The 110,686-nt window shown below is 69.8% G+C and carries 106 protein-coding genes (2 of these 106 cut by a window edge); 49 read left to right on the plus strand and 57 right to left on the minus strand.

Annotated elements, in window-relative coordinates; translation table 11 throughout:
* On the minus strand, window positions 1-214 hold the beginning of the coding sequence (locus ACFVDI_RS00520; protein ID WP_378899200.1) for a low temperature requirement protein A. The gene continues 1,019 nt to the left of window position 1, outside the view; only the first 214 of its 1,233 coding nucleotides appear in the window; the start codon lies at window positions 212-214; the stop codon falls past the left edge of the window.
* A 120-nt stretch (window positions 215-334) separates the two neighbouring features.
* On the opposite strand from ACFVDI_RS00520, the gene ACFVDI_RS00525 reads away from it, so the two are divergent.
* Window positions 335-1,006, plus strand: coding sequence for an SIMPL domain-containing protein (locus tag ACFVDI_RS00525; protein WP_378899202.1), 672 nt, complete (start codon window positions 335-337; stop codon window positions 1,004-1,006).
* A 24-nt stretch (window positions 1,007-1,030) separates the two neighbouring features.
* Here the strand turns inward: ACFVDI_RS00525 and ACFVDI_RS00530 are convergent, their stop codons facing one another.
* Window positions 1,031-2,194, minus strand: coding sequence for an ROK family protein (locus ACFVDI_RS00530; protein ID WP_328527892.1), 1,164 nt, complete (start codon window positions 2,192-2,194; stop codon window positions 1,031-1,033).
* Between the two features lie 105 nt (window positions 2,195-2,299).
* On the opposite strand from ACFVDI_RS00530, the gene edd reads away from it, so the two are divergent.
* The gene (edd, locus tag ACFVDI_RS00535; protein WP_378899204.1) at window positions 2,300-4,183 is read left to right on the plus strand and encodes a phosphogluconate dehydratase; all 1,884 of its coding nucleotides are present in this window, start codon (window positions 2,300-2,302) and stop codon (window positions 4,181-4,183) included.
* On the plus strand, window positions 4,176-4,805 hold the full coding sequence (gene eda, locus ACFVDI_RS00540; protein WP_378899206.1) for a bifunctional 4-hydroxy-2-oxoglutarate aldolase/2-dehydro-3-deoxy-phosphogluconate aldolase: 630 nt from the start codon (window positions 4,176-4,178) through the stop codon (window positions 4,803-4,805). Before edd ends, eda begins: the two co-directional genes overlap by 8 nt.
* 70 nt (window positions 4,806-4,875) lie before the next feature.
* On the opposite strand, the gene ACFVDI_RS00545 is transcribed toward eda, so the two are convergent.
* Window positions 4,876-6,189: an exo-beta-N-acetylmuramidase NamZ domain-containing protein gene (locus ACFVDI_RS00545; protein ID WP_378899208.1), complete on the minus strand. Its 1,314-nt coding sequence runs from the start codon at window positions 6,187-6,189 to the stop codon at window positions 4,876-4,878.
* 199 nt (window positions 6,190-6,388) lie between these two features.
* On the opposite strand from ACFVDI_RS00545, the gene ACFVDI_RS00550 reads away from it, so the two are divergent.
* The 3 genes from ACFVDI_RS00550 (at window position 6,389) to ACFVDI_RS00560 (ending at window position 9,286) form a co-directional block, all read left to right on the plus strand.
* The gene (locus tag ACFVDI_RS00550; protein WP_378899210.1) at window positions 6,389-6,643 is read left to right on the plus strand and encodes a DUF3311 domain-containing protein; all 255 of its coding nucleotides are present in this window, start codon (window positions 6,389-6,391) and stop codon (window positions 6,641-6,643) included.
* Window positions 6,640-8,280 carry a monocarboxylate uptake permease MctP gene (gene mctP / locus ACFVDI_RS00555; protein ID WP_378899211.1) on the plus strand — a complete coding sequence of 547 codons (1,641 nt, stop codon included), beginning with the start codon at window positions 6,640-6,642 and terminating at the stop codon, window positions 8,278-8,280. The genes ACFVDI_RS00550 and mctP overlap by 4 nt, the downstream gene beginning before the upstream one ends.
* A gap of 520 nt (window positions 8,281-8,800) precedes the next feature.
* Window positions 8,801-9,286 (plus strand): hypothetical protein, encoded by a 486-nt coding sequence (locus tag ACFVDI_RS00560; protein ID WP_378899213.1) that lies wholly within the window; start codon window positions 8,801-8,803, stop codon window positions 9,284-9,286.
* A gap of 112 nt (window positions 9,287-9,398) precedes the next feature.
* Here the strand turns inward: ACFVDI_RS00560 and ACFVDI_RS00565 are convergent, their stop codons facing one another.
* Both ACFVDI_RS00565 and ACFVDI_RS00570 read right to left on the minus strand, forming a co-directional pair.
* Window positions 9,399-10,004 (minus strand): YceI family protein, encoded by a 606-nt coding sequence (locus tag ACFVDI_RS00565; protein WP_328527885.1) that lies wholly within the window; start codon window positions 10,002-10,004, stop codon window positions 9,399-9,401.
* 188 nt (window positions 10,005-10,192) lie between these two features.
* Complete coding sequence (locus ACFVDI_RS00570; protein ID WP_281285070.1) at window positions 10,193-10,324, minus strand: hypothetical protein; 132 nt, start codon at window positions 10,322-10,324, stop codon at window positions 10,193-10,195.
* A 215-nt stretch (window positions 10,325-10,539) separates the two neighbouring features.
* Here ACFVDI_RS00570 and ACFVDI_RS00575 point away from each other — a divergent pair, with 215 nt between their 5' ends.
* Genes ACFVDI_RS00575 through ACFVDI_RS00590 form a run of 4 tightly spaced genes read left to right on the plus strand, consistent with a single transcriptional unit; the run spans window position 10,540 to window position 15,380 of the window.
* Entirely contained in the window at window positions 10,540-10,803 is a 264-nt protein-coding gene (locus ACFVDI_RS00575; RefSeq protein ID WP_378899215.1) for a hypothetical protein, read from the plus strand.
* 14 nt (window positions 10,804-10,817) lie between these two features.
* Entirely contained in the window at window positions 10,818-12,641 is a 1,824-nt protein-coding gene (glmS, locus tag ACFVDI_RS00580; protein ID WP_378899217.1) for a glutamine--fructose-6-phosphate transaminase (isomerizing), read from the plus strand.
* Window positions 12,642-12,663: 22 nt separating this feature from the next.
* Window positions 12,664-13,470 carry an MOSC domain-containing protein gene (locus ACFVDI_RS00585; protein WP_378899219.1) on the plus strand — a complete coding sequence of 269 codons (807 nt, stop codon included), beginning with the start codon at window positions 12,664-12,666 and terminating at the stop codon, window positions 13,468-13,470.
* A 59-nt stretch (window positions 13,471-13,529) separates the two neighbouring features.
* Entirely contained in the window at window positions 13,530-15,380 is a 1,851-nt protein-coding gene (locus ACFVDI_RS00590) for a DEAD/DEAH box helicase (RefSeq protein ID WP_378899221.1), read from the plus strand.
* A gap of 96 nt (window positions 15,381-15,476) precedes the next feature.
* Here ACFVDI_RS00590 and ACFVDI_RS00595 read toward each other — a convergent pair whose 3' ends face one another.
* Both ACFVDI_RS00595 and ACFVDI_RS00600 read right to left on the minus strand, forming a co-directional pair.
* Window positions 15,477-16,115 (minus strand): permease prefix domain 1-containing protein, encoded by a 639-nt coding sequence (locus ACFVDI_RS00595; RefSeq protein ID WP_378899223.1) that lies wholly within the window; start codon window positions 16,113-16,115, stop codon window positions 15,477-15,479.
* Between the two features lie 144 nt (window positions 16,116-16,259).
* Window positions 16,260-16,580 carry a PadR family transcriptional regulator gene (locus tag ACFVDI_RS00600; protein ID WP_008356007.1) on the minus strand — a complete coding sequence of 107 codons (321 nt, stop codon included), beginning with the start codon at window positions 16,578-16,580 and terminating at the stop codon, window positions 16,260-16,262.
* Window positions 16,581-16,669: 89 nt separating this feature from the next.
* On the opposite strand from ACFVDI_RS00600, the gene ACFVDI_RS00605 reads away from it, so the two are divergent.
* The 3 genes from ACFVDI_RS00605 (at window position 16,670) to ACFVDI_RS00615 (ending at window position 21,904) form a co-directional block, all read left to right on the plus strand.
* Complete coding sequence (locus ACFVDI_RS00605) at window positions 16,670-18,760, plus strand: MMPL family transporter (protein WP_378899225.1); 2,091 nt, start codon at window positions 16,670-16,672, stop codon at window positions 18,758-18,760.
* 127 nt (window positions 18,761-18,887) lie between these two features.
* Window positions 18,888-19,907 (plus strand): SGNH/GDSL hydrolase family protein, encoded by a 1,020-nt coding sequence (locus tag ACFVDI_RS00610; protein ID WP_378899227.1) that lies wholly within the window; start codon window positions 18,888-18,890, stop codon window positions 19,905-19,907.
* Between the two features lie 197 nt (window positions 19,908-20,104).
* A complete protein-coding gene (locus ACFVDI_RS00615; RefSeq protein ID WP_378899229.1) occupies window positions 20,105-21,904 on the plus strand; it encodes a penicillin-binding transpeptidase domain-containing protein in 1,800 nt (599 codons plus the stop codon).
* 259 nt (window positions 21,905-22,163) lie between these two features.
* Here ACFVDI_RS00615 and ACFVDI_RS00620 read toward each other — a convergent pair whose 3' ends face one another.
* The 3 genes from ACFVDI_RS00620 to ACFVDI_RS00630 form a co-directional block, all read right to left on the minus strand.
* Window positions 22,164-23,675, minus strand: a complete 1,512-nt coding sequence (locus tag ACFVDI_RS00620; RefSeq protein WP_378899231.1) for a flotillin family protein — start codon at window positions 23,673-23,675, stop codon at window positions 22,164-22,166.
* A 15-nt stretch (window positions 23,676-23,690) separates the two neighbouring features.
* Window positions 23,691-24,206, minus strand: a complete 516-nt coding sequence (locus ACFVDI_RS00625) for a hypothetical protein (RefSeq protein WP_378899233.1) — start codon at window positions 24,204-24,206, stop codon at window positions 23,691-23,693.
* A 77-nt stretch (window positions 24,207-24,283) separates the two neighbouring features.
* Entirely contained in the window at window positions 24,284-24,967 is a 684-nt protein-coding gene (locus ACFVDI_RS00630) for a pirin family protein (protein ID WP_378899235.1), read from the minus strand.
* 15 nt (window positions 24,968-24,982) lie between these two features.
* On the opposite strand from ACFVDI_RS00630, the gene ACFVDI_RS00635 reads away from it, so the two are divergent.
* Window positions 24,983-26,233, plus strand: a complete 1,251-nt coding sequence (locus ACFVDI_RS00635) for a glycoside hydrolase family 1 protein (protein ID WP_378899238.1) — start codon at window positions 24,983-24,985, stop codon at window positions 26,231-26,233.
* 9 nt (window positions 26,234-26,242) lie between these two features.
* Here the strand turns inward: ACFVDI_RS00635 and ACFVDI_RS00640 are convergent, their stop codons facing one another.
* The 4 genes from ACFVDI_RS00640 to ACFVDI_RS00655 form a co-directional block, all read right to left on the minus strand.
* A complete protein-coding gene (locus ACFVDI_RS00640; RefSeq protein ID WP_378899240.1) occupies window positions 26,243-26,662 on the minus strand; it encodes an HIT family protein in 420 nt (139 codons plus the stop codon).
* Between the two features lie 10 nt (window positions 26,663-26,672).
* Window positions 26,673-28,673 (minus strand): NADPH-dependent 2,4-dienoyl-CoA reductase, encoded by a 2,001-nt coding sequence (locus ACFVDI_RS00645; protein WP_378899242.1) that lies wholly within the window; start codon window positions 28,671-28,673, stop codon window positions 26,673-26,675.
* Window positions 28,674-29,154: 481 nt separating this feature from the next.
* Window positions 29,155-30,603, minus strand: a complete 1,449-nt coding sequence (locus tag ACFVDI_RS00650) for a glyceraldehyde-3-phosphate dehydrogenase (protein WP_378899244.1) — start codon at window positions 30,601-30,603, stop codon at window positions 29,155-29,157.
* A gap of 184 nt (window positions 30,604-30,787) precedes the next feature.
* Complete coding sequence (locus ACFVDI_RS00655; RefSeq protein WP_378899247.1) at window positions 30,788-32,254, minus strand: protein kinase; 1,467 nt, start codon at window positions 32,252-32,254, stop codon at window positions 30,788-30,790.
* Window positions 32,255-32,390: 136 nt separating this feature from the next.
* Between ACFVDI_RS00655 and ACFVDI_RS00660 the strand changes: the two genes are divergently transcribed.
* Window positions 32,391-33,569 carry a CaiB/BaiF CoA transferase family protein gene (locus tag ACFVDI_RS00660; protein ID WP_378899249.1) on the plus strand — a complete coding sequence of 393 codons (1,179 nt, stop codon included), beginning with the start codon at window positions 32,391-32,393 and terminating at the stop codon, window positions 33,567-33,569.
* 87 nt (window positions 33,570-33,656) lie between these two features.
* Here the strand turns inward: ACFVDI_RS00660 and ACFVDI_RS00665 are convergent, their stop codons facing one another.
* Window positions 33,657-34,472 (minus strand): hypothetical protein, encoded by an 816-nt coding sequence (locus tag ACFVDI_RS00665; protein ID WP_378899251.1) that lies wholly within the window; start codon window positions 34,470-34,472, stop codon window positions 33,657-33,659.
* Window positions 34,473-34,746: 274 nt separating this feature from the next.
* Between ACFVDI_RS00665 and ACFVDI_RS00670 the strand changes: the two genes are divergently transcribed.
* Entirely contained in the window at window positions 34,747-36,261 is a 1,515-nt protein-coding gene (locus ACFVDI_RS00670) for a flavin-containing monooxygenase (protein ID WP_378899253.1), read from the plus strand.
* Window positions 36,262-36,358: 97 nt separating this feature from the next.
* Entirely contained in the window at window positions 36,359-37,027 is a 669-nt protein-coding gene (locus ACFVDI_RS00675; RefSeq protein WP_378899255.1) for a TetR/AcrR family transcriptional regulator, read from the plus strand.
* A 10-nt stretch (window positions 37,028-37,037) separates the two neighbouring features.
* On the opposite strand, the gene ACFVDI_RS00680 is transcribed toward ACFVDI_RS00675, so the two are convergent.
* The gene (locus tag ACFVDI_RS00680; protein WP_378899257.1) at window positions 37,038-37,955 is read right to left on the minus strand and encodes a LysR family transcriptional regulator; all 918 of its coding nucleotides are present in this window, start codon (window positions 37,953-37,955) and stop codon (window positions 37,038-37,040) included.
* An 83-nt stretch (window positions 37,956-38,038) separates the two neighbouring features.
* Here ACFVDI_RS00680 and ACFVDI_RS00685 point away from each other — a divergent pair, with 83 nt between their 5' ends.
* Window positions 38,039-41,455 carry a bifunctional proline dehydrogenase/L-glutamate gamma-semialdehyde dehydrogenase gene (locus ACFVDI_RS00685; protein WP_378899259.1) on the plus strand — a complete coding sequence of 1,139 codons (3,417 nt, stop codon included), beginning with the start codon at window positions 38,039-38,041 and terminating at the stop codon, window positions 41,453-41,455.
* A gap of 76 nt (window positions 41,456-41,531) precedes the next feature.
* On the opposite strand, the gene ACFVDI_RS00690 is transcribed toward ACFVDI_RS00685, so the two are convergent.
* Both ACFVDI_RS00690 and ACFVDI_RS00695 read right to left on the minus strand, forming a co-directional pair.
* The gene (locus ACFVDI_RS00690) at window positions 41,532-42,812 is read right to left on the minus strand and encodes an acyl-CoA dehydrogenase family protein (protein WP_350715951.1); all 1,281 of its coding nucleotides are present in this window, start codon (window positions 42,810-42,812) and stop codon (window positions 41,532-41,534) included.
* Window positions 42,813-42,827: 15 nt separating this feature from the next.
* Window positions 42,828-43,841 (minus strand): phosphotransferase family protein, encoded by a 1,014-nt coding sequence (locus ACFVDI_RS00695; RefSeq protein WP_350715949.1) that lies wholly within the window; start codon window positions 43,839-43,841, stop codon window positions 42,828-42,830.
* A 71-nt stretch (window positions 43,842-43,912) separates the two neighbouring features.
* Between ACFVDI_RS00695 and ACFVDI_RS00700 the strand changes: the two genes are divergently transcribed.
* Window positions 43,913-44,932, plus strand: a complete 1,020-nt coding sequence (locus tag ACFVDI_RS00700) for an NADPH:quinone oxidoreductase family protein (RefSeq protein ID WP_350715947.1) — start codon at window positions 43,913-43,915, stop codon at window positions 44,930-44,932.
* 52 nt (window positions 44,933-44,984) lie between these two features.
* Here ACFVDI_RS00700 and ACFVDI_RS00705 read toward each other — a convergent pair whose 3' ends face one another.
* On the minus strand, window positions 44,985-46,166 hold the full coding sequence (locus ACFVDI_RS00705; protein WP_350715945.1) for a thiolase family protein: 1,182 nt from the start codon (window positions 46,164-46,166) through the stop codon (window positions 44,985-44,987).
* Window positions 46,163-46,576, minus strand: a complete 414-nt coding sequence (locus ACFVDI_RS00710) for a Zn-ribbon domain-containing OB-fold protein (protein ID WP_246321493.1) — start codon at window positions 46,574-46,576, stop codon at window positions 46,163-46,165. The genes ACFVDI_RS00705 and ACFVDI_RS00710 overlap by 4 nt, the downstream gene beginning before the upstream one ends.
* Window positions 46,577-46,779: 203 nt before the next feature.
* Here ACFVDI_RS00710 and ACFVDI_RS00715 point away from each other — a divergent pair, with 203 nt between their 5' ends.
* Window positions 46,780-47,982, plus strand: a complete 1,203-nt coding sequence (locus tag ACFVDI_RS00715) for a CoA transferase (protein WP_350715943.1) — start codon at window positions 46,780-46,782, stop codon at window positions 47,980-47,982.
* A 44-nt stretch (window positions 47,983-48,026) separates the two neighbouring features.
* Here the strand turns inward: ACFVDI_RS00715 and ACFVDI_RS00720 are convergent, their stop codons facing one another.
* Window positions 48,027-49,265, minus strand: coding sequence for an amidohydrolase family protein (locus tag ACFVDI_RS00720; RefSeq protein ID WP_350715941.1), 1,239 nt, complete (start codon window positions 49,263-49,265; stop codon window positions 48,027-48,029).
* Window positions 49,266-49,523: 258 nt separating this feature from the next.
* Between ACFVDI_RS00720 and ACFVDI_RS00725 the strand changes: the two genes are divergently transcribed.
* On the plus strand, window positions 49,524-51,425 hold the full coding sequence (locus tag ACFVDI_RS00725; RefSeq protein WP_350715940.1) for a CocE/NonD family hydrolase: 1,902 nt from the start codon (window positions 49,524-49,526) through the stop codon (window positions 51,423-51,425).
* Between the two features lie 27 nt (window positions 51,426-51,452).
* Here ACFVDI_RS00725 and ACFVDI_RS00730 read toward each other — a convergent pair whose 3' ends face one another.
* The 4 genes from ACFVDI_RS00730 to ACFVDI_RS00745 all read right to left on the minus strand — a co-directional run bounded on the left by ACFVDI_RS00730 (window position 51,453) and on the right by ACFVDI_RS00745 (window position 55,375).
* Window positions 51,453-52,601 (minus strand): thiolase family protein, encoded by a 1,149-nt coding sequence (locus tag ACFVDI_RS00730; RefSeq protein WP_179658686.1) that lies wholly within the window; start codon window positions 52,599-52,601, stop codon window positions 51,453-51,455.
* The gene (locus tag ACFVDI_RS00735) at window positions 52,594-53,046 is read right to left on the minus strand and encodes an OB-fold domain-containing protein (RefSeq protein WP_350715938.1); all 453 of its coding nucleotides are present in this window, start codon (window positions 53,044-53,046) and stop codon (window positions 52,594-52,596) included. Before ACFVDI_RS00735 ends, ACFVDI_RS00730 begins: the two co-directional genes overlap by 8 nt.
* Window positions 53,047-53,147: 101 nt before the next feature.
* The gene (locus ACFVDI_RS00740) at window positions 53,148-54,059 is read right to left on the minus strand and encodes a VOC family protein (RefSeq protein WP_350715936.1); all 912 of its coding nucleotides are present in this window, start codon (window positions 54,057-54,059) and stop codon (window positions 53,148-53,150) included.
* Between the two features lie 140 nt (window positions 54,060-54,199).
* Window positions 54,200-55,375, minus strand: coding sequence for an amidohydrolase family protein (locus ACFVDI_RS00745; RefSeq protein ID WP_350715934.1), 1,176 nt, complete (start codon window positions 55,373-55,375; stop codon window positions 54,200-54,202).
* A 95-nt stretch (window positions 55,376-55,470) separates the two neighbouring features.
* Between ACFVDI_RS00745 and ACFVDI_RS00750 the strand changes: the two genes are divergently transcribed.
* Window positions 55,471-55,752: a hypothetical protein gene (locus ACFVDI_RS00750; RefSeq protein WP_350715933.1), complete on the plus strand. Its 282-nt coding sequence runs from the start codon at window positions 55,471-55,473 to the stop codon at window positions 55,750-55,752.
* A gap of 68 nt (window positions 55,753-55,820) precedes the next feature.
* Here the strand turns inward: ACFVDI_RS00750 and ACFVDI_RS00755 are convergent, their stop codons facing one another.
* Window positions 55,821-56,435, minus strand: coding sequence for a nuclear transport factor 2 family protein (locus ACFVDI_RS00755; protein WP_350715931.1), 615 nt, complete (start codon window positions 56,433-56,435; stop codon window positions 55,821-55,823).
* Window positions 56,436-56,573: 138 nt separating this feature from the next.
* Between ACFVDI_RS00755 and ACFVDI_RS00760 the strand changes: the two genes are divergently transcribed.
* Window positions 56,574-57,416 (plus strand): acyl-CoA thioesterase domain-containing protein, encoded by an 843-nt coding sequence (locus tag ACFVDI_RS00760; protein WP_350715930.1) that lies wholly within the window; start codon window positions 56,574-56,576, stop codon window positions 57,414-57,416.
* 8 nt (window positions 57,417-57,424) lie between these two features.
* Here the strand turns inward: ACFVDI_RS00760 and ACFVDI_RS00765 are convergent, their stop codons facing one another.
* From ACFVDI_RS00765 to ACFVDI_RS00775, 3 genes are read right to left on the minus strand one after another with little or no spacing between them, the layout of a single operon-like run.
* Window positions 57,425-58,507: a Gfo/Idh/MocA family oxidoreductase gene (locus ACFVDI_RS00765; protein ID WP_350715928.1), complete on the minus strand. Its 1,083-nt coding sequence runs from the start codon at window positions 58,505-58,507 to the stop codon at window positions 57,425-57,427.
* Between the two features lie 23 nt (window positions 58,508-58,530).
* Window positions 58,531-59,721 (minus strand): thiolase family protein, encoded by a 1,191-nt coding sequence (locus ACFVDI_RS00770; RefSeq protein ID WP_378899267.1) that lies wholly within the window; start codon window positions 59,719-59,721, stop codon window positions 58,531-58,533.
* The gene (locus ACFVDI_RS00775) at window positions 59,718-60,209 is read right to left on the minus strand and encodes a Zn-ribbon domain-containing OB-fold protein (protein WP_350715924.1); all 492 of its coding nucleotides are present in this window, start codon (window positions 60,207-60,209) and stop codon (window positions 59,718-59,720) included. The genes ACFVDI_RS00770 and ACFVDI_RS00775 overlap by 4 nt, the downstream gene beginning before the upstream one ends.
* A gap of 231 nt (window positions 60,210-60,440) precedes the next feature.
* On the opposite strand from ACFVDI_RS00775, the gene ACFVDI_RS00780 reads away from it, so the two are divergent.
* Window positions 60,441-61,067: a TetR/AcrR family transcriptional regulator gene (locus ACFVDI_RS00780; protein ID WP_350715923.1), complete on the plus strand. Its 627-nt coding sequence runs from the start codon at window positions 60,441-60,443 to the stop codon at window positions 61,065-61,067.
* Here ACFVDI_RS00780 and ACFVDI_RS00785 read toward each other — a convergent pair.
* On the minus strand, window positions 61,057-62,622 hold the full coding sequence (locus ACFVDI_RS00785) for an AMP-binding protein (RefSeq protein WP_350715921.1): 1,566 nt from the start codon (window positions 62,620-62,622) through the stop codon (window positions 61,057-61,059). The two genes, ACFVDI_RS00780 and ACFVDI_RS00785, sit on opposite strands and share 11 nt — an antisense overlap.
* A gap of 178 nt (window positions 62,623-62,800) precedes the next feature.
* On the opposite strand from ACFVDI_RS00785, the gene ACFVDI_RS00790 reads away from it, so the two are divergent.
* Genes ACFVDI_RS00790 through ACFVDI_RS00810 form a run of 5 tightly spaced genes read left to right on the plus strand, consistent with a single transcriptional unit; the run spans window position 62,801 to window position 68,069 of the window.
* The gene (locus tag ACFVDI_RS00790; RefSeq protein ID WP_350715920.1) at window positions 62,801-63,598 is read left to right on the plus strand and encodes an enoyl-CoA hydratase/isomerase family protein; all 798 of its coding nucleotides are present in this window, start codon (window positions 62,801-62,803) and stop codon (window positions 63,596-63,598) included.
* Window positions 63,595-64,779, plus strand: a complete 1,185-nt coding sequence (locus tag ACFVDI_RS00795; RefSeq protein WP_350715918.1) for an acyl-CoA dehydrogenase family protein — start codon at window positions 63,595-63,597, stop codon at window positions 64,777-64,779. The genes ACFVDI_RS00790 and ACFVDI_RS00795 overlap by 4 nt, the downstream gene beginning before the upstream one ends.
* Window positions 64,776-65,687: an acyl-CoA dehydrogenase family protein gene (locus ACFVDI_RS00800; RefSeq protein WP_350715916.1), complete on the plus strand. Its 912-nt coding sequence runs from the start codon at window positions 64,776-64,778 to the stop codon at window positions 65,685-65,687. Before ACFVDI_RS00795 ends, ACFVDI_RS00800 begins: the two co-directional genes overlap by 4 nt.
* A 28-nt stretch (window positions 65,688-65,715) precedes the next feature.
* Window positions 65,716-66,942 (plus strand): acyl-CoA dehydrogenase family protein, encoded by a 1,227-nt coding sequence (locus ACFVDI_RS00805; protein ID WP_350715914.1) that lies wholly within the window; start codon window positions 65,716-65,718, stop codon window positions 66,940-66,942.
* A complete protein-coding gene (locus ACFVDI_RS00810) occupies window positions 66,939-68,069 on the plus strand; it encodes an acyl-CoA dehydrogenase family protein (protein WP_350715913.1) in 1,131 nt (376 codons plus the stop codon). Before ACFVDI_RS00805 ends, ACFVDI_RS00810 begins: the two co-directional genes overlap by 4 nt.
* Before the next feature lie 11 nt (window positions 68,070-68,080).
* Here the strand turns inward: ACFVDI_RS00810 and ACFVDI_RS00815 are convergent, their stop codons facing one another.
* From ACFVDI_RS00815 to ACFVDI_RS00840, 6 genes are read right to left on the minus strand one after another with little or no spacing between them, the layout of a single operon-like run.
* Window positions 68,081-68,917 carry an enoyl-CoA hydratase-related protein gene (locus ACFVDI_RS00815; protein WP_350715911.1) on the minus strand — a complete coding sequence of 279 codons (837 nt, stop codon included), beginning with the start codon at window positions 68,915-68,917 and terminating at the stop codon, window positions 68,081-68,083.
* 22 nt (window positions 68,918-68,939) lie between these two features.
* Complete coding sequence (locus ACFVDI_RS00820) at window positions 68,940-70,037, minus strand: acyl-CoA dehydrogenase family protein (protein ID WP_350715909.1); 1,098 nt, start codon at window positions 70,035-70,037, stop codon at window positions 68,940-68,942.
* 3 nt (window positions 70,038-70,040) lie between these two features.
* The gene (locus ACFVDI_RS00825; RefSeq protein WP_350715908.1) at window positions 70,041-71,267 is read right to left on the minus strand and encodes an acyl-CoA dehydrogenase family protein; all 1,227 of its coding nucleotides are present in this window, start codon (window positions 71,265-71,267) and stop codon (window positions 70,041-70,043) included.
* Window positions 71,264-72,310 (minus strand): acyl-CoA dehydrogenase family protein, encoded by a 1,047-nt coding sequence (locus ACFVDI_RS00830; RefSeq protein WP_378899273.1) that lies wholly within the window; start codon window positions 72,308-72,310, stop codon window positions 71,264-71,266. Before ACFVDI_RS00830 ends, ACFVDI_RS00825 begins: the two co-directional genes overlap by 4 nt.
* Window positions 72,307-73,449 carry an acyl-CoA dehydrogenase family protein gene (locus ACFVDI_RS00835; RefSeq protein ID WP_350715905.1) on the minus strand — a complete coding sequence of 381 codons (1,143 nt, stop codon included), beginning with the start codon at window positions 73,447-73,449 and terminating at the stop codon, window positions 72,307-72,309. The genes ACFVDI_RS00830 and ACFVDI_RS00835 overlap by 4 nt, the downstream gene beginning before the upstream one ends.
* Window positions 73,450-73,480: 31 nt before the next feature.
* A complete protein-coding gene (locus tag ACFVDI_RS00840) occupies window positions 73,481-74,698 on the minus strand; it encodes a CoA transferase (protein WP_350715904.1) in 1,218 nt (405 codons plus the stop codon).
* Window positions 74,699-74,871: 173 nt separating this feature from the next.
* Between ACFVDI_RS00840 and ACFVDI_RS00845 the strand changes: the two genes are divergently transcribed.
* The 4 genes from ACFVDI_RS00845 to ACFVDI_RS00860 are packed head-to-tail and all read left to right on the plus strand — an operon-like array spanning window position 74,872 to window position 78,460.
* Complete coding sequence (locus ACFVDI_RS00845; RefSeq protein ID WP_350715902.1) at window positions 74,872-75,645, plus strand: enoyl-CoA hydratase-related protein; 774 nt, start codon at window positions 74,872-74,874, stop codon at window positions 75,643-75,645.
* Window positions 75,646-76,863: a CoA transferase gene (locus ACFVDI_RS00850; protein ID WP_350715900.1), complete on the plus strand. Its 1,218-nt coding sequence runs from the start codon at window positions 75,646-75,648 to the stop codon at window positions 76,861-76,863.
* Entirely contained in the window at window positions 76,860-78,035 is a 1,176-nt protein-coding gene (locus ACFVDI_RS00855) for a thiolase domain-containing protein (RefSeq protein WP_350715898.1), read from the plus strand. The genes ACFVDI_RS00850 and ACFVDI_RS00855 overlap by 4 nt, the downstream gene beginning before the upstream one ends.
* A complete protein-coding gene (locus ACFVDI_RS00860) occupies window positions 78,032-78,460 on the plus strand; it encodes an OB-fold domain-containing protein (protein WP_350715896.1) in 429 nt (142 codons plus the stop codon). The genes ACFVDI_RS00855 and ACFVDI_RS00860 overlap by 4 nt, the downstream gene beginning before the upstream one ends.
* An 11-nt stretch (window positions 78,461-78,471) precedes the next feature.
* Here ACFVDI_RS00860 and ACFVDI_RS00865 read toward each other — a convergent pair whose 3' ends face one another.
* Window positions 78,472-79,122: a TetR/AcrR family transcriptional regulator gene (locus tag ACFVDI_RS00865; protein WP_350715894.1), complete on the minus strand. Its 651-nt coding sequence runs from the start codon at window positions 79,120-79,122 to the stop codon at window positions 78,472-78,474.
* Window positions 79,123-79,236: 114 nt separating this feature from the next.
* Between ACFVDI_RS00865 and ACFVDI_RS00870 the strand changes: the two genes are divergently transcribed.
* The 4 genes from ACFVDI_RS00870 to ACFVDI_RS00885 are packed head-to-tail and all read left to right on the plus strand — an operon-like array spanning window position 79,237 to window position 83,109.
* The gene (locus ACFVDI_RS00870) at window positions 79,237-79,431 is read left to right on the plus strand and encodes a ferredoxin (protein ID WP_179658712.1); all 195 of its coding nucleotides are present in this window, start codon (window positions 79,237-79,239) and stop codon (window positions 79,429-79,431) included.
* The gene (locus ACFVDI_RS00875; RefSeq protein WP_350715892.1) at window positions 79,428-80,627 is read left to right on the plus strand and encodes an FAD-dependent oxidoreductase; all 1,200 of its coding nucleotides are present in this window, start codon (window positions 79,428-79,430) and stop codon (window positions 80,625-80,627) included. The genes ACFVDI_RS00870 and ACFVDI_RS00875 overlap by 4 nt, the downstream gene beginning before the upstream one ends.
* Entirely contained in the window at window positions 80,624-81,898 is a 1,275-nt protein-coding gene (locus tag ACFVDI_RS00880; RefSeq protein ID WP_350715890.1) for an NAD(P)-binding domain-containing protein, read from the plus strand. The genes ACFVDI_RS00875 and ACFVDI_RS00880 overlap by 4 nt, the downstream gene beginning before the upstream one ends.
* The gene (locus ACFVDI_RS00885; protein ID WP_350715888.1) at window positions 81,895-83,109 is read left to right on the plus strand and encodes a cytochrome P450; all 1,215 of its coding nucleotides are present in this window, start codon (window positions 81,895-81,897) and stop codon (window positions 83,107-83,109) included. Before ACFVDI_RS00880 ends, ACFVDI_RS00885 begins: the two co-directional genes overlap by 4 nt.
* A gap of 67 nt (window positions 83,110-83,176) precedes the next feature.
* On the opposite strand, the gene ACFVDI_RS00890 is transcribed toward ACFVDI_RS00885, so the two are convergent.
* Genes ACFVDI_RS00890 through mftA form a run of 8 tightly spaced genes read right to left on the minus strand, consistent with a single transcriptional unit; the run spans window position 83,177 to window position 89,728 of the window.
* A complete protein-coding gene (locus tag ACFVDI_RS00890) occupies window positions 83,177-83,941 on the minus strand; it encodes an SDR family oxidoreductase (RefSeq protein WP_350715886.1) in 765 nt (254 codons plus the stop codon).
* Complete coding sequence (mftF, locus tag ACFVDI_RS00895) at window positions 83,932-85,395, minus strand: mycofactocin biosynthesis glycosyltransferase MftF (RefSeq protein ID WP_350715884.1); 1,464 nt, start codon at window positions 85,393-85,395, stop codon at window positions 83,932-83,934. Before mftF ends, ACFVDI_RS00890 begins: the two co-directional genes overlap by 10 nt.
* The gene (locus ACFVDI_RS00900) at window positions 85,392-86,183 is read right to left on the minus strand and encodes a mycofactocin-coupled SDR family oxidoreductase (protein ID WP_350715882.1); all 792 of its coding nucleotides are present in this window, start codon (window positions 86,181-86,183) and stop codon (window positions 85,392-85,394) included. The genes mftF and ACFVDI_RS00900 overlap by 4 nt, the downstream gene beginning before the upstream one ends.
* Complete coding sequence (gene mftE / locus ACFVDI_RS00905) at window positions 86,180-86,851, minus strand: mycofactocin biosynthesis peptidyl-dipeptidase MftE (RefSeq protein WP_350715880.1); 672 nt, start codon at window positions 86,849-86,851, stop codon at window positions 86,180-86,182. Before mftE ends, ACFVDI_RS00900 begins: the two co-directional genes overlap by 4 nt.
* Complete coding sequence (mftD, locus tag ACFVDI_RS00910) at window positions 86,848-88,086, minus strand: pre-mycofactocin synthase MftD (protein WP_350715878.1); 1,239 nt, start codon at window positions 88,084-88,086, stop codon at window positions 86,848-86,850. The genes mftE and mftD overlap by 4 nt, the downstream gene beginning before the upstream one ends.
* 25 nt (window positions 88,087-88,111) lie before the next feature.
* On the minus strand, window positions 88,112-89,323 hold the full coding sequence (mftC, locus tag ACFVDI_RS00915; RefSeq protein WP_350715876.1) for a mycofactocin radical SAM maturase: 1,212 nt from the start codon (window positions 89,321-89,323) through the stop codon (window positions 88,112-88,114).
* Between the two features lie 10 nt (window positions 89,324-89,333).
* Window positions 89,334-89,603 (minus strand): mycofactocin biosynthesis chaperone MftB, encoded by a 270-nt coding sequence (gene mftB / locus ACFVDI_RS00920; protein WP_350715874.1) that lies wholly within the window; start codon window positions 89,601-89,603, stop codon window positions 89,334-89,336.
* Window positions 89,604-89,629: 26 nt separating this feature from the next.
* Window positions 89,630-89,728, minus strand: coding sequence for a mycofactocin precursor MftA (gene mftA / locus ACFVDI_RS00925; protein WP_179658722.1), 99 nt, complete (start codon window positions 89,726-89,728; stop codon window positions 89,630-89,632).
* A 153-nt stretch (window positions 89,729-89,881) separates the two neighbouring features.
* On the opposite strand from mftA, the gene mftR reads away from it, so the two are divergent.
* The gene (gene mftR, locus ACFVDI_RS00930; RefSeq protein WP_179658723.1) at window positions 89,882-90,493 is read left to right on the plus strand and encodes a mycofactocin system transcriptional regulator; all 612 of its coding nucleotides are present in this window, start codon (window positions 89,882-89,884) and stop codon (window positions 90,491-90,493) included.
* A 382-nt stretch (window positions 90,494-90,875) separates the two neighbouring features.
* On the opposite strand, the gene ACFVDI_RS00935 is transcribed toward mftR, so the two are convergent.
* Window positions 90,876-91,574, minus strand: coding sequence for a GntR family transcriptional regulator (locus ACFVDI_RS00935; protein WP_378899283.1), 699 nt, complete (start codon window positions 91,572-91,574; stop codon window positions 90,876-90,878).
* 313 nt (window positions 91,575-91,887) lie between these two features.
* Between ACFVDI_RS00935 and ACFVDI_RS00940 the strand changes: the two genes are divergently transcribed.
* The 4 genes from ACFVDI_RS00940 to ACFVDI_RS00955 are packed head-to-tail and all read left to right on the plus strand — an operon-like array spanning window position 91,888 to window position 97,498.
* Window positions 91,888-93,669 (plus strand): FAD-dependent monooxygenase, encoded by a 1,782-nt coding sequence (locus tag ACFVDI_RS00940; protein ID WP_378899285.1) that lies wholly within the window; start codon window positions 91,888-91,890, stop codon window positions 93,667-93,669.
* A 20-nt stretch (window positions 93,670-93,689) separates the two neighbouring features.
* Window positions 93,690-94,571 (plus strand): fumarylacetoacetate hydrolase family protein, encoded by an 882-nt coding sequence (locus ACFVDI_RS00945; protein WP_378899287.1) that lies wholly within the window; start codon window positions 93,690-93,692, stop codon window positions 94,569-94,571.
* A 24-nt stretch (window positions 94,572-94,595) separates the two neighbouring features.
* A complete protein-coding gene (locus ACFVDI_RS00950) occupies window positions 94,596-95,516 on the plus strand; it encodes a VOC family protein (protein WP_378899289.1) in 921 nt (306 codons plus the stop codon).
* Complete coding sequence (locus tag ACFVDI_RS00955; RefSeq protein WP_378899291.1) at window positions 95,516-97,498, plus strand: acetoacetate--CoA ligase; 1,983 nt, start codon at window positions 95,516-95,518, stop codon at window positions 97,496-97,498. The genes ACFVDI_RS00950 and ACFVDI_RS00955 overlap by 1 nt, the downstream gene beginning before the upstream one ends.
* Window positions 97,499-97,619: 121 nt before the next feature.
* On the opposite strand, the gene ACFVDI_RS00960 is transcribed toward ACFVDI_RS00955, so the two are convergent.
* Window positions 97,620-98,267, minus strand: a complete 648-nt coding sequence (locus ACFVDI_RS00960; protein ID WP_378899293.1) for a class I SAM-dependent methyltransferase — start codon at window positions 98,265-98,267, stop codon at window positions 97,620-97,622.
* 210 nt (window positions 98,268-98,477) lie between these two features.
* Here ACFVDI_RS00960 and egtB point away from each other — a divergent pair, with 210 nt between their 5' ends.
* Genes egtB through egtD form a run of 3 tightly spaced genes read left to right on the plus strand, consistent with a single transcriptional unit; the run spans window position 98,478 to window position 101,205 of the window.
* A complete protein-coding gene (gene egtB / locus ACFVDI_RS00965; RefSeq protein ID WP_378899295.1) occupies window positions 98,478-99,734 on the plus strand; it encodes an ergothioneine biosynthesis protein EgtB in 1,257 nt (418 codons plus the stop codon).
* Complete coding sequence (locus tag ACFVDI_RS00970) at window positions 99,731-100,201, plus strand: hypothetical protein (protein ID WP_378899297.1); 471 nt, start codon at window positions 99,731-99,733, stop codon at window positions 100,199-100,201. Before egtB ends, ACFVDI_RS00970 begins: the two co-directional genes overlap by 4 nt.
* Complete coding sequence (gene egtD / locus ACFVDI_RS00975) at window positions 100,198-101,205, plus strand: L-histidine N(alpha)-methyltransferase (RefSeq protein WP_378899299.1); 1,008 nt, start codon at window positions 100,198-100,200, stop codon at window positions 101,203-101,205. The genes ACFVDI_RS00970 and egtD overlap by 4 nt, the downstream gene beginning before the upstream one ends.
* A 164-nt stretch (window positions 101,206-101,369) precedes the next feature.
* Here egtD and ACFVDI_RS00980 read toward each other — a convergent pair whose 3' ends face one another.
* The 7 genes from ACFVDI_RS00980 to ACFVDI_RS01010 all read right to left on the minus strand — a co-directional run bounded on the left by ACFVDI_RS00980 (window position 101,370) and on the right by ACFVDI_RS01010 (window position 104,206).
* Window positions 101,370-101,543: a CsbD family protein gene (locus ACFVDI_RS00980; protein WP_378899301.1), complete on the minus strand. Its 174-nt coding sequence runs from the start codon at window positions 101,541-101,543 to the stop codon at window positions 101,370-101,372.
* Window positions 101,544-101,609: 66 nt separating this feature from the next.
* On the minus strand, window positions 101,610-102,194 hold the full coding sequence (locus tag ACFVDI_RS00985; protein WP_378899303.1) for a hypothetical protein: 585 nt from the start codon (window positions 102,192-102,194) through the stop codon (window positions 101,610-101,612).
* Complete coding sequence (locus tag ACFVDI_RS00990) at window positions 102,191-102,790, minus strand: DUF6286 domain-containing protein (protein ID WP_378899304.1); 600 nt, start codon at window positions 102,788-102,790, stop codon at window positions 102,191-102,193. The genes ACFVDI_RS00985 and ACFVDI_RS00990 overlap by 4 nt, the downstream gene beginning before the upstream one ends.
* Window positions 102,787-103,161 carry an Asp23/Gls24 family envelope stress response protein gene (locus ACFVDI_RS00995; protein ID WP_378899306.1) on the minus strand — a complete coding sequence of 125 codons (375 nt, stop codon included), beginning with the start codon at window positions 103,159-103,161 and terminating at the stop codon, window positions 102,787-102,789. Before ACFVDI_RS00995 ends, ACFVDI_RS00990 begins: the two co-directional genes overlap by 4 nt.
* Window positions 103,162-103,186: 25 nt before the next feature.
* Window positions 103,187-103,363, minus strand: coding sequence for a hypothetical protein (locus ACFVDI_RS01000; protein WP_008357942.1), 177 nt, complete (start codon window positions 103,361-103,363; stop codon window positions 103,187-103,189).
* A gap of 22 nt (window positions 103,364-103,385) precedes the next feature.
* Window positions 103,386-103,724 (minus strand): hypothetical protein, encoded by a 339-nt coding sequence (locus tag ACFVDI_RS01005; RefSeq protein WP_378899308.1) that lies wholly within the window; start codon window positions 103,722-103,724, stop codon window positions 103,386-103,388.
* Window positions 103,725-103,726: 2 nt separating this feature from the next.
* Complete coding sequence (locus ACFVDI_RS01010) at window positions 103,727-104,206, minus strand: Asp23/Gls24 family envelope stress response protein (protein ID WP_378899310.1); 480 nt, start codon at window positions 104,204-104,206, stop codon at window positions 103,727-103,729.
* A 176-nt stretch (window positions 104,207-104,382) separates the two neighbouring features.
* Here ACFVDI_RS01010 and ACFVDI_RS01015 point away from each other — a divergent pair, with 176 nt between their 5' ends.
* From ACFVDI_RS01015 to ACFVDI_RS01025, 3 genes are all read left to right on the plus strand, one after another.
* Entirely contained in the window at window positions 104,383-104,952 is a 570-nt protein-coding gene (locus ACFVDI_RS01015) for an RNA polymerase sigma factor (RefSeq protein WP_378899312.1), read from the plus strand.
* Complete coding sequence (locus tag ACFVDI_RS01020; RefSeq protein WP_378899314.1) at window positions 104,943-105,416, plus strand: hypothetical protein; 474 nt, start codon at window positions 104,943-104,945, stop codon at window positions 105,414-105,416. The genes ACFVDI_RS01015 and ACFVDI_RS01020 overlap by 10 nt, the downstream gene beginning before the upstream one ends.
* Window positions 105,417-105,513: 97 nt before the next feature.
* Window positions 105,514-106,512, plus strand: coding sequence for a trypsin-like peptidase domain-containing protein (locus tag ACFVDI_RS01025; protein ID WP_378899316.1), 999 nt, complete (start codon window positions 105,514-105,516; stop codon window positions 106,510-106,512).
* Between the two features lie 25 nt (window positions 106,513-106,537).
* Here the strand turns inward: ACFVDI_RS01025 and ACFVDI_RS01030 are convergent, their stop codons facing one another.
* Complete coding sequence (locus ACFVDI_RS01030; protein WP_378899318.1) at window positions 106,538-106,789, minus strand: hypothetical protein; 252 nt, start codon at window positions 106,787-106,789, stop codon at window positions 106,538-106,540.
* A gap of 634 nt (window positions 106,790-107,423) precedes the next feature.
* Here ACFVDI_RS01030 and ACFVDI_RS01035 point away from each other — a divergent pair.
* Window positions 107,424-108,689: a hypothetical protein gene (locus tag ACFVDI_RS01035; protein ID WP_378899319.1), complete on the plus strand. Its 1,266-nt coding sequence runs from the start codon at window positions 107,424-107,426 to the stop codon at window positions 108,687-108,689.
* 78 nt (window positions 108,690-108,767) lie between these two features.
* Here the strand turns inward: ACFVDI_RS01035 and ACFVDI_RS01040 are convergent, their stop codons facing one another.
* Together ACFVDI_RS01040 and ACFVDI_RS01045 are read right to left on the minus strand one after the other, a co-directional pair.
* On the minus strand, window positions 108,768-110,237 hold the full coding sequence (locus tag ACFVDI_RS01040; RefSeq protein ID WP_378899321.1) for a peptide MFS transporter: 1,470 nt from the start codon (window positions 110,235-110,237) through the stop codon (window positions 108,768-108,770).
* 82 nt (window positions 110,238-110,319) lie between these two features.
* Window positions 110,320-110,686, minus strand: partial view of a winged helix-turn-helix transcriptional regulator gene (locus ACFVDI_RS01045; protein ID WP_378899323.1) — the 3' portion only. The gene runs 14 nt beyond the window's last position; only the last 367 of its 381 coding nucleotides appear in the window; its start codon lies beyond the right edge, outside the window — the gene reads right to left on this strand; it ends in the stop codon at window positions 110,320-110,322.

The raw sequence follows: 110,686 nt of genomic DNA on the forward strand, positions 1-110,686 counted from the left end.
TCCACGCCCAGCAGATCGCGAACGACGCGAAGCAGAACGCCACGATCCCGGCGGCGACGTGTCCCTCCGCGAGCTGATGGGCGAGCTCGTTGCCGCTCACCCCGAACGCAACGACGAAGGTGAGATCGAAGAGCAGCTCCAAGGGTGTCGCGGCCCGATGCTCCTCGTGCGGGTCGCGTCCGGTCATCTGCCGCAGGCGGCTCGTTTCATTCACCCTGGTGAGGATAGGTCCTGACGGCGTACGTTTTCCTGGCATGAGCGAGCGTCAGCGAGCGACAACAGACCTCATGCCGCCGATTTCGTATTCTTCGACCTGCAGAACGGAAGCGGCGGCATGAGCGAGATCCTGATCAAGGTGCGTGGGTCACACAGTGTCGAGGTGGCTCCGGAGCGTGGGGTGGTCTCGGCCGAGGTCCGGTTCGACGGCGCCTCACCGGAGCCGGTGATGGAGCGGCTGCAGCGTGGGCTGCAGAGCGTGCGTACGGAGCTGGAGCGGCTCGAGCAGGAGGGCGCGGTCGAGCGGTTCCTGGTCCAGCGGGTGCGCACGTCGGCCGAGCGGCCCTGGCACCAGGACGGCAAGCGGCTGCCGCTGGTGCACCATGCGTCCGTGGGTCTCGCGGTCGAGTTCATCGACTTCACGGTGCTGGCGACCTGGATCGGCCGTACGGCCGGCGACGAGGGGCTCCAGGTCCACGAGGTCTCCTGGCGGCTCACCAAGGACAGCCGGTTGAAGGTCGAGCGTGACGTACGTCAGGAGGCGGTGCGTCAGGCCAAGGTGCGTGCGCAGGACTACGCCGATGCCCTCGATCTCGGCCCGGTCGCGGTCCGGAGCATCAACGACGTCGGCGTCAGCCGCGAGGTGGCGTACGAGTCGGCGACCATGGCCATGCCGGCCGCCGCCAAGTTCGCGGACGCCGGGTCGGCGGCCCCCGACCTGGCCTTCGACCCCGACGACATCTCGGTCTACGCCGAGGTCGAGGCCGCCTTCACGGTCGCGACCCCCTGACGGTCGCGCCGCCCGGCGAGAGGGCTACTTCGCGGCGGCGCCCAGGTGGGCGTCGAGGCGCTCGGGAGAGAGCAGGTGATTGATGGCCACCGCGGCGCAGCCGACCATGCCGGTCGAGTCGGCGTGGGTGGAGGGGACGAAGGTCAGGTCGCGGGTGGCCAGGGCGGTGGAGCGCGAGTAGACGGTCTCGCGGACACCCGCGGTGAACAGATCGAACGCGGCGGCCATGTCGCCACCGATGACCACGACCTCGGGGTTGAGCAGGTTGATCGCGATCGCCAGCACCTCGCCGAGCTGGCGCCCGGCCTCGCGCAGCAGACCCCGGGCGATCGCGTCGCCGGCCAGTGCGGCGGCGACGAGGTCGCGGATGTGGCCGGCGGAGACGCCGGAGTCGACCAGCCCCTGGGTCAGCGCCCAGCCCGCGGCGACCGTCTCCAGGCAGCCGGTCGCCCCGCAACGGCAGGGGCGCTCGCCGGCGGACTCGACCCGGGTGTGGCCGATCTCGCCGACGGCGCCGGCGTGGCCGCGCAGCACCCTGCCGTCGGCGATGACGGCCAGCCCGAGGCCGGTCGACGCCTTCACGACGAGCGCGTCACGCGGGTGCAGGCCGCTCCCGAAGAGCTCGGCGGTGGCCAGCGCGTCGGTGTCGTTGACGAGCACCAACGGACCGTCGGTGAGCCGCTCGAAGTAGGGGGCGAGCGCGATGCCGTCCCAGCCCCGCATCACCGGTGAGTCGACCGAGACCAGGCGGACGGGGTCGACGACGCCCGGCAGGCTCATCCCGACGCCGAGCACGGGCGGCTCGATGCCCTCGAGGAGCCGCTCCAGACGGTCGGTCACGTCGGGCATCAGGTCGTCGGCGGCGATGCCGACCTCGTGGTCACGGGTGTCGCCGGCGAGCTCGCGGCCGTCGAGGTCGAAGACGGCGAGCTGGCTGCGGGAGCGCCCGATCGCCACCGCCAGGACGACGCCGGCGTCGGCGTTGAAGGTCAACGAGCCCGGCGGCCGGCCACCGGTCGAGGCGAGCTCCTCGCCGGTGAGGATCAGCCCGGCATCGACCAGGGCGGAGACCCGAGAGACCACGGCCGTACGCGACAGGCCGGTCGTCTTCTGCAGATCACTGCGGGTCACGGCGCGTCCTGAGCGCACCAGATCGAGTACGTCGGCGGCGGTTGTCATCTCGGGCATGAGACGAGCCTACGCTACTTATGTCTTCGATGTACCAAAGATTTACTTGTATCGATCCAAAGATCGTGACATTGTGTGCCAAAGCACACAGCCTTTGGAGGACCCGTGACTGCCGTTTCCCCCACCGTCGCCGACGTCACCGCGCGTCTCATCGAGCGCTCGGCCGCCACCCGGGCGGACTACCTGGCCCGCATCGCGGCCGCCCGAGTCGCCGGGCCCGCCCGCGGCCGGCTCGCGTGCAGCAACCTGGCCCACGGTTTCGCGGCCTCCACCGCGCCGACGAAGGCCGAGCTCAAGGTGATCACCCCCGCGGCGAAGCCCAATGTCGCGATCGTGACGTCCTACAACGACATGCTCTCGGCCCACGCGCCCTACGAGACCTACCCGCCGCTCCTCAAGGCCGCGGTCATGCGGGCCGGCGGGCTGGCGCAGGTCGCCGGCGGCGTACCCGCCATGTGCGACGGCATCACCCAGGGCCGCGACGGCATGCAGGTCTCCCTCTTCTCCCGCGACGTGATCGCGATGTCGGCCGGGATCGCCCTGTCGCACGACATGTTCGACGCCGCGCTGATGCTCGGCGTGTGCGACAAGATCGTGCCGGGGCTGATGATCGGCGCGCTCTCCTTCGGCCACCTGCCGACCGTCTTCGTGCCGGCCGGCCCGATGTCCTCCGGCCTTCCCAACAAGGAGAAGGCCCGCGTCCGCCAGCGGTACGCAGCGGGCGAGGCCACCCGCGAGGAGCTGCTCGAAGCCGAGGCCGCCAGCTACCACTCCCGCGGCACCTGCACCTTCTACGGCACCGCCAACTCCAACCAGCTGCTGATGGAGGTGCTCGGCCTGCACCTGCCGGGCTCCTCGTTCGCGTCGCCGGACACGCTGCTGCGTGCCGCGCTCAACCGCGCAGCCGCCGAGCGGGCCACCGAGCTGGCGCTCACCGGTGGTCCCGGCATCGGCGAGATGATCGACGAGAAGTCGATCATCAACGCGTGCGTCGCGCTGCTCGCTTCGGGTGGTTCGACCAACCATACGATGCACCTGGTCGCCATCGCCCGTGCGGCCGGGATCCAGCTCACCTGGGCCGATCTCTCCGACCTGTCGCCGGTCGTGCCGCTGCTCACCCGGATGTACCCCAACGGCTCCGCCGACGTGAACCACTTCCACGCCGCCGGCGGCGTGAGCTTCCTGATCCGCACCCTGCTCGAGGCCGGGCTGCTCCACGAGGACGTCACCACGATCCTGGGCCCGGGGCTGTCGGCCTACACCCAGGAGTCGCGGCTCACCCGCGACGGCGAGATCGAGCTGGTCGAGGGCGCCCCGATCTCCGGCGACCTCGACGTGCTGCGGCCGGCCGACGACCCGTTCTCACCCGACGGTGGCCTGCGGATGCTGACCGGCGACCTCGGCACCGCCGTCATCAAGACCTCGGCGGTCGCGCCCGAGCACCGGGTGGTCTCCGCCCCGGCAGTGGTCTTCGACGACCAGGCCGACTTCCTCACCGCCTTCTCCGAGAAGCGCCTCGACGGCCGCGACTTCGTCGCGGTGATCCGCTACCAGGGCCCCGCGGCCAACGGCATGCCCGAGCTGCACAAGCTCACCCCGGCGCTCGGGGTCATGCAGGACCGCGGTCAGCACGTCGCGATCGTCACCGACGGCCGGATGTCCGGTGCGTCGGGGAAGGTGCCCGCCGCCATCCATCTCACCCCCGAGGCCGCGCTCGGCGGGCCGCTCGCCCGCGTGCAGGACGGCGACCTGATCACCGTCGACGCCGTCGCCGGCACCCTGAGCATCGGGGTCGACCCCGACGAGTTCGCGCACCGCCCGACCACCGGCCGAGCACCGCTCGACGCCGAGTGGCGCGGCACCGGCCGTGAGCTCTTCAGTGCCTTCCGTGCCACCGTCGGCTCTGCCGACACCGGCGCCTCCGTCTTCCCGTTCGCTCAAATCCAGCAGAGCGCCGCATCGTCCCAGGAGAGCCCCGTCCATGTCTGACCTGAAGTCCACCGACCTGCTCGACCTCTCCCCGGTGATCCCGGTCGTCGTCGTCGACGCCCTCGACCAGGCGGTTCCGGTGGCCCGCGCCCTCGCCGAGGGTGGCGTGCCCGTGGTCGAGCTGACGCTGCGTACGCCGGTGGCGCTCGACGCCATCCGCGCCATCGCCGAGGAGGTGCCGGAGGTCCTGATCGGCGCCGGCACGGTGACGACGCCGCTGCTCGCCAAGGAGGCCGCCGCGGCCGGGGCACAGTTCCTCGTCTCGCCGGGTGCGACCCCGACGCTGCTCGGCGCGATGCGCGACACCGGTCTGCCGTTCCTGCCCGGCACCGCCACCGTCTCCGAGGCCCTTGCGGTCCTCGAGACCGGCCACACCGCGATGAAGTTCTTCCCTGCCGAGGCCTCCGGCGGCGCCAAGTTCCTGGGTTCGCTGCCCTCGGTGCTGCCCGACGCCCGCTTCTGCCCCACCGGCGGCATCACGCTCGCCACGGCGCCCAGCTACCTCGGCCTCCGCAACGTCGGCTGCGTGGGCGGCTCCTGGCTCACCCCCGCCGACGCGCTCGCCTCCGGCGACTGGGACCGCGTCACCGCGCTCGCGGCCGCCACCGCCGCCCTCCGCTGATCCGTACCACTGCCGAGTCGGCGCGTTCGAACGCGCCGACTCGGCGGGGTTTCGGTACGAACCGGCCCGGTCAGCGGTAGATCAGGTACTGGCGGCGGGTCGCGTCGAACGCGGCCAGCTCGTCGCGCCAGGCAGCCTGGACCTCGTCGCCGGTGGCGCCGGCGTCGATCTGCGTACGCAGCCTCGTCGATCCGGTGAGCTTGTCGATCCAGAACGGGCGGGCGGTGTCCCATGAGTCCTGGCGCCAGGCGAACTCGGGATAGAGGGCCTTCGCGGTGACCAGCATCTCGACCCCGGCACGGATGGGGTCGAACCGGTCGCGGTCCTGGATCGTGACCTGCACGCCTCCGCAGACCTGGCCGGCGAACTTGTTGACCGACGGGTTGAAGTAGGCCTCCCGGAACGTCACGCCCGGCAGGTCGGCCTCCTCCAGCGCCGCGGCCCAGCGGTGGTCGACGAACGGCGCCCCGATCAGCTCGAACGGCTTGGTGGTGCCGCGTCCCTCGGAGAGGTTGGTGCCCTCGAACATGCAGGTCCCGGGGTAGGCCAGCGCGGTGTCGGGGGTCGGCATGTTGGGGCTCGGCAGGATGAAGTCGAGCCCGGTGTCGGCGTACAGCGTCGTCCTCCTCCACCCGGAGACCTGGACGACGTCGAGCTGGTCGAGCCGGGCGCCGGCATGCTCCTCGAGGAACTCGCCGTCGAAGAACCGGGCCAGCTCGCCGACCGACATCCCGTGCTGCTGGACGATCTCGCGGGCGCCGACGCCCGAGGTGTACGCCGCCGTCATCATCGGGCCGCGGGCGGTCCCGCCCACGGGGTTGGGCCGGTCGAGGACCACGAAGCGCTTGCCGGTGGCGACCGCCGCCTGCATCGCCGTCCACATCGTCCAGATGTAGGTGTAGAACCGGGAGCCGACGTCCTGGATGTCGAAGACGACGGTCTCGACGTCGGCGGTCGTGAACAGCTCCCGCATCTTCGCCACGTTCGCGCCGTAGGCGTCGTAGACGGTCAGCCCGGTGCGCTCGTCGACGAACGTCCCTTCCGAGCCGCCCGCCTGGGCCGTGCCGCGGAAGCCGTGCTCCGGTCCGAACACTCCGGCGATGGTCACGGCGCCCGACTCGTGCATCTCGTCGACGATGTTGCGCAGGTTGCGCAGCACTCCGGTGGGGTTGGTGATGATGCCGACCCGTTCGCCGGACAGCACCGACCAGCCGTCGGCCGCGGCACGGTCGGCGCCCGGCCGGACGGCCTCGCCGCGTCCGAGCGGCTCGACGGTCGCGCTCGCCGCGCCGCTCGATCCGGCGAGAAGCGGAGTCGCCGCGGCGCCGGCCACGGCAGCGCCGAGCAGACGGCGCCGATCGATCCTGGGGACTTCAGTGCTCATGGGGCGCTCCTGTGCCGAGGGGGAGGATCACCTTGCAGGCTAGCCCTGAAGACGTCGCGCGGCAGGCGATTCGACCGTTCGTCGCCGCAGATCGACCGTTCGTCGTCGTGCCGGTCGATTTGGGCTGGACACCGCCGACGAATGTGACCAAGGTCACAGATCGCCCAAACCCCACATCGACAGATCTCGGAGGTGACCCATGCCGTCCCCGTCCAAGGGCTCGTGGATCCTCGTCGGGGTCCTCCTGGTCGCGGCAGCAGCCCCGTCACTCGCGGTTCCGCTGTACGCGAAGGAGGATCCGACGTTCGCCGGATTCCCGTTCTACTTCTGGTTCCAGCTCGTCCTCATCCCCTGCTCGGTCCTGTTCACGACCGTTGCCTACTTCGTCGCCAAGGCTGCGTTCCGGCGTGACCGTGCCGCCGCCGGGCGTCCGTGGAAGGAGGGTGGCCAGTGAGCGCCGTAGCGGTCTCCGTCTTCGCCTTCCTCTTCCTGCTGGTCACGATCCTCGGCTTCTCCGCCGCGCGCTGGCGGCGGGCGAAGTCGATGGACAACCTCGACGAGTGGGGCCTCGGCGGCCGTGGTTTCGGTACGTTCGTGGCCTGGTTCCTCATCGGCGGCGATCTCTACACGGCCTACACCTTCATCGCCGTCCCCGCGACGCTGTTCGCCGGCGCCGCCGTCGGCTTCTTCGCCGTGCCCTACACGATCCTCGTCTACCCGATCATCTTCGCGTTCCTGCCGAAGCTGTGGTCGGTCTCGCACAAGCACGGGTACGTCACCCCGGCCGACTTCGTCACCGGCCGCTACGGGTCCAAGTCCCTCGGCCTCGCGGTCGCGCTCACCGGGCTGCTCGCCACGATGCCCTACATCGCGCTGCAGCTGGTGGGCATGGAGGTCGTGCTCGAGGTGATGGGCCTGCAGAGCGACTCGTCGAACTGGTTCATCCGTGACCTGCCGCTGTTCATCGCGTTCGCGGTGCTGGCTGCCTACACGTACTCCTCCGGGTTGCGGGCGCCGGCACTGATCGCGTTCGTGAAGGACTCGCTGATCTACATCGTGATCATCGTCGCGATCATCTACATCCCGTCGCAGCTCGGTGGCTGGGCCAACATCTTCGAGACGGTGCAGGGCAGCTTCGACACCTTCAACACCGAGAACGCCGACGCGATCGCCGCCGGCGACGCGGCGCCGAAGGCGCTCTTCCCGTCGCAGGCGGCCGGTCAGTGGGCGTACGCCTCGCTCGCCCTCGGCTCGGCGCTGGCGCTGTTCATGTATCCGCACTCGATCACGGGTGTCCTCTCCACGCGCAGCCGCAACGTGATCCGCCGCAACGCCTCGCTGCTGCCGGCGTACTCGTTCCTGCTGGGCCTCCTGGCGCTGCTCGGGTTCGTCGCGCTCGCGGCGGGGGTGATGGTCGGCGACCCGCCGAACCCGCAGCTCGCGATCCCGCAGCTCTTCGAGGATCAGTTCCCGGCCTGGTTCGCGGGTGTCGCGTACGCCGCGATCATCATCGGCGCCCTGGTGCCGGCGGCGATCATGTCGATCGCGGCCGCGAACCTGTGGACGCGCAACATCTACAAGGCCTACCTCCGGCCCGAAGCGACCCCGCAGGACGAGGCCAAGCAGGCCAAGATCGTGTCCCTGATCGTGAAGTTCGGGGCGCTGCTCTTCGTGCTGGGGCTGTCGAAGTCGTACGCCATCAACCTGCAGCTGCTCGGAGGTGTCTGGATCCTGCAGACGCTGCCCGCGATCGTCGTCGGGCTCTACACCCGATGGTTCCACCGCTGGGCGGTCCTGGCCGGCTGGGCGGTCGGGATGGCGTACGGGACGTACGTCGCGTACGGCGTCTCCTCGCCCACGCAGGAGCACTTCGGCGGGCCACTGGCGCCGTTCCCGGGCACCGAGACGCCGATCTACATCGCCCTCACCGCATTCCTGCTGAACATCATCGTGGTCGTCGTGCTGACCCCGATCCTGAGGGCTCTCGGCGTGGCCGACGGTGAAGATGCCACGGTGGCCTCGGACTACTCGGTCGACGCCGGTGACGAGGGTGTCGTCGACGAGCTGAGCTCGACGACGGAAGTGCGCTGAGCGACTCCGAGCAAAGTCCCGCAAACACGTCCCAGTGACGTGTTTGCGGGACTTCTTCCATATTTCTGAAGTAACTGCAACATCCATGCACGGAAGTACGTAACAAGTATCGAAAGGGTCTGATCCGGACCGATCTCGGGAGCGTCCATGTGGGGCAATGAGGCAGTGATGGCCTCGACGAGGAGTCGAGGCCGCGGTGTCAGCCGGGCCGTACCGGCTCGCCACGCCCTGCCCGAAGCCGCGACCGAGCGTGATGATGAGCAACGGATCCATGCAGGCGATTGGGCGCCGGGGGGCGTCGTCTGTGTGGATCTACCACCGGGCGTGACAGTGGCAGATCCTCGGGACTGTCTATCCGTCCGGTCCGATGGGTGGGGCTACGAGCGCGACCAGAACTGCGCTCGCTCCGCCCGGCGGGACCCCGTCGGCGCCGCCGCGATCCCCGTGCGCTCGGGCGCCGGGTGTAGGCGCTGACGGGGTCCCGTGTCCCATGCCGTGCAACTCAAGTCAGGAGAACGCGATGAGCTCGAAGGTCTTCGGGGCACTTCGGATGACTGTGGCGGCGACCCTTCTGGCCGGTGGTCTCGTGGCCGCCGGCGCCGGGTTCGCCTGCGCAGACTCGCAGTCCGTCGATCACGCTGACGGGCGGGCCACGCCGGTGGCCGCATCGAAGCCGATCAAGGCTCCGGATCGAGGGCCGGTCGGTCCGGTGACGGTCTCGGGAGAGCAAGCCGGGAGCGACGCAGCGGTGACGGTGACGACCGATGGGACGACGGTCGTGGCCAGTGGCCGTGCGCACCTCGAGTCTCCTGTCGACCAGGCCGGCGGTGGCGTCGTCCACCATGACAAGGACACCGGGCCGCTCCGTAGCGGGCGCGACGTCGGTCTCGGCACTGATCAGCTGGGGTTCGCCGGGGGAGTGACGGGCGACTCCTCGTCCGTCGATGCCGTCGGTACGGCGCGCGTCGGGGCGGAGAAGCACTACTACGTCCCGAACGGATCCTGAGCGTTTCCACGCACGAGCCAGTTCGTCTTCGGCGTCGATGAGACGCCTCGGGGCCACCGGGAGATTTCCCGGTGGCCCCGTCGTGGTTTCACCGACCGTGGTCGGTGTCTCCTCAGGCCTCCGTCTTGATCGCGGAGATGTCGAACTCGAGCTTGATCTTCTCGGAGACGAGCACGCCGCCGGTCTCGAGGGCGGCGTTGAAGGAGAGGCCCCAGTCGGTGCGGTTGATCGCGACGGCACCCTCGAAGCCGACCCGGGTGTTGCCGAACGGGTCCTTGGCCGAGCCGGTCTGCTCGAACGGGACGGTGACCGACTTGGTGTTGCCCTTGATGGTCAGGTCGCCGGTGATGTTCCAGGTCTCGCCGTCGAACTCGACCTCGGTCGACTCGAAGGTGATGTTGGGGTGGGCCTCGTTCTCGAAGAAGTCGCCCGAGAGCAGGTGGCCGTCGCGGTCGGCGTTGCCGGTGTCGACGGAGTCAGCCTTGATCGTGAGCGAGACCTTGGACTTGGCCGGCTCGGCGGTGTCGATCGTCGCGGTGCCCTCGAACTCCTTGAAGGAGCCGCGGACCGTGGTCACCATCGCGTGGCGGGCCGAGAAACCCAGGCGGGTGTGGGCGACGTCGAGGGTGTAGTCACCCGAGATGTCGTCGATGGCGGCGGTCGGGGTGTCGAACTCGGTCGCGGCGGGGGCCGTGTCCTTCTTGCTGAAAATGCCCATGGCGGATGTGCTCCTGGAAGGATTGGTTGAAACTGCAAGCATCATAACGGGGGAATCTCGCGCAATGTTCCCGCTCTCGTGCGCGTTTCTGACGACGGCGGAAGATTGGTTGCAGTGACAACGCTATCCCTAAACGCACGAGGCCCGCTCCCCTGTCGGGGGCGGGCCTCGGAAGCGTTGAGCGGCTGTCAGGCAGCGTGACGGGTGGTCGCGGGGGCACTGACTTCGACCCAGCGGGCCTCCATGTGCTTGCGGCCGCGGCGGTCGACGACAGGGAGCCAGCGAAGCTCGAGCTTGCCAGTCACTTTGTTTCCGTTCATCAGACACCTCCTGTTCACCTTGTGTTCACCTAAGGTACCGCACCTCCACACTGATGTCCAAGCAGTCCGCAAGATGACCCTGTTCGCTCCACCTCGGGGCATCGGAATGCGCGATCTGGATGACCGCCTCCCCACTTGACGACTAACTACCGTTTTCTGCCCGAAATCGGGCAGAAACTTGATCGTGGCGGCTGAAGTGCCCCACAGTTGGTGAGGTGAGTGCCGAGCAACCCCTGATCGATCACCTGGTCGCGACCACCGGGCTCTCGTCCGCGGAGGCGACGCGGGTGGTGGAGGACGTGGTGGCGTACTTCGACGAACCGGTCGAGGACTACGTACGCCGCCGGCACGCACAGCTGAAGACCTACGGCGCGAAGAACGACGCGATCTTCGCGCAGCTGGCCGAGGAGCTTCGGGCGCGGGTCGTTGCTGCGCCCCCGCTGACCGAGCGGCAGCTGCGTCGGCTCATCTACGGATAGGACGGACAGGACACATGTGCGGAATCGTCGGCTACATCGGACCCCAGCAGGCCGCGGGTCTGCTCACCGAGGGGCTGGCCCGGCTCGAGCACCGCGGCTACGACTCGGCGGGCGTCGCGGTGCTGGGCGCCAGGCTCCAGGTGGTGAAGAAGGCCGGGCGCGTACGCGACCTGGTCGATGCCCTCCCGAAGCGGTTCGCCGGCAAGGTCGGCATCGGGCACACCCGGTGGGCCACCCACGGTCCGGCCAACGACACCAACGCGCACCCGCACGTCTCCGCCGACGGGCGAGTGGCGGTTGTCCACAACGGGATTGTCGACAACGCCGCCTCGTTGCGGGAGCGCCTCACCGAGGCGGGCGTGAAGTTGGTCAGCGACACCGACACCGAGGTCTTCGCGCATCTCATCGGATTGTCGACTGCAGACAATCTGGAGGCCAAGGTCGTCGACGCGCTCTCCCAGGTGGAGGGCACCTGGGGGCTGGCCGTCGTGCACGCCGACTTCCCCGACCGGATGGTCGTGGCTCGCAACGGCTCGCCGCTGATCATCGGTGTCGGCGACGGGGAGATGTACGTCGCCTCCGATCTGGCTGCGGTCGTACGCCACACCACGACCGTTGCCCACCTCGACGACGGGGAGCTGGCGACGGTCACCGCGACCGGCTTCACGACCTTCCGCCAGGACCTCACGACGACCGTCACGACGGCCCGTGAGGTCGACGTGGACCCGTCTGCTTACGAGTACGGCGAGCTCGCCGACGAGCCGCGGATGTTCACCGAGATCCTCGAGCAGCCGTCCTCGGTCGAGCGTGCGCTTCGCGGTCGGCTCGACGAGCGGTTCGGCACCGCCCACCTCGGCGGGCTCAACCTCGACCCCCGCGAGCTGCGCGCGATCCGCCGGGTGAAGATCCTCGGCTGCGGCTCCGCCTACTACGTCGGACAGATGGGTGCGGGGCTGATCGAGGAGCTGGCCCGGATCCCCGCCGACGCCGAGGCTGCCTCGGAGTTCCGCTACCGCAACCCGATCATCGAGCCCGACACCCTCTACGTCGCCGTCTCCCAGTCCGGCGAGACCATCGACACCCTGCTCGCGGTCCAGGAGATCAAGCGCAAGGGCGGCCGGGTGCTCGGCGTCGTCAACGTCGTCGGCTCGGCGATCGCGCGCGCGGTCGACGGCGGCATCTACCTGCACGCCGGCCCGGAGATCGCGGTCGCCTCGACCAAGGCGCTCACCAACATGTACGTCGCGTTCTCGCTGCTGGCGCTCCAGCTCGGTCGGGTTCGCGACCTCTCGATCGCCGACGGGAAGCGGCTCATCGCCGGCCTGCAGGCACTGCCGTCCCAGATCGAGGAGATCCTCAAGAGCGAGTCCCACCTCGAGGAGGTGGCGTCGCGGCTGGCCGAGGCGGAGTCGATGTTCTTCGTCGGTCGCGTACGCGGCTACCCGGTCGCCCGCGAAGGCGCGCAGAAGCTGAAGGAGATCTCCTACCGGCACGCCGAGGCCTACCAGACCTCCGAGCTGAAGCACGGCCCGCTCGCGCTGATCTCCGAATCCGTGCCCACGGTGGCGATCGTGCCCCAGGACGAGCTGACCGACCGCAACGTGGCCGCCCTGCACGAGATCAGCGCCCGCCGCGGGCCGCTGGTCGTCGTCACCCACCCCGATGTCGACCTCGGCGAGCTCGACGCACTGCGGGTCGACGTACCGAAGAACGAGGTCGAGCTCGACCCGATCCTGCTGACCATCCCGCTCCAGCTGATCGCCTTCCATGCCGCCAAGGCCCTCGGTCACGACGTCGACAAACCCCGCAATCTCGCAAAATCGGTAACCGTTGAGTAGCCGGGAGCGGTTCAATCGGCCCATGCGTCTGGCGGGTATCAATGTCCATCCGGTGAAGTCGACGGCGATCAGGCCGGTCCAGGAGGCGTACGTCGGCAGGGCCGGGCTCGTCGGGGACCGCGAGTGGATGGTCGTCGATGGTGAGGGGAGGCTCGTCTCGGCGCGGGAGGTCCGTGAGCTCTTCGCCGTCGTCGCCGACACCCCGGCGACGGGCGGCAGCGCCGATCTGCGGCTGAGCGCGCCCGGGCACGAGGCGATCGAGCTGGCGCTCCCGGCCGAGGGCGTACGCGACGTCCAGATGTTCAACCGTCCGAAGATGCGCGTGCGCCCGGCCGGTCCGGAGGCCGACGCGTGGCTGCGCCGTCTCCTCGGCCGCGACGACCTGTCGCTGGTGTGGTGCCACGACCCGTTCCGCCGAGTGCTCGACGTCGAGGACGGGTTCACCGCCTCCGACCACGCCGCCTTCCAGGACGACTCGGCGGTCTCGCTGATCACCGACGCCTCGGTCGCCGCGATCGACGCCTGGAGCGAGGTGACGGTCACCGCGCAGCGGTTCCGGCCCAGTCTCCTGGTCGAGGGTGCCGAGGAGGCGTTCGCGGAGGACGGGTGGACGGAGATCGGCATCGGGCCGGTCCGGTTCCGGGTGGTCACGGCGGTCCCGCGCTGCGTGATGACCACCATCGATCCGGTGACGCTGGAGAAGAGCAAGGACCCGCTGCGTACGCTCGCGGTCCATCGGAAGTGGGACGGCAAGGTCTGGGCTGCGGTGCACCTCGGCGTCGTCCATCCCGGTGAGATCGCGGTCGGCGACGAGGTCATCGTCTCCTGAGTGACGGGGACCACCGCGCCGAGGAATGCCGAGATCGTGCTATAAGGGCCTACCGTTGGATGGTGAGCACCGACGCTGATTCTGCCGTATCCACCACTCCCGCGACCGAGGAGCCGATCGTGGAGGCAGACCAGGGTCCGACCTTCGACTCACTCGGTCTGTCCGCGGGCGTCCTCGAGGCCGTGAAGGCTCTCGGCTACGAGACCCCGAGCGCGATCCAGGCCGCCACCATCCCCACCCTGCTCCAGGGGCGCGACGTCGTCGGTCTCGCGCAGACCGGCACCGGGAAGACCGCCGCGTTCGCGCTGCCGGTGCTCTCCAACCTCGACGTCTACCAGAACGCGCCGCAGGCGCTCGTGCTCGCGCCGACGCGTGAGCTCGCACTGCAGGTGTGCGAGGCGTTCGAGCGCTACGCGTCCAACATCGACGGCGTACGCATCCTGCCGGTCTACGGCGGCCAGGGCTACGGCCCGCAGCTGACCGCGCTCCGCCGCGGCGTCCATGTCGTCGTCGGCACGCCCGGCCGGATCATGGACCACCTGGAGAAGGGCACGCTGGACTTGTCCCAGCTGCGCTTCCTGGTGCTGGACGAGGCCGACGAGATGCTGAACATGGGCTTCGCCGAGGACGTCGAGACCATCCTCGCCGACACCCCCGAGGACAAGCAGGTCGCGCTCTTCTCGGCCACCATGCCGGCGCAGATCCGTCGACTGTCCAAGAAGTACCTGCGCGACGCGCAGGAGATCTCGGTCAAGGCGAAGACCCAGACCGCCGCCAACATCACCCAGCGCTACCTGATGGTGTCCTACCCCCAGAAGGTCGACGCGCTGACCCGCATCCTCGAGGTCGAGAACTTCGAGGGCATGATCGTCTTCACCCGCACCAAGTCCGAGACCGAGTCGCTGGCCGAGAAGCTGCGCGCGCGTGGCTTCGCCGCGACCGCGATCAACGGCGACATCGCCCAGGCCCAGCGCGAGAAGACCGTCAACCAGCTCAAGGACGGCTCGCTCGACATCCTGGTCGCGACCGACGTCGCGGCCCGCGGTCTGGACGTCGAGCGGATCTCGCACGTCGTCAACTACGACCTGCCGACCGACGTCGAGGCCTACGTCCACCGCATCGGCCGCACCGGCCGCGCCGGCCGCACCGGCGACGCCATCTCGTTCGTCACCCCGCGCGAGCGGTGGCTGCTGCGCGCGATCGAGAAGCACACCAAGGCCCAGCCGGTGCAGATGCAGCTGCCCTCGGTCGACGAGGTCAACGCGACCCGTCTCTCCCGCTTCGACGACGGCATCACCGCCGCGCTCCAGGAGGGCGAGAAGATCGAGTTCTTCCGCGACGTGGTGCGTCACTACGTCGAGGAGCACGACGTCCCCGAGGTCGACGTCGCCGCTGCCCTGGCCGCCGTCCTCCACGGCGAGGAGCCGCTGCTCCTCGAGCCGGAGCCCGAGAAGCCCGCCTACGACGAGCGCCGGGGCCGTCGCGACCGCGACGACCGGGGCGAGCGTGGGGCCGGTGAGCGTCGCGAGACGTCACGGTCGCGTGGCAACGGGCAGCCGCTGGCGACGTACAAGATCCAGGTGGGCAAGCGTCACCGCGTCGAGCCGCGCCAGATCGTCGGTGCCATCGCCAACGAGGGCGGCCTGCGCCGCGCCGACTTCGGCAACATCTCCATCCGCAACGACTTCTCGCTGGTCGAGCTCCCCGCCGACCTTGCCCCCGAGACGTGGAAGGCACTCGAGTCGACCCGTATCTCCGGCAAGCTCATCGAGCTCTCCGAGGACTCCGGCGGTGGTCCCGTGCGTCGCTCGGGCGGTCGTTTCGACCGCAGCCAGGGACCGCGCCGCGGCGCCCCCGAGGCCGCTGGCGACCGGCCCCGCAAGCCGCGTCAGAAGCGCAAGTTCGACTGACCCGAGACGTCGCCCTCGTCGGCCGAAGCGTCATGCGCGTCGGCCGACTGGTCGCGTCGGTGACGTCTCGGCCGACCTGAGTGACGCTTCGGCAGGTCAGCAGGCGGCGAGGGTGCGCTGGGCCGAGGCGGCGACGAGCGCGAACGGGGTCACCATGAAGGCGATCGCGGCCAGCGCGACCATCACGGTGAGGCTGCCCGTGAGGGTCAGCATCGTGAAGCCGATGACCGGGATCACGACCGCGATGGCGAGGGTCCAGGTCGCGGTGAGCCGTGCCGTACGCCGGCCGATGGCGAGCCACCGCTGACCGATCGCGGTCACCGCGAGCGCGATGACGGCTCCGAGGGCGCCGATCGTGCCGACGTACTCGATGATCCCGTCGAGCACGCGGAACAGCCCGGCGTCGGGGGCCGCCAGGTGCGCGCTCGAAGCGAGGTCGATGCCGCCGTCCCACAGGAACGCCTGCGGGATCATGACGAGGACGAGCATGAGGGCCGTACGTCGCGCGGCACCGATTGCGACGGTGTCGCGGAACCCGGGAGCGATGTCGTCGACCGAGCCGAAGTCGCGCAGCGCCAAGGCCTCGGCCTCCGCGGGCGTGTAGCCCGCCGCGGCATAGGCGTCGGTCGCGTCCTCGAGGTGGTCTCCGGCCTCACGCAGGAGGTCTCGCCGGGTCCAGCTCGGACCGGGAATCGCAGCACGCAGATCCGCTAGGTAGACGTCGACGGCGCTCATGAACCCCATCTTCTGTCGCCGGCGGCCTCGGCCACATCAGGGAACTCCCTGAATGGGCGGCCACAACTGCCGATTCGGTCCCCAAAAGTGCCGACTCGGCCGACGTAGGTGACGCCTCGAGCGGCGGGGGTGACGCCTCGGCGGTCAGGCTTCGCCGAGCACGCCGGAGACGACCTTGGCGAAGGTGCGCCACTCCTGGCGGTGGGCGGCGAGCGCGTTGCGGCCGGCGGAGGAGAGCTCGTAGGTGCGGCGCTTGCGGCCGCCGACCTCGGACCAGGAGCTGTCGAGGTAGCCCGCCTTCTCCAGGCGACGTAGGGCCGGGTAGATCGTGCCGGTGGGGAGGTCGAGCTCGCCACCGCTGCGGGCGCTGAGGGCCTCGATGATCGCGTAGCCGTGAAGGGGCTGCTTCTCGACGACGGCCAGGATCAGCGAGTCGAGGTGGCCACGGAGGGCGTCGGCTTTCATGTAGACAGCCTACACAGCCCGTCGTACATTGTCTTCATACATGTTGTCTGTCTACAGGTAGCCAGGCAAAACACTGACAAGGAGACATGATGACCATCCAGACGACCACGAGACCCAGTCCGCTGCGGCGGCTGGCGTCCTTCTCCCAACGCCACCACTGGACCGCGCTGCTGTTGTGGGTGGTGGTGCTCGTCGGCGTGACGGCCGCGGCGCAGAGCATCGGCGACGACTACCGCAACTCCTTCGACATCCCCGGCACGCAGTCGCAGGAGATGGCCGACCTCCAGGCGAAGCACGGCGGATCGGCCGGCGACGAGGTGCGCGCGGTGATCCACGACGAGCGCGGTTGGAACACCGACCAGCAGGCCGTGGACGACTTGCTCGCCGCGCTCGCCGACGTCCCTCACGTGGAGAGCATCGAGGCCGCAGACCCGCAGCGTGGGTCGGTGAGCGAGGACGGTACGACGGCGCTGGTCACCATCGTGATGGACGCCAAGCCCGGCGAGCTCCCGACCAGCGCCTACGAGCCGTTCCTCGAGATCGCGGACGACACCGCGACCGATGACCTCCAGATCGAGATGGCCGGAGACTCGATGCGGGAGGTGAATGAGAGCGAGGGCGGCAGCTCCGAGGGGATCGGCATGCTCGCCGCTCTGGTGATCATGCTGTTCATGTTCGGCTCGTTCCTGGCCGCGAGCCTGCCGCTGATCACCGCGATCTTCGCGGTCGGCACCACGTTCGGCGTGGTCACGCTGCTCTCCCACCTGACCACGATCCCGGACTACACCGCGCCGATGCTCATGATCGTGGGGCTCGGCGTCGGCATCGACTACGCGCTGCTGGTCTTCTCGCGCTACCGCAGCGAGCTGCTCCGCGGCGCCGCCCGCGAGGACGCCACCTCGACCGCGATCGACACGGCCGGACGCTCGGTCCTCTTCGCCGGCGTCAGCGTGATCCTGGCGCTCTGCGGCCTCTACGTGCTGCAGCTGACCTCGATCCAGGGTGTCGTGCTCGGGGTCGCGCTGACCGTCCTGATGACCATGATCGCCGCGGTCACCCTGCTCCCGTCCCTGCTGACGCTGTTCGGCAAGCGTCTGGAGAAGTCGGTTCGCAAGCACGCGGCCCGGTCCCGTCGCGAGCCCGGTCAGCGCTGGCGGGCCTGGGCCTCAGGTGTCCAGCGGCACCCGTGGGCCGCCCTGCTCGTCTCCCTGGTCGCCCTCGGTGCGCTGGCCACTCCCGTCCTCGGCCTACAGCTCGGTTTCGCCGACGCCGGAAACGACGACCCCTCCTCGACCACGCGGAAGGCGTACGACCTGGTCAGCGACAAGTTCGGTCCCGGCGCCAACGGTCCCCTGGTGGTCATGACCGAGGGCTCGCAGGGGCAGGCGGCCGCGGCGTACGAGAAGGTCCAGGGGTATGCCGGGGTGGCCGCCGTGACGCCGCCGCAGCCGTCGGCCGACGGTGCGGTGTTCACCTCCATCGCCTTCCCGGAGACCGGCCCGCAGGACGCCGAGACCACCGAGCTGGTCAAGGACCTGCGCGAAGAGCTCGGTGACGACGTCCTCGTCGGCGGCTCGACCGCGGCCCTGATCGACTACTCCGACGCGGTCGCGAAGAAGCTACCGCTCTTCATCGGGCTCGTGGTCGGGCTCTCCGCGCTGCTGCTGATGTGCGTCTTCCGCTCCGTCGCGGTGGCGATCAAGGCGGCCGTCCTCAACCTGATCTCGATCGGCGCCTCGATGGGGGCGATGACGTACGTCTTCCAGGAGGGGCTGCTCGGGGTCGAGCCGGGTCCGATCGAGGCGTTCCTGCCGGTGATGACGTTCGCGATCGTCTTCGGGCTCTCGATGGACTACGAGGTCTTCCTGATCTCGCGGATGCGCGAGGAGTGGCTGCGCAGCGGCGATGCCCAGGAGGCGGTCCGGGAGGGGCTGGCGCACACCGGCGGCGTCATCACCGCGGCCGGCGCGATCATGGTCGTGGTCTTCGGCGCCTTCTGGTTCAGCCCGGACCGGATGCTGCAGGAGATGGGCTTCGTGATGGCGGTGGCGGTGCTGCTCGACGCGGTTGTCGTACGGTGTCTCGTGGTGCCCGCGGTGATGCGGCTGCTCGGGGCCGGTGCGTGGTGGCTGCCGAAGTGGCTCGACCGGATCCTGCCGCGTCTCCAGAACGTGGAATGAACCGGGGTAAGCGGGTTCCGGACAGTTACTTGGACATGAAACAAATTTCCTGCGGGGATACGTAAGGGCGCGTACAACCGAAGGGAAGGGCCGCGCCCCCAGCGGTCCCCGGCTTTCGGGAGTTGCCATGAACGTGATCTTCCGCCTGTCCAAAGTCCGCCTCGCGGTCTCCCTCACCTCCATCGCCCTTCTCGGCGCCGGCCTCGCCGTCGCCCCCGGCTCCCCAGCCTCAGCGGCTGGGGAGCCGTACGTCGCTCTGGGTGACTCCTACTCCTCGGGAGTCGGCACGCGCAGCTACATCAACGACGGCAGCAACTGCATGCGGTCGACCCTGGCGTACCCGAGCCTGGTCGCCGCGGCGAAGAGCTACAGCCTCAACTTCCGCGCCTGCTCCGGCGCGGTCGTCGCCGACGTCACCAACAGCCAGCTCAGCGCGCTGTCGAGCTCGACCCGCTACGTGACCATCTCGGTGGGTGGCAACGACGCCGGCTTCGCCGACGTGATCACCGAGTGCGCGCTCCCTGCCTGGGCGAGCGACTGCGCCGGAGCGGTCGCGGGGGCGCAGAGCTACATCCGCAACACGCTCCCGGGCAGCCTCGGGACGCTCTACTCCCGGATCCGGTCGGCAGCGCCCAGCGCGAAGGTGGTGGTCGTGGGCTATCCGAAGCTGTTCATGGGCGAGGACTGCAACGCCTTCACCTGGTTCAGCCCTCAGGACGAGGCGATCCTCAACGACACCGCGGTGCTCCTCAACAACACCACGGCCTCGCGTGCGAGCGCTGCCGGGTTCACGTACGTCAACCCGATCAGCCGGTTCACCGGACACGCGGTCTGTGACGACGTGGAGTGGATCAACGGGCTCTCCAACCCGGTCGAGGAGTCCTACCACGCCAACGCGGCCGGGCACCGTGACGGCTACACACCCCTGGTGAGCTCGCCGCTCACCGGAGCCACCGTCACCGCCGGTCCCGCGGTGATCGCCGCTGCCGAGGCGACCGGTCCCGCACAGGCCGCCAAGCAGAGGAAGTACGCCGCGCTCGACCGCCACATCGAGCCGAAGGTGTTCCAGCCGCCGACGCGTGAGCGTCTGCAGAAGCTCGCCGACCAGCGCGGGGTCGACCTGGACGCCTGGCTGGCGACGCACTGATCGGACGGGTTGTGAAGCCGAGCGTGGTCCACCGGTCACTCTCGGCTTCACAACCTCCGCGTTGGACGGGTGTAACCCAATCTTGGGGCCAAGGCTGATAGAACCGTTCCATGCGAGTCTCCCGGGGCATTGCGGCCCTTGCTGTCGCCTTACCGCTGCTTGCCGGCTGCGGTGGAGCCAAGGACCCCGGTCCGAGCATGTCTACCCTGACCACGGCCCTGAAGAGCGGCACGTTCACCAAGGTGGACTTCGTGGCCGAGACGGATCCCGCTGCCGTCGCGAGCGACTACCACGACCTCACCGGCAACCTGTTCGGGAAGCTCGGGGCGCCCGACGTGTCCGCGACCAAGCCCACCTTCACCGGCCACGGCACCGACAGCGCGAAGTCCACGCTCACCTGGGCATGGGGTCTCCCTGGCGGCCGGTGGACCTACGAGTCGGAGGTCGAGCTCCGCAAGACCGGTGAGAAGTGGGAGTTCGTCTGGGAGCCCACCGTCGTCGCGCCGACGCTCGCCGAAGGGCGCAGCCTGCACGTCGAGACCGTCCCGCAGCAGCGCGGCGAGATCCTGAGCACGTCGGGTGAGACCCTCGTCGCCGACCGACCGGTCGTCACGGTGGGCATCGACAAGACACTGATCGACCCGGTGGCGGCGCCCGCCGCGGCCCGCGACGTCGCCGCGATCGTCGGCATCAACCCCAAGCGCTACGCCAAGCGGGTCAAGGCAGCGGGGGACAAGGCGTTCGTCGAGGCGCTCTCGATCCGCAAGCCGATGATGACGAAGGCCAAGGCTGCGAAGATCGGCCGGATCAAGGGCGCCGCGATGCTCAACCGGACCCTCCCGCTCGGCCCGACGAAGGAGTTCGCCTCTCCGGTCGTCGGCATCGTCGGTGAGGTGACGGCCGAGATGATGAAGAAGAAGCCCGGGACCTACCTTCCGGGTGACCTCGCCGGCCTCTCCGGGCTGCAGGCCCGCTACGACGACCAGCTTCGCGGGAAGCCCGGGCTGCAGGTCTCGGTGCTCGGCGACGAGGGCGAGGTGCTCAAGAAGCTCTACAGCACCGACCCGATCGACGGGAAGTCGCTGACCGTCACCCTCGACTCGCGGATGCAGAAGAGCGCCGAGAAGATCCTGAAGCAGGTCGAGCCCGAGAGTGCACTGGTCGCTATCCGGCCGAGCGACGGCGCCGTGCTGGTCGCCGCCAACGGCGCGGACAACAAGATGAACCTCGCCACCTACGGCCAGGCGGCACCGGGATCGACCTTCAAGGCCGCGACCACGCTCGCGCTGCTCCGCAAGGGCCTCGACGCCGACAGCCGGGTCACCTGCCCGGCCAAGGCCACCGTCGACGGCAAGACGTTCAAGAACGACTCCTGGTACCCGAAGTCCGCGCTGGGCGAGATCACGCTCGCCCACGCCGTCGCGGAGTCCTGCAACACCGCCATGATCGGCGCGGCGAACGAGGTCGGCCACGCCGAGATCGCCTCGGCCGCCGCCTCCCTGGGCTTCGGCATCGACCGCGACGCCGGCTTCACCTCCTACTTCGGGCAGATCCCCGAGCCGGAGGGCGACACCGAGCATGCCGCGGACCTGATCGGACAGGGCAAGGTGCTCGCCTCGCCGCTCGTGATGGCCACCGTCATCGGGTCCATCCAGGCCGGGCACACCGTGGTCCCGAACCTCGTCCAGGGCCAGGCCGCCAAGCCGTCGGGCGTGGAGCCGCTCGCCGCCGACGAGGCCGCGGAGCTGCGTACGATCTTCCGGGGTGTGGTCACCGACGGCACCGGTCGTGGTCTGGCCGATGTGCCCGGCAAGCCGGTGATCGCCAAGACCGGCACGGCGGAGTTCGACCGCAACGGCAAGCGGCTCACCCACACCTGGATGATCGCGGCGCAGGGGGACCTGGCCGTCGCGGTCTACGTCGACGAGGGCGAGAACGGGGCGGCCACCTCAGGTCCGCTCGTCGAGGCGTTCCTGCGGATGGTCAACGAGCGCTGACCCCACCGAAATGCGTTGTGGCCCGGCCGTGAGGCCGGGCCACAATCGATTTCCCTCGGTGTCTCTCCACCGACGGGGGGAACAGTAGAGAGACTCAAGGGGCGAGCCTGGCGGCCTTTCGGCCGCGAGGCCCGGTCGAGGCTTGGAGTGCTCCCTCCCTACGTCGACGTGGATACATAACCAGACTTGTTTCTGGCTGTCACGTTTATGCCCCTTTTCTACAGAGTTCTTGACCCAGTGTTGGCAAGCTGTGGATCGGTCACTGCGGGGTGTGGTTGGCGGGGATCTCCGCGGCACCGTTCTCGCCGGTGGTGGCGACCGCCTTGCGGAGCATCGAGCCGAGGTCGACTCCCGTGGTGGTCTTGAGCATGTTGAGGGTCTGGACGACGTTGTCGTTGACCTGCTTCGGGATGGCGCCGGCACCCTCGGTGGAGAGGACGGTGAGGTTGTCGATGGCGCTGATCGGCGCGGCGACCTCCTTGGCGATCCGGGGCAGGACCTCGATCAGCATCTGCAGGACGGCGGCGTCGTTGTAGGACGCGAACGCCGCGGCGCGCTTGTCCATCGCTTCGGCCTCGGCCTGACCGACGGCCAGGGTGGCGGCAGCGCTCGCCTCACCCTCGGCCCGGGTCGCCTCGGCGCCGGCCAGACGCAGCGCCTTCTGCGCGTCACCGCGCTTGGCGCCCTCGATGGCCTCCGCCTCGGCCAGTGCGGCACGGCGGGCCTTCTCCGCCTCACCGGTGAGACGGGCCTGCTCGGCGTCCGCCTCGGCCGCGGCGATGGTGGCCGCCTTGCGGGCCTCCGCGGCAGCGATCTCGGAGTTGCGGCGGCCCTCCGCCTCCTGTTCGACGCGGTAACGCTCGGCGTCGGCGGGCTTGCGCACCTGGGTCTCGAGCTGCCGCTCGGTCAGCGCCGCCTGGCGTACGGCGACCTTCTCCTGCTCGGTGAGGATCGCCTGGTCGCGGTCGGCCTGGGCCAGCGGACCGGCGGCGGCCGCGGTGGCGGCGGCAGCGTCGGTCTCGGCCTTGATCTCGGCCTGCTTGAGAGCGAGCGCACGCTGGGCGACCGCGATCTCCTCCTCGGCCTTGATCCGGGCCTGCTCGGCTGCCCGGCGGGCCTCCGCCTCGGCGATCGAGGCCGCCTGGGTGATGCGGGCGGCCTCGGGGCGACCGAGGTTGGTCAGGTAGGAGCCGTCGTCGGTGACGTCCTGGATCTGGAAGGTGTCCAGGATCAGGCCTTGACCGGTGAGCGACGACTCGGACTCGTCGGCGACCCGCTGGGCGAACGCGGCCCGGTCACGGATGATCTGCTCGACGGTCAGACCGCCGACGATCGAGCGAAGCGCACCGGCGAGCACCTCCTGCGTGAACGGCTCGATCTCCTCCTGCTGGGAGAGGAACCGCTGCGCGGCCAGCCGGATCTGGTCGGCGTTGCCGCCGACCTTCACGATCGCGACCCCCTCGAGGTTGAGCTTGATGCCCTGCCCGGAGACCGCGCCGCGGATCTGGACCGAGATCCGGCGCGAGGAGAGATCCATGACCGCGAGCTTCTGGACGAACGGAACCACGAAGACGCCCCCGCCGAGCACGACCTTCTGGCCCGACAGGTCGGTGGTGAGCTGGCCGGTCTCCGGGTTGAGGACGGCCTTGCCCTTGCGGCCGGTGACGATGAAGGCCTGGTTGGGACCGGCGACCTTGTAGCGGCTGGTGACCAGCAGCAGGAGCAGGATGAAAAGTACGACAAGGCCGGCGATCGGCACCAGCAGTTCCATGGGGACCCCTTCAGGTCAGGAGGTGATCTCGCGCCACGTCGGCGCGACGGTGACTGCCGTCGGTGAGAGGACACCGGTCACGTGCACGGGGGTGCCGGGGGTGACGGTCCCGTCGAAGTCGGGAGCCTTGGCGTTGTAGGTCACCGTGTGGCCTCCGAGGGCGACCCGCACCACGCCGAACCCGCCGGCCGGGATCGTGGTGATCACCGCGGCGTCCAGCCCGACGGCGGCCTCGCCCGAAGGCGCCGCGTCGGTGTGCTCCTCCTTCAGCAGGCGGGTCAGCCACAGCGCGAACCAGGCGAAGAGCGCGCCGCCCACGACTCCGATCCCGATGGCCGGGAGCGTGCCGAGGGGGCCGACGGCGAGGGCGCCGCCGAACCCGAACGCGGACACGAATCCGCCGATCGCGGCGGTCGAGAACCAGTCGGCGTCGAGCGCACCGCCGAGGAAGCCGTCGAGGAGGTCGCCGAGTACCAGCGACACCAGCAGGAGGGCCAGCCCGACGGCTCCGATGATCAGGAACGTCGTCACACAATCCTCCACACTGAGCAGCAGTCTATGGCGGACTGTATCCACCGACCTCCTGCTCTGTCCGCGCTTTTATCGGCCTAGTCGAAGCTCCAGAGAAGAAGCTCGGTCGGTACGCCGGCACTGACCGTGAACTCCGGCGGCAGGTCCTCGCCGGCGGTGATCTCGAAGGCGTCCCCGGCGGTGAGCGGCTCGGCCATCCCGCTGCGCAGCAGAGCGCCGGAAGCGATGTGGAGATGGCGGAGACGAGCCTCCGGGAGGGTGATCTCGGCGGGGCCGTCGGTGCCGACGCGGCCGACTCGGAGCGACCCCACGTCCAGGCGGACCGCCTCGACCCACTCGCCCTCGACCGGGGTGACGTCGTGGACGGCGTACGCCGGGTCACCGGTGCTGCCCGTCACCCAGACCTGGATGAAGCGGGTGCCGGAGGCGGAGGCGAACTCGGAGTGGTCGACACCGTCGCCGGTGGTGAACACGGCGACCTGGCCGGGGGACACCGTTCCGGTGGCGCCGGTCGAGTCGGTGTGGGTCACCTCGCCGGAGATCGGCCAGGTGACGATCGTGACCCCGGCATGGTGGTGGTTCTCGAAGCCCTCACCGTTGCGCAGCAGGTGCTCGTCGTAGGTCACGATCGGGCCGAAGCCGACGCGACTGGGGTCGTAGTGGGGGCCGAAGGAGTAGGTGTGCCAGGTGATTCTTCCTGGCCGGAGGCCGGGTGGACGTTCCGTGAATCGGGCGGTTCCTCGGCGGATCTGGGCAGTCACAGTCATGATTGTGCCGTGGCGTTTCCCAAGTTCCCGACTGGCTTCGTGTTCGGCACTGCAGACGCCACCCGGCCGGGGGGCGAGCAGGATGTTGCGCTGCTTCAACGCCTCGGTGCGCCGGGATACCGGTTCGCGGTCTCCTGGCGTGAGCTCCAGCCGGGTGGGCGCGGTGTCTTCGATCCCGATGCCCGCGCTCGCTACGACCGCCTGGTCGACGAGCTGCTCGAGGCCGGCCTGCGCCCGTCGGCCACGCTCTACGCCGGCGAGCTGCCCGAGCCGCTGGCCGCCGACGGTGGCTGGCTCAACCGCGCCACCGTCGATGCCTTCGGTGAGTACGCCCAGACGGTCGCGGACCTGATCGGCGACCGGGTCCCGGAATGGGTTCCGGTCCAGGATCCCAACGTGGCCGGTTACCTCGGCTACGGCCTCGGCACGATAGCGCCCGGCCGGCGCGCCGGCTGGGGCGTCGTCGCGGCCATGCACCACCTGCTCCTGGCTCACGGCCGCGGCGTGCAGGTGCTGCGCGCCGCCGGGGTCGCGTCCGTCGGGTGCGCCAACCACCACGAGCCGATCTGGCCGCTCTCCGAGGACCCCGCCGACGTCGGCGCCGCCAAGCTCATCGACCTGGCCTGGAACGCGGTGCCCCTCGAGGCGATGCTGCTGGGCCGCTACCCCCGTGACCTCGCCGGTCTCGCCGACGACGTCGTGATGCCGGGCGACATGGCCGTGATCCGCTCGCCCCTGGACTTCTACGGGGTCAACTTCTTCGCCCCGCAGCGCATCGGTGCCTCGGCCGAGGGCGACGAGGTCCCGTTCCGGATGGTGCCGCTCGTCGGCTATCCCGCCACTGACACCGGCTGGGGTGTGGTGCCGACCGCCCTGCGGGAGTGGCTGATCATCACCCGATCCCGTTATCGCGCCGCGATGCCGCCGATCGTGGTGACCGAGTGCGGTGCTGCGTACGACGCTCCGGTGGTGGACGGCGAGGTCGACGACCAGGCCCGGATCGACTACCTCGAGGCACACCTGGAAGCGGTCTCGGCCGCGATCGAGCGTGGCGTCGACGTGCGCGGCTTCTACGCCTACACCCTGCTCGACCGCGACGGCTGGGAGGCGCCGTTCACCGGCAAGGACTGGGAGGACGGCGTCGGGGGTAAGTACGGCCTGGTCCACGTCGACGCCGCCGGGGTGCGGACGCCGAAGCGGTCCTTCGGGTGGTACGCCGAGATGGTCGCCGCCCACGCCGAAGGCGCACCCACCGGCTGAGCCGGCAGGCTAGAAGGCCAGCTTCTCGCCGATCGCCCTGATCGCGTCCATGTCGCCGGGGTGCGGCACCCAGGGGAGTGTGAGCGAGTCCTTGGACTTGTCGGTGTAGCGCGGGATCACGTGGAAGTGCAGGTGGAAGACCGTCTGCCACGCCGCCGGCCCGCAGTTGTTGAGTACGTTGACCCCGTCCGCCTGCAGCACCTCGACCGAGCGCTTCGCGACCGCCTGGGCGGCCTTCGCGGTCACGGCGTAGACCGCCGGGTCGGCCTCCAGGACGTCCTTGGTGTGCGTCTTCGGCACCACCACGGTGTGCCCCTCGGCAGCCGGGGCGATGTCCATGAAGGCGTACGTCTCGTCGTCCTCGTAGACCTTCGTCGACGGGATGTTGCCCGCGACGATGTTGCAGAACAGGCAGTCGGGATCGCTCATGCGAGGAAGGCTACAGCCCGGCGGCGACCTCGGTGCCCTGCTGGATCGCGCGCTTGGCGTCGAGCTCGGCCGCGACGTCGGCGCCACCGATCAGGTGCCAGTTGTCGCGCTCCGTCCACAGGTCGCGCACCGACTCCTGGCCGGCGCAGAGGATCACGTGGTCGACCTCGAGCGTGTGCGGCTCACCGTCGACGGCGTAGTGCAGTGTGACGGCGTCGTCGCCCGCCTCGATCTTGTCGTACGTCGCACCGCGGACCTGCTTGACGCCGTCCTGCTTGAGGTGGGCACGGTGGGCCCAGCCGGAGGTCTTGCCGAGTCCGATGCCGATCGGGGTGGACTTGCGCTGCAGCAGGGTCACCTGGCGAGCCGGGGCCTCGAGCACCGGCGTGGTGAGCCCGCCGCGGAAGGTTGCCGGGTCGCCGACGCCCCAGCGGGCCTTCCACTCGTCGAGAGTCTCGGGCTGGTGGGTCAGCCAGGCGGAGACGTCGACGCCGATGCCGCCGGCACCGATCACCGCCACCCGGCGGCCGGGGACGACCCGGCCGGCGAGCACGTCGGCGTACGTCACCACCCGGTCGTCCTCGGAGCCGGCGATCTGCGGGACCCGGGGCGTGACGCCGGTGGAGACGATGACGTGGTCGAACGGCTCCAGGTCGGCCGTGGTGGCCTCGGTGTCGAGGCGTACCTCGACGCCCAGCACCTCCAGGCGCCGGCCGAAGTAGCGCAGCGTGTCCTTGAAGTCCTCCTTGCCCGGCACCGCCATGGCGAGGCGGAACTGGCCCCCGATCTGCTGGGACTTCTCGAACAGGGTCACCGCGAAGCCACGCTCGGCGGCCGAGGTGGCGGCGGCGAGGCCGGCCGGACCGGCGCCGACGACGGCCACGGTCTGCTTGAGCTTGGTCGGAGAGAGCACCAGGGTCGTCTCGCGCGCGGCGCGCGGGTTGACCAGGCAGGAGGCCGCCTTGTTGGAGAAGGCGTGGTCCAGGCAGGCCTGGTTGCAGGCGATGCAGGTGTTGATCTCGTCGGTGCGGCCCTCGGCGGTCTTCTTGGCGAATTCCGGGTCGGCCAGCAGCGGGCGAGCCATCGAGACCAGATCGGCCTTGCCCTCGGCGATCGCCGACTCGGCGAGCTCGGGGGTGTTGATCCGGTTGGAAGCACAGACCGGGATGTCCACCTCGGCCTTCAACCGCGCGGTCATGTCCAGCCAGGCGCCGCGCGGGACCTGGGTGATGATCGTGGGCACCCGGGCCTCGTGCCAGCCGATGCCGGTGTTGAACACCGAGACGCCGGCGTCCTGGAGTGCGTACGCGAGGTCGATCGTCTCCTCCCAGGTCTGGCCGTCCTCGACCAGGTCGAGGATCGAGAGCCGGAAGATGATCGGGAAGTCGTCACCGACCAGCTCTCGCGAGCGGCGCACGATCTCGACCGGGAACCGCATCCGGTTCGCCGCCGTGCCGCCCCAGCGGTCATCGCGCTGGTTGGTCCGCTCGGCGAGGAACTGGTTGATCAGGTAGCCCTCCGACCCCATGATCTCCACGGCGTCGTAGCCGGCCTTCTTCGCCAGCGAGACGCTCTTGGCGAAGTCGGAGACGGTCGCGTCGACGGCCTTGTCGGAGAGGGCGGCCGGCTTGAACGGATTGATCGGCGCCTTGACGGCCGAGGCGCTGACCGAGAACGGCGTGTAGGCGTAGCGGCCCGCGTGCAGCACCTGCATCGCGATCGCGCCGCCCTCCTCGTGCACCGCGCTGGTCACCCGGCGGTGCTGGGCGGCGTGCAGCCGGGAGCTCATCTCGCTCGCGAACGGCTTGAGCCAGCCGCGCTTGTTGGGCGCGTAGCCGCCGGTGATGATCAGCCCGGTGCCACCGCGTGCGCGCTCGGCGAAGTAGGCCGCCAGCTTGGGGATGTCCCACGCGTGGTCCTCGAGGCCGGTGTGCATCGACCCCATCACCACGCGGTTGCGCAGGGTGAGCGACCCGATCGTGAGCGGGGAGAGCAGGGATTCGTACGCCATGGACGTATGCTACTCATGAGTAATAAGAAGCGGCCAGTGCCCGTCCCATTTGGCATTCCGGCGTACGAGCCGTGCGGCCAAGGCGGCGTCGCTGGCCGATCTGAAGGGCCTCGTCGCTGTGGATGGCGGTCGGGTCCTGGAGGGAGCGCCGGCGCGGGCGGATTCCGACCTCTGGCGCCGGGGTCATCGCCGGGTTATCCACAGGATCTTCCACAGGCTCTTGATTTCGGGTCGAACGATGATGCCTCGCTGCCTGGCGTCTCGCCCTATGGGGGCTATGACACGAGTCACGACGCGCGAGGCGATACGTCTGATCTGCGAGCTGCACATGATCGGGAAGGTCGAGGCGAACCGGGTGCTGACCGCCGGTCTCGGCAGGTCGGTCTGACCGACACCGACGCGATCCTCCGGGCATGGAACCGAGCTGCCCCGCCACGTCCGGAGACCGGACGGGACGGGGCAGCGTAGGGATCTTTGGGGTCTAGACCGCAGTCGGGGCCGGGAAGGTCGGGTACTCGACACCCGAGATCGACTGCACGGTGCGGACGACCTGGCAGGAGTAGCCGAACTCGTTGTCGTACCAGACGTAGAGGATCGCGGAGTCGCCGTCGACGATGGTCGCGTTGCCGTCGATGATCGAGGCGGCGCGCGAGCCGATGAAGTCGGAGGAGACCGCGTCGCGGGCGGTGGTGAAGTCCACCTGGCGACGCAGCTCGCCGGTCAGCGAGGCCTCGCGGAGGTAGTCGACGACCTCGTCCTTCGAGGTCTCACCCTTGAGCGAGAGCGACAGGATCGCGATCGAGACGTCCGGGGTGGGGATGCGGATCGAGTTGCCGGTGATCTTCGCCTTCAGGTCCGGGAGCGCCTTGGCGACGGCAGAGGCCGCCCCGGTCTCGGTGAGCACCAGGTTGAGCGGTGCGGAACGGCCCCGGCGGTCGGCCTTGTGGTAGTTGTCCAGCAGGTTCTGGTCGTTGGTGAACGAGTGCACCGTCTCGACGTGACCACGCACGATCCCGAAGCGGTCCTCCATCAGCTTCAGCGGCGGCACGATCGCGTTGGTCGTGCACGACGCGCAGGAGATGACCTTCTCGTCGCCGGTGAGGGTCTGGTGGTTGACGCCGTGGACGATGTTGGGGACGTCGCCCTTGCCCGGCGCGGTCAGCAGGACCTTCTTGATGCCCGGCTGCAGGTGCTGCGAGAGGCCTTCGCGGTCGCGCCACTTGCCGGTGTTGTCGATCAGGATGGCGTCCTTGATGCCGTACGCCGTGTAGTCGACCGTCGTCGGGTCGTTGGAGTAGATGAACTGGATCGGGTTGCCGTTGGCGATGAGCACGCCGTTCTTCTCGTCCACCGTGATGGTGCCGGCGAACTGGCCGTGGATCGAGTCGCGGCGCAGCAGCGAGGCGCGCTTGATGAGGTCGTCCTCCCCGCCCTTGCGGACGACGACGGCCTTCAGGCGCAGGCCATGGCGCGAGCCGGCCTTCTCGACGAGGAGTCGGGCGACGAGGCGGCCGATCCGGCCGAAGCCGTAGAGCACGACGTCCTGGCCGCCGTTGCGCTCGAGCTTGTTGTCGCCGGTGGCGCCGGCGAGCTTCTCGGCGACGAAGTCGTCGACGGAGAGGCCGCGCTCGTCCTCGGCGTACTGGACCGCGAGCAGACCCAGGTCGATCTTCGACGGACCGATGTCCAGCTTGGCGACCGCCTGGAGCAGCGGGAACGTGTCGGTGACCGAGAGCTCCTCGCCCTCGATCTGGCGCGCGAACCGGTGCGCCTTGAGGATCGAGATGTCGGACTTGCTCACCAACGACCGGCTGTGGACCAGGATGGTGACATCCTTCTCGCGGTAGAGCTTGCCGATGATCGGGATCATCGTCTCCGCGAGCTCCTCGCGGTGCTGCCAGTCGTTGAAGGTCTCGTCGGTGTCGCTCACAGCTCAACTTTCGGTTGCTCGGGAAGGCCTGGATCGGGCGGGGGACACACCCGGCCAGGCTCGATTATCGGTATCGCCAGAGCCCCGGCCACCTTGATCGATCCAACCGAGAACCGGTGGTCGAGCCTGTCGAGGCCACCCCACGAGGCGCAGTCGACGCTGCCGGTCCGAAACGACAGATCGCTCAGGGAGTGGCGGTCGCCGTCGGCTCCTCGGCCGGATCCTCGGTCGGCTCGACCGTCGCGGTCTCGGTCGGCTCGGCCGTCGGGGTCTCGGTGGTCGGCTCTGTGGCCGGCTCGCTGGGGGCCGTCGCGCTCGGCTCCGGTGCCTCGGAAGGCGTCGTGTCGCCGTTGTCCGTGTCGGGGCTGGGGACGACCTCGCCGTCGTCGTCTTCCGAGCCCTTCTCGGCGGGCTCCTCGCTGAACCCGGGATCCGTCCCGGTGTCCACGGAACCACCGACCGGAGTGCTCGGCGGCGTGCTGCTCTCGCCGTTGGTCGGCTCGGCCGACGGGGTCACCTCGCCAACCTTCGGTGCCTGCTCCTGGCCGGGCAGGAGGTCGGGATTGGCGGCCACGGCCACGCCTGCCGAGACCAGGACGACCGCCGCCGCGGCCATGACCGCGACCTTCCAGCGGCGCCCGGACGGCTGCTGAGGCTCAGCGAACGCGGGTGCCTGGGTGGGCAGGTCGGCGGTGTCGGTGGGGCTCAGGGGTGGCCGCGGGGCACGGGCGATCCCGCCGGTGAAGGCCGGCGGCGGCGCACCGATGGTGGTCTCCTGCTCCGAGGTGGCCGGGGCCGGCAGCAGGGTCCAGTCGCCGTTGGTGGCGAGGATGTCCGCGGCGGAGGGCCGGGCGGCCGGCGTCTCCGCCAGGCACGCCGCGACGAGCGGACGCAGGTAGACCGGACACAGGCTCAGGTTGGGCGACTCGCCCTTGAGGAGGTGTCCCATCGAGCCGATCTCGCCGCTGAACGGCCAGCGTCCGGTGGCGGCGACGAAGGCGACCAGACCGAGCGCCCAGATGTCCACGGCGCTGGAGAAGGTGCCGGTCTGGACCTGCTCGGGTGCCTGATAGCCGAAGGTGCCGACCGCCTTTCCGGTCTGGGTCAGTGCGGTGCCGTCGACGGAGCGGGCGATGCCCATGTCGATCACGCACGGGTCGGTGGCGCCGTAGAGGATGTTGCCCGGCTTGATGTCGCGGTGGACCAGCCCGACACGGTGCACCGCGGCGAGTGCCTCGGCGACCCCGGCGACCAGCTGGCGTACGTCGATCTCGGTCAGACGCTGGCCGGAGCTGACCAGCTTGCTGAGCGGTGGGTCGGCGACGTACTCGCTCGCCATCCAGGGCTGCGCGGCATCGGGGTCGGCGTCGAGGACCCGCGCGGTGAACCGGCTCTCGACCTTCTTGGCGGCCTCGATCTCCCGCTCGAACCGAGCGCGGAACCCCGGGTCGGAGGTGAGCTCGGGAAGGATCGCCTTCACCGCCGCCTTCATGCCTGTGGCGTCCTCACCCAGATAGACGACGCCCATGCCGCCGTGACCGAGACGGCCGGTGAGCGCGTACGGACCCATCTCGCGGGGATCGTTCGCGGTCAGCGGGCTGACCGAGGTGATCGGGAGGGACTGGGGGGATGTGGGGAATTCCCGAGACAACTTCTCTGCTCCTGTGCACCGGCGAGTGTGTCTCGGAGCGTATCGGACTCTGCGCCGCGATCAGGTCAGGCCGGGCGGAGGGTTCCAGACTCTGGATCCAGACTCTCCGGGGCCGGATCCTGCGAGGATGGCCGTCATGACTGAGTCGACGGAGAAATCCACAGTGACGCTGGGCCAGGGCACCGGCCCCCTTCGCGGGGTCAAGGTCGTCGAGCTGGCAGGGATCGGGCCGGGACCGCACGCCTGCACCATCCTCGCGGACATGGGTGCGGACGTGATCCGGGTCGACCGGCCCGGCGGCAACCTGCTCGGTGGCGGTGCCGGCGACCTGCTCACCCGCGGCCGCCCGAGCATCGCGCTGGACCTCAAGAACCCGGATGCCGTCGAGACCGTCCTGCGTCTGGTCGAGACCGCCGACGTGCTCATCGAAGGCCTGCGCCCGGGCGTGACCGACCGCCTCGGGCTGGGGCCCGACGCCTGTCTGGGGCGCAACCCACGCCTCGTCTACGGCCGGATGACCGGCTGGGGCCAGGAAGGGCCGCTGGCCCAGTCGGCGGGGCACGACCTCACCTACATCGCCACCACCGGCGTGCTCAACGGGCTCGGCCAGGACCGCGCCCGACCGCACTTCCCGCTCAACCTGCTCGGTGACTTCGGTGGCGGATCGACCTACCTGGTCATGGGCATCCTCGCCGCGCTCGTCGAGGCCAGGACCACCGGCCAGGGGCAGGTCGTCGACGCCGCGATCGTGGACGGCACCGCCCACCTCGCCACGATGATCTCCGGCATGCTCGCCTCCGGTGCCTGGCACGAGCAGCGGCAGAGCAATCTGCTCGACGGCGCGATGCCGTTCTACGCGCTCTACGACACCTCCGACGGTCGCCAGGTCGCGGTCGGCGCGCTGGAGGGCAAGTTCTTCGCCGAGATGGTCACCCGGCTCGGGCTCGACGGGATCTGCCCGGGGCAGTACGAGATGGAGCGCTACGACGAGATGCGCGACCTCTTCGCCAAGACCTTCGGGTCGAAGACGATGGCCGAGTGGGCCGAGATCTTCGAGGGCACCGACGCCTGTGTCGCCCCCGTCCTCACGCCCACCGAGGCTGCTTCCCACCCGCATCTGCGGGCCCGCCAGACGTACGTCACCCACCACGGCGTCACCCAGCCCGCCCCCGCTCCGCGGTTCAGCCGCACCGCCTCCACCTTGGGTTCGGGACCGGCGGCCAGCGCTGGTCAGCACACCCGCGAGGCCCTCGCCGCGTGGGGCATCGACGACGCGGACGCGCTGATCGAGAAGGGCGCCGCGTTCCAGGACTGAGGACCGGACCGCGGAGCAGAAACGGAAACGGCGCGGCGTACGACCCGGAGGTCGTACGCCGCGCCGTTCTCAGTGGCGCGGTTCGGCTCAGTCCTTGTGGACCAGAGCGGCAGCGCGGCGACGCAGGACCACGACGAGCGCGGTGCCGGCGGCGGCAGCACCGGCGAGCATGGCCAGCAGCGGCCACATCGCGGGCACGGGGGAGTCGCTCTCGCCGGCGAGACCGGCGTCGATGTTGGTCGGGACCTCGGAGTCGGTCACCGGCGCCTCGGAGGACTCGTCGGAAGCCGGCTCGGTCTCGTCAGAGGCCGGGGTCGACTCGGACGGGGACTCGGAGGGCTCCTCCGAGGGCTCCTCGGAGGGCGACTCGGACTCGACGGGCTCCGTCGGCGTGGGAGTCGGCGTCGGGGTCGGCTCCTCGACGGCGCAGTTCTGGAACCAGAAGACCTTGGTCTTGGTGTCGTTGCCGATGCTGCCCGGGGTGTGGATCGTGACCTTGGCGTGGAAGCCCTGCTCCGGGTGAGGAACACCGGTGGCGGTCAGGGTGTAGACCTCGCGACCGTCGAGACCGTCGTCGGTGCCGGCGCCGCTGGCGGCGTCCGCTCCCACGAAGACCTCGCTCGGGCCGTCGACGGTGAGCTCGCCGTCGTCCGTCGGCGAGTGCAGCTCGAAGCTGATCTCGGAGACGATCTCCTCGCCCTCGTCGAAGCCGTACCACTCGATCTCGAGCTTGCAGCCGACGTGCGGCTGGTTCTCGGGAACGTCGTCGATGTTGCCGTGCTGGATGACCTTGACCGTGCCGTTGTTGCCGGCCGGGTCGTCACCGGTGGCGAAAGCCGGGGCTCCTGCGAGCCCGGCAAGGGCGACGCCCGCGACAACCGCGCCGGCGCGTACGAAACTCAACACTGGAAAACCTTTCGAAGACCATCGACCGCACCCTGCGGTCCGCATGCAGCCTCAGCCACCGAAAGCGATGGGTGAGTGACCCCGAAATCGCTGTGGATGCTTCGCCGCCCCCACAGCTGCAGACGGCAGCGTAGTGACCCCGCGCACGCGCGTGGAAGCGGGGCGCTGCAGTGTTACCGAGCCGTTCCCCAATCGCTGATCTTCTGATTTGCTTGCAAAAGTTCGCGGTACAGGGTGTCGCAAACACGTACTCCCGGGTAACGTGGCCCACATGCATGTCGACGTACTGATCATCGGTGCCGGCGTCTCCGGCATCGGAGCCGCCGCACAGCTCCGCGAGCGCCTCCCCGGGAAGACGCTCGCGATCCTCGAGCAGCGCGATGCCAGTGGCGGCACCTGGGACCTGTTCCGCTACCCGGGCATCCGCTCCGACTCCGACATGTTCACGTTCGCGTTCAAGTGGCGACCCTGGGAGAGCGCGCAGGCGCTGGCCGACGGGCACCAGATCCGTGACTACCTGCGCCGGACCGCGAAGGACTACGGCGTCGACAAGCTGATCCACTACGGCCACAAGGTGACCGGTGCGTCGTGGAGCAGCGAGGACAAGCAGTGGACGGTCTCCGTCGAGACCGCCGACGGCCCTGCCGAGATCACCGCCGGGTTCCTGTGGAACTGCTCGGGCTACTACGACTACGCCAACGGCTACCAGCCGGAGTTCGCCGGTCTCGACGACTACGAGGGCACGTTCGTGCACCCGCAGCACTGGCCCGAGGACCTCGACTACGCCGGCAAGAAGGTCGTCATCATCGGCTCGGGCGCGACCGCCGTCACCCTGTTGCCCAACCTGGCCGGCGCCGGCAGCGACCGCGCCGAGAAGGTGACGATGCTGCAGCGCACCCCGACGTACATCCTCTCCCGCCCGGGCCAGGACGCGATCGCCTCGTTGCTGAAGACCGCGCCGTTCAAGCTGCTCGGCCGGCTGCCCTTCAAGCGCGTGCGCGAGAAGGTCGGTCACGAGACGGTCCGCTGGGAGAACATCCTTCTCACCGTCGGCACCTACCAGTTGGCCCGCCGCGCGCCCGGTGTCGTCAAGAAGGTGATCCGGGACCAGTGGATCAACGGGCTCACCGCCCGCGGCGGTCGCCCTGGGATGTCCAAGGACGAGGCGATCGCCTACGTCGACAAGCACTTCAGTCCGCCCTACAACCCCTGGGACCAGCGCATCTGCTTCGTCCCCGACGGCGACATGATGAAGTCGATCCGGGAGGGGTACGCCGCGGTGGTGACCGACCGGATCAAGACCTTCGTGCCGAAGGGCATCGAGCTCGAGTCCGGCGAGACGCTCGAGGCCGACATCGTCATCTCCGCGACGGGGCTCAACCTCCGGCTCTTCGGCGGTCTCGACTACACGGTCGACGGCGAGCCGGTCAGCCTGCCCGACCAGATGGCCTACAAGGGCCTGATGATCACCGGGATGCCCAACTTCGCCTACACGATCGGCTACACCAACGCCTCGTGGACGCTCAAGGCCGACCTGGTCACCGACTACGTGATCCGGCTGCTCGACTTCATGGGTGAGAACGGCTACGACGTCGCCTCCGTCTCGCGGGACCCCAGCGTCGAGGAGCGGCCGTTCATGGACCTGGCCTCCGGCTACATCCAGCGCTCGCTCGAGCTCATGCCGAAGGCTGGTGACCGGGCGCCGTGGGCCGCGAAGCAGAACTACCTCGTGGACATGAAGGCCCTCGGGGCACAGGTCGCCGACGGGGTGATCCGGTTCGGCTGAGCCGCTCCTGGCACCGGGCCTGTGATCCGTGCCTGTGATTACTGTGACAGGCGTTCCGGGCCCGGTGTGAAGTACGTGGGACTACGATGGTCCCACCATGGATGGCAGGGCAGTTCGCTGGAAGCGTCACAACGATGACCGACGAAAGCGCATCGTCGACGCCGCGATCGGTCTGATCGAGACCGAGGGCGTCAACGTGAGCCTGCAGGCCATCGGCCAGGCCGCCGGGCTCTCCCGGTCCGTTGTCTACCGTCATTTCGCCGACCGTCGCGAGCTCGACCTCGCCATCCAGGCCGACATCCTCGCCGGCCTGTGGGCCAAGCTCTTCCCGGCGATGGAGCTGACCGGATCGATCCGGCAGATCATCTCCCGCACGGTGGGTGCCTACGTCAACTGGGCGCTCGAGCACCCGCTCCTGCACCAGGTCGCCGACGTCGACACCGCGCCGAACGGCACCGGGCCGCTGCAGCAGGGCCTCGACCGGATCGCGGAGCGGATCAAGGAGCTGATGCTGGCGGCGTTCGAGCTGGGTGGCGTGGAGATCTCCGAGATCGACAAGAAGGCTGTGGACCCGCTGATCTACGGCCTGATCGGGATGGTCTTCGGTGCCGTACGCCGCTGGGTCCATGTCGGCGAGGGCATTCCCGACGCCGAGCATCTGACCTCGGTCGTCACCGAGGCCGTCCTGGCGATGATCGACACCCGCGCGATGGCGTACGGGCTCTCGATCGACCACGACCAGCCGCTCGAGGACCTCTTCGGCTGACCGGTCCGGCTCAGCCGGGCAGCGTCAGGTCCGCCGGCACCACACGAGCCAGTGCCGCCCGGCACGCGATGATGCCCGGGGAGTCGGCGATGGCGGTGCGGGTGGCGGTGAAGACCGTACGCCGCGGCGACCCCGGTAGCTCGATGAGCCGCACCGCGGTGCGGTGGCGCACGCGCATCAGGTCGGAGAGCAGCGCGACCGCGTTGCCGGACTCGACCAGCGCGACGTGGGCCTCGACGTCGTCGGTCTCGTAGCGGACCTCGGGCTCGAAGCCCGCCCGCCGACACTGCTCCTCGATCCAGTGGCGCGACGCCGTTCCCGGCGGCTCCATCGCCCATGGGACACAACCGGCTTCGGAGAGGGAGGTGATGTTGTCCCAGATCGCCCCGGAGCCGCGGCGTGGGAGGGCGAGCCGGAGCCGGTCGGTGGTGAGCGGCTGACGATCGAGGCCGTCGAAGTGCGGTGCGCCGTGGTCGGGGTAGTGCTCGGCGACCACCAGGTCGAGCTCGCGCAGTGCGAGGTCGTGGAGCGCCTGCTCGGGCGCGCGCTGGGACAGCATCACCCGCAGGCGGGGGTGACGCCGGGTCAGGTCGGCGAGCGCCTGTGGCATGTAGGCGAGGGCGACGGACTGGAAGACGGCGACCCGCACCGTGCCTGCGGTCTCGTCGCCGAGCGAGGTGACCGCTGCCTCGGCCGCCTCGAGCCGGGCCAGGATCTCGGTCGTGTGCTCGACGAGCACCTCGGCCGCAGCGGTGAGCTGGACCCGTCTTCCCGCCTTGGTGAGAAGGGGGACACCGACCTCTCGCTCGAGCTGGCCGAGCTGCTGGGAGACCGAGGACGGGCTCTGGTGCAGGGCGTCGGCGACCTCGGCGAGCGTCCCGCGCGCGGCGAGCTCGGCGAGGAGCCGGAGGCGGCGGACGTCGAGCATGGCCATTCCTTCAGATCTGCTTACGAATAATCTCCAAGAAACATCGCTTTATCTTACGTGACTCCGGTCGCATACTCGGCTCTATGACCACCAATGACGCGCTCATCGCCGAGGTAGACCACCTCGTCCGCGGCTGGCTGGCGAAGGCTTCGACCAAGCCGGCCGCCCCGGCCGCACAGCGCCTCGCCGACGTACTCAAGGACCCTGCCGGGCTCGACTTCACCGTCGGGTTCGTCGACCGGGTGATCCGCCCCGAGGACGTACGCGTGGCGGCGGCCAGCCTCCGTGAGCTGGCCGGCAACGTACCTTCGTTCCTGCCCTGGCACCTGAAGCTGGGCGTGAAGCTCGGCGCTCTGATGTCGCTGGTCGCGCCCTGGTTCGTCATTCCGGTGGCGCGCCGTGCGCTGCGGCAGATGGTGGGACACCTGCTGATCGACGCCTCCGACGCGCGGCTCGGCAAGCAGATCGAGCGGATCCGCGAGCGTGGTGTCTCGCTGAACATCAACCTCCTCGGTGAGGCCGTCCTGGGCCAGAAGGAGGCCGACCGGCGCCTGGCCGGGATCCGCAAGCTGCTCGCGCGCGACGACGTCGACTACGTCTCGGTGAAGGTCTCCTCCCCGGTCGCGCCGCACGCGGTCTGGGCCTACGACGAGGCCGTCGAGCACGTCGTCGAGCGGCTCCTCCCGCTCTACACCTACGCCGCGACGTCTTCCGCTGCCGGGACGAAGAAGTTCATCAACCTGGACATGGAGGAGTACCGCGACCTCGACATGACCATCGACGTCTTCACGCGGCTGCTCGACCGTCCCGAGCTGGTCGACCTGGAGGCGGGCATCGTCCTGCAGGCCTACCTGCCCGACGCGATGGCGGCGATGATGCGCCTCCAGGAGTGGTCGGCCGCTCGGCGTGCGCGTGGGGGCGCGCCGATCAAGGTGCGACTGGTCAAGGGCGCCAACCTGCCGATGGAGCACGTCGAGGCGTCGCTGCACGGCTGGCCGGTGGCGACCTGGTCGACCAAGCAGGACTCCGACACCAACTACAAGCGGGTGCTGTCCTGGGCGCTGACGCCCGAGCGGATGGCCAACGTGCGCCTCGGCGTCGCCGGCCACAACCTGTTCGACGTGGCGTACGCCTGGATCCTGGCTGGTCAGCGGCAGGTTCGTGACTCGGTCGAGTTCGAGATGCTGCTGGGCATGGCAGAGGGCCAGGCCGAGGCGGTCCGGGAGACCGTCGGTGGTCTGCTCCTCTACGTGCCGGTCGTGCACCCCAAGGACTTCGACGTCGCGATCGCCTACCTCGTGCGTCGCCTCGAGGAGGGTGCCAGCACCGAGAACTTCATGTCGGCCGTCTTCGACCTCAACTCCTCCGAGGCACTCTACAAGCGCGAGAAGGAGCGGTTCGTACGCTCCCTCGCGGCTGTCGACGACTCCGTTCCGCCGCCGAACCGGACCCAGGACCGGCGCGAGCCGGTGGCCGACGCGCCGGTGTCCCGGCCTTTCGAGAACACCCCCGACACCGACCCGCACCTGCCCGGCAACCGGGAGTGGGGCAAGGCGATCATCGCCCGAGTGGGCTCCTCGACGCTGGGTGACCAGCTCGTCGCCGACCACACCGTGACCTCGGTCGAGGCCGTGGAGTCGGTGCTCGAGGGCGCCGTCGGCGCCCAGGCCGACTGGGGCCGCAAGTCCGGTGCCGAGCGGGCCGCCGTGCTGCGGGCCGCTGCCGTCGAGGTCGAGCGGCGCCGCGCCGAGTGGCTCGAGGTCGCGGCGTCGGAGTGCGGCAAGACGCTCGACCAGGGCGACCCCGAGGTCTCCGAGGCGATCGACTTCCTCAACTACTACGCGAGCCTGGCCGAGGAGCTCGACCTCGTGGACGGCGCGCGTCAGGTGCCCGTACGCCTCACCCTGGTCACCCCGCCGTGGAACTTCCCGCTCGCCATCCCGACCGGTGGTGTCGCGGCGGCGCTCGCGGCCGGGTCGGCAGTGGTGATCAAGCCGGCCCCGCAGGCCCAGCGCTGTGGCTCGGTGCTGGTCGAGACGCTGTGGGCCGCCGGGGTGCCGAAGGAGGTGCTGCGGCTGGTGCACGTGCCGGAGAACGAGGTCGGTCGCGCGCTGATCGCCTCGCCGCTCGTCGACCGGCTGATCCTGACCGGTGCGTTCGACACCGCCGAGCTCTTCCGCTCGTTCCGCTCGGACCTGCCGATGCTGGCCGAGACCTCCGGCAAGAACTCGCTGGTGGTCACGCCGGACGCCGACCTCGACCTCGCCGTCAAGGACCTCGTCTACTCCGCCTTCGGTCACGCCGGACAGAAGTGCTCGGCGGCGTCGCTGGGCATCCTGGTCGGCTCGGTCGCGAGCTCGCGCCGCTTCCGCGACCAGCTCATCGACGCGGTGACCTCGCTTCGCGTTGGTTACCCGACCGACCCGACGGTGCAGGTGGGCCCGGTCATCGAGCCCGCCTCCGGCAAGCTGCTCAAGGCTCTGACGACGCTCGCCCCGGGTGAGTCCTGGCTGGTGAAGCCGCGTCAGCTCGACGAGACCGGCCGGCTCTGGTCGCCGGGTGTGAAGACGGGTGTCAAGCGTGGCTCCGAGTTCCACCTGACCGAATACTTCGGTCCCGTCCTCGGCCTGATCTCGGCCTCCTCGCTCGACGAGGCGATCGAGATCCAGAACCAGGTCGACTACGGCCTCACCGCCGGCATCCACAGCCTCGACCGGGCCGAGATCTCGCAGTGGCTCTCGTCGGTGGAAGCGGGCAACGTCTACGTCAACCGCGGCATCACCGGTGCGATCGTGCGCCGCCAGCCGTTCGGTGGCTGGAAGAAGTCGGCGGTCGGCGCCGGGACCAAGGCCGGTGGACCCAACTACCTCGTCGGGCTCAGCGACTGGGTCTCGGCCCCGGCCACCGAGCTCGCGACGCCGTCCCCTGCCGTCCGGTCGCTCGTCGACTGGGCCGACCGGCTGCGACTGGACGAGATCGAGATGCTCAAGCGTGGTGCCGGCTCGGACGCGGTCGCCTGGGAGCGCGAGTTCGGTGCCGCCCGGGACGTCTCGCGGCTGACCGCCGAGGTCAACGTGCTGCGCTACTCGCCGGTGCCGGTCACCATCCGCTACGAGGGTGGCCCGATCGCTCACCTGCTGCGGGTTCTCGCCGCCGGTGTCGCCGCCGGTGCTCCGGTGACGGTCTCCGTCGCCGAGGCGCTCGACGAGGAGACCGCCTCGCTGGTGCGTGCCACCGGTGTGACCTTTGTCGTCGAGGACATGGCCGCATGGGCGTCGATCCTCTCCGGTCCGTACGCGCCCAGCCGCGTACGGCTCCTGGGTGGGTCGCGCGAGGTCTTCGCCGAGGCGAGCCAGGGCCGGGTCGACATCGCCCTCTACGCCCAGCCCGTCGTCGAGGCCGGCCGGGTCGAGCTGCTCACCTTCCTCCACGAGCAGGCTGTCTCGATCACCGCCCACCGCTTCGGCTCCCCGACGCCACTGGTGGACAACCTGTTCTGAGGTCGAGTCGGCTCGTTCTGACACAAATCGGCGCCGAGTCGGCTCGTCATGACGCGCCGACTCGGCGTTCTGGTCCTCAGCTGTCCAGGCCCAGCTTCTCGCGGGCGGCGGCCAGCTTCGAGGGGATGTGGTCGGTCGGCCACAGACCGTCGGCAGCGGCGTACTCCTTGAGGACGGCACGGGCGACCTGGCGCAGGTGCACCTCGGTCGGGCCGTCGACCAGGCCCATCACCGGGGCGGTGACCCACATCTTGGCCAGCGGCGTGTCCTGGGTGACCCCCAGGGCTCCGTGCACCTGGATGGCGCGCTGGACGATGTCGTGGAGCACCTTCGGGGTGAGGAACTTGATCGCACTGATGTCCTTGCGGCACTGCGCGTAGTCCTGCGTCTTGTCGATCAGCCAGGCCGTCCGCAGGACGAAGAGCCGGAACTGGGTGAGCTGGGCGTACGACTCGGCGATGTAGGTCTGGACGGTCTCGCGCTCGGCGAGCCGGCGGCCGCGGGTCACCCGGCTCAGGGCGCGCTCGCACATCATGTCGAGGGCACGCTGGGCCAGCCCGACGGTACGCATCGCGTGATGCACCCGCCCGCCGCCCAATCGCACCTGGGCGACCTGGAAGGCCTTGCCCTCCGCGCCCAGGAGCGCGGTGGCCGGCACCCGGACGTTGTCATAGTGGATATAGCCCTCCGAGCCCTCGGCGGCCGGCTCGTGGATGAGGGCGAGGCTGCGCTCGATGGTGACGCCAGAGGTGTCGGCCGGGACCAGGAACATCGACATCCCCTCGTGTGGGCCGGCATCCTTGTCGGTGTAGGCCATCACGATGAAGAAGGTCGCGTAGCGCGCGTTGGAGGAGAAGAACTTCCAGCCGTTGATCACCCACTCGTCCCCGTCGCGGACGGCGGTGGTCTCGAATCCTGAGACGTCGGCGCCGCCCTGAGGCTCGGTCATCGAGTAGCAGGAGAAGATCTCGCCGTCCAGCAGCGGCTGCAGGTACGTCGCCTTCTGCTCGGGCGTGCCGAAGTGGGCGATGATCTCGGCGTTGCCGGTGTCCGGGGCCTGAGTGCCGAAGACGACCGGAGCCCAGGTCGAGCGGCCGAGGATCTCGTTGAGCAGCGCGAGCCTGAGCTGGCCGTAGCCCTGCCCGCCGAGCTCGGGCTCGAGGTGGCAGGCCCACAGGCCCTGGTCGCGGACCTGCTGTTTGAGCGGGTCGACGACGCGGCGGTGCTCGTCGTCGAGCGGCTTGTAGTTGTCGTGCGGCCAGACCAGGTCGAGCGGCTCGACCTCCTCGCGCACGAACTCGGCGACCCAGTCCAGCTTCTTCTGGAAGTCGGGATCGGTCTCGAAGTCCCAGGTCATGACGTACTCCTGCTTTCAGCGAAGGGTGGTGGTGCGGGAAAGGGAGGCGGCGAACTCCATGAGCTCCAGGACGATGTCGCCGAAGCGGGCGACCCGCTCGTCGGCCTCGCCGTTGACGTGGCGCGCGACGCTCGCCTCCAGGACGATCGCGAGCTTGAAGCGGGCCAGGATGACGTAGTAGTCGATCTGCGAGACGTCGCGTCCGCTGACCCGCGCGTAGTGCTCGAGCATGTCGTCGCGAGACGGCATGCCGCTGTAGTCGAGGTAGCGGGCGTACTTCATCGCGTCGCCCTCGGGCGGCCAGCCGACCAGGACCCAGCCCAGGTCGAGCAGCGGGTCGCCGATCGTCGCCATCTCCCAGTCGATGATCGCCGCCAGCTCGGCCGGGGCACCGTGGCGGTACATCACGTTGGCGAACTGGTAGTCACCGTGCATGATGCCCGGTTCGAAGGTCCTCGGGGTGTGGTCGCGCAGCCAGGCGGCGGCCTCGTCCAGTCCGGGCAGATCGCGGAACTTGTACGCCGACAGGTGTGAGAGCCAGCGGTCGACCTGCCGCTCCAGGAAGCCGTCGGGCTTGCCGAAGCCCTCCAGCCCCTGGGCCTTCCAGTCGACCCTGGCCATCTTGGCGGCGCCGTCGGCGAGCTGGATCGCAAGCTCGCCTCGTGCCGCCAGGTCGGTGTCGAAGGGTGCGGCCCAGCCGCCGCCCATCGGGCTCCACCCGTCGACCAGGTCCATCAGGTAGAACGGCGCGCCGATGACGTCCAGGTCGGAGCTGACGCCGCGGAAGGTGGCGTGCGGGACGTCGGTGCCGCTGAGCGCCTGGAGCAGGCGGGCCTCACGTAGGAGGACCTTCGTCCCGGTCTCGACCTTGTGGCCCGACGGGCGACGCAGCGCCATCTTCGCGCCGCCTCGGGTGACTGCGTACAGCTCGTTCTGGGAGCCGCCCGAGAGGGGCGAGACCTCCGCCAGCTCGCCGGCGCCGGGCAGGCCCTCGGCATCCATCCACCTGCTGAGTGATTCGATGTCCATGCCTGGAAAGATAGTTACCCTCCTGGCAGAATACAATTACTCAGACCGCGAGACGAGACGAAGGAGCCTCCGTGCCACCCAGCCCGGCCAGTCCCCCGACGGCGGCGACCATGCTCGCCGCTCGCATCCACCGGCTCGGTTCGCCCGACGCGGTGCAGCTGGACACCGTCCCTCGACCCGCGGCGGGTCCCGGCGAACTGCTGGTCGCGGTGCATGCGGCGGCGGTGAACTTCCCCGACACGCTCATGATCGAGGGCCGCTACCAGACCGAGACGCCGCTCCCCTTCACCCCGGGTCACGAGTGCGCCGGCGTCGTCGCCGAGGTCGGCGCCGGGGTGACGGGATGGGAGGTCGGCGACCGGGTGGCGTTCCTAGCCCCCGGCACCTTCGCCGAGTACGTCGTCGCCCCTGCGGCCGCGGCGGTGCGGGTGCCGACCTCGGTCGGTTTCGCGGAGGCGGCCGCGACCTGGGTCTGCCACCTGACGGCGTACCACGCGCTGCGGTCGGTGGCGCAGGTCGCTGCCGGGGAGACGGCGCTCGTGCTCGGCGCGGGCGGCGGACTGGGGCTCGCCGCGGTCGAGCTGGCCTCGGTCCTGGGCGCCACCGTGGTTGCCGCCGCCTCCTCGCCGGAGAAGCTCGCGGCCGCGCGCTCCCGCGGGGCCGAGCATCTCGTCGACTACACCGCGGACGGGCTGCGGCAGGGGCTGCACGGCGCGATCGGCAAGGGAAGGATCGACGTGGTGCTCGACCCCGTCGGCGGCAGCCTCGCCGAGGAGGCGCTGCGCGAGATGCGATGGGGCGGCCGGTTCGTCACGCTCGGCTTCGCGAGCGGGGACATCCCACGGATCCCGCTCAACCTGGTGCTGCTCAAGGGTGTGAGCATCAGGGGCTTGGAGGTGCGTACGTTCCCCCAGCACGCCCCCGAGGCATCGGCCCGCGACCGGGCCGAGCTGACCGACCTGTGGGCCGCCGGACGGTTCCACGCCCTGGTCGGCGCGACCTTCCCTCTCGACCGGACGGGCGAGGCCCTGGCGTACGTCGCCGGCCGCCGGGCCGTCGGCAAGACCGTCATCACCGTGCGCCCCGGATGAGCACGTCGGGGTCGGCCCGCGCACAGGACCGACCCGACGCTGCCCGCTCCTCTCAGGCCAGCTGGAGCAGCATGCAGCCGGCCTCGGGACCACCCCCGACCCCGACGGCGGCGAGCGAGACGTCCTTGGCGATCTGCCGCTCCCCCGCCTGTCGCCAGAGCTGGGCACAGGCCTCGTGGACGAACCCATAGCCGTGGAGCCGCCCCGCGGAGAGCTGCCCACCGTGCGGGTTGATCGGTAGCCGGCCGTCGAGGCGGTAGTTCTCCTCGTCGTCCAGGAACGGCCCGACCTTGCCGTGCTCGGTGAAGCCGAACGCCTCGATCCACTGGGTGCACAGGTAGCTGAAGCCGTCATACAGGGTCGCGAAGTCGACGTCAGCAGGGGTGAGCCCGGTGGTCTCCCACATCGAAGCGGCGGCGTCGTGGGCGGCCATCGTGGTCAGGTCCGCACGCTGGTCCCAGCTGTGCCGCTCGTAGAGCGCCGCACCGGCCGCCGCGATGGAGATGGCCGGGTTGGCGAGCCCCGCGGACGCCTCGCGCCGCGACACGATGACCGCTGTCGCGCCGTCAGCCGGGATGTCGCAGTCGTAGAGCCCGAAGGGCCACGACACCATCCGGGCGCCCAGATAGTCCTCCATCGTCATCGGCGTGCGGTAGATGGCGTCGGGGTTGAGCCCGGCGTTGGCACGCGAGTTGATGACGAGCTTGCCGATCTGCTCGCGGGTGAGGCCGAACTCGTGCATGTAGCGCTGGGCGTACATCCCGATCCAGTTCGCCGGTGATGCCGCGCCGAACGGAACCCGGAACTCCGAGTGGCCCCCGGCGCGCACCGACTTGGTGGTCAGTGCCGCGGCCCGGCCGCCGGCCTGCGCGGTCGCCTCCCAGACCGAGCGGAAGCAGAGCACGTGGGTGGCCCGCCCCGAGGCGACCGCCGCGGCCGCATCGAGCAGGGTGCCGATCTGCCCGGAGGTCTCCACTCCGCTGACGTGCCACCGTGTGCGGAGCCCGAAGGCGTCGCGTACGTCATGGGTGATCGCGCCGACGAAGCCGCCCTCGGCGGCGACCGGGCCTGGGTAGCTGGCCACACCGTCGATGTCGTCGAAGGTGAGTCCGGCGTGGGCGACGGCTCGCTCGGCCGCCTCCAGGGCGAGGTCGATGCCGGTACGACCGATCCGGCGGCCGATCTGAGACTGTCCGACGCCGGTGATGACCGCGCGGTTCTCCACGAAACTCATGCCGTCACCGGCCGGAACATCGGGAGGGCGACGTCACCCTGCTGGTCGAACACGACCTCGACCGGCATGCCGACCTCGACCGCATCGACGTCGACGTCGACCAGGCAGGTGGTCAGCCGCAGGCCCTCCTGCTCCTCGAGCTCGACCATCGCCACGGCGTAGGGCGGCGGGAAGGCCGGGAACCACGGGTGGTGGTTGATGGAGTACGCCGCCACCCGAGCGCGCCCGGAGGCGACCTCGGGGGACACATCGCGGCTGCGGCACTTCCAGCAGGCACCGACCGGTGGGTGGATCCACTGGCGGCACTCCTGGCAGCGGTTGATGCGAAGCTCGTTCTCGAGCCCTCCGGTCCAGAACTCTCGCGAGTCGGGCGTGACCTCGGGGAGCATCCGCCCCTGTGGTTCTGTCATGAGTCCTCCGCCTATCGTACTTGTACTGACTGTCAGATAATCCACGCAACAGCGCGGAACCACCACGATCTTCCGATACATTCAGTCGTAAAAGTTGTGATCACGGCCACACTATCCCAACATCTATATGTACACTCAGTCAGAAATCGAGGTGCGGTACGCGCCTTCCAAGACGTTGAGAGGTAAGCATCGTGGTCGGTGTGATGAACGGAATCCGGGTTGTCGAGGTCGCGGCATGGACGTATGTGCCGGTGGCCGGAGCCCTGATGACCGAGTGGGGTGCGGACGTACTGAAGATCGAGCACCCGGAGGTCGGCGACCCCCAGCGCGGCCTGGTGACCTCGGGCCTGGTCCCGGCCGGCGGCGTCTCGCACATGTTCGAGCTGCCCAACCGCGGCAAGCGCAGCGTGGCGCTGGACCTGAAGACCGAGGAGGGCCACGAGCTGCTCATGAAGCTCGTCGCCACCGCCGATGTCTTCCTCACCAATTTCCGCCCCTCGGGGCGCAAGAAGCTGCGCATCGACGTCGACGACGTGCGCGCGGTCAACCCCAACATCATCTACGCCCGCGGCTCGGCGGCAGGCCAGCAGGGCCCCGAGGCGGAGCGCGGCGGCTACGACCTGACCTCCTTCTGGGCGCGCACCGGCATCGCCTCCAACGTCAGCCCCGACAGCCTCGGCTTCCCTGTGACCATGCCCGGCCCGGCGTTCGGCGACGTGCTCGGCGGCCTCGCGCTCGCCGGCGCCGTCAGCACCGCGCTCTTCCACCGCGAGCGCACCGGGGAGGCCATCGAGGTCGACGGCTCGCTGCTCGCGACCGGCGCCTGGGCGATGGGCGGCACGATCGCCGGGGCACACGCCTTCAACCAGAAGGTCTACCCCAAGCACACCCCCGACCGCGCCCCCAACCCCCTGGTCAACTCCTACCGCACCGCCGACGACCGCTACGTCACCCTGGTGATGCTGGAGTCCGACCGGTTCTGGCCCGAGCTGACCACCGCCCTCGGGGTGCCTGAGCTGATCACCGACGAGCGGTTCGACACCCATGCCAAGCGCGGGAAGAACCACGTGGAGGCAATCGCCGAGCTCTCGGCGGCGTTCGGGAAGAAGACGTACGCCGAATGGGAGCCGATCCTGGAGAAGCTCAACGGCGCCTGGGCCAAGGTCCAGCACCCGATCGAGGTGGTCGAGGACCCGCAGATCGTCGCGAACGGCTACATCGCCGACCTGGAGGACCACAACGGCACGCCGTTCAAGCTGGTCTCATCGCCGGTGCAGTTCGACAACGCGCCGGGCGAGACCCGCCGCTCCCCCGAGCACGGCGAGCACACCGACGAGGTGCTCGGCGAGATCGGCCTGTCGATGGAGGAGATCATCGAGATGAAGGTCAGCGGCGCGATCCTCTGAGCCGGGTCAAAGGCGGGAGGAGACTGGCCTCCTCCCGCCTTTGCTCACACCGCGTCGGGGTTGCGGACTTCCAGCCCGAGGAAGCGGCGGGCGTTGTCACCCATGAAGTCGTAGGTGCGCTTGACGTCCATGCCCTCGGCGTACTTCCAGAAGCCCTTCGGCTCGGTCAGGCCCTCGGGGTGCGGGAAGTCGGAGCCGAACATCACGCGGTCCCAGCCGACCGTCTCGACGACGTCGGCGACCGAGCCCTCCCAGAACGGGCTGATCCAGATGTTGCGGCGGAAGACGTCGACGGGATGCTCGGGGAACGCCTGCGGCATCTTCTTGTAGAAGTCCTCGTAGTCATGGAAGAGCGGGTGCAGCCAGGCGCTGCCGTTCTCCACGCTGGCGATGCGCAGCTTCGGGAACCGGGTCAGGGTGCCGTGGCAGATCAGGCTGGTGATCATGTCGGTGATCTCGCGGTGGCCCAGGGCGATCCACCTGAACGAGCTCATCTCGGTGAAGACCTTGCTCTCCGGCGGCTCCCACATGTTGATGTAGGAGTCCAGCGGCGGCTGGCTGGCGTGCAGTACGACCGGCAGCCCGGCGGCCTCGACGGCGCGCCAGAACGGGTCGAACTCCGGGAGCGCGGGCGAGCGCCAGCCCTTCCAGTCCCGCACCGGCGCCGGCTTGATCAAGATGACCTTGGCGCCGTTGGCCAGGACGTACTCAAGCTCCTTCATCGCCTCGGAGAGGATGCCGAGGTTGATCACCGGCGTCATGAACAGCCGGTCCTCCTGGGTGAATCCCCACGTCTGCAGCATCCACTGGTTGAGGGCGTGGATCATCGCCGCGCACAGCTCGGGGTCATCGGCCGCGGAGTGCTCGACGAGGTTGGCCAGGGTCGGGTAGACCATCGCCTGGTCGACCCCCTGCCGGTCGAGCGCGTCGATTCGCGGGGCAGGCGCCCGGAAGGAGGGCGCGGACTCGATGATCTGCTCGCGGGCCATCTGCGTGAGCGTCTTGCCCTCGCGGTTCTCCGCGGCGAAGAACTTCTCCCACGCACCAGGTGCCGCGACCCGGTCGAAGGTCGGGTTGGGGATGTAGTCGCGAATCTGACCGAGGATCGAGATCCGGGTCTGCCGGCCGACCTGCACGAACTGGACGGCCGAGGCGTATTTCTCGGGCAGATACCTGGTCAGCGCGTCGGGCGTCTCGTACATGTGCGAGTCGGCGTCGAAGATCGGCGCGTCCTTGAACTGGTCGGCGTCCTGGCCGGGCGCGACGGGAACGGGTTGCGACATGGCGATCCTTTCGAGGTCAACACCGGTACGACTGAGGCTAGGTGCAGTTGACACAAGTGTCAACTGGCTTCAGACCCCGTTCCCCGAGCGACATCTGGACATGCCGGGCGACATTGTTGACTTTTTCGTCAACTACGGAGTTCAATGACAAGGCCGACCGCCACCGCCGGTCCGAGCTCCGCCGGCCTCCGTGCTGCCGTTGAACTCCACCGGTGAGGTCCGCGGCGTTCCCATCCGGACCGGACCTGGAGAACCAACATGAACAGTCGACGCCTCTTCGCCGTCGCAGTGGCCGTGACCAGTCTTGCGCTGTCGGCCCTGGCGACGCCCCCGACGAGTGCTGCATCGCCCACACCCACCGACGGTGGTTACACCTCCTCGATCACGAGGACCGAACACGTCACGACCCGCTACGGCAACAGGGTCACCATCGAGCTCGAGCTGCCCGCGATCGACGGCAGAGCCGCACCCGGGAGGTTCCCGGTGGTGGCATGCCTCTGCTACATCACCGACGTGGACACCGAGGGACTCTCGCTTCCCAACGGTCAGATGTCCGACTTCGTGAGAGCCGGCTATGTCGCCGCCACCGTGCGTGTCTCAGGCAGTGGCACGAGCGAGGGAGGCCCGTGGAACCTGGCCGACCCGAAGTGGCAGCGGGAGAACTACGACGCGATCGAGTGGCTCGGCACGCAGCCGTGGTCGACCGGAAAGGTCGGCACCGTCGGCGAGTCGGGCAACGGGATGAGCCAGATCTTCACGTCCCAGCTGAGGCCACCACACCTGACGACGATGATCGTGACGGCATCCGGAGCGGACAGCTATGACACCTTGATGCCCGGTGGCATGGTGAGCCTCCAGATCGCAGCGTTCGCCTGCGGCATCCCGGGTGCGGCGACGAACCTGCTCAACGGGCTCCCGGTGCCCGTGCTCAACAACTCGCGTCCAGCGGTCTCCGTCGACGAGGTCAAGTACCTGCTCGAGGCGAATGCGAAGAAGGTCCGCAAAGGAAACAACCTCAAGCCCTTCTGCCCGCTGACGCAGGGCTGGTACCAGCACCGGACCAGGGACTCCTTCTGGCGGGGCGGTCCCCTGGCGAAGGTCGACAAGGTCACCATCCCCGTGTGGGCCTGGAGCGGCTGGGACGACATCTTCAACCGTGCGATTCCCAACCTGTACGGCACCGTCGGCTCCCAGCAGAAGATGCTGGCGATGGGGCTGAACTCCCACGAGGCGCCCGGAGGCTCCTTCTTGGTCCCCGACCCGGCGGGCGGCGACGGCTTCGACCAGCACAAGCAGGCCATCGAGTGGTTCGACCATTTCCTCAAGGGCAAGCAGAACGGCATCGTCGAGCGCGTCAGGAGCGGACGCTTCGAGTACTACCTCAACGGGGCCTGGACCTGGCAGAGCGCACCGACCTATCCGATCCCAGGCACCGACTACACGAACTACTACCTCGACGGCGACGCAGGGATCTCGCGCCGGAGCGGCGCCGTGAGTGTCGGCAAGGCACCGACCGAAGACGGTTCGGACACCTACCTCTACACGCTCGCCGACGGCCTCAAGCAGTTCGCCACCGGACCGACCGAGCTCACCGACAACCTGGTGAACCCGGTCGACCCCAACAACGCGACGAACGACAACGCGGTCTTCAACAATCTCACCAACGGCGATCAGCGACTCGGACTCGGCAGCGACACGGTGAGCTACCTGACACCACCGCTGACGCGCGACGTCGAGGTCACGGGGCCGATCTCGGCGAGCCTCTTCGCCAAGACCAGCTCGCCCGACACCGACTTCGTGTTCCGGATCGCAGATGTCTTCCCGAGCAGCCCTGCGAAAGAGGCCCAGCCGGGCTTCTGGAAGTTCGTCACCTCGGGAAACCTCCGTGGCCAGTTCCGCAGCTCCTTCACCGGCTACCAGAAGCTGACGCCGATCCCGAAGGGAGCGGTGGTCAGGTACGACATCGAGGGCTACCCGACGTCGTACCTGTTCAAGAAGGGGCACCGGATCGCCTTCACCATCCGCTCCTCGAACGCGCCCCGGCTCATGCCGAACACGCATCCGGCGAAGGTGACCATCATGCACGGACCGTCCTACCCGAGCTCGGTCAAGCTGCCGGTCATCCCGGCCGGCCTGACCACGCCGATCGAGGTCGACTAGAGGCTGGTACGGCCGGCGGCGCGATCCTCAGGTCGACAGGATCGTGACCGCGGCCGTGCCGGGGGCGCCGTACAGCTGGGCGTAGCCGACCTTGGCGCCCGCGACCTGGCGGCCCCCAGCACGGCCACGCAGCTGGTTGGCCAGCTCGTAGATCTGCCGCAGCCCGGAGGCACCGACCGGCTCGCCGTTGGCGAGCAGGCCGCCGTCGGTATTGACCGGGAGTCGGCCGCCGATCTCGGTGGCACCTTCAGCGATGAGCTGCTCCTGCTCACCGTCGGCACAGAAGCCGTTCTCGGCCAGGTGGATGATCTCCGAGCCCGCGTCGGTGTCCTGCAGCTGGATCACGTCGACGTCCTCGGGGCCGATGCCCGCCTGCTCATAGGCCGCGTTCGAGGCGTACACCGTCGGGCTCGGGACCGACTCCAGCGGCAGCGACGGGCTGAGCAGCTCGAAGGCGCCCTCCCGGCGGGAGAACAGGGTGCTGGCGCGCAGGTAGATCGGAGTGTCGGTGTACTTGTGGGCGATGTCGGCGCGGCAGAGCACCACGGCCGCCGCGCCCTCGTCGGGGCCGCAGTACATGTATTGCCGCAGCGGCCAGTTGAGCACCGGCGAGGCGAGGATCTCCTCCTCCGCGATCGGTTTACGCCGCCAGGCGTGCGCGGTGCGCTCGCCGTTGCGGAAGGCCTTCGCCGCCACCTTGGCCAGGGTCTCGTGGCTGATCTGGTGGTCGTGCATGTAGCGGTTGATCTTCAGACCGAAGAAGTGCGTGGTCAGGAAGAGCCCGGCCTCGCCGTACCAGTTGGGCAGGCCGGAGACCGAGGGGTGATCTGAGAAGGCGCCGCGCGGGTGCTTGTCGAGGCCGACGGCCACGGTGAGCTCGTGGTCGCCGAGCCGGATCGCGTTCGCCGCCTGGGCCAGCACGGTCGCGCCCGAGGCGCAGCCGGTGAACGTCGCCCGAGCGGGGATGCCGGTCATCCCGAGCAGGCCGGTGATCGCCTCCGGGTTCTTGACCTCCATGCTCGAGGCCCACAGTGCCTGTACGTCGCTCCAGCCGACGCCGGCGTCGGCGAGAGCGTCGATCACGGCGTCCTCGCCCATCTCCAGGGCGGACTTGCCGTCGTAGCGGCCGAAGGGGTGCAGCCCCACGCCGATGATGGCGACCTCGGGCTCAGTCATCGGTTGCTCCCGTTCCCGCGTCGGCCACCGGCGCGAACGCGTAGATCATCGTCTGGTTGCCCGCGGCGTCGGTGCCGAAGGGCACGATCCGAAGCTCCATCGGCTGCCCGATCGACAGCATCGAAGGGTCGGGCTCGGTGAGCCGGGCCTCGATGCGCAGCGCACCGGGCAGCTCGACGTATCCGACCGAGAACGGCTCGAAGCTCTGGGGGTCGTCATCACCTGCATACGGCGGGGCCGGCGGCCGGAACCGCTGGGTGGTGAAGGCCCACAGCGTGCCGCTACGAGGCAGCTCGACCTTCTCCAGCTCCTCGCGCACGCCCCCGACCAGGCGGTGGCTGCGGTAGGGGAAGACGAGCTTCCCGTCGGAGGAGCGGCCGGCGATCAGAGCGGGCTGGTCGGTCGGCCAGGTGAACAGGTCCTCTGCGATGGGCACCTGACTCATGGGGCATTTCCTTCCCGGGCGCGGACCCGTGACGGTGACGGAATCGGGATCGTCCTGACAACCAAGTAGAGCAGCAGTTGACACTTTCGTCAACAAGGTTGTCAAGCCGGATCGGCGGGACGGCGCACCTCAGACCTGGGGCGGGTCACCAGCTCGGCGACCACGCCGTCGGGGTCAGTCAGCACGACCACCGTGAAGCCGCCGGTCGGGGTGTCGACCATGGGGATGAACTCCGGTTCGGCGACGCTCCACCCGAGCCCGCGCAAGCGCTCGACCGCGCCGGACACGTCCTCGACGGCCAGGGCGATTCGATACAGACCCTCGGAGTTCGCACGCATGCCGTGCGGAACCGCGTCGGCGTCGAGATCGAACTCGAGGGAGAACGTCGGATCCTCGGCCACGCCGAGCGAGACCCCGTCAGGACGTACGTCACCGACCACCCGCCAGCCGAGCTCCGCGAACCAGGCGATCGTCCGGTCCAGGTCGGTGCTGACGAGGCGAGCATGAGAGAGCCTGCCGCCATCCCGTCCCTCGCGCGGCTCCGCACCCGGGTCGATCTCGACGATCTCGACCGGAACCCCGTCAGGACCTTGGGTCAGTACGCCCTTGCGCGACCGTCCGCGGACATAGACCTCGATCGGGTCGGCGTCCACCCCGGCCGGAAGGTCAGCCACGTCTGCGACCCGGATGCCGAGGCCGGCGAAGCCCGCCGCATGGCCGTCGGACAGCGCGGGACGCGGTGCGGTCGCGGGCTCCTGCCATTCGACGAGCTCCACGGCCGGCGCCGCGCGCGGGCCGCGGGCGTCGTACTCGAACCAGGTGTCGGAGACGGTCCGTCCCGGGATGCCGAGCGCGCTCCCGTCGGTGTCGTCGCTGGTCGAGCGCATCCGCAGCGTGAACCCGAAGCGCTCGTAGAAGGCCGCGGACCCGGCAGCGTCACGGGTGTTGACGTTGCAATGCAGGACTGCGTGCACGCCGGTCGTTGTGGGCGGTGGCTGCGATCGATCGCTCATGGCTCCTCGATTCGGACGGAAGTAGTTGACACTTTCGTCAAGATACTACTCCGAGCGCCGCCCTTTGCGCGCGAATCGACCATGGAAAGACGCACGGAGGGCGCCGCCGATGTCGGCGACGCCCTCCGTGCGCATGCAGTTCAGCTGGTCCGCGGGAACCGGAACAGCTCCCGAGCGTTGGTCTCGGTGATCTTGGTGACCTCGGCGTCGGGCACGTCGGCCAGCACCTCGGCGGCCCGCTTGCGACTGTTGGGCCAGTTGGAGTCGGAGTGCGGGAAGTCGATCTCCAGCATCATCTTGTCCACGCCGATGACGTTGCGGTTCTTGACCCCGAAGTCGTCGTCGATGAAGCAGCCCCAGATGTGCTTCTGGAACAGGTCCGAGGGGCGGGCGTCGAAGTCGATCGGCTGGTAGTAGCGGTGCCGCTCCCAGACGAAGTCGCAGCGCTCCAGGATGTAGGGGATCCAGCCGATGCCGCCCTCGGCGAGGGAGAACTTCAGGTTCGGGTGACGCTGCAGCGCCCCGGAGAAGAGCAGATCGGTGGTGCTCCACATCAGGTTGGACGAGAACAGCGTGATCGCGACGGCGAACGGGGCGTCAGGCATCCGCTGCAGGCCGTCGGCGGTCGCTTGCATTCCCGAGAACGAGAAGCCCGGGACGTACGCGCTGGAGCCGAAGTGCATCGAGAGGACCATGTCGGTCTCCTCACACAGCGAGAAGAACTCGTCCCATTCGCGGCTGTGGAAGCTCGGCAGGCCGAGCGGCACGGGGCTGTCCGGGAACGAGACCGTTCGCGCCCCCTTCGCCGCAACCCTGGCGACCTCGGCCTTCATCAGCTCGATGTCCCACAGCGGCAGGATCGCCAGCGGGATGTAACGGTCCGGCGCGGTCGCGCACCACTCGTCGATGTGGAAGTCGTTCCACGCCTGGACGCACAGGAGCGCCAGCTCCTTGTCGGGGGCACGGAAGAACGTGCCACCACCGAAGCCGGGGAACGACGGGAAGCAGAGCGCGGACTGGACGCCGTCGGTGTCCATGTCCTTGACCCGGGCAGCCGGGTCGTAGCAGCCAGGGATCATGTCCTCATAGCGCACCGGGTCCATCCCCCACTCCTCGGGAGGCTTGCCCGCGACGGCGTTGAGGCCGATGGTCGGCGAGACGATCCCGTCGTAGTGCCACAGGTGCTTGCCGTCGGTCTCGATGATCCGCGGCCCCTTCTCCCTGAACTTCTCCGGGAGCCGGTCCTGCCACACCCGTGGGTGCTCGATCAGGTGGTCGTCGACCGAGACGATCTGGTGGTGGTCCTGCAGTGGCATCTTTGCTACTTCCTCTCGCTCCCCGTCGTGCAGATGCGATCGAGCGTATACCCTATTTGACAGTTGCGTCACCACTAGATACAGAGGCGATCGAGATGACCCTGCCCGACCCGGACGAGCTGCTGACCCGAGAAGACGAGGACGACCATGACCTGCTCACCTACGGGGAGGCCGGCGTACGTCTTCAAGAGGCCGTGAGGGCCCAGCGAGACCTGGTGAAAGGCCTTGCTGACGAGGGATCGAGCGAATTGGCGGTTGCCCGGGCCCGCCTCGGCGAGCTGGAGGAAGCGGCCGCCCGCAACGCCCGTCAGCCGATCAACGACGAGAACTTCGAGCGCTTCTTCGGCTACCGAGGGAAGGCCGTACGCAACACCTGAGCCGCGTACCCGCGGGCGTCGATAGCCAGAGAATCTGGCGTAATCGTCAGTTTCGCGGCCGCCGGCCGTCAACCGCGCGGAGCCCGATCCGGCCTCTCGTGACGGACGCCGAAGTCCATGTCCGCCATGCTTCCGATCGGCCGCACGTCCCGTCCGAGCCACGACGGCCTCGCCACGTGGCCCTCGGCCGGCCTGGCCCAGTCGACCCAGTCTCCCCAGTCGGCGCGAGACAGCGGGTCAGCCACCTGGCCTCCCGCTTCTGCCAGGGCGGCGCGGTGGCGCTGGTTGAACAGCTTCATCTCCTGCACCGTCCACCAGTCCGACTCGGCGGCCCAGCGGCCACCACCGGCGTACTCGATGATCTGCAGGGAGGGGAAGTCGATCGGCGCGCCGCCGGCCGGGTTGTCGGCGCGGTTGACCACCTGGTAGACGACCCGGGTTCCGTCGATGGCGTACCACATCAGCGGGGAGTAGACGTGCGCCGCGAACGACATGGTCCCCTCGAGGAACCGCTGGATCTCCGCGGGTCCCCGGAACGTGCCCCAGAAGTGGTCGTTGTACGTCGCGTCGTCGGTGAACAGCCGCGACCAGGCAGCCCAGTCCTCATGCACCGGGCCGGTGACGAAGTAGTTCCGGAAGGCCTCCTCTATCTCGGGGCGCGGTGCCGTGTTTGCATTGTCCATCGTTTGCTCCTCGCTCTTCTTGACAACCCTGTCTGACATGAATGGTCAGGTTGTGGGACGGTGACTGGCGTCGATTCGGGCCTGAATCACATAGTGGCCAATGACACACACCGCGCAAATCTGACATACCGTATCCTCATGACCGTGCCCCGTGGACTTCAAGAATCCTCGACGTTCCCTGACGCTGACCTGGCCACGCTGCTGGAGCTGGAGCAGATCGAGCCGGACATCTTCCGGGCCAACCTGGTCTTCGAGGATCAGTGGCATCTCTACGGGGGGCAGGTCGCCGCGCAGGCGCTGATGGCGGCCGGTCGCACCGTGACCGAGGAACGCCGGCCGCACTCGCTGCACGGCTACTTCCTGCGGCCCGGCGATGCCTCGATCCCGACGATCTTCGTCGTCGACCGTGACCGTGACGGCCGGTCCTTCTCCGCCCGCCGGGTCGTGGCTCGGCAGAACGGGAAGGTGATCTTCTCGATGGCGGCCTCGTTCACCGGCGGCGGCCCCGACCTCAACCGGCAGGCGCACGAGATGCCGCAGGTGCCAGCACCGGAGGAGTGCCCGGTCTGGGAGATCCCCCGGATGTTCTCCCTGGTCGGCGCCATCCCGCCCGCTCCACCCGGGCGGCGCAACAGCGCCTGGCCGAGCACGTTCTGGGCTCGCAGCCGCGACGGGCTCGGCGACTCGCCCCTGCTCAACGCGTGCGCCCTCACCTATCTGTCCGACGTCAGCGGGGCCGTCGACCACTTCGAGACGCCGGGCTGGGACGGCGCCGCCAGTCTCGACCATGCCGTCTGGTTCCACCACCCGACACGAGTGGACGAGTGGCTGCTGTCCCACTACACGCCGCAGACCGTCGCCGACGGCCGCGGCCTCTACACCGGCTCGATCTTCGACCAGAGCGGCGCAGTCGTGGCGTCCATCGCGCAGGAGGGCCTCTACCAGAGGGTCGGCTACCAACCGGCGACCCGCGGCCAGTAGCGCTCTGTTCACGCTTCCACCCGGACCCAGCCGCCATCATCGGAGGAGCGGCGAGCGGCGTCCACGATCGCCAGGCTGAGCAGGCCGTCCTCGAAGCTCGGCGCCCTGGTCGCTCCACCGTGGAAGGCCGGGAGCCAGTCTTCCAGCATCAACGCCATCGCCCGGCTCGCGTGACCGGCGAGCCCCTCGGGGAGCTGCTCGGGATGGGCCGGCTCACGCTCCGCCGGCACGAGTGGCGCGAGGGCCTCGTCGCTCGGGCGGCCCGCCGCGTACGCCGTCGAGCGGAGCGTGCCGTCGCCGATGATGGTGCCTTCGGCACCGAGGAGCTCGAGGCGGTAGTGGTCGGCGTGCGCGCCCATGACCGACACGCTCAGCACGCCGAGCGCCCCGGACTCGAACCGCAGCAGGACGGCGGCGGTGTCGTCCGCGGTGACCGCGAGGATGCTGCCGTCGGGCAGCCGTCGCTCGGGCTCGCTCGTGCGTACGTCGGCGCAGACCTCGACCGGACGTCCCAAGAGGTGAGGGACGAAGTCGAGGTCGTGCACGAGCATGCCCGCCAGGTAGCCGCCACCCTGCTCGCGGTCGTACATCCAGGCCGCCTGCGGAGGCCTGCTCGGATGCCAGTACGACGCGGCGCGGCTGACCCGGGCCAGGTACGGCTTCCCGAGGAAGCCGCCGCCGACCTGCTCGGCGACCGCGAGCCAGTCCGGGTTCCAGCGGTTCTCGAAGCAGCAGGCGGTCGGCCGGCCCGCCTCGGTCGCGGCCTTCACGAGCGTCCGGGCCTGGTCGAGGTCGTCGGTGAGCGGCTTCTCGCACAGCACCGCCTTGCCCGCTTCGAGAGCCGCGAGGGTGATCTCGGCGTGCAGCGCCGTCGGGGCGGCCACCGAGATCACATCGAGGTCGTCACGGCGTACGAACTCGCGCCAGCTCGTCGAGGTGTCCTCGATGCCCACCCGCGCCGAGACCTTGGCGAGCCGTTCGGGCGTACGGGCACAGAGCGCGACCGGGTCGAACCCGTCCGCGGCCCGGAAACCGGGCACCTGGACGTGCGCGCCCCAGCCGATCCCGACGATTCCCACTCGCAGGTCCATCCGACTGCTCGTCCCCTTCTGGGTCAGCGGGTGCTGAGCAGCATCGACCCGGCGACCGGACCGCCGCCGACACCGACGACCGCGACGTCGGGGTCGTTGCCGACCTGGCGCTCGCCGCCCTCGCCCCAGAGCTGGACGCAGGCCTCGTGCAGGAAGCCCATGCCGTGCAGGCGGCCGCCGGAGAGCTGGCCGCCGCTGGTGTTCAACGGCAGCTCGCCCTCGAGCGCGATCCGCTCCCCGCGCTCGATGAGCTTGCCGACCTGGCCGTGCTCGGCGAAGCCGAGAGCCTCCAGCCACATCACCGTCAGGAAGCTGAACCCGTCGTAGAGCTGTGCGACGTCGACATCGGCCGGCGTCAGCGAGGTGTTCTTCCACAGCTCGGCGCCGGAGTCATGGGCGGCCATCGTGGTCAGATCCGTGCGCTGGTCCCAGGTCGCCCGCTCGTACATCGCCGGGCCCACCGACTCGACGGTGAGCGGGTGGCGCGGCAGACCGGCGGCCGCGTCCCGGCGGGAGATCACCACCGCGGTGGCGCCGTCGCACGGTACGTCGCAGTCGTAGAGGCACAGGGGCTCGGAGATCATCCGGGCGTCGAGGTAGTCGGCCAGCGTCATCGGGTCTCGGTAGATCCCGTCGGGGTTCAGCCCCGCGTTGCGTCGGGCGTTGACCGCGATGGCACCGAGCTGCTCGCGGGTGAGGCCGAACTCATGCATGTAGCGCTGGGTCGGCATCGAGAGCCAGTTGGCCGCCGAGAGGGCCCCGAACGGGGCGCTCCACTCCAGGTGAGGGGGAAGGTCGCCGCCGCTGAAGAGCACCGAGCCGCGCCCGCCGGCCTGCGCCTGAGCCGTCGACTCCCACACCGAGCGGAAGATCACGACGTGATCGGCCAGGCCGAGGGTGACGGCCATGCAGGCCTCGATCGCCGGGCCGATCTGGCCGGCGGTCTCCAGCGAGGAGACGTACCAGCGGCTGCGCAGGCCGAGCGCGTTGCGTACCTCCTGGATGCCCGCCCCCGAGAATCCGGGGTCAGGGACGCCCGGGCCGGGATAGCTGGCGATGCCGTCGACGTCGTCGATGTCGAGTCCGGCGTCGGCGATCGCCCGGGTGACCGCCTCCAGGGTCAGGTCCAGGCCGGTGCGGCCGAGCCGGCGGCCGACCTGGGACTTGCCGGCGCCGGTGATGACGGCCTTTCCATCGAAGGGTCCGCGGTTCATGCCTCGCCAACCTCTCCTGCGTTGCTCACCGGTCGGAACAGCGGGATCCAGACCCGCTTGTCCACGTGGTCGGTCTGTTCCCCCCACTGCTCGAAGAACACCTCGACCTCGAGCCCGATCGCGACCTCGTCGAGCGCGACGTCGACGAGGTTGGTCATCAGGCGTACGTCACGGTCCTCGACCAGCTCGACCATCGCGACGACGTACGGCGGCTCCAGGCCGGGGATCCACGGCTGCCGGTTGATCGTGTACGCCGCGACGACCCCACGTCCGGAGACCGGCTCGGGGGCGACGTCGAAGCTGCGGCACCGCCAGCACGTCGGGGCGGGCGGGTGGAAGAAGTGGCCACAGGCGCGGCAGTGTGAGATCAGCAGCTCGCCGCGCTCGCCGCCGGTCCAGAACTGCCGTGACTCGGGGGTGGGGCTCGGGGCCAGTCTCAGGCTCGGGCGCGTATATGGCTGCGGCGCTGCAGGTGCGGGAGCGGTCACTGACTCTCCTCGGAGAAGTGGGACAATCTGACAGTTTTGTCATCTGATCCTAGCCGTGAACCTTCTGCGACGGTAGGCCCAATCCGTCGCGTGCGGATGGAACTCCGTCACCAGCTCCGCGATCACTGGTGATCAACAGCACAGCGTGTCACGGGGCCTACCGGACAACAGTGTCAAGTTTTGCGTTTAGAATGACGGGATGGAACTCGCCGAACGCCGAGGGGCCGCACGATGACGCTGGAAGCCAGTCCGACCCACGTCGCCGGAACCGAGGACGCCTCCGAGCTCGGGCCCCGCGCGCTGCGCACCCGAGAGGCCATCCTCGACGCGGCCCGCAAGCTCTTCCTCGACCGCGGGTACGCCGGCACCCGGATCAACAACATCACCGACGAGGCCGGGGTCTCGCGAGCAGGTTTCTACACCTACTTCAAGGACAAGCACGAGGTCGTCGACATCCTCGGGGTGGAGCCCTACAAGGACTGCATGAGAGTCGTCGGCATGTGGGACGAGATGCCGAAGCGGCCCACGGTCGACGAGATCCGCGACTGGGTGCAGGCCTACTTCGACTTCATGGACGTGCACGGCGCCTTCATCTACGCCCTGGCCCAGTCGGGCCCGACCGACGAGGAGTTCCGTGCGACTGCCCGGCGCCTCCAGGTGCGCGCCGCCTTCCTGCTCGGGGTGGGCCTGAGGAGCCGGCAGACCTCCCCCACCAGCGCACCCGAGGCGCTCGGGCTGAGCATCCTGGCGATGCTCGACCACTCCTGGTCGCAGATCCGCGTACGCAAGCTGCCGATCGACCAGCGCGAGGTCGTCGACGCGATCGCCGAGACGATCCTGCACACGCTCAAGGGCTGACCAGGGTGGCGTAGCGGCGACACAGCTCCGCCTTGGCCACCTTGGCCAGACCGGTACGCGGCAGCTCGGTCACCACCTCGAGCCGCTCAGGCAGCTTCTGACGCATGAGTCCAGCATCGAGGAGGAAGTCGCACAGGTCGGCGAGGGCGGGTGGCTCGGTGCCTGGCGCGGGCACGACCACGGCGCAGACCAGCTCGCCACGGTCCTCGTCCGGGAGCCCGACCACGGCCGCCTCGGCGATCGCGGGGTGGGTGACGAGAGCCGACTCGATCTCGAGCGGCGCGATGTTCTCCCCCTTGCGGATGATCAGCTCCTTGAGCCTGCCGGTGACCTCGATGTGCCCGGTCGGATGGAGCAGCCCGAGGTCACCGGTGCGGAACCAGCCGTCCGCGGTGAACGCCTTGGTGGTCTCCTCCGGGTCGGTGTAGCCCCGACACACGCCGGCACCGGAGACCTGGATCTCCCCCGGAACCTTCGGTGGGCAAGGCACCCCGTCGAGGCCCATGATCCGCACCTCGTTGCCCGGCACCGGCCGGCCGTCGGTCGCCGCCAGGATCTCGTCGGGGTCGCGCGGGTCGGCAACGCCGAGCATCGGCACCTCGGTCATCCCGTAGTCGTGCGCGACCGGGATCCCGAGCGTCTCGCGCACGGCCGCGAAGAGCTCCGGCGAGCACGGAGCGCCGCCACCCTTGAGCGTACGCAGGGTCGGCAGCAGCGGCTCGGGAGCCATGCTGCGGGCGACCGCGACCAGCGCCTGGTAGAACGGCGGCGCGCCGCCCGTGGTCGTGACTCCGTACTCCCGGAAGGCCTTGATCGCCCGGTCCGGGACGAAGGCCTCAAGCAGGAGCATCGGGTAGCCGCCGGCGAGCGCGGCGATGAGATATTCGATCCCGCCGACGTGGGCGATCGGGAAGCCCATCGCGGCGACCTCGCCGGACTTCTCCCCCAGCCGGCCCTGTCCGCCGAAGGCCCTGCCGGTGGTCAGCAGGCTGGTGTCGGTGTGCCGGGCGCCCTTCGGCGCCCCGCTGGATCCGGAGGTGAAGTAGACCCAGGCCACCTCGTCGGAGTCGGCGTCCGAGGGTTCCCGGTGATCGTGCCCCGCCGCCTCGGCCGGGATCTCGTGGCCGACCTCGATCACCCGCGGCGCCTCGGCGAGGTCGAGCCCACCGGCCATCTCGGCGTAGTCGAACCCGTTCCACAAGCCGGGCACGAGCAGGACGTCGGCCACGAACGTACGCAGCGCCGCGGTGACCTCCTTGTCGCGATAGAGATGGATGATCGGTGCCTGGACGGCACCCAGGCGGCGCAGGGCCAGCATGGTGACGGCGGTCGAGATGCGGGTCGGGAGCTGCCAGGCCACCCGGGTGCCCGGCTCGATCCCCTGCGCGCTCAGCCAACCGACAGCACCATCGACCGCTCGCTCCAGCTCCGACCAGGTCAGCGTCGTGCCGACCTCGTCGATGAGTCCGGGCTGCGTCGGCGTCGTTCGCGCCCGTTCGGCCAACAGACCGTCCACCGTGCGGGCATCCAAGGCCCATGGCCATGGTGAGGTCATCTCTGCTCCTCGACGTAGGTGCGGGCGACCCGGTCGACCGACGCGCCCTGTGCACGTCCTCGCCCGCACGACCTGTGACATGAGCCACATCGACGACATTAGAGCCACTTGACATTAACGTCAACTAACGCTCGAATGGGATCCCCGCACCCAACCGTGACGGCTACGAGGAGAGATGATGGACAACCCCTTCGCCCCCGAGCTCCTCATCGAGTCACGAGGTGCCGTTCGCGTCGTGACCTTGAACCGACCCGAGGCGATGAACGCCACCAATGAGGCCCTCCACGACGCCCTGGTCTCGGTCTGGCAGCACCTCGCTCAGGACCGCGACGCCCGCGCCGTGGTCCTGACCGGCGCCGGCCGGGCGTTCAGCGCCGGCGGCGACTTCGAGCACTTCGTCGAGCTGTGGGACGACAGGTCCGCACGGCGCCAGGAGATCGACGGCGCCGGACGCCTGGTCCGCGAGCTGCTGGAGTTCCCGCTGCCGGTCGTGGCCGCCGTCAACGGCCCGGCGGTCGGCCTCGGCGCCAGCCTCGCCGCCTGCAGCGACATCGTGCTGATCGCGGAGTCGGCCTATCTGTGCGACCCGCATGTCGGCGTCGGGCTCACCGCCGCCGACGGCGGTGCACCCACCTGGCCGCTGATGATGAGCATGCTCCGCGCCAAGGAGTATCTGCTGACCAGCGCCCGGATCCCCGCGGCGCTCGCCGTCGAGATCGGGCTGGCCAACCGTGTCGTGCCCGATGCCGACGTGCTCGGTGAGGCGCTCGTGCTGGCCGAGCGGCTCGCCGCCCAGCCGCCGCACGCCGTGCAGACCACCAAGCGCGCGCTCAACATCCACCTCAAGCGGGCGGTCACCGGTGTGCTGGAGTACGCCCTCACCGAGGAGTACGCCGCCTTCGACACCCCCGAGCACCGCGCCCTGATCACCGCGTTCCTGGAGAAGAGCCGCGCCAAGGCGGCCGCGTCGTCGTGATCCCCGAGACTGCCGCCGATCTGGTCGCGGACCACCGGGTGTACGCCGCCGCGCTGCGTGCCCACCTGGCGCCACCCCGTCAGGGGGCGGATCGGTTCGCGGGTTGGCGCGGCGTACTGCATCGGACGACCGAGGGGCAGTGCGCCGCCGACGCCGGGCTGATGGGCGAGCTCCATGCCGGCGGATGGAACCGGGTCGGGTGGCCCGCCGAGGCGGGCGGCCTGGGCGGCGACGTACGCCACCGGGCGGTGCTCTACGACGAGCTGGTCGCCGCCGGCCTGGCCATCCCGCTGCCGTCGCTCGTGCTGGAGGTGCTCGGGCCGACCCTGGCGCGCTTCGCGCCGGCGCTCGCAGCCGAGCTGCTCCCCCGGGCCCTGGCCGGCCTCGAGTGGTGGGGGCAGGGGTTCTCCGAGCCCGAGGCGGGGAGCGACCTGGCCGGGCTGCGCTGCCGGGCGAGGCGTGACGGCGACGCGTACGTCGTCTCGGGTCAGAAGCTGTGGACCAGCCTGGGCGCGACCGCGTCGCGCTTCGTCTGCCTGGTTCGTACGGGCACGGTCGAGTCGCGGCACCGGGGCCTCTCGATGATCGTGATCGACCGGGACTCCCCCGGTGTCAGCGTGCGACCGATCGCGATCGCGAGCGGCCGCAACGAGCTCGCCGAGATCTTCTTCGACGACGTCCGGGTCAGCGCCGACCGGCTGGTCGGGCCTGAGGACGGCGGCTGGGGCGTGGCGATGTATCTGATGCAGTTCGAGCGCTCGATGTATCCCTGGCAGTTGGCCGCCGCCGGTCTCGGCCGACTCCGCGACCTGGTCGGCACCGTGCGGGGCTCGGAGGTGCCTGACGGGCTGACCACCCGGATCGGGGAGGTCTACGCCGACCTGGTCACCCTCCGCGCTCGCAGCGCGCAGACCATCCGGCGGCTGGCCGCCGGCGAGCCGGTCGGCCCGGAGGCGGCGGTCGACAAGATCGCCACAGCCCGGGCCGAGACCGGGCTCCACGACCTGGCCCGCGACCTGCTCGGGACAGACTTCGTGCTGGGCGGCTCGGTCAGGCACGAGGAGTGGCGCGAGGAGTGGTGGTACAGCCGCTCCGCGACCATCCTCGGCGGCTCGGCGGAGGTGCAGCGGACCGTCCTCGCCGACCACGTGCTACGGCTGCCGAAGGAGGTGGCCTCATGACCGCACTCGATGCCCAGACGCTCGCCTCAGTGCGTGTCTCGCTCGACGAGGTGCTGGCCGGCACCCCTGGCGACCTCTCTTCCGCGCTGGCCGAGCTGGGCTGGGCGGACGTCGTCGAGGCCGACAGGGAGACCGCAGCGGTCCTGCTCTTCGGCGCCCAGGGCCGGGCGCTGGCCTCCACACGGCTCCTGGACGACGTGGTCACGCACGCACTGGGCTCGCCGGAGGGCACCGTCGTGGCGTACGCCGGGATCCTGCTGGGTCGACCCGAGGAAGGCACCGAGCAGGTGGTGGTCCTCGACGAGAATGCCGCGGCCGTGCTGCCGATCACGGAGGTGTCCGGGCGGCTCCAGCCGGTGCGGGGATTCGACCGGGCCACGACCTGGCACCGCCTCGACACCACCGCGAGCGGAGAGCCGCTCGACGTCAGCGCCGAGACCTTGGCCCTCGCCGTCGCTGCCGCGCGCAGGGCCCTCACCGCCGAGATCGTCGGCGTCTGCGAGACGGCGCTGGCGATGGCGGTCTCGCACACCACCGTCCGGCACCAGTACGGCCGCCCGCTCGCCTCGTTCCAGGCCGTGCGGCACGCCTTGGCCGAGGCGCACGCCGCCATCGAGAACACCCGCGCGACCCTCGAGGCAGCGGGCGTCGCCGACGCCCCGGTGGCGACCGTCGCGCGTGCCGCCCGGGTGGCCAAGCACCGTGCCGGCACCACCCAGGCCCTGGTGATGCGACACGTCGTACAGGTGCACGGCGCGATGGGGCTGACCCTGGAGAGCGACGTGCATCGGGCCGTGACCCGGGCGGCCGCGCTCGACGTACTGCTCGGCTCCTCTCGCGAGCTGAGCACACGGCTGGGCCTCGACCTGCTGTCCGGCGCGCCCGCCGAGCCGATCGCCGCCATCTAGCTTCAACATGATCTAGGAGACCTGTGTGATGACCACGACCGAGGCGGACCCGCTCGCCGCGTTCGCCGACGAGGCCCGCGCCTTCCTGGACGCCCACGCCGAGCGCCGCAGCACCGACGCCGTCATCTGGGGCAAGGGCGAGGACCACACCGGATACTTCAGCGAGGATCCGCCCGAGGTGGAGCAGGCGTTGGTCGACCAGGCCCGGGCCTGGCAGCGGACCCGCTACGAGAACGGTTTCGGCTGGATCACCGGCCCGGAGGCGTACGGCGGCCGTGAGCTCAGCGGGGTGCACGATCTGGTCTATGACCAGATCGAGGCGGAGTACGACGTGCCTGACACCGGGGTGCTCTCGCTGATCGGTCTCGGGATGATCGGACCGACGATCCTGTCCCACGGCCGCGACGAGATCAAGGAGCTCTACCTGCCGGCGATGTTCCGCGGTGAGGTGATCGCATGCCAGCTCTTCAGCGAGCCCGGCGCCGGTTCCGACCTCGCCGGGGTGCAGACCCGCGCCTCGCGCACCGAGGACGGCTGGGTGCTGCGCGGCCAGAAGGTCTGGACCTCGGTCGCCCAGCACGCCCAGATCGGGATGGCGCTGTGCCGCACCGACCCCGACGCGCCCAAGCACAAGGGGATCACCGCGTTCCTGGTGGACCTGTCACTGCCCGGCGTCGAGGTGCGGCCGCTGCGACAGATGAGCGGCGGCGCGGAGTTCAACGAGGTCTTCCTGACCGACGTCCACGTGCCCGACGACCATCGGCTCGGCGAGGTGAACGGCGGCTGGCGGGTCGCGCTCACGACGCTGATGAACGAGCGGGCAAGCGTGGGCAACGAGGCCTCCACCGGGGTCGCCCGGGTGCTGTCCGACGGGTTCCTGGCCGCACTGCTGCACGAGTCCGGGCACGGCGAGGACGCGGCCGCGCGCCGTCGGCTGGCCGAGATCACCGCGGACCTCACCGCGGCCGAATACCTCAACCGAGCCACGATCCGGCGGCTGCGCAGCGGCGCCCAGCCAGGCCCGGAGGCTTCGGTCTCCAAGCTGCTGTGGGCGCAGAACCTCACCCGGATCGCCCACCTGGCCGCCGAGCTGGTCGGCCCGCGGCTGACGGCGGACACCGGCGAGTGGGGCACGTTCTCGTGGAACGAGCTGCTGCTCTCCGCCCCGGCCTTCCGCATCCTCGGCGGCACCGAGGAGATCATGAAGAACATCCTGGGCGAGCGTGTCCTCGGCCTCCCGAAGGAGCCGTCATGACCAAGACCACGACCATCACCGAGGGCGAGCTGGAGGACCTGCGCGGCACGGTCCGCGCCTTCCTCGCCGAGTACAGCGGCGAGCAGGCCGTACGCCGGGCTGTGGCCGCCGACCCCGGCTACGACGTCGACCTGTGGCAGCGGCTCGCCACCGAGCTCGGGTTGCCGGCGATGGCGATCCCGGAGGCGTACGGCGGGGACGGGTTCGGCCTGGTCGCGCTCGGCATCGTGCTCGGCGAGATGGGGCGCGCGATGACGCCCGGGCCGTTCTTCTCCTCGGTCATCCTCGCTGCCGGGGCACTGCTCGCGTCGGGTGACGAGACCGCCTGCTCTACCCGTCTCCCGGGGATCGCGGACGGGTCGGTGGTCGGCACGCTCGCAGTGGTAGAGGCGGATGGGGCGTGGCGTACCGACGGGTTCGCCACCACCGCCCGGGAGGACGGCGGCAGCTGGGTGCTCACCGGCGAGAAGACGCTCGTCCCCGAAGGCAGCAGCGCCGACCTTCTCCTGGTCGCAGCCTCGACCCCGGCGGGGCCCGCGCTCTTCGCCGTCGACGCCGGCGCCGCCGGGCTGAGCGCCGGCGCGCTGCGTACGCTCGACATCACCCGGCCGATCTCCCGCGTCGCCCTCTCCGAGACGCCCGCGGTCCTGGTGGGCGACCTCGGCGCCGCACCGCAGATCCTCGCCGACGTACTGGTCCGCGCCAGCGTCGCCCTGGCCGCCGAACAGGTCGGCGCCGCCCGCGCCTGCTTGGAGATGGCCGTGGCGTACGCCAAGGAACGCGAACAGTTCGGCCGCGCGATCGGCTCCTTCCAGGCGGTCAAGCACAAGCTCGCCGACATGCTCGCCCGGGTCACCCTCGCCGACGCCGCCGCCACCGAGGCACTCCGCGCCGCTGACGGCTTCGACGACGCCCCACCGGCGGCCGTGGCCGCTGCCGTCGCCCACTCGGTGTGCTCAGAGGCGTTCATGTACGTCGCCGCCGAGAACATCCAGGTCCACGGCGGGATCGGGTTCACCTGGGAGCACCCGGCCCACCTCTACTACCGGCGCGCCAAGGCCGACCAGCTCATGTTCGGCGGCCCCGCGGTCTATCACGAGCGCCTGCTCGCCACCCTCGGCGTCTGATCAGCGTCTGATCAGCTGAGAAGGTCACCGGCCTGGGCGACGCGGCGGCCGGTGATCTCCTCGGGCGCGAGGTGGGGGTCGAGCGGGGCGAACTCCGGGTCCCGGCGCTCGAGGAAGCTGGCCACGCCCTCGCCGAAGTCACGGCCACCAGCCGCGTACGCCATGGCTCGGTAGGTGCCGGCGAGCGCCTCGTCGAAGCCGGTGTCCAGTCCGCTCCAGACCTGGTTCTTGATCAGGGCCATCGAGGCCGGGGAGCAGTGCCGGGCGAGGTCGGCGGCGTACGTCTGGGCAGCGTCGAGCAGGTCGTCGGGCTCGACGACGCGGCTGACGAGGCCGAGCTCGCGGGCCTCGTCGGCCTCGATCACCCGGCCCGAGAGCAGCAGGTCGAGCGCGTTCTCGATGCCGACCAGCCGCGGCAGGACCCAGGTGATGCCGTACTCCCCCGCGAGCCCGCGGCGGGAGAAGGCGGTGGTGAACCGGGCACCGCGGGCGGCGAAGCGTACGTCGCACATCAGCGCCTGCACCAGGCCCATGCCTGCGCAGGCACCGTTGATCGCGGCCACGATCGGCTTGCGGTAGCCGGCCGCCGTGGTCGGGGAGACGCGGCCGGACAGGTTCATGCCAGTGCCGACGGCCGACTCCAGGCGCTGGGCGTCGACCCCGGGACAGAAGGTGCTCCCCGCACCGGTCACCACGATCGCGCGGACCTCGTCGTCGCGGTCGAGCCGGTCCAGCTCGGCGAAGTACTCCCGCTCCATGACCGGGTCCCAGGCATTCCTGCGCTCGGGCTTGTCGAAGGTCACCGTGGCGACGCCGTCGGCCACCTCGACGCTGATGTGCTGTGGCATCGGTGCCGTCCTTTCGGGCTGGTCAGGGTCGGCCGAGGATCGGCGCGAGCGGGTCTGTGGCCCCGTCGAGGATCGCGGCGGCGAGCCAGTCGGTGGTCGCGTCGACCCCGCCGGCGAGCAGCTGAGCAGCCTTGGCGCGCTTGAGATAGAGCTGCGGCATCGCCTCGGCGGTGAACGCGATGCCGCCGTGGATCTGCATGGTGGAGGCGGCCACGTCGAACCCGGCCCGCAGCGCGTAGGCGATCGTCGCCGGGGCGACGAGGTCACGATGCCCGGGCTCGTCGAACCAGGAGGCGTACGCCGCCGCGACCGCCGCGGAGGTCGCCTGAGCGGCGACGAACATGTCCGCGCAGGCGTGCTTGACCGCCTGGAACCCGCCGATCGGCCGACCGAACTGGTGTCGAGTCTTGGCGTAGTCGACCGAGAGGTCGCAGCAGGCCGCCACCTGGCCGGCAGTCTCGCTGGCGATGGCCAGCCGGAGCAGCGTACGAGTCTCGGCGATGACCGTGGCGGCATCCGCCAGGCCGAGCGGGACCACGGGTGCGGTCTCGAGGTGCAGCCGAGCCACCGGGCGGGTCCGGTCCAGGTTGTCCAGGTGCTCGATGTGTACGCCGGGCCCGGCCAGGTCCAGGACCACGATCGCGTCCCCGACGACGACCAGCGCATGGGTCGCCACGTCGGCATCGATCACCGCCACCTTGGTGCCGGTCGCCGACCCGTCAGCCAGCGTCACCGGCCGCTCCGGATCGTCGAGGTCGGCGATCGTCACGACGGCCTCACCGCCGGCCAGCGCCGCCAGCAGGTCAGGCCCGGTCCCGGCGAGGTCCTGGCGAAGCACGAACGGTACGACCGCCACCGAGGTCAGGTGAGCCGCGGGCAGCAGCACCCGCCCGGCCTCCTCCAGGAAGATCGCCAGCGCCTCGGGCCCGGCGTCGGCGCCGCCGTGCTCGGCACCGACCGCGAGCCCCAGCACCCCCATCTCGCCCAGCCCCGCACGCAGGTCGGTCCGTCGCCCCTCCTCGACCAGCACCCGGGACCGATCCAGCGGGGCCAGCCGGGCCAGCCCTTCCCGGATCCAGTCGCGGTAGTCGGCCTGCTCCTCGTAGTCGAGCCGTTCCATCGCTCATCCCTCCTTCGTCACGCGCGGCTCGCGAGGCAGGCCGAGGGCCCGCTCGGCGATGATGTTGCGCTGGATCTGCGAGGTGCCGGCGTAGACGGTGCCGGCCAGCGAGTTCTGCAGGTGAACGGCGAGCCAGGAGGCCGAGGTGTTCGGCGCGCCGGGGTCGTCCGCGCGGAACCAGCGCATCGGCAGGTCGCCCTCCCAGACGAGCGCGTCGGAGCCGAGCACGTCGACCGCGATCGCGGAGAGCCGCTGGTGGTACTCGCTCCAGTAGAGCTTCGCGACCGACGCCTCCGGACCCAGCGTCCCACCACGGACGTACGAGGCCAGGATCCGGTCACCCATCGCCTTCATCACCAACAGCTCGGAGTACGCCGCGGCGACCCGTGCCCGGACGGCCGGGTTCCGCTCGGCGCCGCGCTCGCGCACCAGGTCCAGCAGCCGGGCGAGCTCGAGCCCGAACAGCACCGGGTTGACCGCCGCCTCCTCGCCGCGCTCGTGGCTGAGCAGCGAGTTCGCCACCGTCCAGCCGTCGTCGACGGCGCCGATCACGTTCTCGGCCGGCGTACGCGCGTCGGTGAAGAAGACCTCGCAGAAGTCGCGGCCACCGCTGAGCATCTCGATTGGGCGCACCTCGACTCCGGGCTGGTCCATCGGCAGGATGAGCATCGTGATGCCCTGGGTCCGGGGAGCGTCGGGGTTGGTGCGGGTCAGCGCGAACATCCAGTTGGCGCCCGCCGCGTTGGAGGTCCAGATCTTCTGCCCGTCGATGTGCCACTCGCCCTCGCGCAGCACCGCCTTCGTACGCAGGCTGGAGAGGTCCGAGCCGGACTCCGGCTCGGAGTAGCCCTGGCACCAGACGTCCTCGCCGGAGATGATCCTCGGCAGGATCCGCGCCTTCTGCTCCGGCGTGCCCCACTTGTTCACCGTGTTGCCCAGCATCTTGATCGAGACGGTGTCGCCCGGGGTGCCGACCGGCACCCTCGCTCGGGAGAACTCCTCCACGACCACCAGATGGTCGACCTTGGTCAGCCCCCGGCCGCCGTACGCCTCGGGCCAGGCCACCGCGAGATAGCCGCGCGATCCGGCGATCTTGCGCCAGCGCGCCACGAACTCCGCCCGCTCGGGGGCCGGCAGCGCGCCCACACCCTGCCAGTCGGCGGGCAGCTCGGCGCGCAGGAACGCCCGCACCTCCTCGCGGAAGCCCGGGGTCTCACCAGTGCTGGTCAACGCGTCTCTCCTTCATGCTCGATGCGTCCGATGAGTGCGGACCACGGGTCGGTGCCGGCCGAGGCCACGATCTCGGCGACGCGCCGGTCCCAGTGACGTACGGAGCCGTAGTCGCTGCGCCAGGCGAGCACCGGCCGGGTCAGCTCCTGCAGCGGATGCTCCAGGGTCGTCCCGATCGCGCCGTGCACCTGGTGGGCGTTCCGCACCACCACGTCTGCGGACACGCCGAGCACCGAGCGGGCCACCGCGACCGCCCGCTCCAGCTCGGCGAGGGTCGCCTGGGAGGAGTCGTACGCCGCGGCCACCGCGACCGCTGCGTCGGTCGCCGCGGTGAGCAGCGTCGCCTCCGCGGCGGCGTCGGCGACCAGGTGCTGCACCGCCTGGAAGCGGGCCAGCGGGCGGCCGAACTGGTGACGCTCGGTGACGTGCCGCACGCACAGGTCGACGATGCGCTCGATCGCCCCGCTCGCCTGCACCGCCCGTACGAGCGCGCCGCGCAGGCCGAGCGCGGTCGCGACCTCCGCCGATACCGACACCGAACGCCTCAGTGCGACCGGGTCGATGCTGACCCGGTCGCGAGGCGCGCCGGCGAGGTCGCGGCCGGCGACGATGGTGACCTCGCTCGCGGCGAGGTCGGCCACGAACCAGGACCCGTCCGCGGGCCAGAGCCCGACGATCCGGTCGGCCTGCGAGGCCCACGGCACGGCCGGGTCGAGGCCGGCGGAGTCGAGTCGGGCCAGCGTACGGACCTGGTCGTCGGCCTCGATCCCGGCGGTGCCGAGAGCCCATCCGGCGAGCGCGTCGTGCTCGGCCAGCGGCACCGGGGCGGCGTGCCGGGCGGCGGCGCGCAGCAGCTCGGCGAAGGTGGGCCAGTCGGCCTCGCGGGCCAGCCGGGTCAGGCCGAGCTCGGTCAGCTGCCCCCACAGCGTCCGGTCCAGGTCGAGAGTCGCGCCCGCGGACGGCCGGGCGGCGCGCCAGTCGGCGAGCACCTTGTCGAAGAGCGCGGCCAGCTCCGGGTCGACGGCAGTGTCGGATCCGGTCATCCGCGCAGCCCCCAGCCGCGCGCGATCACGCCGCGCAGGATCTCGTTCGTGCCGCCTCGGATGGTGAACCCGGGGCGCTGGACCAGGGCCGTGGCCGCCAGCCGAGCCAGCCGCTCGTCGGTCGCCGTCTCGCCGACCATCGTGCCGCCGAGCTCGGCGACGTCGCCCTCATGGGTGGTGCCCAGCACCTTGGTGATCGCGGCGGCCACGTCGACCGACTCGCCTCGGGAGAGCCCACCGGCGACCGCGGAGGAGAGCTGGTGGAGCGCCGCGGTGCGCGCCAGCGCGCGACCCACCTCGGCGCCGGGGCTCTCGGCGGACAGCAGCGCGGCGAGCAGCGGGAAGGTGCTCAGGAACCGCTCCGGTCCGCTGCGCTCGTAGCCGAGCTCGGAGGTCACCTGCTCCCAGCCCGCGCCGATCGTGCCGAAGACCCACTCCTCGGCCACGCGCACCTCGTCGAGGAAGACCTCGTTGAAGTGGTGCCGCCCGTCCATCGAGACGATCGGCCGCACCTCGACCCCGGGCACGCGCAGGTCGACTACGAACTGGCTCAGGCCGGCGTGCCTGTCGCGCTCGTCGACCGGCGCCGTACGGGCCAGCACGATGAACCGGTGCGCCCGGTGAGCCCCGGAGGTCCAGACCTTGGTGCCGCTGATCCGCCAGCCGTCGCCGTCGCGGGTCGCCCGGGTGCGCACCGAGGCGAGGTCCGAGCCGGAGTCGGGTTCGGACATGCCGATGGCAAAGTACGTCTCCCCCGCCGCGATCGCCGGCAGCAGCGCGCGCTTCTGGTGCTCGGTGCCGTACTTCAGCACCGACGGCGCGATCTGCCGGTCGGCGATCCAGTGCGCGGCCAGTGGCGCACCGGCGGCGAGCAGCTCCTCGGTGACCACGAACCTCTCCAGGAACGTACGTCCCCGCCCGCCGTACGCTGTCGGGATCGTCATTCCCAGCCAGCCGCGCGCGGCCAGCCGGCGGGTGAACTCCTCGTCCCAGCCGGTCAGCCACGAGTCGACCTGCGGCGTGATCCGGCCGCTGCCGAACTCCTCATCGAGGAATGCCCGCACCTGTCGGCGCAGGTCGAGCAGGTCCTCGCTCTCGACAGCGACCTGTGGCAGGTGAGGGCGTCTGGTCGTGGTCACCCTTGCGGCAACCATCGGTTGGCGACCGCCGTCACAGGATCGCCCCACTCTCCTTGAGCGCGGGCAGGTCCTCCCAGTCGTACCCGGCCTCGATCAGCACCAGCTCGGTGTGCTCGCCGTGCTCGGGGGCTCGGCTGCGTGCATTGGGCTGCTCGTCGAACTGGACCGGGCTGTCGACGACGGCGAACTCGTTGTCGCGGCCGTCCTTGAGCCGGGGCAGGTAGCCGTTGGCGATCACGACCGGGTCGGAGTGGAGGTCGACGGCGTTCTGCACCACGTCCCAGACGCCCTCGAAGCCGTCGAAGGCCTTCTTCCAGTGCTCCAGCGGCTGCGCGCCGAAGGCGGCCCGCAGCTCGGTGACGCACTCCGCGCTGTTCCGGAAGCGGACCCCGGCGTTGGCGAAGCGCTCGTCCTCGATCAGGTCCGGGCGGCCGAGCCGCTCGCAGAACTCCTTCCAGAACCGGTCTGCCTGCAGCAGTACGAACGCGAGGAACCGGCCGTCGGAGGTCTGGTAGAGGCTGGTGACCGGGTTGGGCATCTTGTCCAGGTCGTACTTCGGCATCGGGTTGCCGGTGACGCCCGCGGCGACGACGTCGGTGGCGATCTGCCACATCGCGGTCGAGACCAGCGAGACGTCGACCAGCGACGCCTCCCCCGTGCGGTCGCGCTTGAACAGCGCGCCGACGATGCCCGAGGCGAGCGCGAACCCGGCGAACAGGTCACCGAAGGCCGGGCGCTGGATCGGCGGGTAGCCACCGCCGATCGGAGCGTACGCATCCCCGATGCCGCCACGCGACCAGTAGGCCGCCAGGTCGTAGCCGCCGCGGTCCGCCTCGTCGCCCTTGGTGCCGTAGCCATGGCCGCGGGCGTAGATGATCCTGGGGTTGATCTTGCGCAGGTCCTCGGGCTCGATGCCCAGGCGCTTGCGGGAGTCGGGCAGCAGGTTGGTGACGAACACGTCGGCCGACTCGATGAGCTTGAAGAGCACCTCGCGGCCCTTCGGGTTGGCCACGTCGATCCCGACGCTGCGCTTGCCGCGGTTCGGCTGCTCGACGAAGTGGTTGATGTCCCCGGCGCCGGGGACCATTCCCGAGTTGATCAGTGCACGCTGCGGGTCGCCGGTCTCGGGATGCTCGATCTTGAGGACGTCGGCTCCCCAGTCTGCCAGAACGGCGCCCGCAGTGGGCACGAAGGTCCAGGCCGCGAGCTCGACCACGCGGATTCCGGAAAGCACCTGGTTGTCAGACATGCGTACCCCTCGGTGAGAACGTTGTGTGACCTAGGACACTAGATCGAGTTGACGATAGCGTCAACTGGTTCCGAACATCCTTTGCCTGCCAGGCGCTGTCGACCGCTTCTTTCTTTTGACGCTTTTGTCAAGTACGGTGTTGGCGAGCCCGTAGCCCATCCGGAGGAGTGCCCATGACCCGCGTCCTCGTCACCGATGACGGACCGGTCCGGACGATCACCCTGAACGCTCCTGACCGCCTCAACGCCCTCGATCTCGACCTCCTGGCCGACCTCCGAACCGCCATCGCCGACACCGCGGCGACCGACACCGTCGGAGCCGTCGTCGCGACCGGCGCCGGACGCGGTTTCTGCGCGGGCGCCGACCTGAACGGGATGTTCGGCGATCTCGACCGGCCGACCGAAGAGATCCGCGACCACCTCCGCGGGGTGTACGCCTCGTTCCTCGGCCTGCGCGACCTCGCCGTGCCAACCCTGGCTGCGGTGCAGGGCGCCGCGATCGGCGCCGGACTCAACATCGCGCTTGCCTGCGACCTGATCGTGGCCGGCCCGAGGGCCCGCTTCGGGCCCACCTTCACCCAGATCGGCCTGCACCCGGGCGGCGGCTGCACCTGGATGCTGGTCGAGCGCGTGGGCCGGTCACGCGCGCTGTCGCTGCTGCTGGACGGCGCGATCATCGACGCGTCCCGGGCCCGCGAGATCGGCCTGAGCGACCTCGACGCCGAGGACCCGCTCACGAGCGCGCATAGGCTGGCTGCGACGTACGCGTCCCGCGCTGGACTCAGCCGGGCCGTCAAACGCTCCGTCGACGGGGCCACGAGGGCGGATTTCGAGGAGTCGATCGCGACCGAGGCGTGGGCCCAGGCGGAGTCGACCCGGGACGAGGCCTTCCGCGCCTACCTGGCCGACTTCGCCGAGAAGCGCCCGGGCAAGGACGCGAGCAGGTAGATGTCGACACCGTCCACGGATCTGCTCGAAGGCCTCCGCGTCCTCGATCTGACCACCACGTTCATGGGCCCCTACTGCACGATGCAGCTGGCCCGGCTCGGCGCCGAGGTGATCAAGGTCGAGGAGCCGAACGGCGATCTCACCCGCGGGATCCTCGACCACGACGGTCTCGGGCTGGGTCCGATCTTCCTCAGCGCCAACCACGGCAAGCGCAGTCTCGCGGTCGACCTGAAGGACCCCCGCGGCCGCAACCTGCTCATGGAGCTGGTCGCCACCGCGGACGTGTTCGTCACCAACCTGCGCCCGCAGGCGGTCGCCCGACTCGGGCTCGCACCGGAGCGGATCCTCGAGGCCAATCCTCGCTGCGTGGTCGCGAGCCTGGTCGGATTCGGGCCGGGCGGCAGCTATGACGGACTGGCGGCGTACGACGACGTGATCCAGGCGGTCAGCGGGATGGCCGCCGTCCAGGGCGGCAGCGGCGAGCCGGCGTACGTGAGATCGGCGATCGCCGACAAGACCGTCGGACTGGTCGCGGCGAACTCGATCCTCGCGGCACTGCTCGCTCGCGAGCGGACCGGCGTCGGCCGGATCGTCACCGTGCCGATGTTCGAGGCGATGGTGGCCTTCAACCTCCTCGACCACCAGGGCGGGCACACCTACGACCCGCCCCGCGGAGAGACCGGCTACCCACGGCTGATGTCGCCGTTCCGGCACCCGTACGCCACCAGCGACGGCCACCTCGGCGTAGTCGTCTACACCGACCGGATGTGGCTGTCGTTCTTCGATCTGATCGGCCGCCCCGAGCTCGCCGAGGAGCCTCGGTTCCGCACCATCACCGGGCGCACGCAGCACATCGACGAGCTCTACCAGCTCGTCGAGGGAGAGCTCACCAAACACCCGTCCGCCTACTGGATCGAGGCGCTGCGCGCCGCGGACATCCCGGTGATCGAGGTGCGCACCCTCGGCGACCTGCTCGATGACCCGCACCTGCGCGAGGTCGGCTTCTTCGAGCCGGTCGACCATCCGGTGGCCGGCCCGCTGCGGCTCGCCCCCTACCCCGCGACGTTCTCCCCGACCCACCCGGTCGCGCTGCCGCCCGCCCCGCTCCTGGGCCAGCACACCAGGGAGGTCGCGCAGGAGACGTCCCTGTCCCCCACCGACGTCCAGACACTCCTCGACGAGGGCGTGCTGGTCGAGACGATCGGAGCCGTTCGATGAACTCCCTCAACGGAGCCGCCGTGATCGTGGGCGCCTACGAGCACCCAGGACGGAAGCTCCCCGACCACACCGTCGCCCAGGTGCACCGCGAGGTCATCCACGGCGCGCTCGCCGAAGCCGGCCTCACCATCGCTGACGTCGACGGCTTCTTCTGCGACGCGACGACACCGGGTCTGGGCCCGGTCGACCTGATGGAGTATCTCGGCATCCAGGCGAGGGTCACCGCCTCCGGCGAGCTCGGCGGGGCCACGTACGTCGCCTATGTCGGCCAGGCCACAGCGGCCATCGCCGCAGGTCACTGCCGGGTCGCGGTGATCACCCTGGCCGGGCTGCCGAGCCAGGCGAGCACCAAGAGCGCGGCCCTCGAGCTCGCTCCCGGGCCGGTGGCGAGCTTCGAGAGCAACGGCTTCCGCGGCGGCTACGGTCCGGTCGCCGACTACGCCCTGGTCGCCCGGCGGCACATGCACGAGTTCGGCACCACCCCCGAGCAGCTCGCCTGGGTGCGCGTCGCCGCCTCCGAGCATGCCAAGCACAACCCGAACGCGAGGTTCCAGAAGCCGATCACGGTCGAGGAGGTGCTGGAGTCGCCGATGATCGCCGACCCGCTGCACCGGCTGGACTGCTGCGTGATGACCGACGGCGGCGGCGCCTTGGTCGTCGTACACCCCGACATCGCCCGTGACCTCGGCCGCCGCGGCGCCCTGCTCCGCGGCTACGGCGAGGCGCACAAGGACTCCTCCTTCGGCCAGGTCGACCTGACCTACTCCGCGAACCGGCGGGCAGGCGAGCAGGCGTACGCCGAGGCGGGCGTCGGCCCCGCCGACATCGACTACCTCGGCCTCTACGACTCCTTCACCATCACCGTCCTGCTCGCCCTGGAGGATCTCGGCTTCGCCGAGCGCGGCCGAGGCGGGGCGTACGTCGAGGATCTCGGTCTCACCGCCGCCGGCGGTCGGGTGCCGGTGAACACCGACGGCGGCGGACTGATGAACAACCACCCCGGCAACCGTGGCGGGATGACCAAGGTCATCGAAGCCGTACGCCAGCTTCGCGGCGAGGCGACCCCCGCCGTCCAGGTGCCCGACTGCGAGCTCGCCCTCGTCGCGGGCACCGGTTTCCGGCTCTCCCAGCGCCACTACAGCGCCGCACTCGTCCTGGAGCAGTTCTCATGAGCACCTACTTCTCGCCCGGCCTGCCCACCGACCCGCCGGTCCTCGACCCCGAGACCCGCCCCTACTGGGCCGCGGCCGAGCAGGGCACCCTGGTGGTGCCGTTCTGTACCGCCTGCGAGCAGCACTTCTGGTATCCCCGCGGCTTCTGCCCCCGGTGCGCGGGCGACGCCGTCGAATGGCCGCAGGTGAGTGGCCACGGGGAGATCTACAGCTACTCGGTCGTACGCCGCGGGTTCGGCGCCTGGGCCGAGCACACCCCGTTCGTGATCGCCTGGGTCACCCTCGACATCGGCGTCACCGTGCTCACCAACGTCGTCGGCTGCACCGAGGACCAGCTCGCGGTCGGCCTCCCCGTGACGGCGCTGTTCGAGGCCGGAGAGGGCAACCCGCCGGCGCTCCGGTTCACCCCGCGCACCGGCTCCTGACGACGCGGGAGTCAACCCTCCAGGTCCGGCAGCGCACAGGCAGCCAGATGCAGTGCGTCCCGGATGGCCTGGTCGATGCTCAGCTCCTCCTGATCCGCCCACGCCCAGTGCTCGACGGCCGCGGTGAGAGCGGCATTGAGCACCATGCCCTGGACCAGCACGGGCAGGCTGTCGGGACTCTGGCCGCTCCTGTCGGCCAGCATGTGAGTGATCTCCCGGACCGCTTCGTCATGGCCCTGGAGCCAGACGGCTCGCAGCCCGGGCTCGGTCCTGGTCAGACGCACGAGGCCGCGCAGCGAGTCCAGCTCGCCGGCCGTGGCGAACGCGACCAGGGCACCCTCGCGCAGCAGGTCGGAAGGTGACCCGTCCGACAGACACTCGCGCAGGCGACCGACCAGGCCGTCGATGCCCGCGGTGAGCAGGGGCTGCACGCACTGCTCCTTGCTCGAGAAGTAGCGCCACAGCGTCCGGGTCGACATCCCAGCTGCGTTGGCGATCTCCTCGGCCGAAGTGCTCGCCACCCCTTTCGCCATGAAGAGGCGTACGGCCTCGTGGGCGATCTCCAGCTGGGTGGTGCGCCGGCGGCGATCGCTGATCCGGGGGCGGCCGAGACGGGGACCGGACTGTCCTGCGGGGGCCACCGGGTCACTGGCTGTGCTCATGTCGCAATTCTCACTTTTTGTCTCGCCGTGTCATTTTTGGCGCGTCGCGCCAAAAAGAGTACGTTCTCGTCTGTTCCATCCGAACGACCCAATCACATCCATCGGAGGTTGTTGATGCAGATTTCCATCGAGACCGAGAAGTGCTGCGGCGCGGGACAGTGCGTCCTGGCCGCTCCCGAGGTGTTCGACCAGCGCGAGGACGACGGGATCGTCATCCTGTTGGAGGAGAACCCGCCGGAGTCGGAGCATGAGAACGTACGCCAGGCCGCGGCCCTGTGCCCGGCAGCATGCATCGCGGTGCACGAGTGAGCCGCCCGTCACGCATCGTCGTGGTCGGCGCCTCGGCCGCCGGCCTCAGCGTGGTCGAGGGGCTGCGGCGCGGCGGCTACGAGGGGTCGCTGACCCTCATCGGCGACGAGTCGCATCTCCCCTACGACCGGCCGCCGCTGTCCAAGCAGCTGCTCTCCGGCGAGTGGTCGCCCGAGCGGCTGGCGCTGCGCTCGACCGAGGCGATCGACGCGCTCGACCTGGACCTACGGCTCGGCAGCGCCGCCGTCGCGCTCGACGCCGAGGCCCGCGAGGTCACGCTCGTCGACGGCGACCGGATCGGCTACGACGCCCTCGTGGTCGCCACCGGGACTCGCGCCCGACGGCTGCCCGGGACCGACGGCGTGGCCGGAGTGCACGTGCTGCGTACGTTGGAGGACGCGCTCGCTCTGCGTGAAGAACTGGCTCCCAAGCCACGTCTGGTCGTGGTCGGTGGCGGGTTCGTCGGCGCCGAGGCGGCGGCGGTCGCCCGTGACCTCGGCTGCGAGGTCACGCTCGTCACCAACGTCGCCCAGCCGATGGGCGATGTGCTCGGGGACGATCTCGGCGCGATGCTCCGTGTCGTCCACGCCGAGCGCGGCGTCTCGATCGAGACCGACGCCATGGTCGAAGGTGTGCTCACCTCCGACGGTCGGGTCGCCGGCGTACATCTGGCCGGTGGCCGGATGATCGCCGCCGACGCGGTCCTGATCGGCATCGGCGCGGTTCCCAACGTGGAGTGGCTCGCTTCGAGCGGTCTCCCGGTGGGCAACGGCGTGGAGTGCGACGCCACCCTCCACGCCGGCTCAGGGGTGTGGGCGGCAGGCGACATCGCCTCGTGGCTCGACCCACGCACCGGCGAGCGCCTGCGGATCGAGCACCGGACCAACGCCGCCGAGCAGGGCCTGGCCGTGGCGCGCAACATCCTGGCCGGCCCGGATGACGCGGCCCCGTTCGAGTCCGTGCCGTACGTCTGGTCGGACCAGTACGACCTGAAGATCCAGATCTACGGGCGCACCCGCGGCGCCGACGAGGTGCGGATCGTCGAGGGCAGCCTCGAGGACCGCAGGCTCGTCGCCCTGTTCGGAAAGGACGGCCGCGTCAGCGGCGTGGTCGGGGTGAACCTGGCCCGCGCGACCCGCGGCTACCGCAAGCTGGTCGCCGAGGCGGCCCCTATCGAGGAATCGAGCGCAGCATGACCACCCAGAACACTCCCAGCGACACGCTCACGGCCGGCGTCATCGGCCTGGGCATGATCGGCGGCGGCGTCGCCGTCAGCCTCGCCCGCCGCGGCCGCGTACCCGCGGTCTACGACATCCGTCCCGACGCCTCCGCCAACCTTGCCGGCGTCCCCGACCCGCTCTCCTCCCCCGCGCGGGTGGCCGAGGAGAGCGACGTGGTGATGGTCGCCGTCGTCGACGCCGACCAGGCCCGCGCGGTGATCGGCGGCCCCGACGGGCTGCTGTCCGCAGCCCACCCCGGCCTGACCATCGTCCTCCAGGCGACGGTCGCGCTCCCGGTCGTCCGCGAGCTCGCAGACCTGTGCGTCGAGCACGGTGTCGGCTTCCTGGACTGCGGCGTGACGCCAGGTGACAAGGCCGCCGAGAACGGCATGGTCGCCATCATCGGCGGCGACAAGGCCGTCGTCGACGCCGCGCGTCCCGTCCTCGACGACTGGGCCAAGAAGGTCGTTCACTGCGGCCCGACCGGCGCCGGGATGGCCACCAAGATCGCCCGCAACGTGATCACCTACGGCAGCTGGCGCACGGTCGCGGAGGCCGCGGCCCTCGCCCGGGCCGCCGGGGTAGACACTGCCCGGCTCGCCGAGGTCGTCGACACCGCCGACCCCGAGGGACGTACGCTCCTGCAGCTGCTCCGCATGGAGGGTCCCGACGGCACGCTGCCGGCCGGGATCGGGAGCAAGATCGAGCCGCTGATGACCAAGGACCTGGCCGCTGCCCGCGACCTGGCCACCACGCTGGGTGTCGACGTCCCGCTGGTCGAGGTCGCCCAGGCCAAGGCCCGGGAGACCACGCAGCTGCCCGAGGTCACCGAGACACCGGCCGAGCCTGCCGACGTGCACCAGTTCGGCCTGGAGATGATGGACCAGGTCTACGGACCGGGCTTCAGCGCCGCCATGCCGGAGGAAGCGGACCCGTTCACGGCCGAGACGGTCGACTACCTCTTCGCCAAGGTCTGGTCCCGGCCCGGGCTCTCGGTCAGGGACCGCCGTCTGCTCACCCTCGGCGTCGCCGCGACCGTCGGTAGGCCCGAGCTGATCCAGATCATCGCGAACGGCGGCCTCGTCAACGGCGAGCTGACCGCCGACCAGCTCGGCGAGGCCGCGCTCCACCTGGCGACCTACACCGGCTGGTGCAAGGCCACCGCCACCCACGCGGGCATCACCGCCGCCATCGCGGCCAACACCGAGCCCGACAGCACCCCCGACGACACCAAGGAGTCCAAGTGACCGAGACCCTCATCGACCAGCCCGCCCTCCGCGAGCCGAACAGGCCGTTCGACCCGCCCACCGCGTACACCGACCTGCGTGAGGACGAGCCTGTCACCAAGGTCCGCTTCCCCAACGGCAGCACCGGCTGGCTCGTCACGCGCTTCGAGGAGGGCGGCCAGGTCTTCACCGACCCCCGCTTCAGCGCGAAGCGCCACCGCCACGACACCCCGGAGGGCGAGGTGGCCACGGCAGACGACGAGACGCCGTTCGACGTCGGCTTCGTGTTCATGGACGAGCCCGACCACAGCGTCTTCCGTCGCCTGCTCACCGGCCGGTTCACCCCGAAGGCGGTCCAGACCAAGCTCCAGCCCTACATCGACAAGATCGTCGACGAGCACCTCGACGCGATCGAGGCCGGTCCGGAGACCTTCGACTTCGTCCAGGCGATGTCGCTGCCCATCCCATGCCTGGTCATCTGCGAGCTCCTCGGCGTCCCGTACGAGGACCGCGACGGCTTCCACGACGCCACCGTCGACCTGATGGACATGGGCAAGCCCCGCGAGGTGCGGGACAAGGGCGCCCACTGGCTGATCAGCTACATCACCGAGCTCGTCGCCGACAAGCGGCGTACCGGCGCGACCGACGGCATCCTGGCCGAGCTGATCAACAAGACCGACGGCGACCAGACCCCCATGACCGAGGAGCAGCTGATCGGCCTCGGTGTACTCCTCCTGTTCGCCGGGCACGACACCACCGCCGCGATGATGGGCCTCTCGACCCTGACCCTGCTCACCCACGACGAGCAGCGCCAGGACCTGATGGCGCACCCGGAGAAGATCGGCAGCACCGTCGAGGAGCTGATGCGCTATCTGACGATCGTGCAGTTCGGCCTCGGCCGCGTGGCCAAGGAGGACCTGGAACTCGGCGGCGCCCAGATCGAGAAGGGCGACCTCGTCGTCGTGGCGATGAACGCCGCCAACCGCGACCCCCGCGCCTTCGACGACCCCGACACCCTCGACATCGACCGCAAGGCGTTCCGCCACATGGGCTTCGGCTACGGCATCCACGCCTGCCTGGGCCAGAACGTCGCGCGCGCCGAGCTGCGTACCGTCCTGCCCAAGCTCTTCGAACGCTTCCCCGACCTTCGCCTGGCGACCCCGCTGGAGGAGGTGCCGATGGACTTCACCGGCACCAACTACGGAGTCCTCAAGCTCATGGTCACCCGCTGAGCCGTCTCGAACGACGCGGGGGTGTCGAGCACGAGCCCGGCACCCCCCGCGCCTCAGCGCATCCGCGTCAGCGGACCATCAAGGTGCCGCCGTCGACCGAGACGATCTGTCCAGTGATGAAGCGCGCCCCCTCTGAGGCATAGAAGGCGAGCACCGGGATGAAGTCCTTCTCCACGTCACCGAGCTTGCCGCCGAGCGGGACGTTCTGCCCCATGAACGCGTCGTGGGCGGCGAGAGCCTCGGGGCCCATCTCCGAGCGGGTCTTGTCGTACATCGGGGTCCAGATCGCGGGGGCGATCATGTTGAGCGACACGTTGTGCTTGCCCCACTCCTTGGCCGCGGTCCGGGTCCAGGCGATCACGCCACCCTTGCTCATCGCGTAGACCGACTTGTTCGGCAAGCCGATGACCCCGGCGGCGGAGGCGAAGTTGATGATCTGGCCACCCTCCCCCTTCAGATGCGCGAAGGCGGCCTGGTTGGTCAGCATGGTGCCCAGGGTGTTGACCGAGAGCACCTTGGTCCACAGGTCCACCGAGCTCTCCTCGGCGGGCGAGGACGGCGCGATGCCGGCGGCGTGGACCAGGACGTCGAGGCCACCCAGCTTCTCCACCGCGGCGGCGAAGGTGCTGTCGACCGACTCCTTGTCGGCGACGTCGACAGGGAGGAACTCCGCACCGGACTCCTCGGCGATCCGGGCGCCGGCATCCTCGGTGAGGTCGACCGAGACGACCTTGGCGCCCAGGGCCGGGAAGGACCGTACGAGGCCCTCCCCCATGCCACTCGCTCCGCCGGTGATGATGATGCGTCGTCCATCCAGACGAGTCACTGCCATGGCTGCACTTCCTTCTCGAGCTTCTTTTCGGGTGTGAGTCTGTGGTGACGTACGAGGCGCGGGGTGAGGCACTGCACGGACCGCGATCTTGCAGCGCCGAGCCAGAGGCCGGTGCCGTAGGCGAGGTCGTCGAGGCGGCGGCCGAGGAAGGTTGTGGGCCGGATGTCGGTCTCGTTGAGGGCGACGGCGGTGTCGACGACGAGCGCGGCGAGCACCATCCGGCGTGCGGTGCGGCTGAGCAGGCAGGCGACCAGCGTGAGTGGCCACCAGTGGCGCAGCAGGAGCGCTGACTCCTGGCGCAGCGACCAGCCGAGTCCTCGTACGGCGAGGCGCGAGGCGAGACCACGGCGGCCGGGTAGGTCGGGGAGAGCCTCCGAGACGACGCGGCTGCCCCAGATCAGCGAGGCGAGTGCTGCGGGTGCCGACCACCAGCGGCCGGCGAGGAGGGCGGCTCCGGCGGTGGCCATGGCCGGGGAGAGTATGGCCGGGGCGATCGCGTCCCCGTGGCGGCGGCCGAGCTCGGCGCCGCCGGTGCCGTAGACGAGCTTGCGGCCGAGCCAGCCGCGGATCGTTCCGCGGACCTCGTGCAGAGCCTCGAGGTCGGGCGCGTAGCGGACCACGTGTCCGGCCTCGACCAGTCTCCAGACCAGGTCGACGTCCTCGCCCACGCGCAGGTCGCCGGCGAAGCCGCCGACCTCTCGCAGGGTCGAGGTGCGGGCGACGAGGCAGGCGGACGGCAGCCAGCCGACGGCCGCGCCGGGACGCACCGAGCACGCTCTGGTGCCCAGGGAGAGCGAGGAGGCGGCCATGTCGTGGCGTTCGAACCACGCCGGCCGAGCCTTGTCGCTGTGCCCCCGCACCAGCGGCCCCACCAGCGCCACCCGAGGGTCCACGAGATGGCCGGCCAACTGCGCGAGCATCTTCGGGGCGGCGGCGACATCGGAGTCGACGAAGGCGACGTAGGTGGTGGTGACCTGGGTGAGTCCGGCGTTGCGGGCGCCGGCGGGTCCCAGGTTGTCGGTGAGCGCGAGGAGGGTGGCGCCGTGGCGGCGTACGACCTCCGCGACGGCGCCCGAGTCGCGGGAGGCGTCGTCGACGACGATGACGCCGAGCCCGCTCAGCCCGCTCAGGGCGGCCAGACAGCGGTCGAGGAGCTCGGGCCGGTCGTGGGCCGGGACGATCACCGTGAGCTCGGCCGGGTCGACGGGCGCCACGTCCGCGGGATCGGCGAGGTTGCCGTCGAGCAGGCGGCGAGCGATGACGTCGGTGGTGGCATCGTGGACCCGAACCTGCCTGCCGATCACACGGTCGGCGGCCGTGGGTGCCAGGCGCATGGACCGCAACGGGGAGCCGCCGACCAGCGACAAGCCACCGTCCGCCGTGGGCAGGAGACGTACGTCATCACGCACCCGCACCGTGAACCCATCCGGCAGCCTCACCCGCTGAAGCGTCATCCGCCGAAGCCTCCGTCGGCGGCGACGACCGAGCCGTTGAGCACCGCCCCGGCACGCGAGCAGGCGTGGACGACGGTGGCGGCGACCTCGTCGGGTGTGAGCGGGCGGCGCAGGAGCTGGTGTGCGGCGAGGTCGTCCGGGCCGACCGCGTAGAGGTCGGCGGTCGCGGCGAGCATCGCGGTATCTGTGGAGCCCGGCGAGACGGCGCAGGCGGTCACGCCCGTACCGGCCAGGTCGGCGGCCAGGCCTCTCACCAGGCCGATCACGGCATGCTTCGCGGCGTTGTAGGCGGCGAGGTGGAACAGCCCGCGCGAGCCCGCGGCGGAGGCGAGCGCGACGAACCGGCAGCCGCTGGGGTCGGGCCCGGCGAGCATCGCGGGGACGGCGGCGGCCGCGGTGTTCCAGACCCCGGCGACGTCGATCTGCCACTGCAGGTCGAGCGAGGTGTCCTCCCACAGCGGGCGACCGCCGGCGATAACCGCCGCACCTGCGACGGCGATGTCGAGCCGCCCCCACCTGTCCTTCGCAGCATCGACCGCGGCGGTCAGCGCCGCCGGGTCCCGTACGTCACCGACGACCGGTTCGATCCAGCCGGCCGGGAGCGAGGCGACCAGGGTGTCCAGGTCGCCCTGCGTGGCCTGGGGATAGCCGGCCGGAGAGTGCTCCCCCGCGCACCAGTCGAGCGCGACGACGCGTACGCGCTCGGCCACCAGGCCGCGCACTGTCGCCGCGCCGATCCCGCGCGCGGCACCGGTCACCAGCGCGACCCGTGTCGTCTCGACACTCATCGTGCCGCCACTCCCATCCGGAGCCGGTCATAGGCAGCGACGACCATCGCCTCGAGGATGCGCTTGCCCTGCTCGGCGCTCGCTCCGGTCGGGTCGCCGAGGACACCGTTGGCCGAGACGGCTTCGACGCCGCCTGCCCGCATCGCCGGCAGCAGCTCGATGATCGGGCGGGTGTTGCCGGGGACGGCCTGCCGCAGGCGTACCCTTTCGGGGGCCAGATGCAGCATGAGCGAGGTCTCGGTGCGGCCGGCGTGCGAGTCCGCGTCAGGGGTCTGACAGGGCACCCAGGACACCTCTCTCCCCTCGGTGCGAAGGACCGTGACGGCGGCCGTGACCGCGTCCAGGTTGCCGCCGTGACCGTTGACCAGGACGACCCGGGAGGCCCACGTGGTCAGCGAGCGGCCGAGTTCGACGAGGACCGAGGTGAGCACCGCGGTCCCGATCGAGATCGTCCCGGGAAACGACTGGTGCTCCCCGCTGGCACCGATCGGCACAGCCGGAGCGACGGAGGCGCCGATGAGCGGCGCGAGCTCGTCGGCCACCGCGGTCGCGATCACCGTGTCGACGTCGAGCGGCAGGTGGGGGCCGTGCTGCTCGGTGGACCCCACCGGCACCAGGACCGCGCCGCCCGGCACGATCTCCGGCCAGGGGCGGTCGACCAGGCTCACGGCCGGCCCGATGGTTGCCCGAGCGCGAGCTCGAAGCCGTCGGGGATCACCAGGTCCTCCGGCGTGAGGTCGTGGATGGAGGCCTTGCCCATGCCCAGGACCGCGGAGTCGAGGCCGTTGCGGAGGATGTCGAGGACGTTCTCGACACCGGCCTGGCCGTTGGCGCCCAGGCCCCACAGGTAGGCACGCCCGACCATCACCGCACGTGCGCCCAGGGCGAGCGCCTTGGCGACGTCGGAGCCGCGGCGTACGCCACCGTCGAGGAGCACCTCGATCTGGTCGCCCACCGCGGCGGCGATCGGGGGCAGCACCCGGATCGTGGCCGGAGTGCCGTCGAGGTTGTTGCCGCCGTGGTTGGAGACCGAGATCGCGTCCACGCCCGCGTCGACCGCGCGCAGCGCGTCGTCGACCCGGCACACGCCCTTGAGCATGAACGGCTTGCCGCCACTCAGCTCCTTCCAGGTGCTCACCATCCAGGCGACGTCGTCCCAAGACGGTGGCGGCGTGGTCATCCACTCGTAGTAGGCACCGAAGAACGTGGGCGGCTCCCCCAGGCTGCCGTCGTCGGCGATCGGTGCCAGGTTGGGTGCGGTCAGGTCCGGGATGCCACCGCTGCGGGCGTACGCCGCCAGCCATCTCCCCCGGCTCATCACCTGGGGAGCGAACCTGAGCATCGCGGAGAGGTCGACCTTCTCCGGGATCTCCGGGCTGCCCCAGTCGCGGCCCATGGAGAAGGACCAGTCGAGGGTGGCGATCAGCGCCTTCGCCCCGGCCGCGTGGGCCCGGCGCATCCGGCGGATCATCACGTCGCGGTCACCGGTCCAGTACATCTGGAAGAACGTCGCCGCGTTGGCCTCCACCACCTCCTCGACCGACTTCGAGGCGAAGTTGGACAGCCCCATCACCGTGCCCCGGGCCGCCGCCGCCCGCGCGACCGCAACCTCACCGTCGGGATGGACAGCCTGTACGCCGGTGGGCGAGATGATCACCGGAAACCCGATCTCCTGGCCCAGCACCGTGGTCGCCAGCTCGCGCTTGTCGTGATGGCCGGCCACGTGCGGCGCGAGCCCGAGGTCGGCGAACGCCTGCTGGTTGTCCGCGATCGTCTGGCCGCGCTCCGAGCCGGCCAGCAAGGCTGCGTACACGGGCTTCGGCAGCCGCTTGCGGGCACGCTCCTGCGCCACCGCGACGGACTCGAACCACGGGTTCTGCTTCCAGGGGTTCTTCCAGGGCATCTCAGTTCTCGCTTCTTCAAGAGGTTCAGTTGGGGGCGAAGCCGGCCAGCGGCGACTCGGCACACGCACTCACCGGCGGAGCCAGATCCGAGTCCGGACGCCGACGGGAGAGCGTCAGCAGCACCGGCGCGTTGCGGCTGGGGGCGCTGCGGGAGTGGTCCTGGCCGACTGCGGGGATGGTCCGGGCACCGGCCAGGGCGGTCTCGCCGTACCCCTGGACGCACTCGGGGTCCGGCCCGTCCAGCGGCAGGCCGGTGAAGAACTTCGCGGCCATGCAGCCACCGCGGCAGGAGTCGTAGTGGGCGCACCCCGAGCAGGCGCCACCGGTCTGCGGCTCACGCAGCTCCTGGAAGAGCGCCGAGGTCTTCCACACATTGTCGAAGCCGCCGTCGGTGAGCAGGTTGCCGGCCAGGAACTGGTCGTGGATCGCGAACGGACAGGCATAGACATCGCCTACCGGGTCGATCAGGCACACCACGCGGCCGGCGCCGCACAGGTTGAGCCCCGGCAGTGCGCCACTCCCGTCCTCGGGCCCGAAGGCGGCCAGGTGGAAGAAGGAGTCCCCGGTGAGCACATGGTCGCCGTTGGCGACAAGCCACTCATAGAGCTCCCGCTGCTGCTCGGGCAGCGGATGGAGCTCGTCCCACACATCCGCCCCGCGGCCCGAGGGACGCAGCCGGGTCAGCCGCAGCGTTGCCCCGAACCGGTCCGCGATCGCCTTGAACTCGTCGAGCTGCCCGATGTTCTCCCGGGTGCAGACCACGCTGAGCTTGGCGTCGCGGAACCCCGCCTCGTGCAGGTTGCGCAGCGCGGTGATCGCGGTGTCGTAGGACCCCGTCCCCCGCACCCGGTCGTTGACCTCGGCCGTGGCACCGTCCAGCGAGATCTGGACATCCACGTAGTCGCTCGCGGCCAGCCACCGGGCCCGTTCCGGGGTGAGCCGGACGCCGTTGGTCGAGAACTTCACCCCGACGTCGTGGGCGACTGCATATTCGACCAGGTGCCAGAAGTCGGGACGTACGGTCGGCTCGCCACCGCCGATGTTCACGTAGAAGACCTGCATCCGCTGCAGCTCGTCGATCACCGCCTCGCACTGCTCGGTGGTCAGCTCGCGCGGGTCGCGCCGGCCGCTGCTCGACAGGCAGTGCGCGCACTCCAGGTTGCACGCGTAGGTCAGCTCCCAGGTCAGGCAGATCGGCGCATCCAGGCCGAGCTCGAAGTGCTCCACCAGCTTCATCACAGGCTCCTCACGTCACGGGACGGATCATGTCGGTCCGGGCCAGACCGGAGAGCGCAGCGACGTACGCAGCGTGCTGGCCCTCCGGCACTCCCGATGCCACGAGCGCACCGCGCACGTCCGGGTGCGACCCGAGGGCGCGCACGACCGCCACCAGCTCGGGGCGCTTGAGGAAGGTCAGCTTCCGGTTCCCGAAGTGGTAGGCCAGCGCCCCGAAGGGCTCGGGCCGCAGCTCGACCGACGGCGACAGCGCCCACGCGCTGTCCAGGCTCACGGCCATGCTCGGATCACTCAGCATGACGATGCTCAGTAGACGCCGCACATGCCGTCGATCGAGACCTCTTCGATCAACGACTCCTCGGTCAGGGCCTCGTCCACGACCTGGGTGTTCTCTTCAGGGTTCATGACAGCTCTCCTTCATCTTTCGGCGTCCGAGGACGCGGTCTTCGGTGACGCACACCACATTAATGACACTCGGGGTCAAAAAGATAGGGGTTCGCCCGAATCGGCGACTCTTTTGCCTTCGGCGCGCCTAACGCGGCTGATAGATTCCGACGAATGCCGACCAGCCCCGCCCCCGCGACGCGGCGCAGCTCGCTCCGCGGACGCCCCGCCGCCACCACGCACGCGGAGATCGAGCAGGCCGCCTTCCAGCTCTTCATGACCAAGGGCTTCGAGGCCACCACCCTCGACGACATCGGCGAGGCGATCGGGGTCGGCCGACGCACCATCACCCGCTACTACCCCTCCAAGAACGACATCCCCTGGGGCCAGTTCGACCGCACCCTCGACGCCTTCCGCGAGATCCTGCGCTCCATGCCCACCGAGCTCCCGCTCCACATTGCGGTCCACCGCGGCGTACTCGCCTTCAACGACTTCCCCACCGACGCCAGCCCCAGCCACCGCGACCGGATGCGCCTGATCCTCACCACCCCGGCCCTCCAGGCCCACTCGGTACTCCGCTACGCCAGCTGGCGCGAGGTCATCGCCGACTACGTCGCCGAGCGCACCGGCCTCCGCTCCGACGACCTCCTCCCCCAGACCGTCGGCCAGGTCTCCCTCGCCCTCGCCCTGACCTCCTACCAGGCATGGCTCGACGACGAGGACGCCTCGCTCCCCGACCTGCTCGACGCCACGATGGGCCACCTGCGCACGTACGTCTCGAGCTGACGCCTGCGGCTACAGGGCCGCGGCGACGGAGGTGCCCTGGGCGATCGCGCGCTTCGCGTCGAGCTCGGCGGCGGCTTCCACTGGGGACGGCGCACGAATGCGTCAGACCAGGGCTGGACCGCCTGCGTCCGGCTACTGTCCGGCTACTGTCCGGTCGAGAGTCACTCCAGACCATTGACAACCGTCACTAATAATCATGTTTCCGCAGGTCAACCGCCGGTTTCCGTCGGCCCCAATCACCAACCCTTCACACGGGACCGCTCCCCGGCTTACAGGCCAGCCCGTCCGCTCTCACCAGCCTGAGCAGGTACTTGTACTTGACTTCTCGAGGTGCTCAGCCGTGGCTCGGTCATGAGGTGAGCCGAGCGAGTCTGGCGACCGGTCACGCGGAGCTGCGTTCGTCCCGCCCTTCGCGCTGCTGGGCGTAGTCGACGAGCGCCGCGGTGGTGCGTTCGATGTGCTGAGCGAGGGCTGCGGCCGCCCCGTCGGAGTCGCGGGCGAGCGTGAGGTCGGCGATCTCCTGGTGCTCGACGGCGACATCGCGTCCGTCGTCGTGCGCGAGCTCGCGGGACCAGTGGATGTAGAGGTCGGAGCAGTCGCGGAGGCTGTCCGCGATGCTGGTCAGACGCGCGCTGCGGCCCCCGGCGAGGAGCACGTGGTGGAACTCGCGGTGCGCCTCGGCCCACTCGATGCTGACGTGTCCGTCCGGACGGGTGAACCGAGTGTGCTGAAGCTGGTGATGGGCGGCCAGGACTCTCGATTCCCAAGCCAGGTCACCGTCGGCGATCGACTCGCGAAGCGCCATCGTCTCCACCAGACGCCGAGCACGCGTCAGGTCTTCGAGGTCTGCGATCGACAGTTCCATGACCGTGAACCCGCGTTGGGGCATGGCTACGATCAGCCCCTGTTCGGCGAGTCGGGTCATGGCCTCACGCACTACGCTGGGCGAGACCTCGTAGCGGCCGGCGATGTCGTTGATCCGCAGCTTCGCCCCGGGGGAGAGTTCGCCGAGGAGCAGCTCGTGGCGGAGACGGTCGTAGACCGCCTCCGTGCGGGTTGGTTTCTCGGTACTGCGAGCCATGGTGCAAGTCTAGGCGAAATCTCATCAGATCGAAGATGTTTGGTCTGAGTATCTTTTTTGATGCCAAATATAGATACGTTCCGGCGCTCTTGGCGAGTGCCCGGTCGGCGACCCAGGGCCTCGTCGCGAGGTAGCTGCCGTACGCGTCGAGGTCGGCAATTCATAAATGACGATGTTCGCAAAGAAAATCTTTTTTTGCTTGAAATATCGTCCACAGGGGCCGCAGACTGTGGCTGTCGCCACTTTGTGGTGCGGGTCACTCGAACGAGGGCTTGCAAGATTCCTGATCCCGAACGTGCCGAGGAGGCATCCCATGTCGGACATCGAAGTCCCTGTCCTGATCGTCGGCGGCGGTGGCGCCGGCCTCACCGCGTCGATGACGCTGTCCACCCTCGGGGTGGACTCACTGCTCGTGAGCGCCATGCCGAACACGTCCACGCTTCCGAAGGCCCACGTGCTCAACCAGCGGGCGATGGAGATCCTCACCGAGGCCGGGGTCGCCCCGGAGATCTACAAGCGCAGCACGCCCGCGGAGAACATGGTGCGCACGGGTTGGTACGCCGGCCTGGCCGGCAAGCATGAGGACTACGGCCGCTTGATCGGGGCGCTCGAGGTCTGGGGCGGCGGCTACACCGACCCTGACTACATCGCGGCCAGCCCCTACCGCACCTGCAACCTGCCGCAGATCCGCCTGGAGCCGGTGCTGCGCGACCATGCCGAGAAGCTCAACCCCGGCAACGTCCGGTTCAACAACGAGCTCGTCGACCTGGTCCAAGACGACGACGGCGTCACCGCGACCATCCTCGACAAGGACGCCGGCAGCGAGTACACGGTGCGAGCCGAGTACGCCATCGCCGCCGACGGCGGCCGCACCGTCGGCAATCTGGTCGGAGTCACCCTCGACGGCCCGCGCGACATCATGAAGCTGGTCTCCTGCCACATCACTGCAGACCTCTCGCAGTGGGCGACCGACGACGACGTCCTGATCCGGTGGCTGGTCAACCCCGACTTCGGCGGTGCCTGGTCCGGCGTGCTCGTCCCGATGGGCCCCGACCACTGGGGCCCGAAGTCGGAGGAGTGGGTCTTTCACATGCAGTACGCCAACGACGACCCGGCCGCGATGCAGCCCGAGGCGGTCAAGCAGCGGATGTACGACACCCTCGGTCTCCCCGCGGACCACCCGGTCGAGATCCACAAGATCAGCCCGTGGTCGATGGAGGGCGTCATCGCCGACAAGTTCCGCTCCGGCCGGGTCTTCGTCGTCGGCGACGCCGCTCACCGGCACCCTCCGACCGGTGGGCTGGGCCTGACCTCGGCCATGGCCGACGTCTACAACCTCGGCTGGAAGCTGGCGGCTGTACTCGCCGGCCGCGCCGGCGACGAGCTCCTCGACACCTACGAGGCCGAGCGCAAGCCCGTCGACCAGAACAACATCGACAACGCCATCGCCAACGCGATGAACCACGCGGTCATCGACCAGGCACTCAGCCTCTCGCACGAGAACACCCCTGAGCAGAACTGGGCCGAGCTCGCGCCGTTGTGGCACGACGGGCCGAAGTCGGTCGAGAAGCGAGCCGCGGTCAACCGCGCCGTCGCCTCACAGACCATCGAGTTCCACCACCACAACACCGAGTTCGGCTACCGCTACGACTCCACGGCGGTCGTCCCCGACGGCAGCGCGGACTACGTCCCGCTCGACGCGGTGCGGCTCTACGAGCCCAGCACGAAGCCGGGCTCCCCGCTCCCGCACGCCTACGTCGAGCGCGAGGGTGAGCGGTTCCCGCTCGTCTCCCTGGTGCACGGCGGCAACTTCCTCGTCCTCGCCGGGCCGGAGGGTCGCGCCTGGGTCGACGCGGCGAACAAGATCGCAGCCGAGAACGACCTCCCCATCGTCGCCGGGACCGTCGGCATCGATGGGGCGGACCTGGTCGACGTACGGTTCTCGTTCCTGAAGAACCGCGAGATCGCCGACGACGGCGTGCTGCTGGTCCGACCCGACCGCTACATCGCCTTCCGCTCGATGAGCGGCGTCGAGGACCCGACCACCACCCTGCGCGACGCGCTGGCTTCGGTCCTCTCGACCGACCTGCGCTGACCGGACCGAGGAGACAACAGATGCGTATCGCCAACCTTTCCGGACGCCTCGTCCTGGTCACCGAGTCCGGTGCCGTCGACGTCGAGATCGCCAGCCAGGGTCAGTTCGGCTCCGACCCGACCGCGATCTACCGCCGCTGGGACGACTTCGTCGCCTGGGCCTCGTCGGCACAGCTGCCTCCCGGCACGTCGTACGACGACACGGACCTCGGCGCCGCTGTGCCCGAGCCCGGGCAGGTCTTCGCGATCGGACTCAACTACAAGGCGCACGCCCTCGAGAGCGGGATCACCGAGTTCCCGGTCGAGCCGCCGGTGTTCACCAAGTTCCGCAGCTCGATCACCGGACCATACGGCGAGCTCGAGCTGCCGACTGCGACGGTCGACTGGGAGGCCGAGCTCACCGTGGTGATCGGGAAGGAAGCGCGCCACGTCGCGGCAGCGGACGCGTGGGATCACGTGGCCGGCTTGACCATCGCCCAGGACTTCTCCGAGCGCACCCGGCAACTGGTGCCCCCGGTGCCACAGTTCAGCATCGGCAAGTCGTTCCCCGGTTTCACCCCGATCGGCCCGGTGGTCGTCACCCTCGACGAGTTCGAGACCTCCGGTCTGGACCACGCGGACCTGGAGATCGGCTGCAGCCTCGACGGTGAGCAGGTCCAGAAAGGCCGCACCAACGACCTGATCTTCTCCGTGCCCGTCCTGATCGAACGGCTCTCCGCCGTCCTGCCACTCCAGCCGGGCGACATCATCCTCACCGGCACCCCGTCGGGCGTGGGCGGCGGAATGAAACCGCCTCGCTTCCTCAAGCCCGGCGAAGAGGTCGTCACCTGGGTCGAGGGCATCGGAGAGCTCCGCCAGACGTGCGTGGCCGGCCGGCCGCACACGACCGCATCGGCATCCTGACAACACCTGGAAGGGAGATCAGCCATGGCACTGCACCGCCTCACCTCCATCACCGTCGGCGTCCCGAACGTCGAGGAGACCGCCGCCTACTACACCGACTTCGGTCTCGCGCCGGTCGGCACGAACACCTTCGCGACCGCGGACGGCGGCGAGCAGTTCAAGCTCGCCCACGCCCCTCAGCGCCGCCTGCTCGAGATCGGCATCGGGGTCGAGGACCCCGATGACCTCGACCGCATCGAGCGGCAGCTGCACGCGCTCGACCTCGGCGTCGACCGGACCCCCGACGCGCTGGTGACCGAGGAGCCGATCGCAGGCTTCCGAGCCGTGGTCTCGATCGCGCCGCGGATCGTGCAGGAGAGCGAGCCGACGCCGTACAACGGGCCAGGTCGGATCGAGCGCGCCGGCACCCGCGCCCCCGGTATCCTGCGGGAGGGCCCGGTCACTCCTCGCAAGCTCGGCCACGTCGTGATCGGCTCGACCGACCAGGAGGCCACCCAGCGGTTCTTCACCGACGGCATCGGCCTCAAGATCAGCGACACGGTCCCTGGGCTCGCGGCGTTCATGCGCTGCTCGACCGACCACCACAACGTCCTGGTCCAGCAGGCACCGCTCAACTTCCTGCACCACACGTCCTGGCAGGTCGACGACGTCGACGAGATCGGTCGCGGAGCAACTGCGATGCTCGAGAAGGACCCCGGCCGCCACGTCTGGGGGTTGGGTCGCCACCACGTCGGGTCCAACTTCTTCTGGTATCTCAAGGACCCGGCCGGCAACTTCTCGGAGTACTACTCCGACATCGACTGCATCGTCGACGACGCACTCTGGGAACCGGGGGTGTGGGACGGCGCCAAGTCGCTCTTCAACTGGGGCCCGCCTCCGCCGCCGTCCTTCCTCGCACCCGACGACCTCGCCGCCCTCATGACCGGCGCGCACCAGCCCGGCTGATGGAACCCATCTGGCAACCGACCCCCGCCGCTGTGGCGTCCGCCGCGATCACTCGCTTCGCTGAGGAGGCCACCGCCCGCACGGGCCGCGACCTCACGTCCTACCTCGACCTCTGGTCCTGGTCGGTCGAGGACCTCGACGGGTTCTGGTCATCGGTCTGGACCTTCTTCGACGTCCAGGCCGACGGAGATCCCGTGCCGGCTCTGGCCGAGGAGCGCATGCCCGGGGCCTCATGGTTCCCGGGTGTGCGTCTCAACTACGCCGAGCACGCGCTACGACAAGCCGACCATCCGGCCGCCGCGAACACCGTCGCCATCACGTCGATCAGCGAGGACGGCTCGGTCGACCGCACGACGTGGCACGAGTTGCGGGACCAGGTCGGCGCACTGGCCGGCTGGCTGCGGGCGCAGGGCGTGCAGAAGGGCGACCGCGTGATCGGCTACCTACCGAACACGACGCACACCCTGGTCGCCTTCCTCGCCACCGCAAGTGTCGGCGCGGTCTGGTCCGCATGCGCGCAGGACTACTCCGGCACCGGCGCGGCGACCCGCTTCGCCCAGCTCGAGCCCACCGTGCTCTTCGCTGCCGACGGTTACCGCTGGAACGGCCGCTTGCACGACCGGCGCGCCGAGGTCGACGAGCTCCGTCGGTCCCTGCCGACACTGCGCGTCACCGTGGAGATTCCCAACCTCGGACTCTCGGCCGACGGCCGTCCCGACGGTGCGATCGCATGGGAGCAGACCATCGCCGTCCCGGCAGAGCCGCGCTACGCGCGCGTCGACTTCGACGCCCCGCTCTGGGTGCTCTTCTCCTCCGGAACCACCGGCCTGCCCAAGGGCATCGTCCATGGACACGGCGGCGTGCTGCTCGAGCACCTCAAGACACTAGGGCTCCAGATGGACCTCGGCCCCGGGCGACCGATGTTCTGGTACACCACGACCAACTGGATGATGTGGAACTTCGTCGCTTCGAGCCTGCTCGTCGGCGCTCCCGCGGTGTTCTACGACGGTAGCCCCGCCCATCCCGGTCCGGACCGGTTGTGGAAGGTCGCGGCCGACGAGCAGGTGGCGCTCCTCGGGATGAGCCCGGGCTACCTGCTCGGCAGCGCACAGGCCGGCCTGTGGCCGGGTCGCGACCTGGATCTTTCCGGACTCCGCGCCATCGGCGCAACGGGCGCGCCGGTGACCGCTGCGTCCTACCACTGGGTAGCCGAGCACGTCGGTCCCGACGTCCAACTCGCCTCGACCACGGGCGGCACCGACATCGTGGCCGGGTTCGCGGGCAGCGCCCCGACCACACCGGTGTGGCCAGGCGAGATCTCCGCGCCCAACCTCGGTGTCGCCCTGGAGGCGTGGGACGCCGAGGGAAAACCCGTCGTCGGCGAGGTCGGCGAACTGGTCGTCACCCGCCCCATGCCGTCGATGCCCGTGTGCTTCTGGAACGACCCCGGGGATGTTCGCTACCGCGACAGCTACTTCTCCACCTATCCCCGAGCGTGGCGCCATGGCGACTGGATGCAGGTCACCGAGCGTGGGAGCGTCGTGGTGTCCGGGCGCTCCGACTCGACCCTCAACCGCCACGGCGTGCGCCTGGGCAGCGCCGACATCTACGCGATCGTCGACCAGATCGCCGAGATCCGCGAGTCGCTGGTCATCGGCGCCGAGCTCGGCGACGGTGGATACTGGCTCGTCCTGTTCGTCGTCCTCGTCGACGGAACCGAGCTCACTGATGACCTGGGCACCAGCGTGAAGAAGGCGATCCGCCAAGGGGCGTCCCCGCGCCATGTTCCTGATGACATCATCGCCGTCCCGGCGATCCCGCACACCCGCACCGGCAAGAAGCTCGAGGTCCCGGTCAAGCGACTCATCCAGGGCCACCCCTTGGACAAGGTAGCCAGTCGTGACGCCGTTGACGATTTTGCCGCACTCGCCCGATTCCAGGACTTCTGCCGGGCCTCGACCGCGACCAGGCAGGGCCAATGACGCGTATCGCACCACGGTTGATTCCCGGACCGCGACGCCTCACCTCTTCTGTCCGGCTCCTTTCAGGCAGAGCCCCTTCCCGCGGGACCGCTTCCCGGCTCCCAGGCCAGCCCGTTCGCACCTAGGGCCTGGGTAGGCGTGTGCAGACCAGGAGGTTGTACCTGGATCCGTCGCGATGCAGTTCGCGCCGCTCGACAGCGAGTCCTGCCTCGTGGAGCTCGCCGATGACGTCGGCGACCGGGCGCAGCCTGAAGTTGTCCTTGACGAACGGCTGGGATGCCATCCACTCCGGGTCTGCAACGCCGAGCACCCCGCGACCGTCGGGGGCGAGAACCCGTGCCAGCTCGGCGAAGGCGGACTTCAGATCGGCGATGAAGTAGATCGTGTTCAGGCTGATCCAGCCGTCGAGAGCCGCATCGGCGACGGGGAGGGACGACATCGGTGCCTCGTGGAGGACCAGGTGTCCGGAGTCCACCGCCTCGTTGAACCCGCGCCGCGCCCGTGCAAGCATGTCGCCGGACGGCTCCATCCCGTGCACGTGACCGTCCGGGGCAGCGGCAAGAAGCAGCTCGAGCCCGATACCGCCGCCGAACCCGATGTCGGCGACGACCTCGTGCCCCTTCAGGTCGAGGGCCGCCACGGCGGACTCGATGGCGCGGCGATTGCCCTTGTTGAGCATGCGCGCGACCAGAGCACCCACCGGGCCGGTCGGGCCGCCGAGCTGGCGGCTGAGCAGCCGTAGCACTGCGTCAGGGACGGGGATCCTCACGACGGCCAGGATCGCACACCCTGTCCGTGCGGACCATCACCGAATCGTCCGGTTTCCGACCAGGTACCAGGGGTGGTATCGGGCCGTCGCGACAGCCACCGAGATGGCACGGCGGGGGTTGGGCGACCAGGCAGAGTAGTTCGTAGCAAGCGGCGCGATCGCCGTGCTGCTGCTCGGCATCCCCCAGCACGACCCGACAGGAGACGTGAGATGGACACGACCACCGCGATCGCCCGCTTCGACGAAGTCCGGGCTGACACCGAACGCCTCGCAGCACCACTCTCACCCGAGGACCAGACAGTCCAGTCGATGCCGGATGTATCCCCCACCAAATGGCACCGCGCACACGTGACCTGGTTCTTCGAAACCTTTGTGCTGGCCGAGAACGAGGCCGGCTTCACACCGTTCCAGGACCAATACTGGTTCCTCTTCAACAGCTACTACGAACAGGTCGGGCCACGGTACGCACGGCCGATGCGTGGCGTGATCAGCCGCCCCGGCGCGTACGAGGTCGGCGACTACCGGCGCAACGTCGACGACCGGATCAGGGACCTGCTCGACCGCGTGGACGAGGGCACCTTCGCCAAGCTCGCGCCGACCATCGAGCTCGGTTTCCACCATGAGCAGCAGCACCAGGAGCTGCTGCTCATGGACATCAAGCACGTGCTGTCGCTCAACCCGCTGCAGCCGGTCTACGCCGGACATCCGGTCGCGGGCGACGGCACCGACCGGCTGGGGTGGGTCGACATCGACGGCGGTCTGGTAGAGATCGGCTCCGAGGGCGGTGGGTTCTGCTTCGACAACGAGCTGCCCCGGCACCAGCAGTGGCTGGAGCCGTACCGGCTGGCCGACCGGTTGATCACCAACGGCGAGTGGCTGGAGTTCATGGCCGACGGCGGCTACCGGCGCCCGGAGCTGTGGCTCTCGGACGGGTGGGCGCGGGTCAACGCCGAAGGCTGGGATGCGCCGTTCTACTGGCGAGAGGCCGATGGCGTGTGGTTCGAGCACACCCTGCACGGCACGTCCCCGCTCGACCCGGGGCTGCCGGTCTGTCACCTGAGCCACTACGAGGCCGACGCGTACGCCACCTGGGCCGGCAAGCGCCTCCCGACCGAGGCCGAGTGGGAGCACGCCGCCCGGACCTATGAGGTGACCGGCAACCTGGCCGACCGGGACAGCTTCCACCCACGTGCGGCCGGCCCGGCGACCGGCGGTCTGCGTCAGCTCTTCGGGGACTGCTGGGAGTGGACCTCCTCGGCCTACCTGCCCTACCCGGGCTTCCACCCCGCCGCCGGCGCGATCGGCGAGTACAACGGCAAGTTCATGTCGAGCCAGATGGTGCTGCGCGGCGGCTGTGCGCTCACCCCGCCGGGACACACCCGAGCCTCCTACCGCAACTTCTTCCCGCCCGGCGCACGCTGGCCCGTCACGGGGCTTCGGCTCGCCGACGACGGGCGTCGTGCGTGACCTGGTCGGCTGCGATCGCCTGTGCCCATCGCGGCATCCTCGGACCGCCCCGGACGCACGCCGCGTGGGGCTGCTCACGCGACGACTGCGCGGCTCCGGTGCGACTCGGCTCCTGGACCGCCGCGGTCAGCGGCACCATCGACGCCTCGTGGGCGCTCGTTCTCGACAAGGCGCAGCACCTGCGTCTGCCGGTCGGCTCGGCCCTGATCCAGATCGCCAACGAGATGGAGGTCGGCGGCTTCTCGGTGCTCCTCAGCGACGGCGAGGACCTCGCCCTGCTGACCGGTGACGAGGGTGGCCACCTGACCGAGCCGGCCGCCTGGGAGTACGTCGTCACCGACCATCCGCTCCCGGACGCTCCGTCCACCTCGATCCCGCCGCGCACCATCGGCGTGCTCAGCCCGTGCGGACCCACCTGGTGGCGGCTAGACATGCCCCACCACAACCCGAAGGAGAACCTCGCGTGACCCTGGACATCGACGGCCGGACCAGCACCAGCGAAGGAGCCCGGAGCAGGATCACCACCCTGCTGACCGCCGAGGACCTGCGGCAGAGCCTCGCCGAGGACGCCCGCACCGGCTTGAGCGCATCGCCGAAGTGGCTTCCACCGAAGTACTTCTACGACCAGCGTGGGTCGGAGCTGTTCGAGGAGATCACCCGGCTGCCCGAGTACTACCCGACTCGCACCGAACGGGCGCTGCTGACCGAGTATTCGCAGGAGATCGCCGAGGACTCCGACGCCGAGGTGCTCGTCGAGCTCGGATCCGGCTCCTCGGAGAAGACCCGGCTGCTGCTCGATGCGCTGACCCGGACCGGTCGGCTGACGACGTACGTCCCCGTCGATGTCAGCGCCAGCGCGCTCACCCAGGCGATGGACGCACTCGCCGAGGAGCGGCCCGGGCTGGTTCTGGAGGGTGTCGTCGCCGACTTCGACCAGCATCTCGGGCAGCTGCCCGCGCCGGGACGACGGCTGATCGCACTGCTCGGCAGCACCCTGGGCAACTACGACCGTCCGGGGCGAGCGCGCTTCCTGCGTTCGGTGGCCGCGGCCATGCAGCCGGGTGAAGGCCTGCTGCTCGGGCTGGACCTGGTCAAGGACCCCGGCGAGCTGGTCGCGGCCTACGACGACGCGGCCGGCGTGACCGCCGAGTTCAACCTGAACGCGCTGCACGTCCTCAACCGAAGCCTGCGTGCCGACTTCGACACCGACAGCTTCCGGCACCTGGCGCGCTGGAACACCGAGGAGGAACGCATCGAGATGCGACTCGTCGCGCAGGAGTCCGCCCGCGTGGAGCTGAGCGAGCTCGACCTCGTCATCAAGTTCGACGAGGGCGAGGAGCTCCTCACCGAGCTGTCCTGCAAGTTCCGTCGGGACGGGGCAGCGGACGAGCTCACCGCGGCGGGCTTCGGCGACCTCCGCTGGTGGACCGATCCGGACGAGGCGTACGCGCTCGTGCTGGCCAAGCGCTGAGCGCTACGACCTGGGCCCCGCACCTCCGTTCTCGGAGCAGCGGGGCCCAGGTCGTGGGTGCGCCCACGCAAACAGCACGGGCGCACGACCGCTCGATGCGCCTGACGACGACGCGACCTCGCCCCCGCGCCAGGTCGCGCCGTCATCAGGCGCATCGAATGCGGCTACTTCTTGAACGTGTCCTTGACGTCCTCGACGGTCTTCTTGACCGAGGCCTCAGCCTGGTCGACCTTTCCCTCCGCTTCGAGGGAGTCGTCGTTCGTCGTCTTCCCGGCGGCCTCCTTGGCCTTGCCGATAGCCTCCTGCGCAGCGTTCTTGGCCTTGTCGATCATGCTCATCGTCGTTCTCCTTCGGTGGTGTCGTGATGGATAGTGCGGGGCTCGGGTGACGCTGGGCGCCGCCGGTCAGCGCACACGCATGTGCGACTGCTGTCGTCCCCTGCCGCGCCGAGGCTGGTCGATGAGGACCCGGCAGGTGATCGAGTCGTCGGGGAACGCCGCGGCGACGTCCTGAGCGCAGGTCTCGGCAGCATCGGCGACCGGCGCGACCGCGGCGGCGGGGTCGATGCGACCCCGCAGCAGGATCACCGGCCGCGACCGGATGGTGACCACCGTGCCGGTGACCCCGGTCAGCGGCGCCAGGCTCTCGAGCCTGGTGGCGGCCGCATCCGCGATCGAGCGGAGGTCGGCCTGGACACGCCCGGTCTGGTCGCTCGCGTCGAGGCGCAGCGTCGAGGGTCCGCGCCGGCCCAGGTGCGACAGCAACCACACCAGGCCGATCAGGCCGATCAGGATGCCCGCCGCGGCGAACGCCCACGGGAACCAGTCGGACGTCACGATCTCACTCGCCGGACCGGTGGACAGCTCGGCCGGGTAGGTCCGGAGGACCCACTGGTAGTGCCAGTCGACGATCAGCAGACCCAGGGCGATCACGAGCACCGCCACGAGCAGGGTCATCACACGGTCGTACCTGATCACACGGGGAGTCATCGCGGCACCTCCGTGGCCCGGACCTTGATGCGGGTTCCGGTCAGCCGGCCGACCTCGTCGTCGAGGACAGCTCTCACGTGCTCGGTCACGGCGGTAGCCTCCTGGGGGCCGTCGGGGGTGTTGCGCGCGGCGACGACGACGTCCACGACGAGGCGGCGCCGGGTGCTGCGTGAGGAGTCCGCCGACATCACCCCGGGGAGCCGGTCGGCGGTCTCCTGGGCGACGGCCGCGACGGCGCCGGGCTCGAGCCACAGGTCGGCATCGCCCGCGACCCGCAGGTGCGTACGCCGGCCGGGCCGGAGCGCGAGCCAGAGCATCACCAGGCCGACGAGGGCGATCCCTCCGCCGGCCGCCGCCAGACCGGCCGACGGGCCGATCCCGTCGAGGCCGGCGACCAGGTCGGGGACGACCGGAGAGCCGGTTGCCCATCCCTGGCTGACCAGGAGCTCACGGACCGCGAGCACGGCGACCCCGATCAGGACCAGGGCGAGCACGATGGCGGTGGGAACCGCCACCGGTGCTCGGCGCGGCTGGGCACGTGGTGCCGCAGGGCGGGCGACCTGTTCGGCCGATGGTTCGATCGTGTGCGTGCTCATTCCACCCTCCTGCCGGTGTCCTCGGTCGACGGGTCGACCGCGTGCACGGTGACGTCCACGCTGCGGATCTCGATGCCCGAGAGCCGGAAAGCCTCTTGGCGTACGGCGTCCCGGGCTGCCGTGGCGATGCGGGACACGCTGCCTGGCCAGGCCATCGCGACGTCGAGCTTCACCCGGACGGCGCGCCCCTCGGCCGTGATGTCGGCCTTCGGGAACGCCGACCCGGTGACCCGGCCGAGGGCACTGCGATGAGCCACCGTGCCCGGGACCTTCAGAGCAGCGTGCTCGATGATCCGCTGGAGCGCCTTGTTGCGGACGTCCAGAGTGCCACGGTCTTCCGCCGGGTCGGGCGCCTCACTGTCCGCGTCCATGAGGTGCGTCGGACGCACAGGGGTCTCAACCACGGCGTCCTCGCAGCAGGCTGCGGACGTCGAGCTCACCGTCGACGTGACCGCCGATGAGGTAGCCGGCCCCGCCCAGCACGATGGCCAGCAGCAGGCCGACCAGGCCACCGGTGACGATGGCGATCGTGAGCAACAGTCCGGCGACCAGGCCGAGTGTCGAGTTGGTCATGACGTTTGTCTCCTTCTGAAGGTCAGAGCGGGGCCGCAGCCGAGCCGGTGCGGTCGGGCGGGAGGATGTCCTCCACCGTGACGTCCACGGGGCCCGACACGTACGGCCGGACGGCGTCGCGGATGACGTCGGTGGTGGCGAGGACCGGTGCGCCCCAGTGGAGAACCACATGGATCGCGCAGCCGGGCTCGCGCATCCTCACCCCGTTGACCCGGCGCCCGGGGAGGTAGGTGGCCACCTCCCCCGCGACGCCGGCGTGCAGGTCGTGGACGCCGGGCACCGCGAGCACCGCGGCCGCGACGACATCCACGACCTCCGGCTCAGCGCCGTCGTGGCCCTGTGGGTCGGCGTCGGCAGTCACGGTCACTCCACCCGCCGGGCGGCATCCTGGTCGGAGTCACTGGTCTCGTCCTCGAGGTAGACGTCGTGGACGGTGATGTTGACCTCAGTGACCTCGAGGCCGGTCATCCGCTCCACCGATGCCTTCACGTTGCGACGAATCGCAGACGCGAGGTCGGGGATCGAGGTGCCGTACTCGGCGACGATGTCGAGGTCGGCGGCAGCCTGCCGCTCCCCCACCTCCACCGCGACGCCCTGGCCGAGGTTCGTACGCGAACCGGGGATCCGCTCGCGGATCGCCCCTGCCGCACGCGCCGCGCCGCCACCGAGGTCGTGCACGCCGCTGATCTCCCGCGCCGCGATCCCCGCGATCTTCGAGACCACGGTGTCAGAGATCGAGGTGCGCCCGTACTCGGAGGCCAGAGCGCCCGTGTCAGCGCGGTCCACCGACTGGCCGTCGGCGCCGTTGGTCGAGCTCGTGCTTCCGGACTTCGTCTGCGTCATGAGAAGAACCTTCCAGTTCGTGTTCGGTCGTACTGATGCTGGTTAGTCGCGGCGTCGAACCGATATGTCACACGAATATGGGTGTGTTCTAGATCACATCTCTTTGCTTGGGGATGGTAGAACTCTCATATCCGGACACTGCCCTCGTGGGGCAGCAGACGAGGAACTCGGGGGCAATGTCGAAATCGCAGGCGTCGTCTGAGCCATTGGCGACGGATGAGGCGCTGGTGCGTGCAGCCCGCCTGGGCGACCAGGAAGCCTTCAGGGAGATCGTGGACCGTCATGGTCCCGCCATGTACCGGTACGCCCTCCACATGGTCGGCGACTCCAGCGACGCCGCCGAAGCGACCCAGGAGGCGTTCGTGTCGGCGTGGCGGAGCCTGTCCGGCTTCGCGGGGCGCTCCTCCCTGCGTACCTGGTTGATCCGTCTCGTGCACCGTCGCGCGGCCGACCTCCAGCGCAACCGCCGCGCGACGCCCATCGACGACGGCCTGATGTCGCGGCTGACCCCGGCCGCGCCGGACAACCCCCTGCAGTCTGTTCTGGACGCCGAGCTTCTGGAAGCGTTGCAGCTAGCATTGAACGAACTGCCGTGGCATCAAAGGGCGACCTGGCTGTTGCGGGAGGTCGAAGAGATGAGTTACGAGGAGATCTCCATCGCCCTGGCCATGCCGATCGGCGCCGTCCGCGGACACCTGTACCGCGGACGACGCACACTCGCGGAGAGGATGGCCCGATGGCGCTAGATCCCAGCCCGCTCGGGCGCGCCATCCGCGCCGCCCGTGCCGAGGAGCCCCCCGGCTGGGTCGACCTGGCCGAGTCGATCATGGCGCGCGTGCGCCGGGTCGTCGTGCCCTCCGAGCCGATCCTGACCTTCACCGAGCCGGGCGTATCGGCGCGTGACGAGCAGGGGTCCGAGACCTTCGTCTCCGCCCGCGTCGTGAGCGCCGCGCTGCGCCGGCTTCTCCAGGAGCACCCGACCCACGCGCCCGACAACATCGAGCTGCACGTCGACGAGGGCCGCCTGACCGGCATCGAGATCCGCCTCGTCGCCAGGTACGGCATCGAGCTCCACCCGCTCGCCGACACCCTGCGCCCGCAGATCCTCGAGATCGTCACGGAGCTCCTCGGGCCTGCTTCCGGCATCGACCTCTCAGCGATCGAGATCGAGTACGTCGACGTCACCCGCGGGGATCCGAACCGGACCTGAACGGCGTATCAGCGCCCTGCCGCTCGCACTCCTCCAAGTGAGGCTCCGGCCGTCGTCCTGGACGGTCCAGGACCTGGAGCCGACAGGGGGAACGAACATGGACAACGAAGATCTGTTCATGGCGCAGTCGGATGCCGTGCCCGAGGAGCTCACGGCCGTCGCCGAGTCGAAGGCGTCGGTCGAGGAGGTGCTGCTCGGCATGGAGAACGTGGTCGGCGTGGGGGTCGGCCTCAAGATCACCGACGGCGAGCAGACCGAGACGCCGAGCGTCATGGTCCTGGTCAGCCAGAAGATGCCGACCGAGCTGATCGGCGACGCGGACACCGTCCCGGACACGGTGGACGGCAAGCCGACCGATGTCCTCGAGGTGGGGCATCTGTTCGCCGGCGGCAGCCAGCAGCTCATGGAGACCCAGGAGGTCGACGCCCAGACGTTGGCGCTCCGGATCCGTCCGGCCCGACCGGGGTTCAGCGTCGGGCACTACAAGATCACCGCCGGGACGATCGGCGCGGGTGCGTACGACCTGAGGACCTTCCCGGGGATCCCGCCGCGCTACTACATCCTGAGCAACAACCACGTGCTCGCGAACTCCAACGATGCGAGCATCGGCGACCCGATCCTGCAGCCCGGCCCGTTCGACGGCGGAACGGCACCGGCGGACGTGATCGGCCGGCTGGCCCGGTTCGTGCCGATCAGGTTCGACGGGTCCTGCAACTACGTGGACGCCGCGATCGCGGAGGTGCCCTTCCACGTGATCGACCGCGACGTCTACTGGAACGGCTACCCGGCCACCGCCGCCAAGGCCGCCACCGTCGGCATGCTCGTCAAGAAGACCGGCCGCACCACGAACTTCACCACCGGCCGGGTGACCGCCGTCGCGGCGACGGTGAACGTCAACTACGGCGCCGGCAAGGTCGCGAAGTTCTGCAACCAGATCATCACGACCAACATGTCAGCCGGCGGCGACTCCGGCTCGATGGTGCTCGACCTGCAGAACAACCCGGTCGGGCTGCTCTTCGCAGGTTCGAGCGTGGCGACGATCCTGAACCCGATCGCGCTGGTCCAGCTCTCCCTTCAGGTGCGTGTCTGGCCGTGATCGACCCGCGGACCCGGAGATGTCGTCAGTCCTCGGTCCTGAAGGCGTCTCCGGTCTCCACCCGCACCGGAAGGCCCTCGCACTCCTGCGGCAACGACCGCACCGCTGCCGAACCCGGGTCGAGGGCGTAGACCACAACCGCCGGTCCGCCGTCTTCCGCAGCACCGATCGCGACCCCCGCGATGCCCTCGTCGATCCACTTCTCGGCGACCATCAGCGCGCGTCTGGATCGCTCATCGAGGGATGGGATCTCGCCGTACAGGTCGTCGTCACTCATAGCTCCAGGCTACGCCTGGAGCGCGACGGTCGACGTCACTTCTCCGGGTGCACCATCGCATCGACCGCGACGGTCACGGCCAGGATGAGCGCCGTGTCCTCGCCCGGGACGACCTCGACACCGTAGGTGTCGCGGACCCGGAACCACTTCTTGGAGACTTCGGCGATCTTGCGTCCGTCGGCCTCGATGTTCGTACTCGTGGTCGGCGATGCTGCCCTGGACCGTCCAGTCGTCGCCGATGGACACCAGCTTCCGGCGCATCTGGAATGGGTTGGCGCTTCCGCCGTGCCCGAACGCCTCACGTTCCGGGTGAGAGCAATTGCCACGGACACCGCTCGACGTGGTCCCCGAACGGGCCAGGCACAAGAGAGTCGAAAGTCCCGTCCACCCCAATGTTGGGTAGGTGGGGAGAACTCCTGCAACCCGCTGAGACAGCGCCGGGAGACCCTCCTCTCACAGGCCTCGCCGAGGCGGCCCACACGCCGCACTTGCTCCTCGGTTTCAAGAGGTCCTCACGATCCACCCGAGATCGGCCCAGGCCGACCGCGGCAGGCGTCCCTTGCCACTCGCCGGGTCTCGGGTGCCTCAACCCTGCCTGCTCACCACGGGCACGAACCCACGAAGGAACCGACCCATGAACATGCACAGCTCCACCAAGATCGGCCTCGCGGCCGTAGCCGTTGCCGGCGTCGCCACGGTCGTGGCAGCCCCTGGGGCTCAGGCCGCGCAGGACTGCACGACGACCACCGTGACCTCTCAGGTCAAGGTCGCCGACGAGAAGAAGACCACCGAGATCACGCCTGCCGTCACGCACGTGGAGCACACCGACGCGGTGTCCCACGAGGAGTCCCGCTTCTCGAAGGTGGTCGAGGGTGAGAGTCACGAGGCCGTCACCGAGGACCAGTTCCGCAACTCCGTCTACACCCGGACCTACACGCCCGGCACCGACGCGGTGACCGACACCATCGAGCACCCGGCCGAGACCCACACGGTCGAGCACCCGGCCGAGACGCACATCGTCCACCACGAGGCGGTCACCCACGAGGAGACTCGCGTCAGGGACCGTGGCTACGCCTACAAACAGAAGGAGACCGGCAAGGTCCGCTACCTGAACACGCCGGACTGGAACGGCGAGGACGAGCACGGCGACAAGGGCTGGGTCCGCTTCGCCGAGGGCGACCTGACCGAGACCGTCACCGTCGTGGACGTGGAGGCGTGGGACGAGACGGTCGTGGACAAGGAGGCTTGGACCGAGACCGTGGTGGACAAGGAGGCCTGGACCGAGACCATCGTGGTCGAAGAGGCCACTCCTGCCGTCTTCGGCCCGTGGCAGTGGGACCACTTCACCGCCTGGACCACCACCTCGGGCACCCCGGCCGACGAGGACGGTCAGGTCGGCGAGGACAACCCGCTGAACCTGTCCCAGATCGGCGAGCAGTACGAGCAGACCGTGATCACGAAGGAGGCCTACACCGACCCCGACGTCACCCTCTACTTCGTCGAGGACGGCGAGCCGACCACGAACCTGGCCGACGCATCCTGGACCACCGACGAGCCTGAGGGTTGGGACCTGGTCGACACCCGCACGGTGGAGGACAGCCCGGCGTCGGACGTCACCGTGGTGGACTCGCCTGCCTCATCGGTCACGGTCGTCGTGCCGGCCGTCTACGAGACCAGGACCAACACTTCGGAGAAGTGCTCGGCGGTCATCAAGGACGCCAGCACCAAGGCCGTCAGCACCAAGGCCGACTCCGAGGTCCCGACCCGGATCGACGCCGGTCTGGCCGGGAACCTGCCGAGCGCGGGCGGTCCTAACGCAGCGCTTCTCGCCGTCGGCGGGCTGCTCGCCGGCATCGGCGGCATCGGGACCTTCCTCACCCGTCGCCGGAAGAACGCCTGACCGGCCGGCTGGCCGCTGTCCCGGGCGAACGAGCTTTCGTTCGCCCGGGACACCCTTCGGACGCGTACGCCGCAGAGGTCAGTGCACGCCGGCCATCAGCTTGCGGATGGGCTTGTTGCCGACGAGCAGCAGGACGCCGACCACGACGGAGGCGAAGCCGACCCACCAGAAGAAGCCGCTGTCGTTCGAGACGTCGTAGAACTCGGCCAGACGACCGGACATCGCGGTGCCGAGGGCGATGGAGAGGAAGAAGAGCGCCATCATCTGGGTCTGGAACCGAGCCGGGGCGAGCTTGGTGGCCAGCGAGAGACCGACCGGGGAGAGCAGCAGCTCGGCGAGGGTGAAGAGCAGCAGGATGAACGCGAGGCCGATCAGCGGCACCGAGTGAGCACCGCTCGGCATCAGCAGGAACGCCCAGAACGCCAGTCCCATCAGGATCGTGCCGAGACCGAACTTCACCGGCGTCGACGGCTGACGGGAGCCGAGCCTGGTCCACAGGGCGGCGAAGACGCCGGCGAGCAGGATGATGAAGACCGGGTTGATCGAGTTCACCCACGAGACCGGCATCTCCCAGCCGAAGATGTCGCGGTCCAGGCGCTGGTCGGAGTAGACCACCATGACGGTGAACTGCTGCTGGTAGAGCGACCAGAAGACCGCGGAGGCGACGAAGAGCGGGACCATCGCCCACACCCGGCTCCGCTCGATGGCGGTGACGTGGCTGCTCAGCAGGATGACGGCGAAGAGCGCGACCGCGGCGACCGCGCTGATGCCGATCACGATGTTGGCCAGGCGCGGAGCGGTGATCACGCCGGTCAGGCAGAGCACCACGATCAACACCACCGCGGCGACGGCGATCCCGATCCAGCGGCCCCGCTCGGCGGCGGGAAGCGGGTTGGGTACGACGCGGCTGGCGGCGGGCAGCCGGCCCCTGCCCAGCGTGTACTGCACCAGGCCGAGGATCATCCCGACCGCGGCCAGCCCGAAGCCGAAGTGGAAGCCCCACTGCTTCTGCAGCAGACCGGTCAGCAGCGGGCCGACCAGGGCACCCAGGTTGATGCCCAGGTAGAAGAGGGAGAATCCGGCGTCGCGGCGCTCGTCATCGGCGGCGTACAGGGTGCCGACCAGGGAGGACGCGTTGGCCTTCACGCCGCCCGAGCCGAGCGCGATCAGGACCAGCCCGACACCGACGCCGGCGATGCCCGGGATCAGCGCGAGGCCGAGGTGGCCGAGGACGACGAGGCACGCGGAGTAGAAGAGCGTACGCTCCGCGCCGAGCAGGCGGTCGGCGATCCAGGCCGCGATGATGGTCGAGAGGTAGACCGCACCGCCGTACGCGCCGACGATCCCGAGCGCGACCGTCTCGCTGATCCCGAGGCCGCCCTGGGCCGCGGAGTAGTAGAGGTAGATCGCCAGGATGCCCTGCATGCCGTAGAAGCTGAACCGCTCCCACAGCTCGACGCCGAACAGGTTGGCCAGGACGCGTGGCTGGCCCAGGAAAGACCGCTCGCCGGGATCGCCGGCGGTGGTCTGACTGTGCAGTTGAGTCATTACTTCAGGTTCACAAGGCCGCGCTCCCACACCCAAATCACGGACAGTGGATAGCGGACCTATGTGAGTTGATTCACTCGCGCTACGGCCGGGGCAGCAGGCCCGCGTCGCGGTGCTCGACCAGCTCGGTGCGCTCCCGGGCGATGCGGTCCATGCCCCAGCGGCCGAGCGGCCCGAGCGCGGCGTTGAGGCTGCGGCCGTGCTCGGTCAGCGAGTACTCCACCCGCGGCGGCACCTCGGCATACACCTCCCGGTGCACCAGCCCGTCCTGCTCCATCTCGCGCAGGTGCTGGGTCAGCATCTTCTCGCTGACGCCGGGCAGGCCTCGGCGGAGCTCCGCGAAGCGGCGTACGCCGTAGTTGTCGAGCTCCCACAGGATCAGCCCCTTCCACTTGCCGCTGACCACGTCGAGCGCGGCGTCGATGCCGCAGATGTAGGGACCGATCCGG

Source organism: Nocardioides sp. NPDC057767, assembly GCF_042798275.1.
Lineage (GTDB): Bacteria > Actinomycetota > Actinomycetes > Propionibacteriales > Nocardioidaceae > Nocardioides.

Bases quoted from the DNA above. Each gene is read 5' to 3' on its own strand.
- ACFVDI_RS00935 (WP_378899283.1), bottom strand. From the start codon at position 91,574: ATGGCTCGCAGTACCGAGAAACCAACCCGCACGGAGGCGGTCTACGAC.
- ACFVDI_RS00740 (WP_350715936.1), bottom strand. From the start codon at position 54,059: ATGAGCGATCGATCGCAGCCACCGCCCACAACGACCGGCGTGCACGCA.
- ACFVDI_RS00865 (WP_350715894.1), bottom strand. From the start codon at position 79,122: ATGAGCACAGCCAGTGACCCGGTGGCCCCCGCAGGACAGTCCGGTCCC.
- ACFVDI_RS00980 (WP_378899301.1), bottom strand. From the start codon at position 101,543: ATGAGCATGATCGACAAGGCCAAGAACGCTGCGCAGGAGGCTATCGGC.
- ACFVDI_RS00570 (WP_281285070.1), bottom strand. From the start codon at position 10,324: ATGAACGGAAACAAAGTGACTGGCAAGCTCGAGCTTCGCTGGCTCCCT.
- ACFVDI_RS00860 (WP_350715896.1), top strand. From the start codon at position 78,032: ATGAGCACCTACTTCTCGCCCGGCCTGCCCACCGACCCGCCGGTCCTC.
- ACFVDI_RS01025 (WP_378899316.1), top strand. From the start codon at position 105,514: ATGGACAACGAAGATCTGTTCATGGCGCAGTCGGATGCCGTGCCCGAG.
- ACFVDI_RS00760 (WP_350715930.1), top strand. From the start codon at position 56,574: ATGACCGTGCCCCGTGGACTTCAAGAATCCTCGACGTTCCCTGACGCT.
- ACFVDI_RS00680 (WP_378899257.1), bottom strand. From the start codon at position 37,955: ATGCTCGACGTCCGCCGCCTCCGGCTCCTCGCCGAGCTCGCCGCGCGC.
- mftR (WP_179658723.1), top strand. From the start codon at position 89,882: ATGCCGACCAGCCCCGCCCCCGCGACGCGGCGCAGCTCGCTCCGCGGA.
- ACFVDI_RS00890 (WP_350715886.1), bottom strand. From the start codon at position 83,941: ATGGCAGTGACTCGTCTGGATGGACGACGCATCATCATCACCGGCGGA.
- ACFVDI_RS00725 (WP_350715940.1), top strand. From the start codon at position 49,524: ATGAACAGTCGACGCCTCTTCGCCGTCGCAGTGGCCGTGACCAGTCTT.
- ACFVDI_RS00565 (WP_328527885.1), bottom strand. From the start codon at position 10,004: ATGGGCATTTTCAGCAAGAAGGACACGGCCCCCGCCGCGACCGAGTTC.
- mftD (WP_350715878.1), bottom strand. From the start codon at position 88,086: ATGCCCTGGAAGAACCCCTGGAAGCAGAACCCGTGGTTCGAGTCCGTC.
- ACFVDI_RS00985 (WP_378899303.1), bottom strand. From the start codon at position 102,194: ATGACTCCCCGTGTGATCAGGTACGACCGTGTGATGACCCTGCTCGTG.
- ACFVDI_RS00840 (WP_350715904.1), bottom strand. From the start codon at position 74,698: ATGTCTGACAACCAGGTGCTTTCCGGAATCCGCGTGGTCGAGCTCGCG.
- ACFVDI_RS00800 (WP_350715916.1), top strand. From the start codon at position 64,776: ATGACCGCACTCGATGCCCAGACGCTCGCCTCAGTGCGTGTCTCGCTC.
- ACFVDI_RS00675 (WP_378899255.1), top strand. From the start codon at position 36,359: ATGGATGGCAGGGCAGTTCGCTGGAAGCGTCACAACGATGACCGACGA.
- ACFVDI_RS00810 (WP_350715913.1), top strand. From the start codon at position 66,939: ATGACCAAGACCACGACCATCACCGAGGGCGAGCTGGAGGACCTGCGC.
- mftB (WP_350715874.1), bottom strand. From the start codon at position 89,603: ATGGCCGTGAGCCTGGACAGCGCGTGGGCGCTGTCGCCGTCGGTCGAG.
- ACFVDI_RS00770 (WP_378899267.1), bottom strand. From the start codon at position 59,721: ATGAACCGCGGACCCTTCGATGGAAAGGCCGTCATCACCGGCGCCGGC.
- ACFVDI_RS00560 (WP_378899213.1), top strand. From the start codon at position 8,801: ATGAGCTCGAAGGTCTTCGGGGCACTTCGGATGACTGTGGCGGCGACC.
- ACFVDI_RS00600 (WP_008356007.1), bottom strand. From the start codon at position 16,580: ATGAAAGCCGACGCCCTCCGTGGCCACCTCGACTCGCTGATCCTGGCC.
- glmS (WP_378899217.1), top strand. From the start codon at position 10,818: ATGTGCGGAATCGTCGGCTACATCGGACCCCAGCAGGCCGCGGGTCTG.
- ACFVDI_RS00870 (WP_179658712.1), top strand. From the start codon at position 79,237: ATGCAGATTTCCATCGAGACCGAGAAGTGCTGCGGCGCGGGACAGTGC.
- ACFVDI_RS00790 (WP_350715920.1), top strand. From the start codon at position 62,801: ATGGACAACCCCTTCGCCCCCGAGCTCCTCATCGAGTCACGAGGTGCC.
- ACFVDI_RS00615 (WP_378899229.1), top strand. From the start codon at position 20,105: ATGTCTACCCTGACCACGGCCCTGAAGAGCGGCACGTTCACCAAGGTG.
- ACFVDI_RS00850 (WP_350715900.1), top strand. From the start codon at position 75,646: ATGTCGACACCGTCCACGGATCTGCTCGAAGGCCTCCGCGTCCTCGAT.
- ACFVDI_RS00950 (WP_378899289.1), top strand. From the start codon at position 94,596: ATGGCACTGCACCGCCTCACCTCCATCACCGTCGGCGTCCCGAACGTC.
- ACFVDI_RS00855 (WP_350715898.1), top strand. From the start codon at position 76,860: ATGAACTCCCTCAACGGAGCCGCCGTGATCGTGGGCGCCTACGAGCAC.
- ACFVDI_RS00525 (WP_378899202.1), top strand. From the start codon at position 335: ATGAGCGAGATCCTGATCAAGGTGCGTGGGTCACACAGTGTCGAGGTG.
- eda (WP_378899206.1), top strand. From the start codon at position 4,176: ATGTCTGACCTGAAGTCCACCGACCTGCTCGACCTCTCCCCGGTGATC.
- ACFVDI_RS00545 (WP_378899208.1), bottom strand. From the start codon at position 6,189: ATGAGCACTGAAGTCCCCAGGATCGATCGGCGCCGTCTGCTCGGCGCT.
- ACFVDI_RS00660 (WP_378899249.1), top strand. From the start codon at position 32,391: ATGACTGAGTCGACGGAGAAATCCACAGTGACGCTGGGCCAGGGCACC.
- ACFVDI_RS00735 (WP_350715938.1), bottom strand. From the start codon at position 53,046: ATGAGTCAGGTGCCCATCGCAGAGGACCTGTTCACCTGGCCGACCGAC.
- ACFVDI_RS00715 (WP_350715943.1), top strand. From the start codon at position 46,780: ATGAACGGAATCCGGGTTGTCGAGGTCGCGGCATGGACGTATGTGCCG.
- ACFVDI_RS00750 (WP_350715933.1), top strand. From the start codon at position 55,471: ATGACCCTGCCCGACCCGGACGAGCTGCTGACCCGAGAAGACGAGGAC.
- ACFVDI_RS01035 (WP_378899319.1), top strand. From the start codon at position 107,424: ATGAACATGCACAGCTCCACCAAGATCGGCCTCGCGGCCGTAGCCGTT.
- ACFVDI_RS00710 (WP_246321493.1), bottom strand. From the start codon at position 46,576: ATGACAGAACCACAGGGGCGGATGCTCCCCGAGGTCACGCCCGACTCG.
- ACFVDI_RS01000 (WP_008357942.1), bottom strand. From the start codon at position 103,363: ATGACCAACTCGACACTCGGCCTGGTCGCCGGACTGTTGCTCACGATC.
- ACFVDI_RS00640 (WP_378899240.1), bottom strand. From the start codon at position 26,662: ATGAGCGATCCCGACTGCCTGTTCTGCAACATCGTCGCGGGCAACATC.
- ACFVDI_RS00705 (WP_350715945.1), bottom strand. From the start codon at position 46,166: ATGAGTTTCGTGGAGAACCGCGCGGTCATCACCGGCGTCGGACAGTCT.
- ACFVDI_RS00720 (WP_350715941.1), bottom strand. From the start codon at position 49,265: ATGTCGCAACCCGTTCCCGTCGCGCCCGGCCAGGACGCCGACCAGTTC.
- ACFVDI_RS00620 (WP_378899231.1), bottom strand. From the start codon at position 23,675: ATGGAACTGCTGGTGCCGATCGCCGGCCTTGTCGTACTTTTCATCCTG.
- ACFVDI_RS00995 (WP_378899306.1), bottom strand. From the start codon at position 103,161: ATGGACGCGGACAGTGAGGCGCCCGACCCGGCGGAAGACCGTGGCACT.
- ACFVDI_RS00550 (WP_378899210.1), top strand. From the start codon at position 6,389: ATGCCGTCCCCGTCCAAGGGCTCGTGGATCCTCGTCGGGGTCCTCCTG.
- ACFVDI_RS01015 (WP_378899312.1), top strand. From the start codon at position 104,383: ATGTCGAAATCGCAGGCGTCGTCTGAGCCATTGGCGACGGATGAGGCG.
- ACFVDI_RS00755 (WP_350715931.1), bottom strand. From the start codon at position 56,435: ATGGACAATGCAAACACGGCACCGCGCCCCGAGATAGAGGAGGCCTTC.
- ACFVDI_RS00765 (WP_350715928.1), bottom strand. From the start codon at position 58,507: ATGGACCTGCGAGTGGGAATCGTCGGGATCGGCTGGGGCGCGCACGTC.
- ACFVDI_RS00815 (WP_350715911.1), bottom strand. From the start codon at position 68,917: ATGCCACAGCACATCAGCGTCGAGGTGGCCGACGGCGTCGCCACGGTG.
- mftA (WP_179658722.1), bottom strand. From the start codon at position 89,728: ATGAACCCTGAAGAGAACACCCAGGTCGTGGACGAGGCCCTGACCGAG.
- ACFVDI_RS00695 (WP_350715949.1), bottom strand. From the start codon at position 43,841: ATGGACATCGAATCACTCAGCAGGTGGATGGATGCCGAGGGCCTGCCC.
- ACFVDI_RS00730 (WP_179658686.1), bottom strand. From the start codon at position 52,601: ATGACTGAGCCCGAGGTCGCCATCATCGGCGTGGGGCTGCACCCCTTC.
- ACFVDI_RS00880 (WP_350715890.1), top strand. From the start codon at position 80,624: ATGACCACCCAGAACACTCCCAGCGACACGCTCACGGCCGGCGTCATC.
- ACFVDI_RS00955 (WP_378899291.1), top strand. From the start codon at position 95,516: ATGGAACCCATCTGGCAACCGACCCCCGCCGCTGTGGCGTCCGCCGCG.
- ACFVDI_RS00585 (WP_378899219.1), top strand. From the start codon at position 12,664: ATGCGTCTGGCGGGTATCAATGTCCATCCGGTGAAGTCGACGGCGATC.
- ACFVDI_RS01030 (WP_378899318.1), bottom strand. From the start codon at position 106,789: ATGAGTGACGACGACCTGTACGGCGAGATCCCATCCCTCGATGAGCGA.
- ACFVDI_RS00745 (WP_350715934.1), bottom strand. From the start codon at position 55,375: ATGCCACTGCAGGACCACCACCAGATCGTCTCGGTCGACGACCACCTG.
- ACFVDI_RS00945 (WP_378899287.1), top strand. From the start codon at position 93,690: ATGCGTATCGCCAACCTTTCCGGACGCCTCGTCCTGGTCACCGAGTCC.
- ACFVDI_RS00590 (WP_378899221.1), top strand. From the start codon at position 13,530: ATGGTGAGCACCGACGCTGATTCTGCCGTATCCACCACTCCCGCGACC.
- ACFVDI_RS00670 (WP_378899253.1), top strand. From the start codon at position 34,747: ATGCATGTCGACGTACTGATCATCGGTGCCGGCGTCTCCGGCATCGGA.
- ACFVDI_RS00605 (WP_378899225.1), top strand. From the start codon at position 16,670: ATGACCATCCAGACGACCACGAGACCCAGTCCGCTGCGGCGGCTGGCG.
- mftC (WP_350715876.1), bottom strand. From the start codon at position 89,323: ATGAAGCTGGTGGAGCACTTCGAGCTCGGCCTGGATGCGCCGATCTGC.
- ACFVDI_RS00685 (WP_378899259.1), top strand. From the start codon at position 38,039: ATGACCACCAATGACGCGCTCATCGCCGAGGTAGACCACCTCGTCCGC.
- ACFVDI_RS00990 (WP_378899304.1), bottom strand. From the start codon at position 102,790: ATGAGCACGCACACGATCGAACCATCGGCCGAACAGGTCGCCCGCCCT.
- ACFVDI_RS00530 (WP_328527892.1), bottom strand. From the start codon at position 2,194: ATGCCCGAGATGACAACCGCCGCCGACGTACTCGATCTGGTGCGCTCA.
- ACFVDI_RS00940 (WP_378899285.1), top strand. From the start codon at position 91,888: ATGTCGGACATCGAAGTCCCTGTCCTGATCGTCGGCGGCGGTGGCGCC.
- ACFVDI_RS00805 (WP_350715914.1), top strand. From the start codon at position 65,716: ATGACCACGACCGAGGCGGACCCGCTCGCCGCGTTCGCCGACGAGGCC.
- ACFVDI_RS00780 (WP_350715923.1), top strand. From the start codon at position 60,441: ATGACGCTGGAAGCCAGTCCGACCCACGTCGCCGGAACCGAGGACGCC.
- ACFVDI_RS00900 (WP_350715882.1), bottom strand. From the start codon at position 86,183: ATGAGTGTCGAGACGACACGGGTCGCGCTGGTGACCGGTGCCGCGCGC.
- ACFVDI_RS01010 (WP_378899310.1), bottom strand. From the start codon at position 104,206: ATGACGCAGACGAAGTCCGGAAGCACGAGCTCGACCAACGGCGCCGAC.
- ACFVDI_RS00785 (WP_350715921.1), bottom strand. From the start codon at position 62,622: ATGACCTCACCATGGCCATGGGCCTTGGATGCCCGCACGGTGGACGGT.
- ACFVDI_RS00845 (WP_350715902.1), top strand. From the start codon at position 74,872: ATGACCCGCGTCCTCGTCACCGATGACGGACCGGTCCGGACGATCACC.
- ACFVDI_RS01020 (WP_378899314.1), top strand. From the start codon at position 104,943: ATGGCGCTAGATCCCAGCCCGCTCGGGCGCGCCATCCGCGCCGCCCGT.
- egtB (WP_378899295.1), top strand. From the start codon at position 98,478: ATGGACACGACCACCGCGATCGCCCGCTTCGACGAAGTCCGGGCTGAC.
- ACFVDI_RS00690 (WP_350715951.1), bottom strand. From the start codon at position 42,812: ATGACCTGGGACTTCGAGACCGATCCCGACTTCCAGAAGAAGCTGGAC.
- ACFVDI_RS00610 (WP_378899227.1), top strand. From the start codon at position 18,888: ATGAACGTGATCTTCCGCCTGTCCAAAGTCCGCCTCGCGGTCTCCCTC.
- ACFVDI_RS00645 (WP_378899242.1), bottom strand. From the start codon at position 28,673: ATGGCGTACGAATCCCTGCTCTCCCCGCTCACGATCGGGTCGCTCACC.
- ACFVDI_RS00595 (WP_378899223.1), bottom strand. From the start codon at position 16,115: ATGAGCGCCGTCGACGTCTACCTAGCGGATCTGCGTGCTGCGATTCCC.
- ACFVDI_RS01040 (WP_378899321.1), bottom strand. From the start codon at position 110,237: ATGACTCAACTGCACAGTCAGACCACCGCCGGCGATCCCGGCGAGCGG.
- mftF (WP_350715884.1), bottom strand. From the start codon at position 85,395: ATGACGCTTCAGCGGGTGAGGCTGCCGGATGGGTTCACGGTGCGGGTG.
- ACFVDI_RS00820 (WP_350715909.1), bottom strand. From the start codon at position 70,037: ATGGAACGGCTCGACTACGAGGAGCAGGCCGACTACCGCGACTGGATC.
- ACFVDI_RS00830 (WP_378899273.1), bottom strand. From the start codon at position 72,310: ATGACCGGATCCGACACTGCCGTCGACCCGGAGCTGGCCGCGCTCTTC.